106 protein-coding genes, 2 tRNA genes, 6 rRNA genes, 1 pseudogene, 1 riboswitch and 1 other annotated feature (2 of these 117 running past the window's edge) are annotated in these 115,343 nt (G+C 38.4%); of the genes and pseudogenes, 94 read left to right on the top strand and 21 right to left on the bottom strand.

All coding sequences use genetic code 11. The features are described from left to right. The 9 genes from mutS to glnA form a co-directional block, all read left to right on the top strand. Positions 1 to 1,300 carry the 3' portion of a DNA mismatch repair protein MutS gene (mutS, locus tag D7I46_RS09405; RefSeq protein WP_120772666.1) on the top strand. The gene continues 1,235 nt to the left of window position 1, outside the view, so 1,300 of the gene's 2,535 nt are visible here — the last part of the coding sequence; its start codon lies beyond the left edge, outside the window; the stop codon is at positions 1,298 to 1,300. Positions 1,301 to 1,426: 126 nt separating this feature from the next. Continuing rightward, positions 1,427 to 2,140 (top strand): hypothetical protein, encoded by a 714-nt coding sequence (locus D7I46_RS09400; protein WP_240424396.1) that lies wholly within the window; start codon positions 1,427 to 1,429, stop codon positions 2,138 to 2,140. A gap of 202 nt (positions 2,141 to 2,342) precedes the next feature. Beyond that, positions 2,343 to 4,256 carry a DNA mismatch repair endonuclease MutL gene (mutL, locus tag D7I46_RS09395; RefSeq protein ID WP_120772665.1) on the top strand — a complete coding sequence of 638 codons (1,914 nt, stop codon included), beginning with the start codon at positions 2,343 to 2,345 and terminating at the stop codon, positions 4,254 to 4,256. Between the two features lie 56 nt (positions 4,257 to 4,312). Next, complete coding sequence (gene ruvA / locus D7I46_RS09390) at positions 4,313 to 4,909, top strand: Holliday junction branch migration protein RuvA (protein WP_120772664.1); 597 nt, start codon at positions 4,313 to 4,315, stop codon at positions 4,907 to 4,909. Positions 4,910 to 5,193: 284 nt separating this feature from the next. Then, on the top strand, positions 5,194 to 6,195 hold the full coding sequence (gene ruvB, locus D7I46_RS09385) for a Holliday junction branch migration DNA helicase RuvB (protein WP_120772663.1): 1,002 nt from the start codon (positions 5,194 to 5,196) through the stop codon (positions 6,193 to 6,195). A gap of 2 nt (positions 6,196 to 6,197) precedes the next feature. Beyond that, the gene (locus D7I46_RS09380; RefSeq protein ID WP_120772662.1) at positions 6,198 to 6,695 is read left to right on the top strand and encodes a DEAD/DEAH box helicase family protein; all 498 of its coding nucleotides are present in this window, start codon (positions 6,198 to 6,200) and stop codon (positions 6,693 to 6,695) included. A 392-nt stretch (positions 6,696 to 7,087) separates the two neighbouring features. After that, positions 7,088 to 7,516, top strand: a complete 429-nt coding sequence (locus D7I46_RS09375) for a low molecular weight protein-tyrosine-phosphatase (RefSeq protein WP_120772661.1) — start codon at positions 7,088 to 7,090, stop codon at positions 7,514 to 7,516. Positions 7,517 to 7,681: 165 nt separating this feature from the next. Then, positions 7,682 to 8,047 carry a MerR family transcriptional regulator gene (locus D7I46_RS09370; protein ID WP_120773335.1) on the top strand — a complete coding sequence of 122 codons (366 nt, stop codon included), beginning with the start codon at positions 7,682 to 7,684 and terminating at the stop codon, positions 8,045 to 8,047. Between the two features lie 114 nt (positions 8,048 to 8,161). After that, positions 8,162 to 9,502 carry a type I glutamate--ammonia ligase gene (gene glnA, locus D7I46_RS09365; protein ID WP_120772660.1) on the top strand — a complete coding sequence of 447 codons (1,341 nt, stop codon included), beginning with the start codon at positions 8,162 to 8,164 and terminating at the stop codon, positions 9,500 to 9,502. Between the two features lie 40 nt (positions 9,503 to 9,542). Here the strand turns inward: glnA and D7I46_RS09360 are convergent, their stop codons facing one another. Then, positions 9,543 to 9,743 (bottom strand): hypothetical protein, encoded by a 201-nt coding sequence (locus D7I46_RS09360; protein WP_120772659.1) that lies wholly within the window; start codon positions 9,741 to 9,743, stop codon positions 9,543 to 9,545. Between the two features lie 376 nt (positions 9,744 to 10,119). Here D7I46_RS09360 and D7I46_RS09355 point away from each other — a divergent pair, with 376 nt between their 5' ends. Continuing rightward, a complete protein-coding gene (locus tag D7I46_RS09355) occupies positions 10,120 to 10,581 on the top strand; it encodes a hypothetical protein (RefSeq protein WP_120772658.1) in 462 nt (153 codons plus the stop codon). 24 nt (positions 10,582 to 10,605) lie between these two features. On the opposite strand, the gene D7I46_RS09350 is transcribed toward D7I46_RS09355, so the two are convergent. Continuing rightward, positions 10,606 to 10,890, bottom strand: coding sequence for a chorismate mutase (locus D7I46_RS09350; protein ID WP_120772657.1), 285 nt, complete (start codon positions 10,888 to 10,890; stop codon positions 10,606 to 10,608). Positions 10,891 to 11,393: 503 nt separating this feature from the next. Between D7I46_RS09350 and D7I46_RS09345 the strand changes: the two genes are divergently transcribed. The 5 genes from D7I46_RS09345 to D7I46_RS09325 all read left to right on the top strand — a co-directional run bounded on the left by D7I46_RS09345 (position 11,394) and on the right by D7I46_RS09325 (position 15,135). Further along, complete coding sequence (locus D7I46_RS09345) at positions 11,394 to 11,882, top strand: GAF domain-containing protein (protein WP_120772656.1); 489 nt, start codon at positions 11,394 to 11,396, stop codon at positions 11,880 to 11,882. 15 nt (positions 11,883 to 11,897) lie between these two features. Beyond that, entirely contained in the window at positions 11,898 to 12,551 is a 654-nt protein-coding gene (locus D7I46_RS09340; protein WP_120772655.1) for a phosphotransferase, read from the top strand. Positions 12,552 to 12,566: 15 nt separating this feature from the next. Further along, positions 12,567 to 14,225, top strand: coding sequence for a DNA polymerase III subunit gamma/tau (gene dnaX / locus D7I46_RS09335; protein ID WP_120772654.1), 1,659 nt, complete (start codon positions 12,567 to 12,569; stop codon positions 14,223 to 14,225). A gap of 152 nt (positions 14,226 to 14,377) precedes the next feature. Next, positions 14,378 to 14,704: a hypothetical protein gene (locus tag D7I46_RS09330; protein WP_120772653.1), complete on the top strand. Its 327-nt coding sequence runs from the start codon at positions 14,378 to 14,380 to the stop codon at positions 14,702 to 14,704. A gap of 14 nt (positions 14,705 to 14,718) precedes the next feature. After that, positions 14,719 to 15,135, top strand: coding sequence for a hypothetical protein (locus tag D7I46_RS09325; protein WP_120772652.1), 417 nt, complete (start codon positions 14,719 to 14,721; stop codon positions 15,133 to 15,135). A 25-nt stretch (positions 15,136 to 15,160) separates the two neighbouring features. Here D7I46_RS09325 and D7I46_RS09320 read toward each other — a convergent pair. Beyond that, a pseudogene (locus tag D7I46_RS09320) lies at positions 15,161 to 16,620 on the bottom strand (amino acid permease). Positions 16,621 to 16,881: 261 nt separating this feature from the next. Continuing rightward, positions 16,882 to 17,058: riboswitch (Lysine riboswitch) on the bottom strand. A 420-nt stretch (positions 17,059 to 17,478) separates the two neighbouring features. On the opposite strand from D7I46_RS09320, the gene D7I46_RS09315 reads away from it, so the two are divergent. The 5 genes from D7I46_RS09315 to D7I46_RS09295 all read left to right on the top strand — a co-directional run bounded on the left by D7I46_RS09315 (position 17,479) and on the right by D7I46_RS09295 (position 20,536). After that, positions 17,479 to 18,333 (top strand): undecaprenyl-diphosphate phosphatase, encoded by an 855-nt coding sequence (locus D7I46_RS09315; protein WP_120772651.1) that lies wholly within the window; start codon positions 17,479 to 17,481, stop codon positions 18,331 to 18,333. Positions 18,334 to 18,464: 131 nt separating this feature from the next. Then, a complete protein-coding gene (gene rpsF, locus D7I46_RS09310; protein ID WP_120772650.1) occupies positions 18,465 to 18,758 on the top strand; it encodes a 30S ribosomal protein S6 in 294 nt (97 codons plus the stop codon). Between the two features lie 24 nt (positions 18,759 to 18,782). Then, on the top strand, positions 18,783 to 19,277 hold the full coding sequence (locus D7I46_RS09305) for a single-stranded DNA-binding protein (RefSeq protein WP_120772649.1): 495 nt from the start codon (positions 18,783 to 18,785) through the stop codon (positions 19,275 to 19,277). A gap of 76 nt (positions 19,278 to 19,353) precedes the next feature. Continuing rightward, positions 19,354 to 19,599, top strand: a complete 246-nt coding sequence (rpsR, locus tag D7I46_RS09300) for a 30S ribosomal protein S18 (protein ID WP_075525977.1) — start codon at positions 19,354 to 19,356, stop codon at positions 19,597 to 19,599. A gap of 163 nt (positions 19,600 to 19,762) precedes the next feature. Beyond that, the gene (locus D7I46_RS09295) at positions 19,763 to 20,536 is read left to right on the top strand and encodes a metallophosphoesterase (RefSeq protein ID WP_120772648.1); all 774 of its coding nucleotides are present in this window, start codon (positions 19,763 to 19,765) and stop codon (positions 20,534 to 20,536) included. 65 nt (positions 20,537 to 20,601) lie between these two features. On the opposite strand, the gene D7I46_RS09290 is transcribed toward D7I46_RS09295, so the two are convergent. Together D7I46_RS09290 and D7I46_RS09285 are read right to left on the bottom strand one after the other, a co-directional pair. Continuing rightward, complete coding sequence (locus tag D7I46_RS09290; RefSeq protein ID WP_120772647.1) at positions 20,602 to 20,910, bottom strand: DUF960 domain-containing protein; 309 nt, start codon at positions 20,908 to 20,910, stop codon at positions 20,602 to 20,604. A 376-nt stretch (positions 20,911 to 21,286) separates the two neighbouring features. Further along, positions 21,287 to 22,135, bottom strand: coding sequence for a MurR/RpiR family transcriptional regulator (locus D7I46_RS09285; protein WP_120772646.1), 849 nt, complete (start codon positions 22,133 to 22,135; stop codon positions 21,287 to 21,289). Between the two features lie 416 nt (positions 22,136 to 22,551). On the opposite strand from D7I46_RS09285, the gene gnd reads away from it, so the two are divergent. The 7 genes from gnd to rrf (D7I46_RS09250) all read left to right on the top strand — a co-directional run bounded on the left by gnd (position 22,552) and on the right by rrf (D7I46_RS09250) (position 31,979). Beyond that, on the top strand, positions 22,552 to 23,523 hold the full coding sequence (gnd, locus tag D7I46_RS09280) for a phosphogluconate dehydrogenase (NAD(+)-dependent, decarboxylating) (protein WP_120772645.1): 972 nt from the start codon (positions 22,552 to 22,554) through the stop codon (positions 23,521 to 23,523). Positions 23,524 to 23,648: 125 nt separating this feature from the next. Beyond that, positions 23,649 to 25,160, top strand: coding sequence for a gluconokinase (gene gntK, locus D7I46_RS09275; protein WP_120772644.1), 1,512 nt, complete (start codon positions 23,649 to 23,651; stop codon positions 25,158 to 25,160). Between the two features lie 95 nt (positions 25,161 to 25,255). Beyond that, positions 25,256 to 26,671, top strand: a complete 1,416-nt coding sequence (locus D7I46_RS09270) for a gluconate:H+ symporter (RefSeq protein WP_120772643.1) — start codon at positions 25,256 to 25,258, stop codon at positions 26,669 to 26,671. A gap of 311 nt (positions 26,672 to 26,982) precedes the next feature. After that, positions 26,983 to 28,529: ribosomal RNA gene (locus D7I46_RS09265) — 16S ribosomal RNA — on the top strand. 94 nt (positions 28,530 to 28,623) lie between these two features. Next, a tRNA-Ala gene (locus D7I46_RS09260) sits at positions 28,624 to 28,696 on the top strand. Between the two features lie 186 nt (positions 28,697 to 28,882). Next, positions 28,883 to 31,781 (top strand): 23S ribosomal RNA (locus D7I46_RS09255). Positions 31,782 to 31,864: 83 nt separating this feature from the next. After that, positions 31,865 to 31,979, top strand: a 5S ribosomal RNA gene (gene rrf, locus D7I46_RS09250). The 16S, 23S and 5S rRNA genes sit together here with 1 tRNA gene alongside, the layout of an rRNA operon. Before the next feature lie 85 nt (positions 31,980 to 32,064). Here the strand turns inward: rrf (D7I46_RS09250) and recX are convergent. Next, positions 32,065 to 32,868 (bottom strand): recombination regulator RecX, encoded by an 804-nt coding sequence (gene recX / locus D7I46_RS09245; protein ID WP_120772642.1) that lies wholly within the window; start codon positions 32,866 to 32,868, stop codon positions 32,065 to 32,067. Between the two features lie 111 nt (positions 32,869 to 32,979). On the opposite strand from recX, the gene rlmD reads away from it, so the two are divergent. The 11 genes from rlmD (at position 32,980) to D7I46_RS09190 (ending at position 42,547) form a co-directional block, all read left to right on the top strand. After that, positions 32,980 to 34,515, top strand: coding sequence for a 23S rRNA (uracil(1939)-C(5))-methyltransferase RlmD (gene rlmD / locus D7I46_RS09240; protein ID WP_240424536.1), 1,536 nt, complete (start codon positions 32,980 to 32,982; stop codon positions 34,513 to 34,515). A gap of 197 nt (positions 34,516 to 34,712) precedes the next feature. Further along, positions 34,713 to 35,417 (top strand): B3/B4 domain-containing protein, encoded by a 705-nt coding sequence (locus tag D7I46_RS09235; protein WP_120772641.1) that lies wholly within the window; start codon positions 34,713 to 34,715, stop codon positions 35,415 to 35,417. Positions 35,418 to 35,426: 9 nt separating this feature from the next. After that, positions 35,427 to 35,933 carry a GNAT family N-acetyltransferase gene (locus D7I46_RS09230; protein WP_120772640.1) on the top strand — a complete coding sequence of 169 codons (507 nt, stop codon included), beginning with the start codon at positions 35,427 to 35,429 and terminating at the stop codon, positions 35,931 to 35,933. Between the two features lie 3 nt (positions 35,934 to 35,936). After that, positions 35,937 to 36,290: an MmcQ/YjbR family DNA-binding protein gene (locus D7I46_RS09225; RefSeq protein ID WP_120772639.1), complete on the top strand. Its 354-nt coding sequence runs from the start codon at positions 35,937 to 35,939 to the stop codon at positions 36,288 to 36,290. A gap of 2 nt (positions 36,291 to 36,292) precedes the next feature. Then, positions 36,293 to 36,541 (top strand): DUF1912 family protein, encoded by a 249-nt coding sequence (locus D7I46_RS09220; protein ID WP_120772638.1) that lies wholly within the window; start codon positions 36,293 to 36,295, stop codon positions 36,539 to 36,541. A 116-nt stretch (positions 36,542 to 36,657) separates the two neighbouring features. Beyond that, positions 36,658 to 37,275 (top strand): FusB/FusC family EF-G-binding protein, encoded by a 618-nt coding sequence (locus D7I46_RS09215; protein ID WP_120772637.1) that lies wholly within the window; start codon positions 36,658 to 36,660, stop codon positions 37,273 to 37,275. Continuing rightward, positions 37,275 to 37,712, top strand: a complete 438-nt coding sequence (locus tag D7I46_RS09210; protein WP_240424394.1) for a DUF1801 domain-containing protein — start codon at positions 37,275 to 37,277, stop codon at positions 37,710 to 37,712. The genes D7I46_RS09215 and D7I46_RS09210 overlap by 1 nt, the downstream gene beginning before the upstream one ends. Positions 37,713 to 37,738: 26 nt before the next feature. Then, positions 37,739 to 37,927 (top strand) — a binding site (T-box leader). 66 nt (positions 37,928 to 37,993) lie between these two features. Continuing rightward, a complete protein-coding gene (locus D7I46_RS09205) occupies positions 37,994 to 38,449 on the top strand; it encodes a GNAT family N-acetyltransferase (protein ID WP_162930873.1) in 456 nt (151 codons plus the stop codon). A gap of 12 nt (positions 38,450 to 38,461) precedes the next feature. After that, positions 38,462 to 39,010 carry a GDSL-type esterase/lipase family protein gene (locus tag D7I46_RS09200; RefSeq protein WP_120772634.1) on the top strand — a complete coding sequence of 183 codons (549 nt, stop codon included), beginning with the start codon at positions 38,462 to 38,464 and terminating at the stop codon, positions 39,008 to 39,010. Further along, complete coding sequence (locus tag D7I46_RS09195) at positions 39,010 to 39,894, top strand: GIY-YIG nuclease family protein (protein WP_162930872.1); 885 nt, start codon at positions 39,010 to 39,012, stop codon at positions 39,892 to 39,894. Before D7I46_RS09200 ends, D7I46_RS09195 begins: the two co-directional genes overlap by 1 nt. A gap of 1 nt (position 39,895) precedes the next feature. After that, a complete protein-coding gene (locus D7I46_RS09190) occupies positions 39,896 to 42,547 on the top strand; it encodes a valine--tRNA ligase (protein WP_120772632.1) in 2,652 nt (883 codons plus the stop codon). A 36-nt stretch (positions 42,548 to 42,583) separates the two neighbouring features. Here D7I46_RS09190 and D7I46_RS09185 read toward each other — a convergent pair whose 3' ends face one another. The 3 genes from D7I46_RS09185 to D7I46_RS09175 all read right to left on the bottom strand — a co-directional run bounded on the left by D7I46_RS09185 (position 42,584) and on the right by D7I46_RS09175 (position 45,101). Further along, positions 42,584 to 43,090, bottom strand: coding sequence for a YkgJ family cysteine cluster protein (locus D7I46_RS09185; protein WP_120772631.1), 507 nt, complete (start codon positions 43,088 to 43,090; stop codon positions 42,584 to 42,586). Positions 43,091 to 43,112: 22 nt separating this feature from the next. Continuing rightward, complete coding sequence (locus D7I46_RS09180) at positions 43,113 to 43,850, bottom strand: MerR family transcriptional regulator (protein ID WP_120772630.1); 738 nt, start codon at positions 43,848 to 43,850, stop codon at positions 43,113 to 43,115. A gap of 63 nt (positions 43,851 to 43,913) precedes the next feature. After that, complete coding sequence (locus D7I46_RS09175) at positions 43,914 to 45,101, bottom strand: MFS transporter (protein ID WP_120772629.1); 1,188 nt, start codon at positions 45,099 to 45,101, stop codon at positions 43,914 to 43,916. A 109-nt stretch (positions 45,102 to 45,210) separates the two neighbouring features. Here D7I46_RS09175 and D7I46_RS09170 point away from each other — a divergent pair, with 109 nt between their 5' ends. Beyond that, positions 45,211 to 45,726: a TetR/AcrR family transcriptional regulator gene (locus tag D7I46_RS09170; RefSeq protein WP_120772628.1), complete on the top strand. Its 516-nt coding sequence runs from the start codon at positions 45,211 to 45,213 to the stop codon at positions 45,724 to 45,726. A gap of 176 nt (positions 45,727 to 45,902) precedes the next feature. Next, a complete protein-coding gene (locus tag D7I46_RS09165) occupies positions 45,903 to 47,249 on the top strand; it encodes a glucose-6-phosphate isomerase (protein ID WP_120772627.1) in 1,347 nt (448 codons plus the stop codon). A gap of 90 nt (positions 47,250 to 47,339) precedes the next feature. Here D7I46_RS09165 and D7I46_RS09160 read toward each other — a convergent pair whose 3' ends face one another. Together D7I46_RS09160 and D7I46_RS09155 are read right to left on the bottom strand one after the other, a co-directional pair. Continuing rightward, the gene (locus D7I46_RS09160; RefSeq protein WP_120772626.1) at positions 47,340 to 48,449 is read right to left on the bottom strand and encodes an anti-sigma factor; all 1,110 of its coding nucleotides are present in this window, start codon (positions 48,447 to 48,449) and stop codon (positions 47,340 to 47,342) included. A gap of 27 nt (positions 48,450 to 48,476) precedes the next feature. Further along, a complete protein-coding gene (locus D7I46_RS09155; protein ID WP_120772625.1) occupies positions 48,477 to 48,968 on the bottom strand; it encodes an RNA polymerase sigma factor in 492 nt (163 codons plus the stop codon). A gap of 167 nt (positions 48,969 to 49,135) precedes the next feature. On the opposite strand from D7I46_RS09155, the gene D7I46_RS09150 reads away from it, so the two are divergent. The 11 genes from D7I46_RS09150 (at position 49,136) to D7I46_RS09100 (ending at position 58,733) form a co-directional block, all read left to right on the top strand. After that, a complete protein-coding gene (locus D7I46_RS09150; protein ID WP_120772624.1) occupies positions 49,136 to 50,368 on the top strand; it encodes an MDR family MFS transporter in 1,233 nt (410 codons plus the stop codon). A 22-nt stretch (positions 50,369 to 50,390) separates the two neighbouring features. Then, the gene (locus D7I46_RS09145; protein WP_120772623.1) at positions 50,391 to 51,617 is read left to right on the top strand and encodes an MDR family MFS transporter; all 1,227 of its coding nucleotides are present in this window, start codon (positions 50,391 to 50,393) and stop codon (positions 51,615 to 51,617) included. A gap of 43 nt (positions 51,618 to 51,660) precedes the next feature. Further along, on the top strand, positions 51,661 to 52,878 hold the full coding sequence (locus D7I46_RS09140; RefSeq protein ID WP_120772622.1) for an MDR family MFS transporter: 1,218 nt from the start codon (positions 51,661 to 51,663) through the stop codon (positions 52,876 to 52,878). Positions 52,879 to 53,136: 258 nt separating this feature from the next. Further along, positions 53,137 to 53,676 (top strand): 16S rRNA (guanine(966)-N(2))-methyltransferase RsmD, encoded by a 540-nt coding sequence (rsmD, locus tag D7I46_RS09135; RefSeq protein ID WP_120772621.1) that lies wholly within the window; start codon positions 53,137 to 53,139, stop codon positions 53,674 to 53,676. Positions 53,677 to 54,048: 372 nt separating this feature from the next. Next, positions 54,049 to 54,549 carry a pantetheine-phosphate adenylyltransferase gene (coaD, locus tag D7I46_RS09130; protein WP_120772620.1) on the top strand — a complete coding sequence of 167 codons (501 nt, stop codon included), beginning with the start codon at positions 54,049 to 54,051 and terminating at the stop codon, positions 54,547 to 54,549. Further along, positions 54,533 to 55,582: a SepM family pheromone-processing serine protease gene (locus D7I46_RS09125; RefSeq protein WP_120772619.1), complete on the top strand. Its 1,050-nt coding sequence runs from the start codon at positions 54,533 to 54,535 to the stop codon at positions 55,580 to 55,582. Before coaD ends, D7I46_RS09125 begins: the two co-directional genes overlap by 17 nt. Positions 55,583 to 55,793: 211 nt before the next feature. Then, a complete protein-coding gene (locus tag D7I46_RS09120) occupies positions 55,794 to 56,657 on the top strand; it encodes an Rgg/GadR/MutR family transcriptional regulator (RefSeq protein WP_120772618.1) in 864 nt (287 codons plus the stop codon). 86 nt (positions 56,658 to 56,743) lie between these two features. Then, positions 56,744 to 57,022: a hypothetical protein gene (locus tag D7I46_RS09115; RefSeq protein ID WP_120772617.1), complete on the top strand. Its 279-nt coding sequence runs from the start codon at positions 56,744 to 56,746 to the stop codon at positions 57,020 to 57,022. 13 nt (positions 57,023 to 57,035) lie between these two features. Next, on the top strand, positions 57,036 to 57,551 hold the full coding sequence (locus D7I46_RS09110; RefSeq protein ID WP_120772616.1) for a hypothetical protein: 516 nt from the start codon (positions 57,036 to 57,038) through the stop codon (positions 57,549 to 57,551). A gap of 109 nt (positions 57,552 to 57,660) precedes the next feature. Further along, positions 57,661 to 58,170: an LTA synthase family protein gene (locus D7I46_RS09105; RefSeq protein WP_120772615.1), complete on the top strand. Its 510-nt coding sequence runs from the start codon at positions 57,661 to 57,663 to the stop codon at positions 58,168 to 58,170. A gap of 92 nt (positions 58,171 to 58,262) precedes the next feature. Beyond that, entirely contained in the window at positions 58,263 to 58,733 is a 471-nt protein-coding gene (locus tag D7I46_RS09100; protein ID WP_120772614.1) for a hypothetical protein, read from the top strand. A gap of 96 nt (positions 58,734 to 58,829) precedes the next feature. On the opposite strand, the gene adhE is transcribed toward D7I46_RS09100, so the two are convergent. Continuing rightward, on the bottom strand, positions 58,830 to 61,508 hold the full coding sequence (adhE, locus tag D7I46_RS09095) for a bifunctional acetaldehyde-CoA/alcohol dehydrogenase (RefSeq protein ID WP_120772613.1): 2,679 nt from the start codon (positions 61,506 to 61,508) through the stop codon (positions 58,830 to 58,832). 216 nt (positions 61,509 to 61,724) lie between these two features. Beyond that, a complete protein-coding gene (locus D7I46_RS09090) occupies positions 61,725 to 62,750 on the bottom strand; it encodes a lactonase family protein (RefSeq protein ID WP_120772612.1) in 1,026 nt (341 codons plus the stop codon). Between the two features lie 304 nt (positions 62,751 to 63,054). Here D7I46_RS09090 and rpsB point away from each other — a divergent pair, with 304 nt between their 5' ends. The 16 genes from rpsB (at position 63,055) to D7I46_RS09010 (ending at position 81,414) form a co-directional block, all read left to right on the top strand. Next, on the top strand, positions 63,055 to 63,822 hold the full coding sequence (gene rpsB / locus D7I46_RS09085; protein ID WP_120772611.1) for a 30S ribosomal protein S2: 768 nt from the start codon (positions 63,055 to 63,057) through the stop codon (positions 63,820 to 63,822). Between the two features lie 121 nt (positions 63,823 to 63,943). Beyond that, positions 63,944 to 64,972, top strand: a complete 1,029-nt coding sequence (tsf, locus tag D7I46_RS09080) for a translation elongation factor Ts (protein ID WP_120772610.1) — start codon at positions 63,944 to 63,946, stop codon at positions 64,970 to 64,972. Positions 64,973 to 65,159: 187 nt separating this feature from the next. Continuing rightward, complete coding sequence (gene ezrA, locus D7I46_RS09075) at positions 65,160 to 66,890, top strand: septation ring formation regulator EzrA (RefSeq protein ID WP_120772609.1); 1,731 nt, start codon at positions 65,160 to 65,162, stop codon at positions 66,888 to 66,890. A 226-nt stretch (positions 66,891 to 67,116) separates the two neighbouring features. Further along, positions 67,117 to 67,611, top strand: coding sequence for a sigma-70 RNA polymerase sigma factor region 4 domain-containing protein (locus tag D7I46_RS09070; protein WP_120772608.1), 495 nt, complete (start codon positions 67,117 to 67,119; stop codon positions 67,609 to 67,611). A gap of 326 nt (positions 67,612 to 67,937) precedes the next feature. Continuing rightward, positions 67,938 to 69,483: ribosomal RNA gene (locus D7I46_RS09065) — 16S ribosomal RNA — on the top strand. Between the two features lie 94 nt (positions 69,484 to 69,577). After that, a tRNA-Ala gene (locus D7I46_RS09060) sits at positions 69,578 to 69,650 on the top strand. Between the two features lie 186 nt (positions 69,651 to 69,836). Further along, positions 69,837 to 72,734: ribosomal RNA gene (locus D7I46_RS09055) — 23S ribosomal RNA — on the top strand. An 83-nt stretch (positions 72,735 to 72,817) separates the two neighbouring features. After that, positions 72,818 to 72,932, top strand: a 5S ribosomal RNA gene (rrf, locus tag D7I46_RS09050). A 317-nt stretch (positions 72,933 to 73,249) separates the two neighbouring features. Continuing rightward, entirely contained in the window at positions 73,250 to 73,936 is a 687-nt protein-coding gene (locus tag D7I46_RS09045) for a MurR/RpiR family transcriptional regulator (protein WP_162930871.1), read from the top strand. A gap of 115 nt (positions 73,937 to 74,051) precedes the next feature. Further along, entirely contained in the window at positions 74,052 to 74,549 is a 498-nt protein-coding gene (gene agaB, locus D7I46_RS09040; protein WP_120772606.1) for a PTS galactosamine transporter subunit IIB, read from the top strand. Between the two features lie 38 nt (positions 74,550 to 74,587). Then, complete coding sequence (agaC, locus tag D7I46_RS09035; RefSeq protein ID WP_120772605.1) at positions 74,588 to 75,397, top strand: PTS galactosamine transporter subunit IIC; 810 nt, start codon at positions 74,588 to 74,590, stop codon at positions 75,395 to 75,397. Further along, positions 75,387 to 76,199, top strand: a complete 813-nt coding sequence (gene agaD, locus D7I46_RS09030; protein ID WP_120772604.1) for a PTS galactosamine transporter subunit IID — start codon at positions 75,387 to 75,389, stop codon at positions 76,197 to 76,199. The genes agaC and agaD overlap by 11 nt, the downstream gene beginning before the upstream one ends. A 1-nt stretch (position 76,200) precedes the next feature. Next, on the top strand, positions 76,201 to 76,611 hold the full coding sequence (locus D7I46_RS09025; RefSeq protein ID WP_120772603.1) for a PTS sugar transporter subunit IIA: 411 nt from the start codon (positions 76,201 to 76,203) through the stop codon (positions 76,609 to 76,611). Continuing rightward, positions 76,611 to 77,333, top strand: coding sequence for a 6-phosphogluconolactonase (locus tag D7I46_RS09020; protein ID WP_120772602.1), 723 nt, complete (start codon positions 76,611 to 76,613; stop codon positions 77,331 to 77,333). The genes D7I46_RS09025 and D7I46_RS09020 overlap by 1 nt, the downstream gene beginning before the upstream one ends. 407 nt (positions 77,334 to 77,740) lie before the next feature. Further along, positions 77,741 to 80,374, top strand: coding sequence for a DNA polymerase I (gene polA / locus D7I46_RS09015; protein WP_120772601.1), 2,634 nt, complete (start codon positions 77,741 to 77,743; stop codon positions 80,372 to 80,374). Between the two features lie 287 nt (positions 80,375 to 80,661). Then, complete coding sequence (locus D7I46_RS09010; protein WP_120772600.1) at positions 80,662 to 81,414, top strand: tRNA1(Val) (adenine(37)-N6)-methyltransferase; 753 nt, start codon at positions 80,662 to 80,664, stop codon at positions 81,412 to 81,414. Between the two features lie 152 nt (positions 81,415 to 81,566). On the opposite strand, the gene D7I46_RS09005 is transcribed toward D7I46_RS09010, so the two are convergent. The 6 genes from D7I46_RS09005 to D7I46_RS08985 form a co-directional block, all read right to left on the bottom strand. Beyond that, positions 81,567 to 82,244, bottom strand: coding sequence for a hypothetical protein (locus tag D7I46_RS09005; RefSeq protein WP_240424392.1), 678 nt, complete (start codon positions 82,242 to 82,244; stop codon positions 81,567 to 81,569). Between the two features lie 8 nt (positions 82,245 to 82,252). Continuing rightward, positions 82,253 to 82,570, bottom strand: a complete 318-nt coding sequence (locus D7I46_RS13520) for a hypothetical protein (protein ID WP_240424390.1) — start codon at positions 82,568 to 82,570, stop codon at positions 82,253 to 82,255. A 217-nt stretch (positions 82,571 to 82,787) separates the two neighbouring features. After that, a complete protein-coding gene (locus D7I46_RS09000; protein ID WP_120772599.1) occupies positions 82,788 to 83,012 on the bottom strand; it encodes a YkuJ family protein in 225 nt (74 codons plus the stop codon). A gap of 154 nt (positions 83,013 to 83,166) precedes the next feature. After that, positions 83,167 to 84,507 (bottom strand): glycosyltransferase family 4 protein, encoded by a 1,341-nt coding sequence (locus tag D7I46_RS08995; RefSeq protein WP_120772598.1) that lies wholly within the window; start codon positions 84,505 to 84,507, stop codon positions 83,167 to 83,169. Between the two features lie 317 nt (positions 84,508 to 84,824). Then, a complete protein-coding gene (locus D7I46_RS08990; RefSeq protein ID WP_120772597.1) occupies positions 84,825 to 85,823 on the bottom strand; it encodes an LTA glycolipid anchor biosynthesis glycosyltransferase, IagA/BgsA family in 999 nt (332 codons plus the stop codon). A 124-nt stretch (positions 85,824 to 85,947) separates the two neighbouring features. Beyond that, complete coding sequence (locus D7I46_RS08985) at positions 85,948 to 87,171, bottom strand: S1C family serine protease (protein ID WP_120772596.1); 1,224 nt, start codon at positions 87,169 to 87,171, stop codon at positions 85,948 to 85,950. 359 nt (positions 87,172 to 87,530) lie between these two features. Here D7I46_RS08985 and rlmH point away from each other — a divergent pair, with 359 nt between their 5' ends. The 26 genes from rlmH to D7I46_RS08860 all read left to right on the top strand — a co-directional run bounded on the left by rlmH (position 87,531) and on the right by D7I46_RS08860 (position 112,871). After that, positions 87,531 to 88,010, top strand: a complete 480-nt coding sequence (gene rlmH / locus D7I46_RS08980; RefSeq protein WP_120772595.1) for a 23S rRNA (pseudouridine(1915)-N(3))-methyltransferase RlmH — start codon at positions 87,531 to 87,533, stop codon at positions 88,008 to 88,010. Between the two features lie 90 nt (positions 88,011 to 88,100). Beyond that, positions 88,101 to 88,964, top strand: coding sequence for an ABC transporter ATP-binding protein (locus D7I46_RS08975; protein ID WP_120772594.1), 864 nt, complete (start codon positions 88,101 to 88,103; stop codon positions 88,962 to 88,964). Positions 88,965 to 88,972: 8 nt separating this feature from the next. After that, on the top strand, positions 88,973 to 89,722 hold the full coding sequence (locus D7I46_RS08970) for an ABC transporter permease (RefSeq protein ID WP_120772593.1): 750 nt from the start codon (positions 88,973 to 88,975) through the stop codon (positions 89,720 to 89,722). Between the two features lie 386 nt (positions 89,723 to 90,108). Beyond that, entirely contained in the window at positions 90,109 to 90,501 is a 393-nt protein-coding gene (locus tag D7I46_RS08965) for a tautomerase family protein (protein WP_120772592.1), read from the top strand. Beyond that, positions 90,501 to 91,169 carry a DNA alkylation repair protein gene (locus tag D7I46_RS08960; protein WP_120772591.1) on the top strand — a complete coding sequence of 223 codons (669 nt, stop codon included), beginning with the start codon at positions 90,501 to 90,503 and terminating at the stop codon, positions 91,167 to 91,169. Before D7I46_RS08965 ends, D7I46_RS08960 begins: the two co-directional genes overlap by 1 nt. A 285-nt stretch (positions 91,170 to 91,454) precedes the next feature. Further along, positions 91,455 to 91,784 carry a preprotein translocase subunit YajC gene (gene yajC / locus D7I46_RS08955; protein WP_120772590.1) on the top strand — a complete coding sequence of 110 codons (330 nt, stop codon included), beginning with the start codon at positions 91,455 to 91,457 and terminating at the stop codon, positions 91,782 to 91,784. A gap of 327 nt (positions 91,785 to 92,111) precedes the next feature. Beyond that, on the top strand, positions 92,112 to 92,849 hold the full coding sequence (locus D7I46_RS08950; protein WP_120772589.1) for an isoprenyl transferase: 738 nt from the start codon (positions 92,112 to 92,114) through the stop codon (positions 92,847 to 92,849). Further along, positions 92,849 to 93,652 carry a phosphatidate cytidylyltransferase gene (locus tag D7I46_RS08945; RefSeq protein ID WP_120772588.1) on the top strand — a complete coding sequence of 268 codons (804 nt, stop codon included), beginning with the start codon at positions 92,849 to 92,851 and terminating at the stop codon, positions 93,650 to 93,652. Before D7I46_RS08950 ends, D7I46_RS08945 begins: the two co-directional genes overlap by 1 nt. Before the next feature lie 285 nt (positions 93,653 to 93,937). Then, entirely contained in the window at positions 93,938 to 95,221 is a 1,284-nt protein-coding gene (gene rseP / locus D7I46_RS08940) for an RIP metalloprotease RseP (protein WP_120772587.1), read from the top strand. A gap of 257 nt (positions 95,222 to 95,478) precedes the next feature. Further along, complete coding sequence (locus tag D7I46_RS08935; RefSeq protein WP_120772586.1) at positions 95,479 to 97,329, top strand: proline--tRNA ligase; 1,851 nt, start codon at positions 95,479 to 95,481, stop codon at positions 97,327 to 97,329. 28 nt (positions 97,330 to 97,357) lie between these two features. Next, positions 97,358 to 98,707, top strand: a complete 1,350-nt coding sequence (locus D7I46_RS08930; protein ID WP_240424388.1) for an FAD-dependent oxidoreductase — start codon at positions 97,358 to 97,360, stop codon at positions 98,705 to 98,707. A gap of 2 nt (positions 98,708 to 98,709) precedes the next feature. After that, positions 98,710 to 99,357, top strand: a complete 648-nt coding sequence (locus D7I46_RS08925; RefSeq protein WP_120772585.1) for a hypothetical protein — start codon at positions 98,710 to 98,712, stop codon at positions 99,355 to 99,357. Positions 99,358 to 99,620: 263 nt separating this feature from the next. Beyond that, on the top strand, positions 99,621 to 104,528 hold the full coding sequence (locus D7I46_RS08920) for a PolC-type DNA polymerase III (RefSeq protein WP_120772584.1): 4,908 nt from the start codon (positions 99,621 to 99,623) through the stop codon (positions 104,526 to 104,528). Positions 104,529 to 104,662: 134 nt separating this feature from the next. Next, entirely contained in the window at positions 104,663 to 105,019 is a 357-nt protein-coding gene (locus tag D7I46_RS08915) for a helix-turn-helix domain-containing protein (RefSeq protein ID WP_120772583.1), read from the top strand. 97 nt (positions 105,020 to 105,116) lie between these two features. Continuing rightward, positions 105,117 to 106,100, top strand: a complete 984-nt coding sequence (gene comGA, locus D7I46_RS08910; protein ID WP_120772582.1) for a competence type IV pilus ATPase ComGA — start codon at positions 105,117 to 105,119, stop codon at positions 106,098 to 106,100. Next, entirely contained in the window at positions 106,054 to 106,740 is a 687-nt protein-coding gene (locus D7I46_RS08905; RefSeq protein WP_276116904.1) for a type II secretion system F family protein, read from the top strand. Before comGA ends, D7I46_RS08905 begins: the two co-directional genes overlap by 47 nt. A gap of 8 nt (positions 106,741 to 106,748) precedes the next feature. Continuing rightward, positions 106,749 to 107,027 carry a type II secretion system F family protein gene (locus D7I46_RS13665; protein ID WP_276116903.1) on the top strand — a complete coding sequence of 93 codons (279 nt, stop codon included), beginning with the start codon at positions 106,749 to 106,751 and terminating at the stop codon, positions 107,025 to 107,027. 4 nt (positions 107,028 to 107,031) lie between these two features. Beyond that, positions 107,032 to 107,334, top strand: a complete 303-nt coding sequence (gene comGC / locus D7I46_RS08900) for a competence type IV pilus major pilin ComGC (RefSeq protein WP_120772581.1) — start codon at positions 107,032 to 107,034, stop codon at positions 107,332 to 107,334. After that, positions 107,318 to 107,725, top strand: a complete 408-nt coding sequence (gene comGD, locus D7I46_RS08895) for a competence type IV pilus minor pilin ComGD (protein ID WP_240424386.1) — start codon at positions 107,318 to 107,320, stop codon at positions 107,723 to 107,725. Before comGC ends, comGD begins: the two co-directional genes overlap by 17 nt. After that, complete coding sequence (gene comGE, locus D7I46_RS08890) at positions 107,697 to 107,993, top strand: competence type IV pilus minor pilin ComGE (protein WP_120772580.1); 297 nt, start codon at positions 107,697 to 107,699, stop codon at positions 107,991 to 107,993. The genes comGD and comGE overlap by 29 nt, the downstream gene beginning before the upstream one ends. Then, positions 107,977 to 108,396 carry a competence type IV pilus minor pilin ComGF gene (gene comGF / locus D7I46_RS08885; RefSeq protein ID WP_120772579.1) on the top strand — a complete coding sequence of 140 codons (420 nt, stop codon included), beginning with the start codon at positions 107,977 to 107,979 and terminating at the stop codon, positions 108,394 to 108,396. Before comGE ends, comGF begins: the two co-directional genes overlap by 17 nt. After that, positions 108,374 to 108,721, top strand: coding sequence for a competence type IV pilus minor pilin ComGG (comGG, locus tag D7I46_RS08880; protein ID WP_240424384.1), 348 nt, complete (start codon positions 108,374 to 108,376; stop codon positions 108,719 to 108,721). Before comGF ends, comGG begins: the two co-directional genes overlap by 23 nt. 290 nt (positions 108,722 to 109,011) lie before the next feature. Continuing rightward, positions 109,012 to 109,470, top strand: coding sequence for a zinc-dependent MarR family transcriptional regulator (locus tag D7I46_RS08875; protein ID WP_120772577.1), 459 nt, complete (start codon positions 109,012 to 109,014; stop codon positions 109,468 to 109,470). Between the two features lie 634 nt (positions 109,471 to 110,104). Next, a complete protein-coding gene (locus tag D7I46_RS08870) occupies positions 110,105 to 110,947 on the top strand; it encodes a metal ABC transporter solute-binding protein, Zn/Mn family (protein ID WP_120772576.1) in 843 nt (280 codons plus the stop codon). A gap of 390 nt (positions 110,948 to 111,337) precedes the next feature. Continuing rightward, complete coding sequence (locus tag D7I46_RS08865; protein WP_120772575.1) at positions 111,338 to 112,069, top strand: metal ABC transporter ATP-binding protein; 732 nt, start codon at positions 111,338 to 111,340, stop codon at positions 112,067 to 112,069. Next, a complete protein-coding gene (locus D7I46_RS08860) occupies positions 112,062 to 112,871 on the top strand; it encodes a metal ABC transporter permease (RefSeq protein WP_120772574.1) in 810 nt (269 codons plus the stop codon). The genes D7I46_RS08865 and D7I46_RS08860 overlap by 8 nt, the downstream gene beginning before the upstream one ends. Here D7I46_RS08860 and D7I46_RS08855 read toward each other — a convergent pair. Further along, positions 112,812 to 113,693: an RluA family pseudouridine synthase gene (locus tag D7I46_RS08855; RefSeq protein WP_120772573.1), complete on the bottom strand. Its 882-nt coding sequence runs from the start codon at positions 113,691 to 113,693 to the stop codon at positions 112,812 to 112,814. The two genes, D7I46_RS08860 and D7I46_RS08855, sit on opposite strands and share 60 nt — an antisense overlap. 58 nt (positions 113,694 to 113,751) lie before the next feature. Continuing rightward, positions 113,752 to 114,672, bottom strand: a complete 921-nt coding sequence (locus D7I46_RS08850; protein WP_240424383.1) for a YoaK family protein — start codon at positions 114,670 to 114,672, stop codon at positions 113,752 to 113,754. A gap of 423 nt (positions 114,673 to 115,095) precedes the next feature. On the opposite strand from D7I46_RS08850, the gene D7I46_RS08845 reads away from it, so the two are divergent. Next, positions 115,096 to 115,343, top strand: the beginning of a protein-coding gene (locus D7I46_RS08845; protein ID WP_120772571.1) for a PBP1A family penicillin-binding protein. It continues 1,981 nt past the right edge of the window; only the first 248 of its 2,229 coding nucleotides appear in the window; it begins with the start codon at positions 115,096 to 115,098; the stop codon falls past the right edge of the window.

Raw genomic sequence — 115,343 nt, 5'->3', positions numbered from 1 at the left:
GATTATAAGAACGGGCTATGATGAGCAGCTTGACCGATACAGAGAAGCGCTCCAAAATGGAGCGTCTTGGATTGCAAAATTAGAAGCAGATGAAAAAGCAAGAACAGGTATTTCAACACTAAGAATTGATTATAATCGTAAAGACGGATACTATTTTCATATCACACAAAGCCAGCTTGCAAGTGTCCCCGAACACTTTTACCGGAAAGCAACTTTAAAAAATTCCGAACGTTTTGGTTCTAAGGAACTTGCTGAAATTGAAGAAATCATGCTTGAAGCACGAGAAAAATCAAGCTTATTAGAATATGATTTATTTATGGAAGTTCGAGCAGAAACCGAACAATATATTTCTCGTCTACAGTCGCTTGCTAAGGCAGTTGCCGAGATAGACTGTTTACAAAGTTTGTCAACAGTTGCCGAAAAATATGGTTATATACGTCCGACACTTACTGAAAATTCTAGAGTAGTCAATATAAAAGAGGGGCGTCACGCTGTGGTAGAAGCAGTCATGGGCGCTCAAGAGTATGTCCCAAATGATATTGATTTACCCGAACAAACAAATATTCAATTGATTACTGGTCCAAATATGTCTGGTAAATCAACCTATATGCGGCAGTTTGCTTTGACTGTTATTATGGCACAGATTGGTTCATTCGTTCCAGCCCAACAGGCTGAATTACCAATATTTGATGCGATTTTTACCCGAATTGGTGCCAGCGATAATTTGATTTCTGGGGAATCCACCTTTATGGTTGAAATGTCGGAGGCAAATCGTGCAATTCAGCACGCGACAAAGCGAAGTTTGATTATTTTTGATGAACTTGGACGTGGAACTGCAACTTATGATGGGATGGCACTTGCGCAGGCAATTATTGAATATGTGCATGACAATATCGGTGCTAAAACATTATTTGCAACGCATTATCATGAGTTGACAGACTTGGAAGTAGAGCTTTCTGCTCTTTCTAATGTCCACGTTGCGACTTTAGAAAAAAATGGCGATGTCACATTTTTACATAAGATTACATCGGGACCAGCAGATAAATCTTATGGGATTCACGTTGCAAAAATCGCGGGCCTACCCGACAAATTATTGGAACGTGCAGATTTGATTTTACAAAAGTTAGAAAATAAACCGGTTTTAGCAAAAAAATCAGAAGTACATGAAGAACAACTCAGCTTATTTGATTTCGATGAAAATTTCTCCGAAATTATTGAGCAATTGAAAACAAAAAATGTAGATAATATGACTGCGCGTGAAGCATTAAACTTCTTGTGGGAGCTGAAAGACTTATTATAGTCTGTAGGTGTGGATTTAAAATGATAATTGTTAAAATAACATTAGAGAGAACCAGAAATTCTAGTTTTCGTTAGATAATAAAATGAGAACATGATTAAAACTAATAGGATGTGAGGTAAGATAGCTATGATAGAAGATGAAATGGAAAAAGCTGTCGCAGACAGCGGTGATAATGTACCCGTAACGTCGGAAGTATCAACTGATGAATCGGTTTTGGAAAATGGAGAAACTCCAGTTGAAACAGCGGTTGATCAAGATGACGAGAAAGTCCTTGAGGGAGAAGCGATGGCCAAGCCAGAAGTTGCTCAATCAGAAATTTCTGAACCAGAAATCGCTCAACCAGAGGTTGCAGAACCGTTCATTTCTGAACCAGTTATCGCGGAACAAGTCGTTACTCCACCTCAGGATGAAAGTTATCAAGATATTCCAACGATGACATTAGGACAAGATAAGTCACAAATTAGAACAAAATGGAACTGGGGTGCTTTTTCGCTTACGATGTGGTTTGGAATTGCTCATCGTGCTTATCTAGGCTTGCTGATTTTACTTGGCTTAATTCCTTGGATAGGTCCGATTTTTGCGATTGTGTGGATGATTATCTTTGGGCTCAATGGTGAAAGATGGGCTTTGGAGAATCCAGATAATCATTATCGGGATGAAGAAGAATTTCGAAAAATTATGGACGGTTGGAATAGAGCGGGACTTATTGCTTTCATCATCGGGGCTGTAATGATTGTTCTGGCTATTCTGTTACTTTCACTTCTTATTGCTACTGTTTTTAATAATTTGGATTATTTCCAACAACAATTTAATCAAAACTATCATCATTTCAGTTATTAAGGCTATAAAGTCAATTTTTGATAGGAAAATGGAAAAGCGGGCAACCGCTTTTTGTGTTATAATTAGAATTAATTTTCAGAAAAAAATTGGATGAAGTTGCGAAGTCAATCCGTTTTGTAGTTGCAAAAGGTAGTGTCAAAAGTATAGTTTGCTGAAAAATCAGAGGGGACTTCACACATCCAATGAGAAAGCGGGGGGTATCGTGGGAAAAATTATTGAACTTGATGAAAGTCTCGCCAATCAAATTGCGGCTGGGGAAGTGGTTGAAAGACCAGCAAGTGTTGTGAAGGAACTGGTTGAAAATTCTATTGATGCAGGAAGCGATAAAATTACCATCAAAGTTGAGGAAGCTGGTCTGCGTCTGATTGAAGTCACGGATAATGGCTCTGGGATAGAAAAAGAAGATGTTGCAATGGCACTTAGACGTCATGCTACAAGTAAAATCAAAGAGTCAGGAGACTTGTTTCGGATTCGTACATTAGGATTTCGAGGAGAGGCGATTCCGTCAATTGCATCTGTCAGTGAATTTACGATTGAGACAAGTGTGAATGCTGAAGAATCAGGGACTAAGCTTGTTGCTAGAGGCGGTGAGATTACGACAATTGAACCTTTGGCGAAGCGTTCAGGGACAAAAATCTCAGTTGCCAATCTGTTTTACAATACACCAGCAAGACTCAAATACATCAAATCTTTGCAAGCAGAATTATCACACATTACGGATATTGTTAACCGTTTGAGTTTAGCACACCCAGAAATTTCTTTTACGTTAGTTAATGAAGGACGGGAATTTTTAAGAACGAGTGGTTCGGGTGATTTGCGCCAAGTTATTGCTTCTGTTTATGGGATTACAACAGCTAAAAAGATGAAACTCGTGGAAAAATCAGATTTGGATTTTGAATTAACGGGTTATGTTAGTTTACCTGAGCTTTCTCGTGCTAATCGAAATTATATTACACTCTTAATTAATGGGAGATTTATTAAAAATTTCTTGCTTAATCGTGCAATTTTGGATGGCTATGGTAATCGTTTGATGGTGGGTCGATTTCCGATTGCCGTGTTGTCTATCCATATTGACCCAAAACTTGCGGATGTCAATGTACATCCAACTAAACAAGAAGTGCGTTTGTCAAAAGAGAAAGAATTGATGGCATTGATTTCTAGAGGGATTGAAGAAGCATTTCTTGATGGAGTTCTTATCCCTGATGCTTTGGAGAATTTGCAAAAGCGTCCGATGTCAAAAGTTGAAAATAATGTGCAAACAGAGTTACCCTTGCAGCAATCGCCGTTATATTATGATAAAACCCGACAAGATTTCTATGTCAGTGAAACAAATGTGTTTAACAAAAATGAAAATTTGATAAGAGAAGAATGGGTGGAGCCCCAAACTAGTGCTGGCAGCGCTGATATAGTACCATCATTTGTTGACAAAAATCTGTCAGTGAATAATATTACTGACAGTAGGGATCTGTCAGTGCTGACAGAAACAAAACAGGTTTTTCCTCAACTTGAATACTTAGCTCAACTTCATGCAACTTACCTATTGTGTCAGGCACCAGAAGGCTTATATTTGGTGGACCAACACGCTGCTCAAGAGCGTGTCAAATATGAATATTGGAAAGACAAAATAGGAGAAGTGAGTATGGAACAGCAATTGTTGTTGGCTCCTTATCTCTTTGATTTACCTAAAAATGATGCCTTGATTTTGTCAGAAAAAAAAGATTTACTTCATGAAGCTGGAATTTTCTTAGAAGAATATGGAGAAAATCAATTTATTCTGAGAGAGCATCCCATTTGGTTAAAAGAAAATGAGATTGAAACTTCTGTCAATGAGATGATTGATATTATTCTATCATCTAAGGAATTTTCACTAAAAAAATATCGGCATGAACTAGCGCAAATGGTGGCTTGCAAAAGTTCAATTAAAGCGAATCATCCGCTAGATGCCGAATCAGCAAGAAATCTTCTAAGAGAGTTGGCAACCTGTGAAAATCCTTACAGTTGTGCGCATGGCAGACCGACGATTGTTCATTTTTCTGACGATGACATTCAGAAGATGTTTAGAAGAATCCAAGAAACGCACCGCTCAAAAGCTGCAACATGGAAAGATTTTGATTAGAAAGTTACTGACAGAGTTTCTGTCAGTAACTCAATCAATATTAGAAAAGTAGAAAAATGTTTGAATATCTTAATGGAAAATTAGTTAAAATTTCCCCAACTCATATTGTTGTTGATGTGCAAGGGGTAGGGTATCTGGTCAGCGTTGCAAATCCTTATGCCTGGTCAGCTACAATGAATACTGAAATCAAAGTTTTTGTGCATCAGGTTATTCGAGAGGATGCTCATACTTTGTATGGTTTTATCAACGAATCCGAAAAATCTCTTTTTTTGCGTTTGATTAGTGTTTCTGGGATTGGACCGAAATCAGCACTTGCAATTATTGCGGCAAGTGACAACGAAGGATTGATTAACGCAATTGATAGTAATGACATCAAATATCTGACCAAGTTTCCGGGAGTTGGTAAGAAAACTGCGATGCAGATGGTGCTTGACTTAGCTGGAAAATTTGACCTAACGTCTTCGTCAGCACTTACCATAAATCCTGTCAGCGCTGACAGCAATAATGTGGCATTAGAGGAAGCGATAGAAGCTCTACAAGCACTCGGTTACAGAGCCACTGAGTTGAAAAAAGTCGAAAAAGAATTGGCAAATCAAAAAGGTCTGACAAGCGAAGAATATATAAAGTCCGCTCTAAAATTAATGATGAAATAATTCTGTCAGTACTGACAGAATTTACAATCTGCTGTAATTGAGTTCAGCTGCATAGAACCCAGGAAAATAGACAACAGTCTCTAATGGGCGTTGCTCATCTCCACCTTTTCTAGTTTTCACGAGTTCTGGACAGTCGTGCTCACATCTTTCGTAATTGAGTTCGCACGATTAGAAATGAGTAAAAAAAGACAAATCTCCCTAAGGAACCTCGTTTCTCTCCGATATTTTCTATTTTTCATTATTTCTTGAAAATCGTGCTCATATCTTGTTATAATGAGGACAATATGAACGATATTTTAAACAAAGAATCAATGGATGACGAAGTCCAATTGGAAAAATCCCTCAGACCACAATATTTCAGCCAGTATATTGGTCAGGACAAAGTCAAAAACCAGTTAGAAATATTTATCAAAGCTGCAAAATTACGCGAGGAAGTGCTTGACCACGTCTTGCTTTTTGGCCCTCCAGGACTTGGTAAAACCACAATGGCATTTGTGATTGCCAATGAACTAGGAGTTAACATTAAACAAACTGCAGGACCAGCAATTGAGAAACCAGGTGATTTAGTTGCGATTCTCAACGAGCTTGAGCCAGGTGATGTACTTTTCATTGATGAAATTCATCGAATGCCAATGCAAGTCGAGGAAGTCCTTTACAGTGCGATGGAAGACTTTTATATTGATATTATGCTGGGCTCTGGCGATGGTTCGCGCAGTGTTCATCTAGATTTACCACCATTTACTTTGGTTGGAGCAACAACACGTGCAGGAATGCTGTCAAATCCTTTGCGCGCACGTTTTGGTATCTCGGCACATATGGAATACTATACCGATAAAGACTTGGAAGAAATTGTCAATCGGACGGCTGATATTTTCGAAATAGAAGTCATTGACAATGCGGCCTTGGAAATCGCGCTACGTTCGCGTGGCACGCCACGTATTGCGAATCGTTTACTCAAGCGTGTACGTGATTTTGCTCAGATTATGGGTGATGGTCGAGTGGATAAGTTAATTACAGATAAGGCACTCACAATTCTTGATGTGGACAATGCTGGATTAGATTACATTGACCAGAAAATCTTGAAGACAATGATTGAGATGTATAATGGCGGTCCTGTTGGGCTTGGTACATTAGCAGTTAATATCGCTGAGGATAGAGAAACAGTTGAAGATATGTATGAGCCTTATTTGATTCAAAAAGGATTCCTTATGAGGACGAAGCAAGGGAGAAAGGCAACTAAGCTAGCGTACGAACATCTTGGATATGTCTATAATCATGAGGATTGAAGATGAGAGTGATTAATATCAATGGACCGATAAACTCTGGAAAATCAACAATTTCAAAACTTCTATTAGAAAGATTACCCAATAGTATTTTTATTGAGTGTGATGAGCTGACAACCGATGAAGCTTTTCTATCATTCACTGATAGAATCAGTGCACGACTTCATAAGCTTTACACGCTTCTAGAACAATTGATTACTGAAGCACAATTGGAAACTATCATTTTTGCATATCCAATGTATTTAGAAACTTTTGACAAGATTAGTACAATTACTGTTGGGCGTGCGGATTTTGTAATAATAACCTTATCCCCAAGTCTAGAAAGTTGTATGACTAACCGAGGGACTCGTGAACTGGATGAGTGGGAACAACATCGTATTCAAGAAATGTATAAGGAAGGTGTTGCTGAATTTGAAAAAACGGACTTATTCATTGATAATACCGAAAAAACATCAGGGCAGACGGTGGAGATAGTCTTAGAGTATTTGAAAAAGAAAAAATAATCTCTTTTTTGTAGATTATTTTTTTGTTGCCAGAAATATCCAAAAAAACCTGTAAAATAAGGTATAATGAGAGTATAGTTTTTATCTATGACGAAGAGAGCATCTAATACTACTTAATGGTTAGATGTTCGTCTAAAAGCTAAAGCTGTATCATGTGTAAATCCCTTTTTTTGATTGATAACTGCACCAAGGCTGTGAATGAGAAAAGTAAATCGTAGTAGTTTCTATTTGTTGGTTGGTAAAATCAACAGCGCAACGAAGTGGAGATAGAGTCAATGAATAGTGGAGCGACCTAAAGTTTTCTTAGAAAAAATCAAAGGTAAACGAGTATAAGCTTCACAGATATAAACCTTTTAAGTAACTTCAGACAAACATTTTGAAAGTATAGGAAGATGGAAAAAATATTATTTGTATGTTTAGGCAATATCTGTCGAAGTCCAATGGCAGAATTTGTAATGAAAGATCTAGTTTTAAAAGCGGGACGTAACGATGAGTTTCATATCGAAAGCCGTGCTACTTCATCTTGGGAACACGGGAACCCTATTCATCCAGGTACGAAAAATATCTTTGTAGAAAAAAATATAAAATTTGATAATCAAAAAGTTAGCCAGCAGATTTCAAAAGCTGATTTTGAGTGCTTTGATTATATTATTGCGATGGATGACTCGAATGTAGATGATTTAAAAAAAGTTGCCCCTGTGAATGCACAAAATAAAATAACAATGTTGTTAGATGATTCTGTACCAGACCCGTGGCATACTGGAAATTTTGAGGAAACGTATAGACTTATCAGCAGAGGTTGCAAACAATTATTATCTTAATTAATATTGTTTAGCTTTTGTAAACTTGCATTGCAATATGAATTTGTTAATGCAAAAAAGTTCGATATTTCCGAACAAATAAAACAGATGTTAGAAAAGCTCACATCAATCCTTGACATTATAAAATTCAAGGTCTATAATAAAAAACATGGAGGCGAGATTTTAGTGAAAGAACGTGAATTAAGACGCTCTATGGCGGTGCTTCCGATTGGAACCGTCATGAAACTCACTGATTTGAGTGCTCGGCAGATTCGTTATTACGAAGAGCAAGAGCTGATTTTTCCAGAGCGGAACGATGGTAATCGTCGAATGTATTCGCTCAATGACATTGATGCACTTTTTGATATTGCTGATTTATTGCATGAGGGAAACAATATTGCAGATATCAAAGCAATCTATGCTAAAAGGAATGCTAAGAAATCCCAGACATTATCAATTAGCGAAGTACACCATGCACTCGAACACGAATTTGCCCAACAAGGACGATTCGGAACTCCCGATCCTACTAATTTCAGTCAACCTCGTATGTAAATTTGGTTTACGCTACTGTCAACCTCCTTTACAACGAAAATGAAAACAGAGTTTCGGTTTTTGATAAATATTTCATAAGACTTAAGCTCAATCTTTTAATTAGGAGCCCAAATCATGGCAATCACAGCAGCAGACATCCGTCGTGATGTCAAAGAGAAGGACATTAAATTTTTACGTTTGATGTTTACTGACATCCTCGGAACACTCAAAAACGTAGAAGTTCCAGCCACAGATGAACAGTTGGATAAATTATTTGAAAACAAAATGATGTTTGATGGTTCATCAATCGAAGGTTTTGTTCGTATTAACGAATCAGATATGTATCTTTACCCAGACCTTGACACTTGGATTGTTTTTCCTTGGGGAGATGAATATGGTAAAGTTGCAGGAGTTATCTGTGATGTTTACACTCCAGAAGGGGAACCGTTTGCAGGAGACCCACGTGGTGTGCTGAAACGTAATCTGAAATCTATGGAAAAGCTTGGATTTAAGAGCTTTAATCTTGGACCAGAACCAGAATTTTTCCTTTTTAAGCTGAATGAAAATGCTGAACCAACACTTGAAGTAAACGATAAAGGTGGCTATTTTGACCTTGCACCAACTGACCTTGCTGGTAATACACGTCGCGAAATTGTCAACGTATTGACAGATCTAGGTTTTGAAGTAGAGGCTTCTCACCACGAAGTTGCGATTGGTCAGCACGAGATTGACTTCAAATATGCAAATGCTTTGAAAGCTTGCGATAATATTCAAATCTTCAAACTCGTTGTTAAAACGATTGCTCGTAAACATGGTTTACACGCAACTTTTATGGCTAAACCTGTCCATGGAATCAATGGCTCTGGTATGCATTGTAATATGTCATTATTTACAGAAGATGGTAAAAATGCTTTTGCAGATCCAGCAGGTGATATGGGACTTTCTGCAACGGCTAACAGTTTTATTGCTGGTCTTTTGAAACACGCATACAACTTTACAGCAATTGCAAATCCAACTGTAAACAGTTATAAACGCCTTGTTCCTGGTTATGAAGCTCCTGTGTATGTTGCTTGGGCTGGTCGTAACCGCTCACCTCTAATTCGTGTTCCTGCATCACGTGGAATGTCAACTCGTGTAGAACTTCGTTCAGTTGACCCATCAGCGAATCCGTATTTAGTTCTCTCTGTTCTTCTTGCTTCAGGACTTGACGGAGTTGAAAACAAAATGGAAGCTCCAGAAGCGATTGAGTCAAATATTTATGTGATGACTGAAGAAGAACGTAAAGCACATGGGATTACTGACTTGCCTTCAACTTTACACAATGCGGTTAAAGCATTGCGTGAAGATGATGTGGTTACAGAAGCATTGGGTGAACACGTATTGGTTAATTTTGTTGAAGCTAAACGTATTGAGTGGGCAAGCTACGCACAATTTGTTTCACAATGGGAAATTGATAATTATTTGGAACTTTATTAAGAAAATAAAAAAAGCGCATCATTTGATGTGCTTTTTGCGTTTAAGGAAGTTCGCAAATTTCAAGAACTCGGAAAGCCGACTTTCCATCTTCTGAAATAATGAAATCTTTGTGGTCAGCAGAGTAGTTAATCGCATCTTGAAGATTCGCAAATTCAAGGATGACTGATTTGTGAACAGCACCAACGTAATTGCTTTCTTCGTGTTCTTCATAAGAACTGATTCCTTTAAATTGGAATTTCATATATTATCCTCTTTCCCATTTTAGACTATTATAGCAAAGAATACATGAAGTACAAAAGAAAAAGTAAGATTGTTTTATCTGAATTTGATTTTGTTTTTTCACAAAATGGAAGCTTATTTTTTGAAAAATTCACAAACTCAGTGTAAACTGGAGGTATGCTAGATTGACTGTAAATTGACTTTTACTGTTGTTTTATCATGAGGTTGAGAAGTTAATAGTATTCGTTGCTGATTTCCGCAATAAATTAGCGATAATATTTCAAGAATTGGGAAAGGAATACAAGCTCTTTAGTTTTAGGATGATGTAGCAATAGGAGATAGTTCACGAAAATTGTGACATTTTGCTAGAAAAACTAAAGGGGTTGTGCACGAAGATAATGGAACTCAATGATTTAAAAGATTCACTCAAGACTTTAAAATATGGTGAAATTGCTGTGGTTGCAATGATTGATCGTGGTGCTTATGCTGAAGCTGAAGATGCGATAGTTGATGATGCGGCGGATGGAGTCACTGGTGGCTCAAAGATGGACACTAGTATTTTTAAAACTTTAGCAGCGGACATCAAAAATGAAGAAGAAGATTTAACGGTTGTACGTCGTTCAGATATTGATATAGCTATGACTCAGGATGACTTTGATTGGTTTATTAATCAGATGAGTGCCAAAAAGCACATCGTCTTTTTGGAATGTTTATATCTTGGAACAACAGAGATTAAAGGCTTTTTGAATAGTTTGAAGTCAAAAAAACTATTGGATAATAGTAAATTGGTTTTACTTGACCTTCCACAACTAGAATATATGATGTTAAAGGACAGCTTGGCTGGTCAATTTAACTTGTAAAAAAAACAGACTGATGATACTCCATCAGTCTGTTTTTTTGTTTTCTTTAAGAAAATTTTGTTGATAGGCACGAGAATTTTTCATAATATCTTGATAGGTATTGATAATTGTGGAGCGATATTCGGGGTTTTGCACTTTTTGTGCAATACGGTCAAGAACAAGCTGTTCACGCGAAAGGTCAACAACTTCAATCTTTTGGATTTTCTTGGTTTTAGCAATATCAAGCACAAGGTTCATGCGCTGTTCAAGAAGTTGAGTAATTTGTTCGTCTATTTGGTCAATTTCACATCTGAGGTCTTCTAAGTTCATGCTCTTTATTATACCAAGATGTGTGTAAGATTTGCAAGAAATGATGAAAATAGAAAATCTCGGAGAGAAATGAAGTTTATTGGAGAGATTTATCTTTTTCACTCATTTCTAATCGTAAGAATCCAGTTATATCAATATGTGAGCAATATCGTCAAGAAGCGTAGAGAAATAGAGAAATGTGGTTCTGATCAAAGAAGTAGACTCCGTTTTGTTTTTTCTCATCGCTTCTGATGTTGCGAACTCAGTTATATCAAGATATAAGGTTGCTTGCTCAGAACTCCTGAAAATTGTCACGTGGCTCTTAATACTTTGCCTTTCTACGTATGACTATTAGCTGTAAGGCACGGAAATATATTCTTAAAGGAGTAGTGGGTATGATTATGTTTGTAGATAATTTGTGGTCAATTCAAGTAAGATTTTCAAATGTGAAGAAGAAAATATAATCTAAAAATTGTTCTTGAAAAATGATATAATTGATTCATATCTTTATGAAGAGGGTTGTCATGAATAAACAAGAAAAAATAGATGGTTATGAAATGCTGAATTTACAGCTAAAAGGACTCTTGAGTGAGCAAAATTATACGATTTCAAATTTAGCAAATGCGAGCAGTTTATTATGGAATTTTTTGCCTGATCAAGTTTATACGGGGTTTTATCTTTATAATGGTGAAAAACTGATTTTGGGACCTTTTCAAGGTTCGGTTTCTTGTGTTGAAATCACAATGGGTAAGGGTGTTTGTGGTGAGTCTGCTGAAAAATGCGAAACAATGATTGTTGATGATGTGAAAAAACATAAAAATTACATTTCTTGTGATGGGCGGGCGAGGTCAGAAATTGTCGTACCACTTGTTAAAAATGGAAAAGTTGTAGGTGTGCTTGATTTAGATAGCTCAGAAGTTGGTTTTTATGATGAGATTGATGAGAAATATTTGGAAGAATTTGCAGACATTTTATGTGAAATGACGGATTTTAAATTTTTCGAAGTTGCTTAATTGAAAGGACGAACGATGAGTGAAATTGTTGATAAATTTATTGCTGACAGATTTGGAGATACTGATAAAACTTCTGGACAATCTGTAAATCCAGGAAATATTGGTGATGCTAGAGAGTTTGCTCGTGAATTGGGATATTTTTTGTATCAGTTGCATAGGCTTCCTGCTAGTGAAGAAAATAATGTTCCGAACTTTGAAAATAATTTTGCTGGTTCTGATTTGTCTTTTTTTGAAGCAGAGTTTTCGATGCTTTTGAAACAATATCAAAAAATTGTGCCTGCTGATTTGCTTCATGAAAAATTTGAACGTGCAGCTAATAAACCTTGGAGTAAAGATTTAGTCTGGGTATTGGGAGATTTTAATCCTCAAAATTTGCGTGTTACCAATGGAAGACTTGCTGATGTTGTCAGTGCTGACAGGGCTGTGATGGGTGACCCAGCTTGTGATGTGGCAGTGGCTTGGGCGATTTTTGATGAAAAAGCGCGTAAAATATTTTTCAGTGCAGCGGAAGCTGATGCTGCAACGATTGAGCGTGCAAGAATTTTTGCACTTCGCTGGGCGTTAAAAAATTATCAGTCAGAAGATATTGATGCGCTTATCCAATCTCGTGATGCAACAACTGAGATACTCAAAGATTTTAATTATAGTGAGCAACAGGATTTATATTAGAAATAAAGGTTAATCATGGCTTATCAAGCTTTATATAGAAAATATCGCTCGCAGCGCTTTGATGGAATGGTTGGGCAAGAAGTGGTAACAACCACATTAAAAAATGCTATTGTCAATCATCAGATTTCTCATGCTTATCTTTTTAGTGGACCGCGCGGAACGGGGAAAACTTCAGCTGCAAAAATATTTGCTAAGGCAATTAACTGCCCCAATCAAGTAGACGGAGAACCTTGTAACCAGTGCTTTATTTGTGAGTCAATCACAAAAGGAACGCTAGAAGATGTCATTGAGCTTGATGCGGCATCAAATAATGGGGTAGATGAAATTCGTGAGATTCGTGACAAATCGACGTATGCTGCCTCTACTGCGACTTACAAAGTTTATATCATTGATGAAGTTCATATGCTCTCAACGGGGGCTTTTAATGCACTTTTGAAGACATTGGAAGAGCCTACGGAAAATGTTGTCTTTATTCTGGCAACAACAGAGTTGCAGAAAATTCCAGCAACGATTATTTCTCGTGTTCAGCGTTTTGCTTTCAAGGCGATTACGACAAGTGATATTAGAACTCATTTAGCTGAAATCTTGTCTGATGAACAAGTTGAGTTTGCTCCTGAAGCATTAGATGTCATTGCCAAATCAGCTGAGGGCGGAATGCGCGATGCACTTTCGTTACTCGACCAAGCTCTGTCATTTTCTGAAGGCACTTTACAAGAGAAAGATGCGCTACTAGTAACAGGTTCTATTGCCAATGAGGCACTTGTCAGCTATATTCAGGCTTTGTCAGTTAATGATGAAAATAAGGCTTTGGAGCAATTGGATTATGTTTTTTCTGAAGGAAAAAATATGTTACGTTTCACCGAGGATTTATTAGCTCATTTTCGAGATATGCTGTTAGACAAGTCTGTCAGTACTGACAGAAATCGAATTTTTGCATGGGTTGATATTGCTATAGAGAGTTTAAAGACGATTAAAGAAACAACTCAGACCAAAATCGCAGCAGATGTGATGACAATGCGTTTGTCAGAAGTTGGGAAAAATCTGTCAGTACTGACAGAATCTCAAGAAATATTTACAGATTCGTCAACTCATCTTGAACAAGAAATTCAAGCGTTAAAATCTGAGCTTGCAGAGTTGAAAAGTCAAATTTCTAATCAAAATAGTACAACACAATCAAGCACACTGACAGAAATCAAAAAAACAGTCAAAAATCCGTCAGTAAATAAAAATCATATTAATAAAGATTTGGTCTATAAAGCGCTATCTGAAGCAACAAATGATGCTAGAAAATCAGTCTTGTCAGCTTGGCCAGAACTTGTTGCAAGCATCGGGAAACCAGCTGAACGCGCGCTACTCAACAACACTGCACCAGTTGCAGCCTCTGAGAATTTTGTAGTTGTTACATTTCCACACAGTAATCTTGCGAAGCGAGTGACAGAAAATGATGATTTACAGCTGACTTGTGGTAATCTATTAAGTTCAATTACGGGTTTCTCGCCAGAAATTATTGCATTAGCGGAAAGTGACTGGCAGGCTATTCGGGCAGAATATGTCGCAAATCTCAAAGCTGAAAAACCTCAAGAAAGCCAGCCAGAAGAGTCAGGACATGAAGATGAAGGTCTTGCAATGGCAAAAGAACTTTTTGGAGAAAAAGTCGTTGAAATTAATGATTAAAATCAATGTAAATAAAAGTAATAAAAGTGCAATATTATATTGCGCTTTTATTTTGGGAATGTTATAATAGTAATAGATGAAAGAAAGCGTTATCGCTTAAATAATATAAAAGTAAAAAAACGGGGTAGTGATGCAGTAAAAAGGAGTCTAAAATGCAAGCGAAACTTGGCGAAGTTACAGTTGAAGCGTGGCGAATTTTCCTTACTAATGTTGAAAAACAGCCCAATTGGGTAAAAAGAGCATTTGAGAAAAGAAAAATATTTTGTAATGACAGTGATAACTTGAATACAGATCTAATGTTAATGTCGGGTTTCAAAAAATTATTGCGCACTTATAAAAATAAAACTCCTCATCTCTATCTTGTTGTACTTGAGATATTTCTAAACCAAAAAAGCTTTTCCGGAGATTATTTCATAAAAAAGGATGAAAGCTATAAGGTCGTAGAATTCAAAAATTTTGAGAAAGAATATAAGATATAGGGAGAGGAAAAGTAATGCAAGCGAAATTAGGGAATACCATCATTGATTTTTGGAAAATCAGTACAGACATACCTCAAGGTGAACAATGGGTCATTGAAGCATTTAAGAGGGAGCAACTTTCGTGGAGTGGTCAACTTGTTATGGATATTGTGGAAAAACGTAAGCTGGAGAAACAAGGAATGATAAAAAATACTCTAACAACGCATACAAGTATTGGCGATGAGTTAGAGAGCTTGGACTGGATTGGGCTTTATATCTCCCCTAATAAGATGAAAAACGCCTATGCTGATGTGATTTACCTTGTTGTAAACCAAGTTCGGATTCCAGCATTTGGTAAGATAGGAGAATACCTTGTAAAAGCGCCAGATGGTGCGCTGGAGGTCTACTCAGAGAGAAAATTCCAACGGGACTTGAAAGTTATAGAAATATAAAAACCGCCAATAAGCGGTTTTTATATTAATCTTTATGGCGACTCAAATCTACATCCTTAAGTGGAATAAGTTTCGTCTTATTTTTAATCTTATATCCGAGATAAAGGGCAATGAAGAGAGGGATTGCGGCATACATAATGACACCCTGTATCCATGATTTTCCAAAAAGTAACATAGGGTCCTGACCTAGGGTTACTAAAATAGTCATAATCAAAGCTAAAATAGGACCGAATGGGAAAAGTTTAGCAAGATAGGGGAGCTTTTTGACCTCTTTACCTTGTGCAACATAAGCACGACGGAAACGGAAATGACTAATGGCAATCCCAATCCAAGCAATAAAACCAGTCAAACCAGAAGCTGATACAAGAAATGTGAAAAAGCTAACACCATAAATTGAAGTCAAGAAAGTTAGAAGTGCGATTGCAGTTGTAGAAAGTAAAGCGATAAAAGGGATACCATTTTTAGACGTTTTTGAGAAGATTTTTGGCGCCCCACCATCTTTAGCAAGAGAGTAGAGCATCCGAGTAGAAGCATACATTCCAGAATTTGCCGCTGAGATGACAGAAGTCAAAACCACAGCGTTCATAACACTAGCAGCGATAGACAATCCTACACGTTGGAAGACAATGGTGAAAGGACTTTGGGCAGCAGAATCACCTCCGACTAAGTGAGGGTCGGTAAATGGAATGATTGCAGCCATCACAAAAATGGATAAAATATAGAAAATAAGGATACGCCAGAAGATAGAATTCATAGCTTTGGGGATAGATTTATCTGGGTTTTCAGTTTCCCCAGCAGTAATACCAAGTAACTCTGTTCCTTGAAATGAGAAACCAGCAACTAAAAGTACACCAAGTATTCCTCCACCAGTAGTGAAACTTCCTAGACCACCCACGAAACCATGATTACCAACGGACAGATTTTTTGCTACATCAATATGCCCGCCCATGATTCCAAAAATAGACAAGAAACCAACAATCAAGAAAATGATGACAACCGTGATTTTAATGGCAGATAACCAATATTCAGTTTCACCAAAGGTTTTAACAGATAATGCATTAATCGAAAAAACAATAACAAGGGCAATTAATGAAAAGACCCAGCTTGGTACATTGGGTAGCCAAAACTTCATGCAAAGTGCAACGGCAGTCAAATCAACGGCAACAGTAATTGCCCAGTTTAACCAGTAGTTCCATCCAAGTGCAAACCCAAATGCAGGGTCAACATAACGTGTTCCGTAATCAGAAAAAGATCCAGAAGTTGGCAAATAAGTTGCCATTTCTCCAAGGGACGTCATGAGAAAATAGACCATCAATCCAATCAGTACATAAGCTGTTAAGGCTCCAAATGGTCCGGCCGTGTGAATAACGTCACCAGAGGTTAAAAACAAACCTGTACCAATAGTTCCCCAAGAGCAATCATTGAGATGTGACGCGATTTTAAACCACGCTTAACTTGGGTTTTAGTGTTTAAAGAATTTTCCAAAACTCTCTCCTAAAAATTTTATTCTATGGTTTAATTAGCAAAGAGATGCTAATTTTCTGCTAATGTCGTAACTAGAATTACCTCAAAAAGTAGATTAATAAACCAATGACAGTCCATGCCAAGCAAATATCAAAGCAGGACTATTATACATCTGAGTTTGCTTGTTTTCAATAGTAACATCGCTTGATAAACCAATGAAAACAAGAAAAAAGCAATCTACAAAAGAGATTGCTAAACGTACGAAAAATTTTTAAAATTTCTTGAACGAATAGCCCCCCACCATGTCTATGTCATGGCGACAGTCTAGTGAGTGTTTCCCACTAGCCCAAGATTTTTGATGAGCGTCAAAAACCTTTCGGCGACTTCTCATTATTTATGCGTCTTAGCTGTGCTCCAGCTCGGCATAAACTCATATCAGTCGCGACCTCTATCGATGTGTTACACAAAATGATAACTTTTTTTTATTGTGATGTCAAGAGCAAAACAAAAAGTGGTAAGGTGAGTTGAGTTTTTAAGTTTATTGGTTTTGATTTTATGATATACTTATGGAATAAAACTCATCTTGTTTTTTACAATGAATGAGTTATAGTAGAACGAAAGTGGAGTGGGGTGTGCTTATCTTGTTGCTTTTATAGAGAGCAGACAATCCTCTGCTAAGTAAAAATGAACAGTAAGTTTGTGAAGCTGAATAAGGATACACGCTGATATCACAGATGTGAGTGTCGTCCTATCCCAAAAGTTTAGATGCTAAAATGGCAACTTTGTGCTTATTTTTGGCATATATGCCAAGATGTAAAGTATAGTTGGGAAAAACAGCTTCGTAGACTATTTTGCTGAAAACTTCTAGGAGAACCAAATATGGACTTTATTCGTGCGATTATTTTAGGGATTATTGAGGGAATTACTGAATGGTTGCCTATTTCATCAACGGGCCATCTGATTATTGCTGAAGAATTTATTCGACTGAATCAATCTGCTGCATTTAAGGAAATGTTTGATGTAGTCATTCAACTTGGGGCGATTTTATCCGTTGTTGTTTTGTACTTTCATAAATTGAATCCTTTCAATAAGTTAAACCCTAAAGATAAGCAAAAAACACCGCGTGAAATACAATTGACCTGGCGTTTATGGTTAAAAGTCTTGATTGCTGCACTGCCTGCTGCAATTATTGGGCTACCTCTTAATAATTGGTTAGATGCACATTTTTATCACTTTGTACCTGTAGCCTTTATGTTAATCATTTATGGGGTTGCTTTCATTGTTATCGAGCGTCAATGGGTACCTAATCATGAATTTAGTGTATTTAATATCGACCGTCTTCCTTATCGGTTTGCCTTGTATATCGGGTTATTTCAAGTTTTATCTCTTTTGCCTGGGACATCGCGGTCAGGAGCTACAATTGTTGGAGCGTTGCTGATTGGAGTAAGTCGTGAAGTGGCTGCTGAGTTCACATTTTTCTTAGGGATTCCAGTTATGTTTGGGGCCAGTCTTGTCAAAATATTCCATTTTTTCAAGAATGGAAATTCATTAACTCTTGAACAATTCAGCGTCTTACTATTAGCTTGTTTAGTTGCATTTGGCGTTTCAATGCTGGCGATTAAATTCTTGATGAACTATGTTAAGAAACATGATTTCACATTTTTTGGGAAATATAGGATTGTACTAGGTGCAGTATTGCTCGTCTATGCTGCTGTTAAGGCGATTGCTGGATAATCTCTCTCTTGGTTAGGGAAATTTTATCTTGTCAAATCAAAAAAAATTTGCTATAATGGCTTTCTGTGGGAAAAATCCACAACTTACGCAGGACTCAACCTGCGTCATTAGTCCAAAAGGAGGAAAAATCAATGACTAAATACGAAATTCTTTACATTATTCGTCCAAACATTGATGAAGAAGCAAAAACTGCCCTCGTTGAACGTTTCGATGCTATCTTAACTGACAACGGTGCTGTGAATCTTGAGTCTAAAGACTGGGAAAAACGCAAACTCGCTTACGAAATCAATGATTTCCGCGAAGGTTTGTACCACATCGCAACTCTTGAAGCTGAAACAACTTCAGAAGCTTTGAGCGAATTTGACCGTCTTGCTAAGATCAATCTTGACATTCTTCGTCACATGATTGTTAAAGTTGAAGCTTAACTAGCTTTATAGGAGAAGGTCATCATGATTAACAATGTTGTATTAGTAGGACGCATTACCCGCGATCCTGAACTTCGTTATACCCCACAAAATCAGGCTGTTGCTACTTTTTCATTGGCGGTTAATCGTCAATTTAAGAATGCTAATGGTGAGCGCGAGGCCGATTTCATCAATTGCGTCATTTGGCGTCAACAAGCTGAAAACTTGGCGAATTGGGCTAAAAAAGGGGCTTTGATCGGTATTACTGGTCGTATCCAAACGCGTAATTATGAAAATCAACAAGGTCAGCGTGTTTACGTGACTGAGGTTGTAGCTGATAATTTCCAGATGTTGGAAAGTCGTTCTGCTCGTGAAGGTATGAGTGGTGGAGCAGCTACTGGTTCATATTCTGCACCGAGTCAGTCTGCAAATAATTCACGTCCTCAAACGAACAATAATGCAACGCCAAATTTTGGTCGTGATGCTGACCCATTTGGTAGCTCACCGATGGAAATTTCGGATGATGATCTTCCATTCTAATATGATGGTTTTGCTCTAGGGCAACCGTCTTGGAACTTTAACAGGACATTTAAAAAATAATATAAGGAGAAATAAAATGGCACAACAACGTCGTGGCGGCTTCAAACGCCGTAAAAAAGTTGACTTCATCGCTGCTAATAAAATTGAAGTCGTTGACTACAAAGATACTGAACTTTTGAAACGTTTTATCTCAGAACGTGGAAAAATCTTGCCACGTCGCGTGACTGGTACATCAGCTAAAAACCAACGTAAAGTGGTTACAGCAATCAAACGCGCGCGCGTAATGGCTTTGCTTCCATTCGTAGCTTCTGACGAAAACTAAAAAATATAAAAGATTGTCTAAGACAATCTTTTTTCTTTACTTATGGATCTGTCTTTAGTTCTTTAGCAAACAGATAGAAGCTGATATCAACTTTCTGGGATATGATAATCTTTGAAATTGTGGAACAGTTTTTTTGTCGGTAAATTTATGATAAAATGGACAAATGGTTGAATTGACGATTGGAGCCTTACTCTTAGTTCTGTTGCTTTACGGAGTTTTTATAGAGCCTCACCTGATGAAAGTGAGACATATAGAACTTGGTCAACAGCAGGGTGTAAAAGTTGCTCATTTTACAGATACACACTTTACTTGGCATACAACGCCTCGACGTTTTAAAAAGTTTGTAAGAAATATGGAAAGCGAAAATCCAGACATAATTATTTTTTCTGGAGATTTATTTGACAAGGTTCTTTGGGCGAAGCATCAGAATTGGGATCAATTAATTCTAATGTTTTCGTCGCTGACGGCGCCATTAGGTAAGTTTGCGGTACTTGGGAATCACGATTTTGATGATGAAAATTCATCGGTTTTTGTTGAAGAAATATTGGAAAAATCAGGTTTTACGATTTTAAAAAATTCGTCAGTACTGACGAAAAATCTGTCAGTGTCTGGTGTTGATGATTGGCGAGAAGGAAAACCAGATTTTGAACTTTTGCCGACGATAGAGGCATTTTCGGTACTTGCGATTCATGAGCCAGATACGGTTTTAGATATGAAGACATTGAATCATTTTGATTTGGTTTTATCTGGGCATAGTCATGGAGGGCAGATTCGTTTGGGAAATTGGCGCTTGCGAAATAAAGGTTCAAGTTGTGCAGATAGTGGGATGTACCAGCTCAATGATAAGACAAAGTTATATGTGAATTGTGGTATCGGTCTGACTTTTTTGCCGATTCGTTTCGGTGTTCCACCAGAAATTGTATATTATGAATTATAAAAATTCTGTCAGTGCGCTGACAGAATTTTTTAATGATAAATAAGGTTGGTCAGTGATTTATTGGCTTACATCTCTCTGGCGGTCATGATGGTTTCGCGTCCCATATTGTCAACAGCGCGATATTCGCGAGGCCAAGCAGCATCAAAAGGGTAATCAAAATCAATGACTACAACAGTCGGGCTGTTGTCTTGAGAAAAGCGAATAGAAAGCAAATTATGAGAATTAACTAAATCAAAGTTAATCACAGGCTCCATGGGAAAAACGCCTTTGAGATGATGGTCAATGATGTACCAAAAAGCATCAATAACTTCTCCGGGAATAGACGCAACGGTATCAAAACTAGCATAGCGACGTCTGGTGTTGGAAAATGCCATAAATTCACATCCTTTCTTTGAAATGTGCACCTCATCAGTAACATTTTTGCCAATTTCTCCATGAGGTGAGGTTTACTATAGCTAAACCATTGTAAAAAGCGTACTAGTATAGGCTGCTAAACAGTCTATACTTGCTTAGCGACAAAAGGAACACTAATTGCAGAACGGCTAATAAAATGAGCAACTCGCTTTAAAATAGTTCTAGTAGAGTTCGGCTTTAAAATTCAACAGGATGTTCTACCATAGTGTATATTTGTTACCTTCATTGTACTGTTCTAACATATTCTTGCGCTAAGAAATTTGCTAAGTAACGTTAATTTGCTGTTGCTTTTTATAACGAATTGGTTTAGTTTCCTTGCTATTATAATGTGTCATTTCACGGTAAACGAGAATCGCGGATAACTTTTCTGATTTCAGATAGAGTGCTCTCGGAAACATCTTTCATTTTCATACCGTACATCATGAAGAGAGCATCAAGTAAGCTAATTTGTGAAACGGTAGAAGCCACGGCTTCTGGACGATAGGAAATTTCTTCTGAAATAGATATAAGAGCAATATCTGCAGCCTTTGCTAAAGGTGAACTAGCAAAAGAGGTGATTGCGATGACGGGAACACCACGACTTTTCAAAATTTCTAAAAGGTGGATTGTATCCTTATTTTTCCCAGTATGTGAGATGACAAAAGCGCAGTCTTTGGAAGTCAATTTAGCGGCTTGCATTTGTTGAAAATGAAAATCTTGATGATAAACGCATTGCAAGGGCATTCGTAAGAACTTATGATAAGCAATCAGAGCAACGGCATTTGAACCACCAAGACCAAAAAAACCACAGGTTTCTGCACGAAGTAGGATATCCATTGTTTGGTTGAGTTTGTGCTCATCTACCAGATTTAAAGTAGAATTCAATGAAGAAATGTTTCCGTTAAAGTTTTTTGTCAGTATTTCCTTATAGCTGTCAGCAGGTGAAAGCTCACTAAAAAATTCGTCAGTACTGACAGAATCTGTAGCGTGAATCGCGAGTTTCAGTTCTTGAAAAGAATTGAAGCCGATTTTTTTAGAAAATCTGGATATTGTGGCAGTAGATACATTAGTGTTTTTGGCAAAATCTTGAATTGAGAGTCTCGCCGCACTGTCAATATTTGCAATCAAATAGTCGGAAATTGCTTGGTCTGATTTGCTGAGATTGTCATAATAACTCTTGATGCGGCTAATCAGCGTACGCGCCATGTCAAGCCTCCTATAAGATGAGTTCGATTGATGAACTCAAGTGAATTTGATTACATTATACCACAAAACATCTTTAACTTTTCTTGAAAATTACCAGTAAGATCTAGTCGAGGCTTACAGCAAAAGTATTTATATAAATTAGAAAATTTTTTACAAATATATTGTTGACAAATGAAAATAAATTACGTATAATAATAACAGACATATGAAAACGATAACATCAATGATAAGTTCATGTCGTAATTTTACTAAAACTATGGCTCGTTCGTTGTAAAAAGCAGCAATAAATTAACATTGCTTCGCAAACTTCTTAGCGCAAAAGTGTGCCAGAATAGCACAATAAGTGTAACAAGCGGATAGCCATAGATATGAAATCATTACGGCTTTGTTGGGCTTAAAGATTAGAGGAGGAAAAAATGAAATTTGCAATGATTGGTCTGGGAAAAATGGGCATGAATCTTGTTAAAAACGCAGTAGACCATGATATGGAAGTTGTTGCTTATGACCTAGAACGCTCGGCTGTTGAGGAAATTCAGCAATATTCAAGTAAGGTAAAAGGAGCTTTTGATATAGATGATTTACTGACAAAATTGTCAGTGGAACAGGCTCATTCTCCATCTACTGATTCAGTAGCACCTGTGAGTCGTGATGAACTGACAGTATCTCCTAAAATTATTTGGGTGATGGTCCCAGCTGGACATCCGACAAACTCCACGATTGATGAACTGACAGAAAAGTTGTCAGTAGGAGATATCATCATTGATGGTGGAAATTCCAATTATAAAGATAATCTACTACAAAATAAAATTCTGGCGGAAAAAGGCATTAGATTTTTTGATGCTGGGACATCAGGTGGCATGGAAGGTGCACGACAAGGAGGTAACTTCATGATTGGCGGTGATGACAAAGAGGCGTGGCAGGTAATTGAGCCAATTTTCCAAGCTATTGCTCAAGAAGGCGGTTATCTTTATACAGGTAAACTTGGTAGTGGTCATTATCTGAAAATGATTCATAATGGTATTGAATATGGGATGATGCAAGCCATTGCTGAAGGTTTTGAAATTCTTGAAGCTTCTCCTTTTGACTACGATTATGAAGCTGTTGCTAAATTATGGAATCATGGCTCGGTCATTCGCAGTTGGCTCATGGAACTTGCTGAAGAACAGTTTGCAAAAGACCCAAAACTTGATGAAATTATTGGACGTGTCCAATCTTCGGGTGAAGGGAAATGGACCATCGAAGAAAGTTTAGATTTAAGAGTTCCAGCACCAGTTATTGCTTTATCGCTCATGATGCGTAATCGATCACTGCAAGATGATACAATGACAGGAAAAGTTGTCGCCGCATTGCGTAATGGTTTCGGTGGGCATGATATTGAGAGAAAATAAGCTACTTTTAGCTTATACTAGTTCATCTCTAAAGGAGTAGTTAAACAGTATTAGAAAAAATCTGTCAGTACGCTGACAGAAAAAATTTACTGACAAAACTAAAAATGAACAAAAAAGGAGAAAAAATGCAATATCTGATTGGCGTGGACTTAGGAACCACAGCCACTAAAGCAGTGCTTTTTGAAAAAAGTGGGAAAATTATTGCTAGTAGTAGTCAGGCTTACACGCTCTATCGTGATGCAAGTGGCATGGCAGAGGAAGTTCTAGAAGATATCTTTGAAGCTGTACTGATCACAATTCGTGAAGTATCCATTAATCTTGAGGAAGCAGATGAACTTTTAGCGGTTTCCTTCAGTACCCAAATGCATTCGCTCATTGCATTTGATAAAGATTGGAAACCGCTTAGTCGAGTAATGACTTGGGCAGACACTAGAGCGGTTAAATATACTGAACAGCTCAAAGAATCAGGTAAGGGGTTTGAAATTTATAAACGAACAGGCACTCCCCTTCACCCTATGGCACCTCTGTCAAAATTACTCTGGCTTCGCGCGGAGCGACCAGAGATTTATAAGCAAGCTAGTCACTACCTAGAACTCAAAGGATATATTTTCTACCGATTATTTGGTACCAATAAAATTGATCTTTCAACAGCTTCAGGTACAGGAATATTCAATATTTTTGAACTTAAATGGGATGAAGAAGCACTACAACTGACAGGGGTAAATCAAAATCAACTTCCTCAAGTCGTAGAACCTTATGAGATTGAAGAAAATATGCCTCACGAATTTGCAAAAAAAATGGGAATTCAATCCAACACAAAATTTGTTTGGGGCGCAGCAGATGGTCCTCTGTCAAATCTAGGAGTAAATGCTATTAAACCAGGTGTTGCAGCGATAACCATAGGAACATCTGGAGCTATTCGTGTCGTAACCGACCGACCACGTACAGATGAAAAAGGCCGTACCTTTACTTATGCCTTAGACAAAAATCACTGGGTTGTGGGTGGTCCAGTAAATTCAGGAGGAGATGTTTTTCGTTGGGCGCGTGACCAAATTTTTGATAGCAAACTAAGTTTTGATGAAGTGACAGAACTCGCATCAAAAATCCCTCCTGGTTCCGACGGTCTTCTTTTCCATCCTTATCTAGGGGGAGAGCGAGCACCGCTATGGGATGCAAATGCTAGAGGGTCGTTCTTTGGTTTGAACTATGGTCATAATCGAAGTCATATGGTTCGAAGCGTTCTTGAAGGTGTGATGTTTAATCTTTACATGGTGGCTTTGAGTTTGGTAGAAGTTGTGGGAGATTTAAATATGATTCAAGCAACAGGAGGCTTTACAGCTTCTCCGCTATGGACTCAAATTCTTGCAGATATTTTTGAACAACCTATCAATGTTCCTGAAAGTCGAGAGGCGGGGTGTTTAGCCGCGGTTGTTATGGCAGAAAAGGCACTCGGTTTGATTGATAGTCTAAGTGTTGTTGATAATATGGTAGGGAGCAATCAAACTTATCAACCCAACTCAGAAACTTTTGAGATTTATCGTGAGATTACACCTATCTTTATTCGATTATCTCGTTCTCTTTCATCGGAGTATGAAAATATTTCAAATTTTCAGAGACGGTTTGAAGAAAATAAATAACATTTGTTAATACAAAAATACTCAATACTTTTAATTTAATTGTAAGCGCAAGCATACAATTATACCGTCATTTATTTATTGAAAGGAAAAAATAGATGCTTGATTTACTTGTTCTTTTAGTTGGGGTATTGATTCTTTTATTGATGATTATCAAGTTTAAAATTAATACCTTCGTTTCACTGATTGTCGTTTCCGTCTTAGTTGGTCTTGGATTAGGAATGCCTCTAGGGCAAATCCCTGTGTCAATTCAAAATGGAATAGGCGGCTCGCTCGGAGAATTGGCGATTGTATTTGGATTTGGAGCAATGCTAGGGCGTTTAATCGCCGATGCTGGTGGTGCCTATCGTATTTCAAAAACATTAATTAACAGTTTTGGCAAAAAAAGAATCCAATGGGCAATTATGGTCGCCAGCTTTATCATTGGTATTGCACTCTTCTTTGAAGTTGGTATGGTCCTTCTGATTCCTATCGTATTTGCGGTTGCTTTAGAAGCATCTGTTCCACTGATTTATCTTGGAATTCCAATGGCAGCAGGTCTCTCTGTTACTCATGGATTTTTGCCACCTCACCCAGCACCAATCGCCATTGCAGGTGCGTTAGGTGCCAATCCAGGAACGGTCTTACTTTATGGAATTATTGCCGCTATTCCTACAGTTATTATCGCAGGTCCCGTTTTTACCAATATTGCTCGCAAATGGGTTCCAGAAGCATTTGTAGTAAAAAAGAAACTATCAGCCTTCGGAGAGATAAAAGAATGGAAGTTGGAAGAAACGCCAGGATTTGGAATATCAATCTTAACTGCACTCATGCCAGTTATACTAATGGCAATCAGCACAATCTATTCTATTGTCACTAATCAAGGGAAGCCATTCTCAGCAGTAACCACAAGTGCTCTGAAAGCAGGAAAAGTAGTAACAACAACGACTTATCCGTCTAGTTTCACCGAAAATATCATGATGTTCATCGGTAATCCAGTTTCTGCCATGATTATTTCTCTCCTCTTTGCCATGATTACGATGGGATGGATGCAACATAAGAAAAATTCTGAAATAGCTGTTTCCATTGTTGACTCTGTAAAATCCATCGCAATGCTTTTGCTTGTTATTGGTGGTGGAGCCGCGCTTAAACAAATTCTTATTGATGGTGGTATCTCATCTCAAATTGCCGAAATGTTCAAAGATTCGTCACTTTCTCCGCTTCTTTTAGCATGGATTATCACAGTTATTCTACGTATCGCGCTGGGTTCAGCCACAGTTGCGGCACTAACGGCAGCAGGATTAGTACAACCAATGCTTGCTTCCGCATCGCCAAATATGGCAGCTTTGATGGTGCTTGCCATTGGGGCAGGTTCAATCGCAGCTTCACACGTGAACGATGCAGGATTCTGGATGTTCAAAGAATACTTTGATTTAGATGTAAAACAAACATTAAAAACTTGGACAGTACTGGAAACGATTATCGCAGTAGTAGGTTTAGGAATGGTTATGTTGATGAGTATCTGGGTTCATTAAAAAAATAAGTCAATTTTGACTTGTTTTTTTAATTTCACAAACTTAGTGGTAGCATGAAATGAAGCGGATACAAGGGGAGTAGAAAACGAACAAAGGTAAAAAAAGGTCTGGAAGTCGTGATAAAATTCTTGACAAAGGAAGTGGTGTTTGATAGAATATAATAGTTGTCGCGAGAGAGGGAAGCCGCTCAAGCGAATAGACCCTTGAAAACTGAATAAAGAAGAATGACTCATGTGATGTAGTAAGATACATCAAAAAATCTGTCAATCAATAATGAAAGACAAGCCAGTCACTACGGTGACTTAAATACTTTATTTGAGAGTTTGATCCTGGCTCAGGACGAACGCTGGCGGCGTGCCTAATACATGCAAGTTGAGCGCTGAAGGAAGGTACTTGTACCGACTGGAAGAGCAGCGAACGGGTGAGTAACGCGTGGGGAATCTGCCTTTGAGCGGGGGACAACATTTGGAAACGAATGCTAATACCGCATAACAACTTTAAACACAAGTTAAAAGTTTGAAAGATGCAAAAGCATCACTCAGAGATGATCCCGCGTTGTATTAGCTAGTTGGTGAGGTAAAGGCTCACCAAGGCGATGATACATAGCCGACCTGAGAGGGTGATCGGCCACATTGGGACTGAGACACGGCCCAAACTCCTACGGGAGGCAGCAGTAGGGAATCTTCGGCAATGGACGAAAGTCTGACCGAGCAACGCCGCGTGAGTGAAGAAGGTTTTCGGATCGTAAAACTCTGTTGTTAGAGAAGAACGTGTGTGGGAGTGGAAAATCCATGCAGTGACGGTATCTAACCAGAAAGGGACGGCTAACTACGTGCCAGCAGCCGCGGTAATACGTAGGTCCCGAGCGTTGTCCGGATTTATTGGGCGTAAAGCGAGCGCAGGTGGTTTATTAAGTCTGGTGTAAAAGGCAGTGGCTCAACCATTGTATGCATTGGAAACTGGTAGACTTGAGTGCAGGAGAGGAGAGTGGAATTCCATGTGTAGCGGTGAAATGCGTAGATATATGGAGGAACACCGGTGGCGAAAGCGGCTCTCTGGCCTGTAACTGACACTGAGGCTCGAAAGCGTGGGGAGCAAACAGGATTAGATACCCTGGTAGTCCACGCCGTAAACGATGAGTGCTAGATGTAGGAAGCTATAAGTTTTCTGTATCGCAGCTAACGCAATAAGCACTCCGCCTGGGGAGTACGACCGCAAGGTTGAAACTCAAAGGAATTGACGGGGGCCCGCACAAGCGGTGGAGCATGTGGTTTAATTCGAAGCAACGCGAAGAACCTTACCAGGTCTTGACATCCCGATGCTATCCTTAGAGATAAGGAGTTACTTCGGTACATCGGTGACAGGTGGTGCATGGTTGTCGTCAGCTCGTGTCGTGAGATGTTGGGTTAAGTCCCGCAACGAGCGCAACCCCTATTACTAGTTGCCATCATTAAGTTGGGCACTCTAGTGAGACTGCCGGTGATAAACCGGAGGAAGGTGGGGATGACGTCAAATCATCATGCCCCTTATGACCTGGGCTACACACGTGCTACAATGGATGGTACAACGAGTCGCGAGACAGTGATGTTTAGCTAATCTCTTAAAACCATTCTCAGTTCGGATTGTAGGCTGCAACTCGCCTACATGAAGTCGGAATCGCTAGTAATCGCGGATCAGCACGCCGCGGTGAATACGTTCCCGGGCCTTGTACACACCGCCCGTCACACCACGGGAGTTGGGAGTACCCGAAGTAGGTTGCCTAACCGCAAGGAGGGCGCTTCCTAAGGTAAGACCGATGACTGGGGTGAAGTCGTAACAAGGTAGCCGTATCGGAAGGTGCGGCTGGATCACCTCCTTTCTAAGGAATAGTTACAAAGACGTGAGCATTCAACTTTATTCAGTTTTGAGGGGTTTAGTTAATAAACCTAAGCAAGAATCAAATTCTTGATTGTGGGGCCTTAGCTCAGCTGGGAGAGCGCCTGCTTTGCACGCAGGAGGTCAGCGGTTCGATCCCGCTAGGCTCCATTAAGATAGGAAGGGCGGTCCGCTTGCGGAAAGTTCAGTTATCTTATTGTCAACGAAGACATAAAAATAGAATTGAACATTGAAAACTAAATAACAATATCTAATAACGATAAATAAACCGAAAAGCTGTGAATTTTAAAGAATTTACAAACTTATACTTGAAAAACGATGATTTTAAATCATCATGGCAAAGTTAATAAGGGCGCACGGTGGATGCCTTGGCACTAAGAGCCGAAGAAGGACGTGACTAACGACGATATGCGACGGGGAGCTGTAAGTACGCTTTGATCCGTTGATTTCCGAATGGGGAAACCCAGCTGCTACTAGCAGTTATTCATGAGTGAATACATAGCTCATGTAAAGGTAACGCAGAGAACTGAAACATCTAAGTACCTGCAGGAAGAGAAAGTAAAAACGATTTCGTAAGTAGCGGCGAGCGAACGCGAAGAAGGGCAAACCAAGAAGCTTGCTTCTTGGGGTTGTAGGACTGCAACGTGGACTTAAGCATTATAGTCGAATAACCTGGGAAGGTTAATCAAAGAGGGTAATAATCCCGTAGACGAAATAGCGCTTATACCTAGCAGTATCCTGAGTAGGGCTGGACACGCGAAATCCAGTTTGAATCCGGGAGGACCATCTCCCAACCCTAAATACTCCTTAGTGACCGATAGTGAACCAGTACCGTGAGGGAAAGGTGAAAAGAACCCCGAAAGGGGAGTGAAATAGCACCTGAAACCGTGTGCCTACAAGAAGTTCGAGCCCGTTAATGGGTGAGAGCGTGCCTTTTGTAGAATGAACCGGCGAGTTACGTTATGATGCGAGGTTAAGTTGAAGAGACGGAGCCGCAGCGAAAGCGAGTCTGAATAGGGCGTTTTAGTATCATGATGTAGACCCGAAACCTAGTGACCTATCCATGAGCAGGGTGAAGGTGTGGTAAGACGCACTGGAGGCCCGAACCAGGACACGTTGAAAAGTGTTTGGATGACTTGTGGATAGCGGAGAAATTCCAAACGAACTGGGAGATAGCTGGTTCTCTCCGAAATAGCTTTAGGGCTAGCGTCGAAATGTAAGTGTATTGGAGGTAGAGCACTGTTTGGGTGAGGGGTCCATCTCGGATTACCAATCTCAGATAAACTCCGAATGCTAATACACATGTTCGGCAGTCAGACTGCGAGTGCTAAGATCCGTAGTCGAAAGGGAAACAGCCCAGACCAACAGCTAAGGTCCCAAAATATATGTTAAGTGGAAAAGGATGTGGGGTTGCACAGACAACTAGGATGTTAGCTCAGAAGCAGCTATCATTCAAAGAGTGCGTAATAGCTCACTAGTCGAGTGACCCTGCGCCGAAAATGTACCGGGGCTAAACATATTACCGAAGCTTTGGATTGATATTTTATCAATGGTAGGAGAGCGTTCTTAACCGCGAAGAAGGTATACCGTGAGGAGTGCTGGAGCGTTAAGAAGTGAGAATGCCGGTATGAGTAGCGCAAGATAAGTGAGAATCTTATCCACCGTAAGACTAAGGTTTCCAGGGGAAGGCTCGTCCGCCCTGGGTTAGTCGGGACCTAAGGCGAGGCCGAAAGGCGTAGTCGATGGACAATAGGTTGATATTCCTATACTAGATATAATAGTGATGGAGGGACGCAGTAGGCTAAAGGATGCCAGTTAATGGATTCTGGTCTAAGCAGTGAGGTGTGAGATGTGTCAAATGCATTTCTCTTTAACATTGAGCTGTGATGGGGAAGTTTCTACGGAAACGAACTCCTTGATGTCACACTGCCAAGAAAATCTTCTAGCGTTAAATTATATCTACCCGTACCGCAAACCGACACAGGTAGTCGAGGCGAGTAGCCTCAGGTGATCGAGAGAACTCTCGTTAAGGAACTCGGCAAAATAGCCCCGTAACTTCGGGAGAAGGGGTGCTGGTGTAAAAGCCAGCCGCAGTGAATAGGCCCAAGCAACTGTTTATCAAAAACACAGCTCTCTGCTAAACCGCAAGGTGATGTATAGGGGGTGACGCCTGCCCGGTGCTGGAAGGTTAAGAGGAGGAGTTAGCGTAAGCGAAGCCCTGAATTGAAGCCCCAGTAAACGGCGGCCGTAACTATAACGGTCCTAAGGTAGCGAAATTCCTTGTCGGGTAAGTTCCGACCCGCACGAAAGGCGTAATGATTTGGGCACTGTCTCAACGAGAGACTCGGTGAAATTTTAGTACCTGTGAAGATGCAGGTTACCCGCGACAGGACGGAAAGACCCCATGGAGCTTTACTGTAGTTTGATATTGAGTACCTGTAAGTCATGTACAGGATAGGTAGGAGCCATTGAAATAGGGACGCTAGTTTCTATTGAGGCGTTGTTGGGATACTACCCTTGACTTATGGTTACTCTAACCCGCTGGCAATATCGGCCAGGGAGACAGTGTCTGACGGACAGTTTGACTGGGGCGGTCGCCTCCTAAAGAGTAACGGAGGCGCCCAAAGGTTCCCTCAGATTGGTTGGAAATCAATCGTAGAGTGTAAAGGTATAAGGGAGCTTGACTGCGAGAGCTACAACTCGAGCAGGTAGGAAACTAGGGCTTAGTGATCCGGTGGTACCGCATGGAAGGGCCATCGCTCAACGGATAAAAGCTACCCTGGGGATAACAGGCTTATCTCCCCCAAGAGTTCACATCGACGGGGAGGTTTGGCACCTCGATGTCGGCTCGTCGCATCCTGGGGCTGTAGTCGGTCCCAAGGGTTGGGCTGTTCGCCCATTAAAGCGGCACGCGAGCTGGGTTCAGAACGTCGTGAGACAGTTCGGTCCCTATCCGTCGCGGGCGTAGGAAATTTGAGAGGATCTGTCCTTAGTACGAGAGGACCGGGATGGACCTACCGCTGGTGTACCAGTTGTTCCGCCAGGAGCACGGTTGGATAGCTATGTAGGGAAGGGATAAGCGCTGAAAGCATCTAAGTGCGAAGCCCACCTCAAGATGAGATTTCCCATTCGTAAGAATTAAGAGCCCAGAGAGATGATCTGGTTGATAGGCTGGAAGTGGAAGCCCTGTGAGGGGTGGAGCGGACCAGTACTAATCGCTCGAGGACTTTACCAAGAGAGTCAAATATAAAATGCTTATGGTTTAGGAGTTAGAAGAATTGTTATTTAGTTTTGAATGTTCAAAGTAACATTTAATGATTTGGTCATCATTGCGATGGAGATACACCTGTTCCCATGCCGAACACAGCAGTTAAGTCCATCTACGGCGGAAGTACTTGGGGGTTGCCCCTGGGAGATAAGCTAATGGCCAAGTTAAGTAAGAAGGGGAGCATTGCTCTTCTTTTTTTTATTTTTACGAGGTTGAGGTAAGATAAAAGCCTTCGTTTTAGAAGGCTAGTTTATTCGAGGGGATAATCTTGGAGTGCGGAGCGTATCATCGTGTAAGAAAAGCCTTTACGAACTAAATGCTGGATAATTCTTTGTTCGCGTTCGTGTCCATCGTAATTTCGTGAATAGCGATGATCAGCTTTGGATAATTCGCCTATGAGAAGTGTCATTTCATTGTCTTCATCTGACTCTAATTCTAGACTGTCTAATGCAATTGAACTAACAGAATAAGAGAAACCTTTAGTGGTTAAGGTTTGAATGATTTTTTGTTTAAGTTGGTTCAAAGGGAGCTTATGAGCGGTTGAACGGACTTGTTTTTCTGCAAGTTTGTACGCAACGTCAATCTGTTTTTCTTCAGTGTAAAGTTCTTGGAGCGCTTGCTCTATAATGGATTTATTAATTCCTTTTAGATATAATTTCTGTTTAATCTGATAGGGACCCGCGGTGGACATGGAAATTTTTCCTTGAATAAAATTTTCTGCATAGTTTTTATCATCAATGAGTTTATTTTCTGTCAGTACTGACAGAATCTCGGAGGCTTGTTCCTCCAATATATCATGTTCATAAAGATATTTTCTAACTTCTGCGCAAGTGCGGGGTTTGAAAGAAATGTAGTAGAGGGCAAGTGATTTTCCTCTCGCAAACTGGTCAAAGTTTATGATGCTTATTAATTCTTCGTCAGTGATTGTTTTGCCTGTGATTAGTATGAAATGAACAATGGTGTCATCGCAAACATATATTTTATCTTCGGTACAGTTTTCTAAATCAATTCGATATAGTTTTTTGAGTTTTTTTATTTCAGTAATTTTTCCCATAGTCTTATTATATACGAAAATAACTGACAGATGTTACTGACAGAATTTCTGTCAGTAAATATTTTTGAAGAAATGCAGGAAATACAAGGTTTTTATGGTATAATCAGAGCTATGATAAATTTAAAAATTGGACAAAAAATATCGCTTGAAATTGAGCGAATGGGAATAAATGGTGAGGGAATCGGAGTCATATCAGGACGCTTGGTTTTCGTGCCTTATGCGTTACCAGGTGAAGAAATTGTCGCTGAAATTACTGAAAATGCACGGAATTTTAGCAGAGCAAAATTGGTAGAAATAAAGAAAAAATCACCAAATCGTGTAAAACCAATGGACCGCGCTTATCACGAGATGAGTCAGTCGCATATCATGCATCTCTCCTATCCGATGCAGCTAGAATTTAAACGTGATGTGCTACGTCAGGCTTTGGAAAAATATAAACCAGCGGGCTGGTCATCTTATGACTTGCGTCCAACTTTGGGTATGAAAGATACTTTGCATTATCGTAACAAGTTGCAGTTTCAAGTGAGACGTCTCAATGATGGAACAGTAATTGCAGGACTTTACAAAGAAGGTACCCATCATCTGGTCAATCTGGAAAATTGTTTGGTACAGGATGCAAAAACGCAAGAAATTATTAATCAAATTTGCCGTTTGATTGAAAAATTTGACTTGCCTGTTTATGATGAACGTAAGATTGGTGGAATTCGGACGGTAATGGTGCGTCGTTCGCGAAAAACTGGTGAGGTGCAGATTATTTTTATTAGCTCCACACCGATTATTTTGGATGGACAAGTTTGGCCTGAATTACGTGAAGAACCATCAAAACGTCAGAAAAATAGCTTTGTCAAATTTGATAAAATGCTGTCAGCATTGACAGAACAATTTCAAGAGATTGTAACGGTTGCAGTGAATTTTCATCCGAAAAAAACGAGTGAAATTTATGGTGAACGAACACAAATTTTGTTTAATGAAAAAGAAACCATCACCGAGGGTGTGCTGGACTACGATTTTGAGCTGAGTCCGCGAGCTTTTTATCAGCTGAACTCTGAGCAGGCCAATGTGCTTTATGCTGAGGCTGTGAAAGCGCTCCATCCGAAAAAAGATGACCGTGTGATTGATGCTTATTGTGGTGTGGGTACGATTGGTTTTGCTGTCGCAAAAAAAGTTAAATCTGTTCATGGCATGGATATTACTCCAGAGTCGATTTTTGATGCACGTAATAATGCAAAACGTCTAGGCTTGAAGAACTGTCACTATGAGATTGGTAAGGCAGAGCGGATTATTCCAAATTGGAATAAATCTGGTCATCGTGCAACTGCGATGATTGTTGACCCGCCTCGTACTGGACTTGATGATGCCTTACTTGAGACAATCACGAAATTCCCACCTGAGCGGATTGTATATGTGAGCTGTAATGTTTCAACCCTTGCCAAAGATCTGGTGGTTCTTGCCAATTACTACAAAGTAGAATATATTCAATCTGTTGATATGTTTCCTCATACTGCTCGGACGGAGGCTGTGGTGAAATTGACTAAACGTCCAGAGCCATTAAAAATTGTGAAATTTGAACATAAAGATGAGAATCTAAGTGCTTTCAGAGGGAGAAAAACAGGTCACACTACTCGAAAACAAGGGAATAAGCGTTGAAATTTACTGACAGAATTCAAAAATATTGCTGACAAAACTTCTGTCAGTACTGACGAATGAAAACGAGGGACTGAAAACCTCGTTTTTATGATAAAATAAAGTATATTAACTCCATTTTAAAAATTGAGTAAGGGATATGGACTTTCTCCATTGTGTTGTTTATTTTCAAGAAATGAGATAAAGCGAAAGAAGAAAATATGGCAAAATTTATTGTAACAAAAGAATTCTGGGAACTTTTTCCTGATGCACATTTTGGTATTGTGCTGGCAAAAAATTTTGATAATAGTGGAAAAACACCTGACGAAGTTTTGCAACTGTTAAATAAAGCAAATGAGCAATCTGAAAAATTTACGCAAGAGGATATTTTTAGTGAAAATCCTGCTGTTACTGTGTGGCGTGAGGCTTATAAAAAGTTTAAAACTAAAAAAGGGGCACGCAGTTCAATTGAAAATCTTCTAAAACGCGTAAGCAAAGGAAAAGAAGTAGGAACAATCAATCCTTTGGTGGATTTATATAATAGTATTAGCCTAATGTATGGACTTCCTGCTGGTGGAGAAGATTTGGATACATTTGTTGGAGATATGCGCCTGACTAAAGCACGTGGTGGAGAAGAGTTCATCGGCATTGGTGAAGAAAAGTCTGAGCCTTGTCTTGCAGATGAAGTGGCTTATTTGGATGAAGCAGGCGCAGTTTGTCGGTGTTGGAACTGGCGTGATGGGAAACGTACGATGTTAACAGACGAGACAAGAAATGCTTTTCTGATTGTTGAAAGTTGTGTAGCAGAACAAGAAAGTGCAGTACATGAGGCAACTGAAAAACTGTCAGCGTTGATTAATGAGCATTTTGGACTGAGAACGACAGTTGGGATTGTTGATAAAGCTCATCCAAACCTAGAACTTTAAGAGAAAAATATGATTTATTTAAGAAAAGCGGTACTGACAGACCTACCAAAAATTGTCAGTATACTGACAGAAGCTAAAAGTTTCCTAAAAAAGTCAGGTTCAGATCAATGGCAAGGACAATATCCTGCGTTAGCAGATATTGAAAATGATATGGCAAAAAATCAAGCTTATGTTCTTGTTGTAAATGATAAGATTGTAGCTTATAGTGCTGTAATTACAGGTGAGGAGCCAGCGTATACTGAAATTACGGATGGAAAGTGGTCAAATGATAGTTTAGACTATGTGACGATTCATCGTATTGCTTTTTCAGACCAATATCGTGGACAACAATTAACAAGATTTCTTTTTTCAACGATATTTAGTTTGATGAATTCGCGAGATTATCATGATTTTCGAGTAGATACTCATGAGATGAATCAAGTTATGCAGCATGTTTTTGAGCGAGAAGGTTTTATAAGACGAGGTTTTGTGTTTATTGAAGGCAAGCGTATTGCTTATCAATTAGAATTGGATTAGAAAATGACTAAAGAGGAATTAATCAAGCTTGGCTTGTCTCTAGGCGCAACCTATCTTGACTTCCCATTTAGTCAAAATAGCAGAGCTATTGATTATGCAGTATTGCGTCATTTGAAAAATAAGAAAATTTTTGCAATTATTTATGAACGCAATGAGAATTTGATTGTTGCTCTTAAGCAAAACCCAGAAATTTCCCAAGAGCTCCGAGAATTTTTTGTAGATGTAACTCCTGCCTTTCATATGAATAAAACACATTGGAATGATGTTCGATTGGGTGGAGATGTTCCAGATGATACCATCCAAAAGATGATTGAAAATAGTTATGATTTAATAAAACCTAAGAGAAAGGTAAAATAAAAATGAATTATGAACAGCAATTTCTTAAAGACTTTTCAGAATGGATTGAACAGCAAGTAAAAATTTCAGATTTAGCGATGAAAGCAGCTAAAAAAATCGCCAAAGAAGACCATAAACCAGAAGCGGAAGATGCAGTCATTCGCTATGAAAGTCGTCTGGATGCTTATCGTTTCTTGCAAGGAAAATTTGAAAATTATAAAAATGGCAAAGATTTTCACGATATGCCAGATTTTGAGACAAAGACTTATTAGAAAGAATTAAAAATGAAATTAGAATTTATGGCTGGTAATCAAGTGCGGGTAAGAGCTCTCGCTTAGATTACCGCAAAGTCTTATTTCTTTGCGGATATGAGAAAGGAATAAGAAAAATGTTAAAACCTTATGAATACAATAGAATAAAAGCACTGACTTTTGACTTGGTAAATATTTACCATTCTGTCAACGATAAATCCACTGTCAGTGCGGTTTACGCGCAAGTTGTCAGTGAAATTTTGTTACTGACAGACTTACCAGAAGTTAAAAATTTTCTGTCAGCAATTGATGGTCCGAAACTTTCACGAGACCAAGCTGAAAAATTACTTCTTGACTTGAAATCTTTGGTAGAGCCATTTCCATTGATGACTGAAAATCAAATGAGAAAAACTTTTAAAAAAGTTAAGAAACTTAAAATTCCAGCGACGACACTTTGGGATATGCGCGAGGTCACTTATTTCGCTTGGAATGAGGTGTCAAGCGGCCGCAAGTACATACTGACAGCGGATGGACGCGGTTTTTACGGGACGATGTCAGGAAGCATGAAAAACATTTGTGCCATTTGCAAAAAGACAAGTATAGTAACGCAGTTTCTCGCTGTAACGAAAACGGGATCTGACGGAACTTATACAAAAAATGGGACTTATATTTGTCTGGACTCGGATAAATGCAACCAACAAATCCAGTCTATCCAAGGCTTAAACCAATTTTTAGAAATAATTAGAGAAAAATAATGGATAAAAAAGATTTTGATGAATATTTTACTGACGAAAGTCTGTCAGCCAGTCAGCTAGAAAGATTACAACTGACAAGAAAGTTGGTCAATGACCTCTACCCTGAAGTGCAGGAGCGTGTGGCTTACAATATGCCTGGCTTTTATCCAAAGCTCGCGACGAAGTCAAATCAACAACTTTTCCTCGTTCAAGCGCAGAAAAATTGGCTCGGAATTTATGGTACAGACGGACTAGAGCCAGAAGATTTTACGACATTTATTCGCCAAGGCGTTGAAGTCGGCAAAGGTTCGCTCCGCGTGCCTTATGATTTGAATGAAGAAAAATTCAAATCGCTCCTGCAGTTTGTCATGAAGCACAATTTTATTCGGCACGGCATTGAGCTAATGCATGATAAAGGAAAATTTTCAGGTAATGATAAACCGCAAAAAACCTTGTAAAAGTCAAAAAAATCTGATAAAATGAAAACAACTTGATGAGGAGTAACAAAGCGAGATTTAAAGAGAGATAGTGGATGCTGAAAACTATCAATCAGACTTTGTGAAGGTTGCATCATTTCAGGAAAATCAGCTGTCAGTATGCTGACAGAATAAAATGAGCGTCTGTCAGCATACTGACAGGAATTTAGGTGGTACCGCGCGTGAGCGTCCTATTTTGGGATGTTTGTGCACGGTATTTTTTGCTGGAAAGTGAGTAAAATATGGAAATCTCATTAAGAATAATGACAAAAGAAGATTTGTCAGTTTATTATTCATGGCAACTTGATGAAACTTCTCGATTTCAAGCCGCTTTTATGCCAAAAGAAAAATCAGAAAGTTTTGATGAATTTTCTAAAAATTGGGAAGAACGCCTTGAGAATTCGACGATTAATGCTTACATGATTACATTGGACGAAAAGAGCGTTGGAATGGTTGGGAAATATGAGCAAGATGAGCTTCCAGAAATAACTTATTGGATAGATAGGACATTTGCTGGCCAAGGTATAACGACAGAAGCTGTCAGGCTGCTTATAGAAAGAATAAAAGCACGTCCAATTTTCGCTTCAGTTGCTTTTGACAACATTGCCTCCAAGCGTGTTTTAGAAAAAAATGGATTTGTCAGTACTGACAGCATAGTTAGCTATGCGCCCGTGAGACAAAACGATATTATAGAGTGTATTTATGAATTGGAAAAGTAAAGGAGTGCGCCCGTGAAAATCACAATTTTCGGAGACTCCATCACAAATGGCTACATGGCGGAAAATCCACTGATTTTGAAGGACTTGATTGAAGAAAAAGTGCCACAAATCGAGGTCAAACTCCACGGTATCAACGGCGACGACACCTACGGCGCGCAATACCGCATCAAGTACGTCAAAGCTGAAAACGCTGACCTGAACTTTGTTTTCTTCGGCGCCAATGACGCCTCGCCTTATCATCTCATCCGCCCTGATGAATTTAAGCAAAATCTGACCAAAATCATCAATCAGCTCGGTAGAGAGGAAACCATCCTTATCACGCCGCCCTACTACAATGAGCTAGAGCCCACGCACTACAGTAAACTTTCCGAAGTCAAGCTTTTCAGACAAGCCACCCTCGACCTTGCGCAAGAAAAACAACTTCCCGTGATTGATATTTTTCAGGCGATGGTTGATTTTCCTGAGCCAAATGCTTTGCTAAGACCTGATGGGCTTCATTTTACTGAGGCTGGATATGAGGTTTTGGCGGATAAAATTGTTGAATGTATTGGAGAAAGATAATGGCAAAAGCAAAAATTATAAATTTGCTGCTTGATGATGGAAATCTTGATGGATTGCTTACGATAGAAGATTCTTCTTGGGATGGAGCGATGTTTGTTTCTCCTCGAGAAAGTGTTGAAAAACTGTTTGAACAAGATGAAACAAACTATTGGGGAGTTTACCTGTTAATTTCTGAAACGGAGGTATATATCGGTCAAGCAAGTGATTTACAGCGTAGAATCAAGCAACATGATAAAGGTAAAGATTTTTGGAAAAAAGCAGTTCTGATTACAACAAAAGATGATTCGCTCAATCGTTCAGCGATTGATTACATTGAGCATGAATTGATTGAAAAATCAAGAAAATCGGGTACGCTTCATAGTGAAAATAAACAAGCGGGTAATAAATCGAAAGTCAGCCGTTTTGACAAGGTACGCTATGATAATTTTATTGAAAATGCATTACTTTTGTTGGAGCTGATTGGTGTAAAGGTTTTTATTAAAAATTCCAGAGTTATTCAAGTAGGAGCAAAACAGAAATTTTCACCAAAAGATAATAAAAAGTCAGAGTTGGGAGTAAATGGCTCAGATAAAAATGACTTTTATATTGAGTTGAGTGATGGTTTTAGCTATCATGGAACAAACAACAGAGATTATTTCTTGCGTACGATTGAGCACTTGATAGACGTTAGTCCTGATAAGTTTTACGCACTGAAAGATACCTGGATTTCTAAGAAGGGGAGGGCGTATATTACAGCAAAGCAAGAATATAGCAGTAAATCCAACACGCCTCTCTATTCACAAATCAAAGATGGAAGTTTTGTATACACTAACCAGTCTGCACAATCGTTACATAAAAATCTCAACGGATATTTGAAAAATTTTGACTTAGAAAGAATAAAATAACATGACAACACAACTAACCCCAAAATTCAACCCAAAAGAAGTAGAAGAAGGTCGCTATGAAAAGTGGCTAACACAAGGAGTTTTCAAGCCGTCAAGCGATAAAAAAGCGCACCCTTACAGCATCGTAATTCCGCCACCAAATGTGACGGGCAAGCTCCATCTGGGGCACGCTTGGGATACGACGCTGCAGGACATTATCATTCGCCAGAAACGGATGCAGGGCTTTGACACGCTGTGGCTGCCGGGGATGGATCACGCGGGGATTGCGACGCAGGCGAAAGTGGCGGCGCGTCTGGCTGAACAAGGCATTTTGCCGCAAGACCTCGGGCGCGAGAAATTCCTTGAAAAAGCGTGGGAATGGAAAGATGAGTATGCCGAGACCATTCATCAGCAATGGGCGAAAATGGGCATTTCGGTGGATTATGACCGCGAGCGTTTTACCCTTGATGAAGGGCTGAACAAGGCGGTGCGCAAGGTTTTTGTCGAACTTTACAAAAAAGGCTGGATTTATCAGGGCGAGAAAATCATCAACTGGGATCCGAAAGCCCAGACAGCGCTGTCGGATATTGAGGTCATTCACAAGGATGTGGAGGGCGCGTTTTATCATGTGAATTATAGTTCTAGCGATGGCAGCATTGTGTTGGAGGTTGCAACGACACGGCCTGAGACTTTCTTTGGCGACACAGCGGTGGCGGTCAATCCTGCGGACGAGCGCTATAACAAATACATCGGGAAAACCGTGATTTTGCCGATTATTAATAAAGAAATCCCGATTATTGGCGATGAGCACGCCGATATGGAAAAGGGAACGGGTGTGGTGAAAATCACGCCTGCGCATGATCCGAACGACTTTTTGGTGGGACAACGGCATGATTTGCCACAGGTGAATGTCATGAATGCCGACGGCACGATGAATGAGCTTTGTGGATCTGATTACAACGGGCTTGACCGTTTTGAAGCGCGTAAAAAAGTTGTCGCTGAGTTTGAAAAGCTGGGGATTTTGGTCAAAATCGAGCCCATTCATCACGAAGTGGGGCATTCTGAGCGGACGGGTGTGATTGTGGAGCCGCGCTTGTCGAAGCAGTGGTTTGTGAAGATGGACGGTTTGGCTAAAAATGCAATCGCGCATCAACGTAAAGAAGATGGTACAGATGATGTCGTGACCTTCTATCCACCACGATTTGGCGATGCTTATTTGCAATGGATGGAAAATGTCCATGACTGGGTCATCAGTCGTCAGCTCTGGTGGGGGCATCAGATTCCAGCTTGGTACAAGGACGGTGAGGTCTATGTTGGTGAAGAAGCGCCAGAGGGCGACGGCTGGGTACAGGAAGAAGATGTGTTGGACACTTGGTTTAGCTCAGCTTTGTGGCCTTTTAGCACGATGGGATGGCCTGATGAAAATGCCGAAGATTTCAAGCGTTACTATCCAACCAGTACACTCGTAACAGGCTATGACATCATTCCGTTCTGGGTGTCGCGCATGATTTTCCAAGGGCTTGAGTTTACAGGACAATCACCATTTGAGCGGGCATTGATTCACGGACTGATTCGCGACGAACAAGGGCGCAAGATGTCTAAATCGCTCGGCAACGGGATTGACCCGATGGATGTCATTGAGCAGTACGGCACGGACGCGCTGCGCTGGTTCTTGTCAAATGGCTCTGCACCTGGGCAAGACGTGCGGTTTAGTTATGACAAGATGGATGCTGCGTGGAATTTCATTAACAAGATTTGGAATGTGTCGCGTTATATTTTGATGAATGCTGAGGCTGTCAGTGCTTCCAAGGTTTCGTCAGTACTGACAGATCTGTCAGCTGGCAAAGTCGGCAATGTCACTGACCGCTGGATTTTGACACGGCTCAATGACACGATTGCGCGCGTGACCGAGCAGATGGACAAGTTCGAGTTTGGTGTCGCTGGGCACATTCTCTACAACTTCATCTGGGACGAGTTCGCCAACTGGTATCTGGAGCTGACCAAGGAAGTCATGTTCGGAGATGACGAGGCGGAAAAAGATGTGACGCGCAGCGTTCTCTTGCACGTTTTGGATAATGTGTTGCGCTTGTTGCACCCCATTATGCCGTTCTTTACAGAAGAGATTTTTGAAAAATTGCCAAATACGACAGGCTCTATCGTGGTGGCGGAATATCCTGTGGTTCATCCAGAATTTGATGATGAAAAGGCTTCTGACGGCGTGCAGCTCTTGATTGAACTGATTACCGCCGTGCGCAATATTCGTGCGGAAGTCAACACGCCATTGTCCAAGAAAGTGCCAATCTTTGTCAAATCTGACAGCGCCGAGTTTTTACAGTCTGTCAGCAGCTACATCACACGCTTTGCCAATCCGTCAGAACTGACGATTTCGTCAGAACTGACAGCGCCAGAACAAGCAATGTCAGCCGTCATTACAGGTTCTGAAATCTTCCTACCGCTTGCGGGTTTGATTAACATTGACGAAGAAATCGCGCGCTTGAGCAAAGAACTTGCTAAGTGGCAAAAAGAGCTTGACCTGGTCAATCGTAAGCTGTCCAACGAAAAGTTTGTGGCGAATGCGAAAGCTGAAGTGGTGCAGAAAGAAAAGGATAAGTTGGCGGATTATCAGGAGAAATTTAATACGGTTGCGAAGCGTATTGAGGAATTGGAAAACTAATAAAAACCTTACTGACAGAAATCCTGTCAGTAAGGTTTATTTTATTTTCTCCGACAATTCCTCCACAAACTCATAAGCTGCGGGGCAGGTCAATGTATTTTTAATCGTCAGGTGATTGATTTGATAGATTTTCTTTCGGTCAGTATGCGGAAACTCACGGCAAGCTTTCGGGCGAACTTCGTAAATGCTGCATAGGTTGTCAGCACCCAAAAAAGGGCAAGGCATGGTCTGGAAAACCTTGTCGCCGTCCTCATCAATGCGCAGATAAGCTGCCTCAAAGTCGGTCAGCTTCATGCGCAAGTGCTTGGCGACGCGCTCAATATCAGCCTCCGTCCAAAGAGGACCGAGCGTCTTACAGCAGTTGGCGCAAAGGGTGCAGTCAATCCGATTGAAAACGTCATCATGCACAACTTGAGCGATACGGTCGAGATTTTTCGGAGGCTTTTTGGCAAGTCCAGCGAGAAATTTCTTGTGGGCTTTTTGCTTTTGCCCAGCAAGGTCGCGGTAATGCGCGATGTCGATTTCTTGGAATTTATATTTCATTGCTCATATTTTAACAAAATTTTCAAGAATTTTCTTGCTTTTGATAAGCTTTGGCGACTTCACACAAATAGCATACAAGCCCTGCCTGTTGGTCTTCCAGCATTTTATGATGAAAATCATCTGACAAGAAAAATGCCGTCTGTTTGACAAAGCTGTCAGCAGTATGAGGCAGCTGATAAGCCTTTTGAAAATCGAGATGTGCGCGCACAATTTCTGTCAGCTCTGACGGATTCCTGTCAGCACGACATGCTGTAATCACTTGTTGTGTAAAACTTTGTGCTTCTTTTGCGAGTCGATTTTGACGGTCGCTATCTGTGACTTTGACCTGCGTCTGATAAGTCTTTTGCAAATAATCATTTTGCGCCTGCAAGGCATGATTCCATTCGCTAACTGTCTTAAAACCTTTGAAAAGTGCGTTTTCTGTCATTTTTTCTCCTTTAGATTCTACGGAAATGGTCTCGTCAAGACTTGCAATTAAAGTTTGTAAGTGTCGAATTTTTTCTGTCAAAAGCTGCCGCTGCTGTGTCAAATTTGACAGGCGCTGATGAGGTGCTGACAGCATTTTCTGAATATCTGTCAGTGAAAAATCCAGCGCTTTGTAAAACAAAATTTCCTGTAAGCGTCTTAAATCTTCCTCACCATAAAGCCGATAACCTGCCTCAGAGCGTGTGGCTGGGACAAGCAAACCAATTTTGTCATAATGGTGTAAAGCCTTGACAGTCGCGCCAGAGAGCGCCGCTACCTGATGAACTGTGTACATGAAATCTCCTTTCCTGATAGAACCATTATAAACCCTCCATCAAGGTCAGAGTCAAGTGCGAAATCATTTCACAGGAAAAGCAAATTTTTTCCCAAAAAACACAGTCAAAGCAGATAAAATAAGTAAGGCAAAAGCAGCCCAACTGATGGACAAAGTGCCAAAGAGCGAGATGAGCAAGCCGCCACTAAAAGCGCCAATAGAGATGGAACCTGAAAATGCGGTGACGACAAGGGCTTGCGCCATATCAGCGTGTTTGCCAGTTGCACGAATCGCTGAGTGGATAAATAGACTGGCGGAGCTCCCGAAAACCAATCCCCAAAGTCCGCTGGCAAGATAAATGACAAAAGGACTCTCTGTGAAAACGGACAACAGCAACATGGCGAATGCCAAGAGAGAAGCTGAAAGCAAGGTCAGACGACGGACGTAGCGATCAATGAGTGAGCCAACTAAAAGCACGCTCAAAATAGAAGCCACCCCAAAAGTAAACAGAATCAAACTTGCTTGATTCTCCAGGTGAATCCGTCCGAGATAGTCTGTGATGTAGGTGTAAACGATATTATGCGCTACCATATAAGTCGAAAGGGCAAAAAGAATAGGCTTAAATCCACGAATAGCAAATGTTTCTCCAAGCTTAGACTGATGTTCAGGTTTGCGCCCTGCAACATCAATCAGAAAATGAAAATTCCATAAAAAATTAAGCAAAACAAGTCCTGCTGCAATCAAAAAGACCAGCTGCCAGTCCAACATCTTGCCCAATGCCGCACCCATTGGAATCCCCAGCGCCAAGCCGACAGGATTTCCAGCCAAAGCGAGCGCGACAGCTTTTCCTTGACTCGCCTCAGGCGAAATACTAGAAGCGTAACCGCCTAGTATTGGCCAAATCATCGCCGTCCCGAGTCCAGCAATGAAGCGAATCAATAGGGTCAAGACAAAAAATGGCGAAAAAGCAGTCAATAAATCAGCGATAAAGACGATAGCGAGTGCCGTTTGCACCACACGTTTGCGGGACCAAGTCGCCGTCAGCCGTGCAAGAGGAATGGCACCCAGAGCAGTCGCCAGCGCATAAATTGTAACGGTCTGTCCTGTCAAAGAAGCAGTAATGTGCAGGCTCCGGCTCATCTCAGGAAGCAGGCCAGCAGGCAGAGCCTCTGTTAATAATGAGACGAAGCCGCTGAAAAATAGAGCGAAAAGTGAGGCTTTGGGCAGTTTTTCGCTTGTTTTTTCGTTTGTTGATAGATTGGTGGGATTCATTTTTTCTCCTTTTTGAGTTGCGTTTTTTATATTTTGCAACTTTATAAAAATGATTATATACTTGTGAGTTTCGTTTGTCAAGTTTTGCAACTTGTGCTATACTGTCGATATGAATACACAAGACAAAATTTTACAAGTTGCAAAGCAATTGGTCGCACAAAAAGGGGCGAAAAGTGTGACAGTGACTGAGGTTGCAGAGCGTATTGGCGTGACACATCAGGCGGCTTACAAGCATTTTAAAAGCAAAAAACAGCTGATGGAGCAGCTGGCTTTGCTTTGGCTGGATGAGATATTGTTGCCCGTGACCTCGTTTGAGGGAAAAAGCGTCCATGATTGGCTCTGGCTACTTGTTTCTTGCAAAAAAAACGCTTATACAGAGGATAGAGAAATGTTTGAGCTTTATACGCACTATATTTCTACAAATATGAAGTTAGAAGACCAGCATAATCAACATTTGGCACAGCTATTATGTGATTTTAGCTCAGAAAGTAAAATGAAAGACTATCAAGCATTGATTCAGGCATTTATGGTTTTTCAACATCCACAGTTTGCGAACCGCTGGGATGAGCATTTTCAGGAAAATTTTGAAGCAGTGTGGGATTTGGTCGCGGATAAATTTGTTTGAAAGTTTAAAAATGAAAGCGCGTACGCTTAAAAATAGCATTTGGCTATGTCTTATCTTGTTAAAAATGGGAAAAAGTGATAAAATTAACTAGAAAATTCGAAGATGAAAAGTAAAAATTTGCGGCTCATCTGATAGATAAATTCTTGCAGTGTGCAAGAGCTTGAAAGGAATCAAAAATGGCTCACATTAAATTTGACTATTCAAAACTCACACCATTTGTAGCTGAAAATGAACTTGACGAAATTCAATGGCAAATTGACGGCGCGGATAAATTGCTCCGCGAAGGAAAAGGTGCTGGTTCAGATTTCATCGGATGGCTTGACCTTCCTGAAGATTACGACAAAGAAGAATTTGCTCGTATCCAAAAAGCAGCTCAAAAAATTCAATCTGACTCAGAAGTTCTCATTGTCATCGGTATCGGTGGCTCATACCTCGGTGCACGTGCGGCGATTGACTTTTTGAATAACAGCTTTGTTAACTTGCAAACTGCCAAAGAACGCAAAGCACCACGTATTCTTTATGCAGGGAATTCTATTTCTTCATCATATTTGGCTGACCTTGTAGATTACGTTGCTGACAAAGACTTCTCTGTAAATGTTATCTCTAAATCAGGTACAACGACTGAACCAGCGATTGCTTTCCGTGTCTTTGAAGAAATGTTGGTTAAAAAATACGGTCGTGAAGAAGCAAACAAACGGATTTACGCAACAACTGACAAAGAAAAAGGTGCTGTAAAAGTTAATGCCGATGCAAACAACTGGGAAACTTTCGTTGTTCCGGATTCAGTTGGTGGCCGCTTCTCAGTATTGACAGCTGTTGGACTTTTGCCAATCGCAGCTTCTGGTGCTGATATCAAAGCTCTCATGGATGGTGCAAATGCTGCGCGTAAAGAATACACTTCTACAAATGTTCGTGAAAATGATGCTTATGCTTATGCTGCGCTTCGTAACATTCTTTACCGTAAAGGTAAATTCTCAGAAATCCTGATTAATTACGAACCATCACTTCAATACTTCTCAGAATGGTGGAAACAATTGGCTGGTGAATCAGAAGGGAAAGACCAAAAAGGAATTTACCCAACTTCAGCTAATTTCTCAACAGACCTTCACTCATTAGGACAATGGATTCAAGAAGGAACACGTACTGTTTTTGAAACTGCTGTTCGTATTGAAAAACCACGTAAAAATATCAACATTCCAGAACTTGATGTAGATTTGGATGGCTTGGGATACTTGCAAGGTAAAGATGTTGACTTCGTTAACAAAAAAGCTGCTGATGGTGTATTGCTTGCTCACACTGATGGTAATGTACCAAACATGATTGTGACATTGCCTGAACAAGATGCTTTCACACTTGGATATGCGATTTACTTCTTTGAGCTTGCAATCGGTATTTCTGGCTACTTGAATGGCATTAATCCATTCAACCAACCAGGGGTTGAAGCCTACAAGAAAAATATGTTTGCACTTCTTGGCAAACCAGGATTTGAAGAACTTGGTAAAGAATTGAACTCACGTCTTTAATTAGAAAATGAGATTAAAACCGTACTGACAACTTTCTGTCAGTACGGTTTTTTTGTGATAATTACTGATATCATTCTGTCAGTACGTTTTTTATTTGACAGGGGGAATATCTGGTCGTATTTCAGTTATCACACCCACATTTGTCGCATAAACCCAGGAGTTCTTATCAAGATTTTCAAAATTTTTAGTCCGTCCTGTGAGGATAACACCTGAAAATTTAGCAGTTTTAAGGGAAGGGTATTTTTGACTTTGTTTTAATACATCTTTTGTTAAATTGAAATTGTTAATGATAAGTTGCTGAGCTTGTGTAATGACTTGAAGATTTTTTATGAAGGAGACATAACTTTTATCATCTAGTTTTCCATTTAGTTGTGGGTTACTGTTTGTTTTTGTAGGACTACTGTTGCTCATTAAACCATACCAATTAGTTTGTTCGGCAACTATGGTAGATTTTGGGTTATTATATCCAATCCAATACCAGTTAATGAGCAGATTTTTAGGAATCATCTCTTGTATATCAAGGTAGCTATATGGTTTGTCAAAGGTTACGGCAACTTCAGCGACATGGTTTGAAAGTTGAGCAATTTTATCTGCATCATGAGTAGGAAGAATCCCTGTGTAATCTTTACTGTGATAGTTAACTTTTGTTGAGAAAAATGTTGCAATTTTTTGGCTAGTATCCTGTGTGTAATAGCTATTTTCACTATTAACAGGAGAGGAAAATGGAATACTTAGATTAGTTGTACCTAATGTGCCAAACCCGAAATCGTAAGAACGCCAAGGAACATGATAACCATCTACATCTTTGTAAGTATCAGAGTGGATATTAGAGCTGAATATACCATAATCATCAATGATTTGATTGTTGGCGATGATGTTTGGTGCAGCAGATGTGAAGTAGGCAAAAGCTTTTTCACTAGTTTTGAAGTAAGCTTTCTCCATATAATGAGAATTGATATTCCAAGTTAAAGCTGTAACTAGTGAGATAATTACTAAAGCAATCCATGCAGTAATTCCCCAGCGTTTCCATTTGGTTTTGTTGGCAAATGAAGTAAAATCTTTTCCCAGATTAGAGACAGGGTGAGACTGAGGAGACTTTTTGTGTCGGATTTTTTTGATTGTATAGAGGATAAAGCGAAACATCCCGAAGGCAAAGGTAATGAGTAGGATGAAGTAAAAGAAAATCATAATTGTACGCATTGATTTGAGTCCTTTTCTTGTTTAGGGTTACAAAGACCACTGGTCGTAACCTTCTTTTTCTAAAATTTTTTTAAGTTTTTTACGTGCGCGATAGAGGTCGATTTTAACTTTACTTAGGCTAATATCAAACATATCTGCAAGTTGTTTTGTAGAATAATTTTTATAATAATAAGCTGTCAGAAGCTGTTTTTGGTAAGGAGGAAGTTGCTCAAGAAATGTGAGGAGAGGACTTGTTTCGAGAAGAAATTCAGAAGTCATAACCTCAGTGCTTAATTGCTGAATGAGCGTTTGATAATGTTTGTTTCGGTTGTAAGTATTGATATATTTGCGGATGGCAACACGGTACATCCAAGCTCGAAGCTTGTCAGGTGGGATAAAAATGTCTAGACTAATCATCTTTACTAGGGTATCTTGGACAGTATCTTGTGCATCTTCATAGTTACTTCCACGTGAGATGAGGTATTTAGTGATTTCTGTTGCATATTGATTGATATCAGTTTCATATTTTTTTAGATTCACTTTTTCCTCCTCTCACTTATATAACAAACGGGATTAAGTTTGGTTACAGTTTATTGTAACAAAAGGAGAGATGAGATTCAGTTTATATTAAGATTTTCTAGTTTTTAAAATTTATTTGTGCTACAATTGTAGATAAATTAAGAAAATTTGATAATTTAAGGGAATTTATGAAAGAATTTTGGAATTTAGATAAAAATCTGCAACTTCGTTTAGGAATTGTATTTTTAGGTGCCTTTTCTTATGGCACGGTTTTTTCGTCAATGACGATTTATTATAATCAACACTTAGGAAGTGCAATTACGGGGATTTTGCTTGCTTTGTCTGCGGTTGCAACTTTTGTTGCTGGAATTTTGGCGGGTTATTTTGCAGACAGAAATGGTAGAAAGCCTGTTATGGTCGTAGGGACAGTGATTCAATTATTGGGAAGTGGCTTGGCAATTTTTTCAAATCTGCCTTCTCATGTCAATGCTTGGACAACTTTTATTGCCTTTTTGATGATTAGTTTTGGTTATAATTTTGTGATAACAGCTGGAAATGCAATGATTATTGATGCGTCAACGGCTGAAAATCGTAAAGTTGTTTTTATGTTGGATTATTGGGCGCAAAATTTGTCAGTTATTCTGGGAGCAGCTCTTGGGGCATGGCTATTCAGACCTGCGTTTGAAGCTCTTTTAGGAATTTTGCTTGTGACAGTGTTGGTTTCGTTTTTCTTGACAACTTTTGTGATGACAGAAACATTCAAGCCTTCTGTCAGTACTGACAAGCCTCGTGAAAATATTTTTCAGGCTTATAAGACCGTCATTCGAGATAAAACTTATATGATTTTTATGGCAGCAAATATGGGGACAACCTTTATCATTATGCAGTTTGATAATTTTTTACCTGTGCATTTATCAAATAGTTTTCAAACGCTGGAAATCTTAGGTTTTGAGATTTATGGACAGAGAATGTTGACGATTTTTTTGATTTTAGCCTGTGTCATGGTGGTTGTTTTAATGACAACAATGAATAAGTTGACAAAGGACTGGTCACATCAAAAAGGCTTCGTATTAGGTAGTCTTTTTATGGCTGCAGGAATGATTTTTGCTTTTATGACAACGACATTTACTCCGATTTTTATTGCTGGGGTGATTTATACTCTTGGTGAAATCGTGTATACACCCAGTGTTCAAACGTTGGGTGCAGATTTGATGAATCCTGAGAAGATAGGCTCTTATAATGGAATTGGTGCAATTCGTACACCAATCGCTTCGATTTTAGCAGCTTTATTAGTATCAATTTCACCAATTATTAAGGCGAGTGGTGTTTCATTGATTTTAGCGTTTGTAGAGCTTTTAGCCATTATTCTTGCTAGTATCGCTGTGTCACGTCATCAAAAAGAAACCCTGTCAGTGTACTGATAGAGCTTGGAGAATAGAATAAGTGAAAGATTTTTTTGAACTTAGTCGTAATATTAAACTTAGGATTATTATGACTTTTATCGGGGTACTGACCTTTTCCACGATTGGTAGCTCGATGACGATTTATTATAATCAGCATATGGGAGCAAGCCTGACAGGGCTTTTACTTATCATCAGCTCAGTTTTGAGTTTTTTGGTTGGGATTTGGTCGGGGCATTTTACAGATATTCACGGTCGGAAACCAACGATGATGATTGGTGCGTTGACTTCAACTTTTGGTGCAGCTTTGGCGACATTTGCTAATTCTCCTGTGCTATTTAATCCTTGGTTGACATTTGTTGGTTTAGTTGCATCAAGTTTTGGTTGGGGATTTTTTAACTCTGGAGCGAGCGCGATGTTAGTTGATATTACAACAACAAAAACTCGGAAAGTCGTGTTTTCCCTTAATTACTGGGTACTCAATATCGGAGTAGCATTGGGTAGTGGCATTTCAGGGTGGCTTTTTCGTGACCATTTATTTATGCTTTTGTCGATTGTGGTTACGGGAGATATCATCAATCTTTTGATTGTCAAATTTTTGATTGTAGAAACTTTTGATCCTGCCCATCACGCAGAACATCAACAGACAAATATTTTTAAAGCTTATTTGCAAGTATCAAAAGACCGCACATTTATGTTGTACTTGCTTGCAACACTTTTTATTACTATGCTTTTCACACAGCCAGATTATTTTCTTCCCGTGCATTTGAGTGGAAATGCTTTTCATACGAGTCATATTTTTGGTGTAGAAATTTATGGACAACGGATGTTGACGATTATGGCAGTAACGAATACAATCTGCGTGGTACTTTTTATGTCTTTTTTCCGCAAACAAACTAATAAATGGTCAAATCGACGGGGTTTTGCGATTGGTGCAATTTTGATGGGGTTGGGTTGGGCGATGGCAGTCTGGTCGAATAATGTGCTCTTTGAATTTCTCGCAGCAGTACTCAATGTCGGTGGGGAATTAATTTTTGTCCCCTTCGAGCAATCTTTGCGTGCAGATATGATGAATCCTGAGCAAATTGGAACTTACACAGGTGCTTTTTCAGCAATTCAGCCAATGGCGCAGGTCATTTGTGGTGCCTTAGTTTCATTTTCACCTCTTTATGGCAGTATGGGGATGGGGATTATCTTATTAGTCGTAACTTCTCTTGGTGTCTTGCCTGGTCTAGTTTCCATCAGACGATATGAGCGAGGTGCACGCTGACAGATTTTCTGTCAGTATACTGACAAAATGATAATGTGAGAATATGAAAGATTTTTTTAAACTGAATCGACAAATCCAACTTCGTATTTTGATGATGTTTGTTGGGGGACTGTGCTTTAGTACAGTAGGTGGTTCAATGACTATTTATTATAATGAACATATGGGAGCAGGTATTACAGGTATTCTGCTCATTCTCTCAAATATCCTGACTTTTGTTGTGGGGCTTTGGGCTGGACATTTATCAGACTTACGTGGGCGTAGACCGCTCATGCTTTTTGCCTGCTTAGTTACGACAGTAGGTGGTTTGATAGCGACTTTTGCAAATTCACCTTGGTATTTTGACCCTTGGTTGACTTACATTGGTTTTTTGGTTCTTTTTTTTGGTTATGGATTTTTCAATACGGCGGCAACTGCGATGATGGTTGACTTGACCAATTCAGATAATCGGCGAATGGTTTATAGTTTACAATACTGGGTAATTAATATGGCAATCTTGATTGGTTCAGCTCTATCAGGTTGGTTTTTCAGAGATTACTTATTTGAACTTTTGCTCGTTATTTCAATAGAAGAATTTTTGAGCTTTCTGGTGATTTATTTCTGGATTGGCGAATCTTTCCACCCTGAATTGGCAAAGAGAAAAGCAGAGAGTAATATTTTTAAAGCATATCAATGGGTAGCAAAAGATACAGCGTTTATGTGGTACTGTTTATCAGCGATTTTTACAGCAATGATTTTTAATCAGTTAGATAATTATTTACCAGTTCATTTATCAGATCACTTTGTGACAACGAGTATTTTTGGCATAGAAATTTACGGACAAAGAATGTTGTCAATATTTTTGATTGTTAACACGCTTTTGATTGTACTATTTATTGGTGGGATTAACCGATGGACTAAAAATTGGCGACGTGAAACAGGAATTTTGGTTGGTCTAGTCTTACAAGGCAGCGGCTTCATCGTAGCATTTTTAGGAACGACTTTATCAGTTGAGCTTATTGCAACAGGTGTTGCAACTTTTGGGGAGATGATTGGTGTTGGCTTTATTCAAGCATACCGCGCGGACCTGATGGAAGGTGATTCAGCGGGGACTTATTCAGGATTTTTCACGATTACACAACCTGTGGCCTCAGTATTATCGGGAATTCTCGTTTCTTTTTCAGCAGTTTATGGCAATGTTGGCATGGCATTTTTTATGGTTCTTATCATTATTTTCGCTGTTCTTCCGGCTATGCGCTCGATTAGGATTAAACAGGCAGTTTGATAAGAAATGAAAACGAGCTGACAGGATTTCTGTCAATATTATTGAAACGATTATGGTTCATTGTAAAAAGCCAACAACGATTGACATTGTTCCATCACTTACGACTTTTTTATAGTCATCTCATCTTGTATATCCGAGCTTCAACATTGACAGCGTAGTGAAGTGAGGATATAAATGGGAAAAAATAGATGTAATTAATGAATAGAGAATCTGTCAGAACGCTGACAGATTTACTTTTTTTCTGTTATAATTGATTCCATGAGAGTTGTTTCAGGAAACTATGGCGGACGTCCGCTAAAAACATTGGCGGGCAAAACAACACGCCCAACCACTGACAAAGTTAAAGGTGCTATTTTTAATATGATTGGCCCATATTTTGACGGTGGACGTGTATTAGATTTATTTGCAGGCTCAGGTTCCTTATCCATTGAAGCGATTTCGCGAGGAATGGATTTCGCAGTGATGGTGGAGAAAGATAGATTAGCACAAGAAGTGATTTTAGATAATATCAAAATGACGAAAGAGTCAGAAAAGTTTCAGCTGTTGAAAATGCCAGCTGACAGAAGCTTGTCAGTGCTGACAGAGCCATTTGATTTGATTTTACTTGATCCACCCTATGCTAAAGAGGAGATTGTCAAAAATTTGGAGTACTTACAAGAACAAAGATTACTGACAGAACATTGTATTGTTGTTTGTGAAACTGACAAAACCGTAGAATTACCTGATAAAATTGCACAATTGGAACTAACGAAGCAAAAAGTTTATGGTATTTCAAAAATATCTATTTACGAGTTTTAATATTGTTTAACTTCTAACTTTACAAAATAGTATACTTGCGGTTGTTACTTGACCTTGCTGCTTTGCGACTTACAGCAGATGAACAACGGAGCCACCTACTAATTTTTAGGAAATTTAGAGATGAGCTATACTAGAATAACTTTAAAATCAGCTTGCTCATTTTATTAGTTGTTCTGCAATTGGCGAGTGCTGGTGCGCTTTTTGCGCCAGAATAGGTGCGAAGCACTGTAAACCATTGTATTTTTTACAACGCTTTAGCTACAATATAAGTTATATCAGCTCACATCTAAATATCTGATGTAGTTACAAGTATATTCCGTCATCTATGTAAAAGCAGAGTTAACCTAGCCGAATATCTAAAGAAGGAAAATCATGACCCAAAAAATCGGACTATTTACAGGTACATTTGACCCTCTGACCAATGGACATTTGGATATCATCAAGCGGGCAAGTAAGCACTTTGATAAACTTTATGTTGGCATTTTCAAAAATGACCAAAAACAACCGCTTTTTTTAACAAATGAACGTGTAAAAATGCTGACAGAAAGCCTGTCAGCACTGATAGAAATAAAAAATGTTGAAGTCATTACTCATGAAAGAGATTTGACAGTCAATATTGCTAAAAATCTTGGTGTAACAGCGCTTGTACGCTCAGTTAGAAATACCCAAGATTTTGAATATGAAAAAAATATGTTTTATTTTAATCATGAAATGACAGGAATAGAAACAATCTTGTTTATGGCGAAACCATCGCTTGAACCATTGAATTCTACCAGAATACGCGAACTTTACAGCTTTGGGCAGGATGTCAGTCAGTGGGTTCCAGAAAATGTCGCGCGTGAATTAAGGAAACGAAATGAAGAAAGCAAATAATAAAAAACAAAACAAAATTATCAAATGGTCGCTTGCTGTTGCAGTAGTTGTAATTGCTGTGATTGCACTCATCTATCCAACGAGCTACTACCTTGAAGTACCTGGTACGACCGAACCTTTAGGTAAAATGGTTCAAGTGGAGGGTAAGAAAGATGAGCATAAAGGAGACTTCTTTTTAACCACAGTTCAGATTGCTCAAGCCAATGTAGCAATGATGATTTATAGCCATTTTAACAGTTTCGCAACAATTTATAGTGAGCAGCAAATGACAGGTGGATTAAATAATGAACAATTTAACCTCGTCAATCAATTCTATATGCAGACCGCACAAAATACCGCGGTTTATCAAGCCTTTAAATTAGCAAACAAACCTTACGAATTAAAATACGATGGTGTTTATGTTTTACAAATTGCTAAAAATTCGACTTTTAAAAATAAACTTCAACTCGCAGACACAATCACCGCAGTAAATGGTCAGCATTTCAAATCAAGCACTGAAATGATTGATTACGTTTCAAAACAAAAAGTAGGTGATTCAGTAACCATAGAGTACACAAGGATTGACGGAAGTAAACACAAATCCACAGGAAAATACATCAAGCTAGAAAATGGCAAAACTGGAATAGGAATAAGTCTGACAGACCATACAGAAGTAGTCACAAATCCAAAAGTCACAATTAATGCGGGCAGAATTGGTGGACCAAGTGCTGGGATGATGTTCACACTCGAAATTTATAGTCAGCTCACAGGGAAAAATCTTCGTCAAGGACAAGAAATTGCAGGTACAGGAACCATTGAGCACGACGGTAGCATCGGTCAAATCGGTGGTGTAGATAAAAAAGTTGCTACAGCGAGTAAAGAAGGAGCGGATCTCTTTATTGTGCCAGATTCAGGCACAAAGAAAAACAGTAGTAATAACTACCTCGCAGCCAAAGCAGCAGCCAAAAAACTCAACACCAAAATGAAAATCATACCAGTGAAAACAATTCATGATGCACTTGCTTATCTAGAAACTGGGAAAATAAATGATTAAAAAATTCAGCTTAGGGGCTGAATTTTTTATTTTTGGATGATGGGAATAACCAATGAGTATTTTGTAATAATTACGTCCATAATGATGAGCACAAAGAAATAAAAAAATCTTTTTTTCATATTAGTAACTCCTTAGAATTAGTATGAAATAATGGTATAATATAAAAAGATAATTTATAGAATTTTTGGAATATTTGATAAAGTGAGTAAAAATGGACGAAAAGAAGGACTTAAAGTTAGGAAAAATCATCTCGATGTTGAGAAGAGCAAAAAATCTAAGACTAAGAGAAGTCACGCAGGGGTACTTTTCAGAGTCGCTACTTGCTAGATTTGAAAAAGGTAAGTCTGATATTACTGTTGAGAAATTTTTTGTTATATTAAAAAATTCAAATATTTATTTGGATGAATTTCAAAGTATTTATAATGACTATAGTATGGATGAGGAGGAGAAGTTTAGGACGGATTTAGCGAATGCCTATTCTAAGCGAGATATAGTCAAAATAAAAGGAATATTAAAGTTTTGGGAAAGCAAAGTTCATGAAAAACCATCTGTCAAATATTTTAAAATAAATGAAACAGTAATTCGGATAATTCTTGCAATGGCTCAGAACTCAGTTGTTCTAAAAAAAGATGTGGACTTTTTGATGAATTATTTAGAACAAGTTACTGAATGGGGACGTTATGAACTATGGATTTTTTCAAATTGCTTAAGATTTTTTGACGATAATTCTCTGAAATATTATGGAAAGTATATTTTAGGAAAAACAAACTTTTATCAATCCATACATCTCAATCAGCAACTGGTTATTAGAACATTTTTAAATATAATTGATACATTTTTACGACGAGGAAATCTGATTTTTGCGCTTAAATATATTAATTATCTTGAATCTATAAATATTCAAATTGATTTCTTTTATGAAAAGATAATTCTTAATTATCATAAAGCTCACTATAGAGTATTGCAAAAACAGAAAAGTGCAATCAACGATATGAAAAAATGTGTTGAAACCTTAGAATATTATGGGTACGGAGAAGAAGCAAAAATACTTTACGAAGAAATCGAAAATTTGTAAGCGCTTTGGTATATATTCCAAAAATTAAATGAACCTGTATTTAAAATGATAAACTATCATTAACAAATACAAAGGAGGTTCATATCATGAACTACTCACAAATTTCAGGAGCAAAAGCTCCAAAATACGCACTTATTGCAGTAGTAGCTCTTGCGGCAGGACTATTCTCTACTACTGCGGAACTCAAAGCAAGTGCAGATACAGTTACAACACCAGTTGCCATCGCACCATTAACACAAGTGATGGACGATGGTGGAGGAACATATGCCTATGTAGGAAATGGATTGTATTATAATACGGTTTCTGGAGGATATTATAAGCTTGTCAACGGACAATTTAAGTTTTATACTGATTATCTTGCCTAGGAAGTGCTGAGAAATGAAAAAACAAATAAATTTTTTATGGCTAGGATTGAGCATTTTACTCTATCTGATAAGTTTTGTTTTACCCTACTATAAACCCTTTAAGATAACCTCTTGGGCGGAGGCGGCGACTCATGGAAATATAGACTTATATAATGCAGCCACTGGTTTTACTAAGGTGGTAGAGCATGCTAAAACGACCATTCTTTTTCTCGTTTTGTTAGTTGCTTACTTTGTCTTACGAAAAAGTTTGAGAAAATTAGCGATTATCTCAGGGACAGTAGCGATTTTGACGATATTCTATCTTGTCTTGGGCTATATTATGATTAGAAATTTCCAAGAAACAGGATTTTGGGGTGGTCTAACTTCTCCTAGTGTTGTACCAATTGTAATGAATTGGGGATTCTATGCTTTTGCACTTGCAAGTGTTATGCTAATCAGTTGGTTGATCAGAGATATGTTTATTAATCACAGTTCTGATAGAGAGGGCAAAAATGTAAAGAGAGTGATTAAACTAAAAGTACAACCTTAACAAATACAAAGGAGGTTCATATCATAAACTACTCACAAATTTCAGGAGCAAAAGCTCCGAAAATGGAAAATACATTTACATATATTACTAGAGCTCATGAGGTTATAAGATGGTAGAAGACAATAGAATCTTAAAACACAAAAGAATTTTTTTGATGGAAAAAATTAGATTGAATAAAGGAGATACTGCATTCCTCTTTTTCGTTTTAATTTATACCATCAGTTCACTATTTCCGTATTTTACAGGTGCAGTGCAAGGAGCGGGAAATTCTAATATCTTTACAATTCTCTTTGTAGGAATTGCCTATTTGAGAAGTCAGATTGCTTTAATTGCGTTCATTGTATTGAGTATCGTTTTTCCATTTATCAAACGAAACAAAATAGTTTCTCGTATAATATCAATTATATTACTCATAGCAGCCCTTGATTTAGCCACGCTGATGATATTGCCAATGTTCCTACATTCCAGCACAGGACTAGAAAATGCAAAAACAATCCTAAAGGTAGTGAGTATAGGCTACTGGATTCCAACAATAGTGAGTATTATAATTTCAGTTTGGGCTATTTTTTTAGCTTTTACTCCCAAAAATAAAAAATATAAAGATATAGTAGATTTGTAGTACACTCTTATATTTACTATATCCAATTAATTTATACAAAATAATAAGAGGATAAATTATAACAGATGGAAAAATAGGATAAGGAAAAATTAATGAAACAAATACAAAAAAATATTTCTTTAGTTACATTGAGTGTATTTTATCTATTCGCACTATTTTTACCATATTTACGTCCCATCCATCCGATAATCGCTGTTAGCGGAAAAATAAAAGATAGCGTTGAAAGACACAATAACACGACAGTATTTAACCATTTGCTTTTTCATGTGGGTGCTTTGAGTATATTTATTGCTCTGTTTATCCTTTATTTCGTTATGAGAAATAGGACGAAAAAGCTATCTTACATCATTGGAGGAGCTTTAGCGCTTAGTGCATTCTATCTCGGTGGTGGATATCTTTTTGAAAACTTATCCCAAGGATTGCTTGGATTTGAGGTGATTAAGCTAATGTTCAGCGATATGCTCTACTGGGGTTACTATGTATTTGCCATTGTTAATCTCCTCTTGATTGCTTGGATTATTCGAGATATTACTCGTAATAGGAGAAACCATGCTTTAAGGTAGTTTCAGTTTCTTTATTCTTGTGCATCTAAAACCCGTCTGTGACTAAACAGACGGGTTTAACATATTATTATCATCCTTCACTAAAGGATTCAAACATCAGAATTGATTCAACAAAAGTTGTTTAAGTTCATCAATTCGAGGTTGACGAGGGTTAGCAGGCGTACATTGGTCATCATAAACCAAGTTTGCGAGTTTGTCGAGTTGACTTTCAAGTTGTTCTTTCTTGACACCATTGCCAGAAAGTGTCACATCAATATCAACTGCATCTGTAAGTTCATGGATTTTAGCAATCAAAGCATCCACCAATTCAGCATCATCTTTACCAGTCAAGCCGATATAACGTGCAATTTCGGCGTAATCTTCCTGAGCACGATAAGTTTCATAGCGTGGGAATGGTGTACGCTTAACGTTACCAGTTACAGCATTAAACTTGATGACGTGTGGCATTGCAATCGCAATCGCAAGACCGTGTGGCAAGTGGAATTCACCACCAGTTTTATGAGCAAGTGAGTGATTGATACCGAGGAAAGCCTGAGCAAAAGCCATACCAGCGATAGTTGCTGCATTGTGCATATTTTCGCGAGCGACTTGACCTTCTTTAGACGGATGACTTGGATCATATTTGTAAGAAGTTTCCAAGTTTTCAAAAATCAATTTAATTGCACGCAATGAATAAGGTTTTGTATAGTCAGAAGACATAACAGAAACATAAGATTCAAGAGCGTGAGAGAGTGCATCAATACCAGACCAAGCTACAGTACGTTTTGGTACAGTCATGACAAACTCAGGGTCAACAATGGCTACTTGAGGTGTCAATTGGTAGTCAGCCAATGGGTATTTTACATGAGTTTCATCGTCAGTGATAACCGCAAATGGAGTCACTTCAGAACCTGTACCAGACGTTGTAGGAATACATACCATCTGAGTTTGACGTTGGTTATAGAATTTTACAACACGTTTACGAATATCCATGAATTTTTGAGCTAATTCTTCAAAGAGATGTTTCAAAGCTTTATCATCAGTCAAATCAACTTCGCCACGGTAGGAATATTCATAAATCAAACGACCAATTTTTGCAGCATCAAGGGCAGAACCACCACCGATTGCGATGACGGTGTCAGGGTGGAACTCATTCATTTGACGAGCAATTGCGATAGCTTCCGATAGAGTTGGGTCAGGTTGAACAGAACCATAGATACTGGTTTGTACTTGAGTTGTACGAACTGCAAGTTGTTCCAAAACCTTATCAACAAAACCAAATTTTACCATACCTGGGTCAGCTACGATAAAGGCTTTATGCACGTGTGGTAAATCTTGCAAGTAAGAAATAGAATTTTTTTCGTAGTAGATTTCTTTTGGCAAACGAACCCATTGTGGGCGATTACGACGTTTTGCCACAGTTTTAATATTCAATAGATCATATGTGCTCAAATTATGTGAGAGCGAATTTTTCCCCCAAGAACCAGTACCAAGTGTCAATGATGGACGCATTGCGTCAGTATAGATATCCCCTACACCACCAATTGAGTCAGGTTGATTGACTAAGATACGAGAAGCTTCGACTTTTTCACCAAATTCTTTAACAAATGGATCGTCCATAGCTCCAATTTGGATAGCGGCATTATGTCCAGCACCTTGATAGTGCAGGAGACTACGAACAATTTCTATTCCTTCTTCACGTGAATTTGATTTATAAATAGAAAGCAATGGGCTTAGTTTTTCAGACGAAAGTGCCTCACCAATGTTTTTCTTGTCAAGTTCAAAGAGTAAAACATCTTTATCAGTAGGGACTTTTACACCAGCTTGTTCAGCAATCCATTGACCTGAACGACCAGCAACAGGTCCAGTTACTCCCCAACCTTCGCCACCACGTTGAACAAAAACAAATGATTCAATAGCTTTGTAATCTTTTTTAGGTACCATATAAGCACCTTGAGTTTGCATTTTAGCAACAAATTCATCATAGATTTCGGCTGCGATAACAGCAGAATTTTCAGTTGCACAAATCATCCCATTATCAAAACGTTTAGACATAAGTAAGTCTTCGACAGCGCGTTCAACATTGGCTGTAGCATCAATATAAACTGCACCATTACCAGCACCAACGCCGAGTGAAGGATTACCAGATTTTAGTGCAGCATTGACCATACCTGGTCCACCAGTAGCAAGGATAGATGCAATACCATGATTTTGAATCAATGCAGTTGTATTGTCAAGACTAGGTTTTTCTACCCATTGGATAAAGTTTTCAGGAGCTCCGGCTGCGACTGCAGCATCGTATACAATCTTAGCAGCATGACTTGAACATCCTTGGGCTTGTGGGTGAAAAGCAAAAACAATAGCGTTACGTGTTTTCGCTGCCAATAATGATTTAAAGATTGCAGTAGAAGTTGGATTAGTAGTCGGAACAATACCTGCCAAGACTCCAAGAGGGCTTGCAATTTCAACGCTACCTGCAACCTTGTTTTCACCAATCACACCGACTGTTTTGTCGTTCTTGATAGAGTGATAAACTGATTCAGAAGCAAAACGATTCTTAGTGTCTTTGTCCTCAACCACACCACGTCCTGTTTCGTTTACGGCTTCATGAGCAAGTGCTAATGAATGTTCGCTTGCAGCTAGTGCCATAGCGGCCACAATTGTGTCAACTTGTTCTTGAGTGTAACCTTCAAATTTTAGTACAGCTTCGTGAGCTTTTTTGACAAGACCGTCAGTATATTTTACGGCTTGAGCCATTTTTTCTTCAGCGGTCAGCTCAGTTTTTTCTTTTGGCATAAGTAAATAGATTCTCCTTTGTGATTTTTTTCACTTACCATTACGTGAATATTTTAACAAACATTTATTTCCATGTCAAGTAATATTGTGATGGTTTTTACAATTTTTATTAAATTAAAAAATCAGATAAATTAGATAGCGCTTACATTGAAATGCGAAAATATTGTCAAATCTATGATTTTATAGATTTGACAATATTTTTTATGTTCAATTATTTTACAAGGGAAGAACACAAGTTGCTTCAGGTGCATAAAAATCTTTTTGCTCTAAAGTCAATTTACCAGTTAATTTATCACGAGAAAATAAAGTTAAATTATCCGAATTTTGGTGAGCAACGATAATAAATTCTTCGGTTTTGTTAAAGTTAAAGTCACGTGGAATATTTCCTTCAGTTGGTACCCACCCTATGATTTCAAGTTTTGTACCAAGAGGGCTAACTTGATAAATCGCTAAAGAATCATTTCCACGATTAGAAACATAAAGGAATTTTCCATCAGAAGAAATACGGATAGCAGCTACGCCATTGAAGCCTTCATGACTTTCAGGGAGAGTAGTGATCGTTTGAACACGAGCAAATCGTCCTTTTTCTTCATTGTAGCTCAAAACCTCAACTGTTGAGTTTAATTCGCCAGCTAAGTAAGCAATTTTTCCATTGGGGTGGAATGTTAAATGACGTGCTCCCATTCCTTTTTCAGCACGATAAATCGTTACAATATTCAGTTTTCCTTCGCCGATTACATCATATACTGTCACTTCATCAGTACCTAAATCACAAGTGACTAACCGACCATCGGGAGTCAAATCAGCATAATGGACATGGGCAGCATTTTGTTCAGGACGAGGTCCAGAACCCTCATGCTTAACAGTATCAGTCAATTTAAGAGAGCCATCAAGTTGAATTTTGTAAACGCGTATTTCACCAAGATGATAATTCGCACCATATACTAGTTGTCTTGCTTCATCAACGGCGACGTAGCAAAGTGGAGCACCTGTACTTGTTACATTATTGATATGTTTGGCTGTTTTTCCATCAAAATTAAATGCAGCAACTCCACCACCATTTCCATCTGCGGCACAGGTATAAAGGTGATTATGCTCGTCAATGGTAATGTAAGTGGGGTTTTGCACAGTAGCCACTTCGTTCAAATCTGATAATTGTGCACTTTTAGTATCCAGTATCACACTGTAAACCCCTTTAGATACACGTTTGGTATAGCCACCCAGAAGAATTTTTTCTTTCATCGTTTCTCCTTATCTCACTTTTAAGTTCATACCATCATTTTATCATAAATAAGCGTTTACAGCGAAATTATTTAATTTTTTTCTTAGAAAAAAATTTAAATATGACCAGAGTCAGGATATAAAAAGTTAGAGAGATAAATCTTGTTGAAATTCGACTTGCAAAATACTCTATAAGAGTGTATAATAAATGAGTTGCGATGCAACCATTTCGCATTTTGATTGGACATTGTCGTAGTGCACATAGTGTAGCGGCACTGGTTGAGGATCAGAAGAGGATAAAACTATTTTAAAAGGAGACAGTAAAATGTCAGTTATTTCAATGAAACAACTTCTTGAAGCTGGTGTGCACTTTGGACACCAAACTCGTCGTTGGAACCCTAAAATGAAACCATACATCTTCACAGAACGTAATGGTATTCATGTTATTGACCTTCAAAAAACTGTAAAACTTGTTGATGATGCTTACAATTATGTAAAAAACGCATCACAAGAAGGTGCAGTAGTTCTTTTTGTTGGTACTAAAAAGCAAGCTGCTGAAGCAGTTAAAGAAGAAGCACTTCGTGCTGGTCAATACTACGTAAACCATCGTTGGTTAGGTGGTATGCTCACTAACTGGAATACTATCCAAACACGTGTGTCACGCCTTAAAGAAATCAACAAAATGGAAGAAGAAGGAACTTTCGAAGTTTTACCTAAGAAAGAAGTAGTTCTTCTTAATAAAGAACGTGAACGTCTTGAAAAATTCATTGGTGGTATCGCTGATATGCCTCGTATTCCAGATGTACTGTATATTGTTGACCCACATGCTGAACAAATCGCAGTTAAAGAAGCTAAAACTTTGGGTATTCCAGTTGTAGCTATGGTTGATACAAATGCTGATCCAGAACCAATTGATGTAGTTATCCCTGCAAATGATGACGCTATCCGTGCGGTTAAATTGATTACAGCTAAAATGGCAGATGCTATTATTGAAGGTCGTCAAGGTGAAGATGCAGCAGAAGAATTTGTAGCAGATGAAGCAGCTTCAGAAGAATCACTTGAAGAGCTTGCTGAAATTGTTGAAGGCAAATAATTCAAAATTTTAAACTTATAAGTTAAGTAATTAATAACAGGCGAGGCCTTACGCCTCGTCTGTTTTTTAAAATAAACATCCTGTCTATAAGGCAGAAAATAAAATATAGGAGATTTACAAAATGGCAGTAACAGCAGCTCAAGTTAAGGAATTGCGTGAAAAAACTGGTGCAGGAATCATGGATGCTAAACGTGCACTTGTAGAAACTGATGGAAACATGGAAGCGGCAGCAGAACTTCTCCGTGAAAAAGGTATCGCTAAAGCGGCTAAAAAAGCTGATCGTGTAGCAGCAGAAGGACTCACTGGGATTGCCGTAGATGGAAATGTTGCAGCTCTTGTTGAGCTTAACTCAGAAACAGACTTTGTTGCTAAAAACGATCAATTTGTTGCTTTAGTTAAAGAAACTGCAGAGCTTATTGCTGCGAATAAACCAGCAAATAATGAAGAAGCACTTGCTATTAAAACAGCTTCAGGTGCGACACTTGAAGAATCTCTTGTTCAAGCAACAGCAACAATTGGAGAAAAAATTACTTTCCGTCGTTTTGTAGTTGTTGAAAAAACAGATGCTCAATTCTTTGGTGCCTACCAACACAACGGTGGAAAAATTGGAGTTATCACAGTTATTGAAGGTGGAGATGCCGCGCTTGCGAAATCAGTATCAATGCATGTTGCAGCAATGAATCCAACCGTTCTTTCATATGAAGAATTAGATGCTCAATTCATTCATGATGAAACAGCTCAACTTATCCATAAAATTGAACAAGATAATGAGAGCCGTGCATTGGTTAATAAACCAGCATTGCCATTCCCTAAATTTGGTTCTAAATTACAAATTACTCCTGAAGCAATTGCAACAGCTGAAGTAGAAATCAAAGAAGAACTTAAAGCCGAAGGTAAACCAGAAAAAATTTGGGATAAAATTCTCCCAGGTAAGATGGCTAAATTCCTTGAAGATAACACTAAAGTTGACCAACAATATACACTTCTTGCTCAACTCTATATCATGGATGACAGTATGACCGTTGAGAAATTCCTTGATTCTAAAGGTGCTAAAGCAATCAGCTTTACACGTTTTGAAGTTGGCGAAGGAATTGAAAAAGCAGAAACAGACTTCGCGGCAGAAGTTGAAGCAGCTAAAGCTGGACTTTAATTTGAAAATGAAAAGTAACTCGATTGGGTTACTTTTTTGTGTACTAATTTTATCAAAGTATTTTTTAACCAAATAGGTCCAAAAAATAGTGTAATTCTTCCTGCAATATGCTATAATTATATTTGAGATTTTCTATCTAATGAAATCTGTAACCTGTAAAGTAATTAAAAATTTTTTGGAGTAAAGCATGTCAAGTACTGTCATTATCCTTATCGTTGTCCTAGTAGTTATCGTCATTGGTTTTTATATTTTCGCAATTTTGATGCGAAAGAAAACAGAAGATCGTATCTTAGCCATGGAAGAAAGAAAAGAAATACTTTTCGATCTTCCAGTTCAAGAAGAAATAGATTCAGTTAAAAAAATGCACCTTGTCGGACAGTCACAAACGATCTTCCGAGAATGGAATCAAAAATGGATTGATTTGTCATCAAATTCTTTTGCTGACCTTGAAAATCACATCTTTGAGGCAGAACAGCTCAATGATTCTTTTCATTTTTTCCGCGCACGTGAATCGGTTGCAGATAGTGAAGCGCAAATTGAACTGATGGAAGAAGAAGTAGAGTCCATTCGTCAAGGTGTGGCACAGTTAACAGAGCAAGAAAAAAGGAATTCTAATAAAATTCAAGAGTCCCTCGATTTGTACGATAGCTTACGAAATGATATTACTGATAATGCAGATTTGTACGGAACGGTTATTCACGAGCTTGAGAAACATTTGACTAATATTGAAGCAGAGTTTTCTCAATTTGTGACTTTGAACTCTACAGGAGATCCTATTGAGGCAGCTGAGGTTCTGGAAACGGCAGAAGAACATACTATTGCATTGAGAGCAATTACTGAGCAGATTCCTGAATTTATCGAAAAAATTGAAAAAGATATTCCTAAACAACTTGCTGATCTCAAGGAAGCGAGCGATAAATTTATAGAAGAAGAGTACATCCTTCCCGAAAGTGTTGATATTGAGGAAAAGATGGCAGATATTCAAGAACATCTTGATGATACACGAAATCTTTTGGAACAATTTGAACTTGATCGTGTAGAAACTGAACTTGTTTCTATTCAAGATAAGATTGAGAGTCTCTATGCTATATTTGATAAAGAATATGGTGCGCGCAGAAATGTTGAAAAGCGTTCAGCTGTGCTCAAAGAATATATTGAACATATTCGTTCAAATAATAAAAATTTACTTCTTGAAATTGACCATATTACACAATCATACATCCTTTCTGGAAATGAAAAAGGTTATGTTCGAGGTTATCAAGAACACTTAGAGACGCTAGAAGTTGATGCTAACGATATATTAAAAGCTATTGAGGAAAAAGCTCATCCTTACTCTGTACTTTCGCGTAGAGTAAATTCCATTGTTAATGCTTTGGAAGAAATGGAAAAGAATCAAATAAAAATCAATAATACTTTAACAGGACTGAAAGATGAAGAAAAGGCTGCACAAGAAATTGCTGAAAGGTTTGATTCGGAACTCAGAACAATAAAACGATATGTTGAGAAAAGAAATCTACCAGGTCTCCCTAAAGACTATTTGGATTTATTCTTTATGACAGGAGACCGTATTCAAAATCTCTTTAAAGAGCTAGGGCGTGTCAGAATTAACATAGATACAATCAATCATCTAGTTGATGTCAGTACAGAAGATATGCATGTTTTGAAAGAAGCAACAAATAATCTTACAGACCATGCGGTTTTGGCAGAACAACTTATTCAATACGCCAATCGTTATAAGGCATCAAACGAACAGGTTGCTTCAGGAATTTCACGAGCTCTCCAATTATTTGAGCGCGACCGAGACTACAATGCTTCATTTGATGAAATATCGAAAACATTAGAGCTTGTGGAACCAGGAGCGGCTTCGAGAATTTCGGGAGTATATTTTAAAGATAAAGCTAAACCAGATTATTTATGATTTTTATAAAGACGAGGATATCCTCGTCTTTTTATTTTATATTTTTTAGACGTAATAATTTGCATATTATTGGAAGTAAAAGAAAAATAGACCTATAATAGAATTAAAATTGAAAGGAGTGATAAAACTATGAAAGGATATCAATATCATGTTCATTTATCATTCTCCTCCGAGCATCTAAAAGATAAAAATACGTTAGTAAAAAAACAAATAGGAGAGAGTGTGTTTGCCACAAAACAATAAAATAAATTTTGATCAAGTCTTTTCAAGACTTAAACCAATTGTCTTAAAAGCGATGAAACAGCTTCGAGTTCGCTCTTGGACATATGACGATTATCTTCAAGAAGGAATGATAGTTCTGTATCAATTACTTGAATCAAGTGTGGGGTTGGAGGGACTGCCAATAAAATTCAAGGTCCAATATCACCAACGGTTGATAGATGAAATCCGTCATAGTCAAGCGAAAAAACGAGGCTTTGACCAATTAGGAGCGGTAGATATCTATGAGTATTCGGATGTCATTTCGTCACACGGAGAGACCCCGGAAAGTGCACTTGTATTTAATCACCTTCTAGCAGAGGTGTATGAGTGCCTTCGTCCTCATTACCAAGAACTTCTCGTTCGCCAAATGCGAGGCGAAGAACTGACACGTATGGAGCGCTATCGGCTCAAAGAAAAAATTAAATCTATTCTTTTTGATTTAGATGACTCGGAAGAATAAAAAGGAAGTTCCCTGCTAGCTACAGGGGCTTCTTTTTTGGGTACATTTCATTCAGAAAGCGATAGAGATTATAATGAAGCGGATACAAGGGGAGTAGAAAACGAACAAAGGTAAAAAAAGGTCTGGAAGTCGTGATAAAATTCTTGACAAAGGAAGTGGTGTTTGATAGAATATAATAGTTGTCGCGAGAGAGGGAAGCCGCTCAAGCGAATAGACCCTTGAAAACTGAATAAAGAAGAATGACTCATGTGATGTAGTAAGATACATCAAAAAATCTGTCAATCAATAATGAAAGACAAGCCAGTCACTACGGTGACTTAAATACTTTATTTGAGAGTTTGATCCTGGCTCAGGACGAACGCTGGCGGCGTGCCTAATACATGCAAGTTGAGCGCTGAAGGAAGGTACTTGTACCGACTGGAAGAGCAGCGAACGGGTGAGTAACGCGTGGGGAATCTGCCTTTGAGCGGGGGACAACATTTGGAAACGAATGCTAATACCGCATAACAACTTTAAACACAAGTTAAAAGTTTGAAAGATGCAAAAGCATCACTCAGAGATGATCCCGCGTTGTATTAGCTAGTTGGTGAGGTAAAGGCTCACCAAGGCGATGATACATAGCCGACCTGAGAGGGTGATCGGCCACATTGGGACTGAGACACGGCCCAAACTCCTACGGGAGGCAGCAGTAGGGAATCTTCGGCAATGGACGAAAGTCTGACCGAGCAACGCCGCGTGAGTGAAGAAGGTTTTCGGATCGTAAAACTCTGTTGTTAGAGAAGAACGTGTGTGGGAGTGGAAAATCCATGCAGTGACGGTATCTAACCAGAAAGGGACGGCTAACTACGTGCCAGCAGCCGCGGTAATACGTAGGTCCCGAGCGTTGTCCGGATTTATTGGGCGTAAAGCGAGCGCAGGTGGTTTATTAAGTCTGGTGTAAAAGGCAGTGGCTCAACCATTGTATGCATTGGAAACTGGTAGACTTGAGTGCAGGAGAGGAGAGTGGAATTCCATGTGTAGCGGTGAAATGCGTAGATATATGGAGGAACACCGGTGGCGAAAGCGGCTCTCTGGCCTGTAACTGACACTGAGGCTCGAAAGCGTGGGGAGCAAACAGGATTAGATACCCTGGTAGTCCACGCCGTAAACGATGAGTGCTAGATGTAGGAAGCTATAAGTTTTCTGTATCGCAGCTAACGCAATAAGCACTCCGCCTGGGGAGTACGACCGCAAGGTTGAAACTCAAAGGAATTGACGGGGCCCGCACAAGCGGTGGAGCATGTGGTTTAATTCGAAGCAACGCGAAGAACCTTACCAGGTCTTGACATCCCGATGCTATCCTTAGAGATAAGGAGTTACTTCGGTACATCGGTGACAGGTGGTGCATGGTTGTCGTCAGCTCGTGTCGTGAGATGTTGGGTTAAGTCCCGCAACGAGCGCAACCCCTATTACTAGTTGCCATCATTAAGTTGGGCACTCTAGTGAGACTGCCGGTGATAAACCGGAGGAAGGTGGGGATGACGTCAAATCATCATGCCCCTTATGACCTGGGCTACACACGTGCTACAATGGATGGTACAACGAGTCGCGAGACAGTGATGTTTAGCTAATCTCTTAAAACCATTCTCAGTTCGGATTGTAGGCTGCAACTCGCCTACATGAAGTCGGAATCGCTAGTAATCGCGGATCAGCACGCCGCGGTGAATACGTTCCCGGGCCTTGTACACACCGCCCGTCACACCACGGGAGTTGGGAGTACCCGAAGTAGGTTGCCTAACCGCAAGGAGGGCGCTTCCTAAGGTAAGACCGATGACTGGGGTGAAGTCGTAACAAGGTAGCCGTATCGGAAGGTGCGGCTGGATCACCTCCTTTCTAAGGAATAGTTACAAAGACGTGAGCATTCAACTTTATTCAGTTTTGAGGGGTTTAGTTAATAAACCTAAGCAAGAATCAAATTCTTGATTGTGGGGCCTTAGCTCAGCTGGGAGAGCGCCTGCTTTGCACGCAGGAGGTCAGCGGTTCGATCCCGCTAGGCTCCATTAAGATAGGAAGGGCGGTCCGCTTGCGGAAAGTTCAGTTATCTTATTGTCAACGAAGACATAAAAATAGAATTGAACATTGAAAACTAAATAACAATATCTAATAACGATAAATAAACCGAAAAGCTGTGAATTTTAAAGAATTTACAAACTTATACTTGAAAAACGATGATTTTAAATCATCATGGCAAAGTTAATAAGGGCGCACGGTGGATGCCTTGGCACTAAGAGCCGAAGAAGGACGTGACTAACGACGATATGCGACGGGGAGCTGTAAGTACGCTTTGATCCGTTGATTTCCGAATGGGGAAACCCAGCTGCTACTAGCAGTTATTCATGAGTGAATACATAGCTCATGTAAAGGTAACGCAGAGAACTGAAACATCTAAGTACCTGCAGGAAGAGAAAGTAAAAACGATTTCGTAAGTAGCGGCGAGCGAACGCGAAGAAGGGCAAACCAAGAAGCTTGCTTCTTGGGGTTGTAGGACTGCAACGTGGACTTAAGCATTATAGTCGAATAACCTGGGAAGGTTAATCAAAGAGGGTAATAATCCCGTAGACGAAATAGCGCTTATACCTAGCAGTATCCTGAGTAGGGCTGGACACGCGAAATCCAGTTTGAATCCGGGAGGACCATCTCCCAACCCTAAATACTCCTTAGTGACCGATAGTGAACCAGTACCGTGAGGGAAAGGTGAAAAGAACCCCGAAAGGGGAGTGAAATAGCACCTGAAACCGTGTGCCTACAAGAAGTTCGAGCCCGTTAATGGGTGAGAGCGTGCCTTTTGTAGAATGAACCGGCGAGTTACGTTATGATGCGAGGTTAAGTTGAAGAGACGGAGCCGCAGCGAAAGCGAGTCTGAATAGGGCGTTTTAGTATCATGATGTAGACCCGAAACCTAGTGACCTATCCATGAGCAGGGTGAAGGTGTGGTAAGACGCACTGGAGGCCCGAACCAGGACACGTTGAAAAGTGTTTGGATGACTTGTGGATAGCGGAGAAATTCCAAACGAACTGGGAGATAGCTGGTTCTCTCCGAAATAGCTTTAGGGCTAGCGTCGAAATGTAAGTGTATTGGAGGTAGAGCACTGTTTGGGTGAGGGGTCCATCTCGGATTACCAATCTCAGATAAACTCCGAATGCTAATACACATGTTCGGCAGTCAGACTGCGAGTGCTAAGATCCGTAGTCGAAAGGGAAACAGCCCAGACCAACAGCTAAGGTCCCAAAATATATGTTAAGTGGAAAAGGATGTGGGGTTGCACAGACAACTAGGATGTTAGCTCAGAAGCAGCTATCATTCAAAGAGTGCGTAATAGCTCACTAGTCGAGTGACCCTGCGCCGAAAATGTACCGGGGCTAAACATATTACCGAAGCTTTGGATTGATATTTTATCAATGGTAGGAGAGCGTTCTTAACCGCGAAGAAGGTATACCGTGAGGAGTGCTGGAGCGTTAAGAAGTGAGAATGCCGGTATGAGTAGCGCAAGATAAGTGAGAATCTTATCCACCGTAAGACTAAGGTTTCCAGGGGAAGGCTCGTCCGCCCTGGGTTAGTCGGGACCTAAGGCGAGGCCGAAAGGCGTAGTCGATGGACAATAGGTTGATATTCCTATACTAGATATAATAGTGATGGAGGGACGCAGTAGGCTAAAGGATGCCAGTTAATGGATTCTGGTCTAAGCAGTGAGGTGTGAGATGTGTCAAATGCATTTCTCTTTAACATTGAGCTGTGATGGGGAAGTTTCTACGGAAACGAACTCCTTGATGTCACACTGCCAAGAAAATCTTCTAGCGTTAAATTATATCTACCCGTACCGCAAACCGACACAGGTAGTCGAGGCGAGTAGCCTCAGGTGATCGAGAGAACTCTCGTTAAGGAACTCGGCAAAATAGCCCCGTAACTTCGGGAGAAGGGGTGCTGGTGTAAAAGCCAGCCGCAGTGAATAGGCCCAAGCAACTGTTTATCAAAAACACAGCTCTCTGCTAAACCGCAAGGTGATGTATAGGGGGTGACGCCTGCCCGGTGCTGGAAGGTTAAGAGGAGGAGTTAGCGTAAGCGAAGCCCTGAATTGAAGCCCCAGTAAACGGCGGCCGTAACTATAACGGTCCTAAGGTAGCGAAATTCCTTGTCGGGTAAGTTCCGACCCGCACGAAAGGCGTAATGATTTGGGCACTGTCTCAACGAGAGACTCGGTGAAATTTTAGTACCTGTGAAGATGCAGGTTACCCGCGACAGGACGGAAAGACCCCATGGAGCTTTACTGTAGTTTGATATTGAGTACCTGTAAGTCATGTACAGGATAGGTAGGAGCCATTGAAATAGGGACGCTAGTTTCTATTGAGGCGTTGTTGGGATACTACCCTTGACTTATGGTTACTCTAACCCGCTGGCAATATCGGCCAGGGAGACAGTGTCTGACGGACAGTTTGACTGGGGCGGTCGCCTCCTAAAGAGTAACGGAGGCGCCCAAAGGTTCCCTCAGATTGGTTGGAAATCAATCGTAGAGTGTAAAGGTATAAGGGAGCTTGACTGCGAGAGCTACAACTCGAGCAGGTAGGAAACTAGGGCTTAGTGATCCGGTGGTACCGCATGGAAGGGCCATCGCTCAACGGATAAAAGCTACCCTGGGGATAACAGGCTTATCTCCCCCAAGAGTTCACATCGACGGGAGGTTTGGCACCTCGATGTCGGCTCGTCGCATCCTGGGGCTGTAGTCGGTCCCAAGGGTTGGGCTGTTCGCCCATTAAAGCGGCACGCGAGCTGGGTTCAGAACGTCGTGAGACAGTTCGGTCCCTATCCGTCGCGGGCGTAGGAAATTTGAGAGGATCTGTCCTTAGTACGAGAGGACCGGGATGGACCTACCGCTGGTGTACCAGTTGTTCCGCCAGGAGCACGGTTGGATAGCTATGTAGGGAAGGGATAAGCGCTGAAAGCATCTAAGTGCGAAGCCCACCTCAAGATGAGATTTCCCATTCGTAAGAATTAAGAGCCCAGAGAGATGATCTGGTTGATAGGCTGGAAGTGGAAGCCCTGTGAGGGGTGGAGCGGACCAGTACTAATCGCTCGAGGACTTTACCAAGAGAGTCAAATATAAAATGCTTATGGTTTAGGAGTTAGAAGAATTGTTATTTAGTTTTGAATGTTCAAAGTAACATTTAATGATTTGGTCATCATTGCGATGGAGATACACCTGTTCCCATGCCGAACACAGCAGTTAAGTCCATCTACGGCGGAAGTACTTGGGGTTGCCCCCTGGGAGATAAGCTAATGGCCAAGTTAAGTAAGAAGGGGAGCATTGCTCTTCTTTTTTTTATTTTTACGAGGTTGAGGTAAGATAAAAGCCTTCGTTTTAGAAGGCTAGTTTATTCGAGGGGATAATCTTGGAGTGCGGAGCGTATCATCGTGTAAGAAAAGCCTTTACGAACTAAATGTTGGATAATTGTTCTGTATCTTAGATTGCGCAGAGTCGGGAAAATGTGATAATATAGTTTCACGGAATATAAAAAAGAGGTGCTTATAATGGATAGGTCTTTTTCATCTACTGAGTTATATACATGGAATTTTTTAGAAGATAATGAAGACAAGGTGCGGTCAATGACTATTACAAAATTAGCATCTATTTCTCATGTTTCAGCAGCGACAATTGAAAGAACTCTAAAAAAAAGTGGATATGATGGGTATTCTGATTATAAAAGTTCAAAGAAAAATCGGCCACACTATATTTTGGAAGAATCTGGTTTTTCCGCGGTAGCACAAGAATTGATTGAAAAAAATCGTGAAGAAGTCAACCGTACGATTGATTTGCTTGTACCTATTGACGTTGAAAAAATTGTCCATCTAATTCATAAAGCACAAAATATTTATATTATGTCAGCTGGACCTACGAAAAGTGTAGCTAATTATTTTGCAAATAAATTACAATTATCAGGAAAAAGTTGCATTGCATTAGATGATAAAGATTATATGCTCTTTTATGCGAATAAAATGGGAAGAGAAGATCTTTTGCTTATATTATCGTTGTATGGGGAAACGGAGGAAATAATATTAGCTGGTGAGATTGCTAAAAAAAATCATGCAAATATGGTAACTTTAACGAGTGAGGGGGAGAGTACTCTTGCACAACAAGCAGATTATAAAATGATATGCTACAAATCTCATTTAAAAAAATTTGGCATGACAACAGACACAGCGAGTCGTATTTCTCTTGAGATAATCGCTCGTGTTCTATTAGATATGTGGTCTATTTATAAGAATTTAGGAAATATAACAGGAGCTAAATAGTTAGCTCTTTTTTTGAAAAAATTTTCTCAATTTTTATAAAAAAAGAAAAATTTTTTAAAAGAAAGCGAATACAATAGTAAGTAAAGATTTAATAATTTATTAAGGAGAACTTATTATGACAGAACCTAATATCGTCCTTGCACGTGTGGATAATAGACTTGTTCATGGACAGGTTGGAGTGGTTTGGACAGCTCAGTGTGGAACAAATTTATTGCTGGTCGCAAATGATTTTGCAGCTGAAAATGAACTTCAGCAGACATTGATGAGTGCGACAGCAGAAAGCTCAGGAGTTGGGATTCGCTTTTGGACTTTGCAAAAAACGATTGATACAATTCACAAGGCATCACCTCGGCAAAAAATATTTTTAATTATCCAAACACCTGAAGATGCTTTGGTACTGGCGAAAGGTGGAGTGAAATTTGCCAGCCTAAATATCGGAAATATGCATTATTCAGACGGTAAAATTGGTCTTTCAAATAAGGTTTTTGTGGATGAAATAGATAAGCAAGCTTTTAGAGATTTAATTGGTTTAGGCGTTGAAGTTTATCTTCAAGAACTACCAAACGATAAAAAAGTAGCTGTCACAAATGATTTTCTTGAAAAAAATAAATAGGAAGGACATTCTGATAAAATTGGAATGAATGATTTATTATGAACATTACTCTACTTCAAGGAATCTTAGTTTCTATTTTTGCCTTAGTTGCTGGGATAGACTTTTGGCTTGAAGGATTCTACTGGTTTCGCCCAATGATTGTTTCGACTGTTGTTGGATTTTTATTGGGAGATTTGACACTTGGTATTATTGCTGGTGGATTGACCGAACTTACATTTGCGGGTTTGACACCTGTAGGGGGAACACAGCCACCTAATCCCGTACTTGCTGGGATTATGACAGTTGTCATTGCACATACCACAGGACACAATGCTGCTACGGCTATCGGTCTGGCGCTTCCTTTTAGTATTCTTATGCAATATATCATGCTATTCTATTATTCAGCATTTTCAGGTTTTACTAAGAAATTGGATGTCTATGCAGCCAATGCAGATGTCAAAAAATTTGCAAGACTGGTGTTACTTCCTACTGTTATCGTTGGAATCACCTACTTTGTCATTACCTTCTTGGCTGTTTATGGCGCACAAGAGCCGATGAAACAATTTGTCAATTCGTTTCCAGCATGGCTTAATCATGGCTTGAACATTGCAGGTGGAATTCTTCCCGCAGTTGGTTTTGGTTTATTGCTTAAAAATATGTTTAAAGTCAAATATACTGCTTATTTGCTTATAGGTTTTACAGCGGCAGGTTTTATTACTTTTGGTAATTTAATGCCTGTAGCTGTTATTGGTGTAGCACTTGCTCTTATTGAGTTTTACCATGCACGTGAAAAAGATGAAACAGACAAGAAAATGAGAGCAATTGAGGAGCTGGCACTCACTGGAGGAGGTGAAGAAGATGGAATCTAAAGCTGAGACACCAAAGAAAATTTTAACTAAAAAAGATATTACAATGCTCGCGATTCGTTCTTTATATAATCAAGCAGCGTTTAATTATCAACGGATGCAGGCAGATGGTTATACCTTAGCAATCCTGCCCATGCTTAAAAAAGTATATGGTGAAGATAAAGAAGGGTTAGCAAAAGCCATGACTGCCAACTTAGCTTTTATCAATACAAACAATTATGCGGTTCCATTTATTGAGGGCTTGACTGCTTCATTAGAAGAAAGTCATGAAAGCCGTGAGATGATTGATACAATTCGTGTTTCTTTGTTTGGACCTCTTGCAGGCATAGGAGATGCGATTACATGGTTTACGATTTTGCCTATTACAGCCGGTATTACAGCCAGTTTTGCAAAAGAAGGAAGTATTTTAGGTCCGTTAGTATTCTTTCTTGTTTATATCGGAATGTTTCTTATGCGGATTCCTATTGCGCATTTGGGTTATAATGCTGGTACAAAAGCTATCACACAAATCAATGAGAATATGGGACCAATTTCGCATGCTGCTAATGTACTGGGTGTTACTGTAATTGGAGGTTTGATTGCAAGTTATGTGCAAATTACCGTCTTGACAAAAATTCATATTGCATCAGGGCATAACCTCTCTATTCAGACCTCATTCTTTGATCGGATTTTCCCTAATATTTTAGCTTTAAGCTATACTTTCTTTTTGTATTGGCTTTTAAAAAAGAAAAATGTGAGTCCAATTATGGTTATCGTGATTACTTTTGTTCTCGCACTTGTATTATCATGGTTGGGAGTTTTGTAAAATGCGAATTATTATAACAGGTCATGGTCACTATGCGACGGGATTGCAATCTACTGTGGAGCTCTTGGCAGGAACACTTTCAGGTGTCGAATTCATCGATTTTACGGCAGGAATGAGTGAGTCTGATTTGGAACAACAATTTCCAAAGATGGATGATTTAGTGTTTTTCTGTGATTTGGTAGGCGGAACGCCTTATAAGGAAGCTGTCTTGATTGCCTCACAATATAAAAATGTAGCTGTGGTCGCTGGTTGCAATATTGGGGCGCTACTTGAAGTAGCTTTGCAAAATGATATTCCTAACTTTGAGGATGCGCATCAACTTGCACAATTGTTTATAGAATCAAGCCATAGTGCTATTCAAGAATTTACAGCAAAAAAATATGTCGAAATTCCAGAGGATGAGGGAATTTAATGGAATTAAAAAAATTTGATTCACAAGATGAATTAGTTGAACAAATAGTAAAGATTGTTAGTGATATTATTTCAAAGAAACCGGATGCACTACTTTGCTTTGCATGTGGGGAAACGCCCAGACCAGTGATGGATAAACTGGTTGAAGTACGTAGAAATGGAGAAATAGATTTTTCACGGGTACGACTTTTAGGTTTGGACGAATGGATTGGAGTTGGACGCGGAACAGTCGGTTCGTGCTCGCAAATGCTCTATGATGATTTCTTCAGACCGATGAAATTTCGCACTGATCAAATTAATATTTTTGATGGCTTGTCAAAAAATCTGGAGGTGGATATCAAAAACGTTAATCAGATTGTTGAGGAGCTCGGCATTGATTTTGTGTTATTGGGTATCGGAATGAATGGTCATATTGGGCTTAATGAACCAGGATTTAATCCTGATGAAAAGGCACATGTGGTTGAACTCTCTGATATGACAAAAAAAGTTATGCCAAAATATTTTGACCAAAAAATTAATCTACAACAAGGAATTACTTTAGGTTTTTCGCAACTTTTATCTGCTCAAAAAATCATTTTAATGGCAACTGGTGAACGAAAAGCTAAAATTGTCAAAGAGATCGTAAGTTCTGAGCCAAGCAATGGCTTGCCTGCTTCAATGTTCAAACAATCCAAACATGAATCATTTTTCTTCATTGATAAGGCAGCAGGCGCAAGGTTATGAGGGAAGTCTTTGATTGAAAATATAAAAAAGAAAGATATATTTTTGGGGTAATTTACTTGATAGTGCAATAGTCACTTATGATTTGTAATAGCAGTTGTTTGAGTTCTTCAAATGGATCAAGTTTATGGCTAAAATAGACTTCTGTTGGTGCAAATCGAAGAAATCTGCATTTAAAAAAATTTATTTCTGCAAGGTTTTTAGAAAGTAGACAACACTAGGTTTTCAATGAGTGTTATAGAATATAGATTTGAGATAGTTAAAAAACCAGCGTCGTTGTTGGTTTTTTCATTTTCAACTGACTTATTTAGAGCTTTTTTTTTGCAGGAAAATCCAAAGTAAATCAGTATGTTTAAGTGAGAGTGATTTTTTACGGATGAGATTGTGGCGTTTTAGGTTATAATGATACTATGGAAAATAAGAATAGACTTTTGTTGATTGATGGTTCTTCGATTGCTTTTAGGGCTTTCTTTGCATTGTATAATCAGTTGGATCGGTTTGTGGCTCCAAATGGCTTGCATACCAATGCAATTTTTGCTTTTCACACGATGTTGTCATCTTTGATGGAACGTATTCAACCGACACATGTGTTGATTGCTTTTGATGCTGGGAAAACAACTTTTCGGACAGAAATGTTTTCGGAATATAAGGGGGGGCGCTCTAAAACTCCAGATGAATTTCGTGAGCAGTTACCATTTATCAAGGAAATGATTGAGAAATTGGGGATTCGTCATTATGAATTGGTGAATTACGAAGCTGATGATATTATTGGAACTTTGGATAAAATGGCTGAGGCGCCAGATGTGGATTTTGATGTCACCATTGTTACTGGTGATAAGGATATGATTCAGTTGACAGACTGGAATACCCGAGTGGAAATCTCTAAAAAAGGTGTGGCGGAATTTGAAGAATTTACACCTGAGTACTTGAATGAGAAAATGGGACTTACTCCAACGCAATTCATTGACTTAAAGGCATTGATGGGAGATTCGTCAGATAATTATCCTGGAGTGACTAAAGTTGGTGAAAAGACGGCATTGAAGTTGCTGCAAGAGTGGGAGACACTTGATAATTTATATGCAAATATAGACTCGCTCAAGGCGAGCAAGATGAAAGAGAACCTGGTTGCTGACAAGGAAATGGCTTATTTGTCACAGAAGCTTGCCACAATCAATACAAATGCGCCAATAGAAATTGGTTTGGAAGACACTCGAATCCAATCTAAAAATATTTCGGCACTTAGTGTTTTTTATGATGAGATGGGATTTGCTCAATTTAAGAATAAATTATTGTCTGATGGTGGGTTGTCAGAACTGACAGAAACTACTAGAGATGAAATTGATTTTGAGGTAGTTACTGACGGGGATTCTGATTTTTCTGTCAGTAAAGATGATTTCTTTTATTTGGAAACTTTAGGCGAGAATTATCATCGGGAAAAAATTGTTGCATTTGCATGGGGAAATGCTGAGAAAATCTATGTTTCTAAGAATCTGTCAGTGCTGACAGAAATGGAACTGCCTGAAAACACCTATGATTTCAAGAAAAATCGAGTGTTGTTACATCATTTGGGGCGTGAGCTACCGGTTTCTAGATTTGATGCGATGCTTGCGAAATACCTGATTTCGACAACTGAGGATAATAAAATTTCTACCATTGCGCGTCTATTTGATGCTGGGCAAGTTGCTTTAGATGAGGAGATTTTTGGTAAGGGAACGAAACTTGCTGTTCCCGATGATGAAGTGTTGTTTGAACATTTGGCTAGGAAAATCAGAGTATTGGTCAATGCAAAATCAAAAATGTTAGCGGAACTTGAAGAAAATGAACAATTATCATTGCTGACAGAAATGGAATTGCCGTTAGCAGAAGTGCTTGCAAAAATGGAAATTACAGGAATCTCTGTCAGTAATGATACACTTGAGGAAATTGGTAATGAAAATGAGGAAAAGTTGTCATTGCTGACAAAAGAAATTTACGAATTGGCTGGAGAAGAATTTAATATTAATTCGCCGAAACAGCTTGGTGTGATTTTGTTTGAGAAGCTACAATTGCCTGCGGGCAAAAAAACAAAAACAGGCTATTCTACTGCGGTTGATGTTTTAGAAGATTTAGCACCATTGTCGCCTGTTGTGGCAAAGATTCTTGAGTATCGTCAAATTAATAAGGTTCAATCCACTTATGTGAAAGGATTGATTCCTCAGATCGCCGAAGATGGAAAAATCCATACGCGCTATGTGCAAGATTTGACGCAGACTGGACGTCTATCTTCGGTTGACCCTAATTTACAAAATATTCCAGTGCGTCTTGAAGAAGGACGAAAGATTCGTCGGGCATTTGTACCAAGCAAAGGGGCAGTGCTTTTGAGTTCGGATTATTCGCAGATCGAGTTGCGAGTATTGGCACATATTTCTGGTGATGAGCATTTGATTGATGCCTTTAATCATGGTGCTGATATCCATACTTCAACGGCAATGCGGGTCTTTGGGATTGAGCGGGCAGAGGATGTGACACCAAATGACCGTAGAAACGCAAAAGCGGTTAATTTTGGAGTAGTCTATGGAATTTCAGATTTTGGTTTAGCACGAAATCTAGGAATTACTCGAAAATCTGCTAAAAACTACATTGACACTTATTTTGAACGCTATCCAGGAATTAAGAAGTACATGGAAGATATTGTACGTGAAGCACGAGACAAAGGTTTTGTCGAAACAATGAGTCACAGGCGCCGTAAAATTCCAGATATTAATGCGAGAAATTTCAATGTTCGAGGTTTTGCTGAGCGAACTGCAATTAACTCGCCAATTCAAGGTTCGGCTGCGGATATTTTGAAAATTGCGATGATTAATTTGGACAAAGCACTAACAGACTCTCATTCGCAAGCAAAATTACTTCTGCAAGTACACGACGAAATCATCTTAGATGTCCCTCAGGAAGAACTTGACGAAATCAGAAAGTTAGTCAAAAAGACGATGGAGGATGCGATAGAACTTGCAGTCCCACTAAAAGTAGATGAGAACGCTGGCAAAACATGGTATGAAGCTAAGTAAAGTCAAGTCAAGACTTACTCAGGGAGAAAATCATAAAATATTTGTCCATTTTCTTTAGTTGCTAAAGCGACTGATAAAAGGGTAATTCACTCTTGCTTTGATAAAACGCTGTCAGCACACTGACAGAATGTAAAAGTAGTAAGAATATTGATTCTTGCTACTTTTTGTATACTAATTTTTATTAGCACTGACAGAAAATGGCATAAGCTCTGTTCGTCAGAAACTTGAGAATTATTATTTTTTTGCTTCGGAACAAGAGAGCTTATATCTTGTGCTATAATAATAATATGGAAAATGTTGAATTAAAAGAAAATGAACGAATTGATGAGATTGCAAGCAGTGGTGTAAAAATTATCCAAAGCCGAGAGGTTTTTTCTTTTAGTATTGATGCTATTTTGCTCGCACGTTTTCCACGTCTTCCAAGTCGGGGGCAAATTGTTGATATATGTGCGGGGAATGGTGCCGTCGGCCTTTTTGCGAGCAGTAAAACGAAAGCAAATATTATCGAGGTAGAAATACAGGAACGTTTGGCTGACATGGCACAGCGTTCAATTGAACTCAATGATTTGACTTCCAGAATGTCTGTCATTACTGACAACTTAAATAATACGACTAAATATTTGAACACATCAAGTACGGATTTAATTTTTTGTAATCCGCCTTATTTCAAAATAGATTCGGAAGATAGTCACATCAATGAAAGTCATCATTACACATTGGCACGTCACGAGTTAACAACAAATTTAGATGAAATTTTTGATACGGGAAAAAAATTGCTAAAATCCAATGGACATATTGCAATGGTACATCGTCCAGAGCGCTTTCTTGAAATTGTTGATAAAATGCGTGCGAATAATTTACAACCTAAATGGATTCAGTTTGTCTATCCTAAGGCAAACCAGCCAGCAAATATCTTGCTGATTGATGCGATTAAAGACGGAAGGGCAGGTGGAGAAATTTTTCTACCCCCACTCGTTATTCACAATGAAGATGGATCTTATACCAAAGAAATAGATGAAATTTATTACGGTAAGCATTGAAAAATAGTATTGCTAAGTTTATAATAAAATAAAAAAACTCGGATTTTTTCCGAGTTTTTTTATCGAAGCAAGTGCATATTATCTCCACCCTTTTAGGATACACTGTCTATCTCTGACAATGCTAAAGCACTAATCGAATTTGGACATAACGATTATTGAGCAGTGGCAAATTGAGCTTGAAGTTTGTCAATAGCAGCTGCTTGTAATTCTGCCATTGTTTCAGCATCAGAAGTACTGGGTTCTTTTAGAGCTTCCTTGAGTTTATTTCTTTTAGAAGCGAGCGAGAGTTTGAAATCAATGGTAGATTTTTCTTTAGTATCAGAAACCTTACCAGTAAAGCTAGCATCAATAGTATGGGCTTTACCATCAATAACCATTGTCATTGAAAGATTATCGAAATTGACATCTTTACTTTCTTTAAGGATAGAGTCAAGTTGGTCTTTTGGAATAGACGGATTGACTGAAGTAAATCCTTTGATAAGATCTTTAAAATCACCGTTTTTTCCAGAGACCTTCAAAGTAGTCTTATCCCCGTTCTTGGTAAAATCAGAATTCGGTATGTCTTTGAAAGCTTTTTCTAAATCAGATTTTGTGATTGTTTGGGTTTGTTTAAACATATCTTTAAAAGTTGAATCCCATTTTTCACCAGAAGAACTATTTGCAGAGTTTAATGTATCAGCATCAAGGAAAAAGTAAGGTTTTGTTAGGCTATCAACCATTGCTCCGTAAACCATTGTGACCTGTTCGTCAGATTTAGGAATTAAACCTTTATTGTCATTGTAGAGTGTCTTGATATCAGCACTATTGAGATAAAGTCCCTTTTCAGACATCAACATATTTAAGTTATAGGCTTTATTATCAACTTTAATCTTACCCCGAGACTTGCAAGTTGATTATCGCTGTCAAGACCAACGTTAATATCAAAAGTAGCACCATTAAGATATTTATTCATTGAGTCAGCATTGTCACCAGTTGCTTTGAATTTATCAACTTTGACATTTAACTCTTGAGAATTATAAACTTTTGAATTATTCAGTGTTGCTGCATCAGAAATGAAAGCTTTTTTAGCTGCATCAGAATTTTTAGCTGAGCAAGCTGATAAAGTAAGAGCGGCAAGCGCAACAACTCCAACGGTAAACAATTTTTTCTTCTTCATAAATTTCTCCTTCGGAATTATTATACTACAAAATATAAAAATGTCAAAGGTGTCAAAATAAAAACAATAATTACGAAAATGACGAAAAAACAGCTACAAAAAAACTACAGCAAAGCAGTAGTTTTATTATATTTCTTTTTGTCAATACTATGTAAGGGCAGGGAGCAGATACCTTTAAAAGTATTTTAAAGATAAAACAGCACCTAAAAGAAAAATATTAGTAAATCATATCATAGATTTCAATAGCAACAAGGTCAATATCGTCAAACAAAGAAGCATCTTTTTGTTTAGGATAGCGAATAGAGAAAGCCTGTTCTTCAGGATTATAGCTAACGGTTGCCATAACAATGCCTTCACGCTCAAAGTTATAGGTTTCTTTTGGATCTCCGCTTTCAACCAAGCGATTTAAACGATTCATAATTGCTAATAAATGTGATTTCATTTTTAAATATTCCTTTCGACGTTTTGCATGGCAAAACCCTGATTTATATCAAATTCTTTCTTGGGTTGTAGTCCCATTCAATGAACAGTTTTTAAATAGAATGAAAAATTAAACTTTCTCTATGTCTAAGCTGAGCTTAATTCTCTAGAGCGATTTAATCCTGCTCTTTGTCCTTATCTATTTTAACATAACTTTGCAGATTTTTCGCCAATTTGCTGGCTTTTCTAGCAAAATATTTTGCACGAATTTGCTCGCGTTTGATAGAGTGTTTTACGGTTAAAGGCATCTGGCGGATAGTATCTTCTATCTTCATCGGAAGGCGGTCAGATTCAATGCTTTTAAGGGTGTCATACTCAATGATTGTATCTAAGTAAAAGAGATAGACCTGCTTAGCAAAATGTTCAGCAGAGATTTCATATAATTTTTTCTCAAATTTGAACTTATCAATAGGATGTTTGTGAGCGATAGCTTCACAAGTTTGTTCCGTAATATCATTCTCTCCATCAAATAGGCGCCCAAATTCTACATCATTAATCAGACTGTTTAAGTAAGGATTTTCTGCAGCTATTACACGTGTACCTGCAGCTAATGCCTCTAAATAAGTTAGACCCTGAGTTTCAGAAGTTGAGGCAGAAATGAAAAAATCAGCAGCTTTGTAATAGTAAGCTGTTTGTTCATTTTCTACACGTCCAGTAAAAATCACAACATCATCAAGATTTAAATCGGAAACTAAAGCTTTTAATGTATCAGCATAAGGTCCATGCCCTACAATAACAAGTTTCACGGGAAACTCTGTTAAAATATCAGGAAGTGCATGAATGACGGCTTGAATATTTTTTTCTGCTGCAATTCTTGACAAGCTAAGCAGCATTATCTCGTCTTTTTTTATACCTAATTTATCTCGTAATTTTGAAGTGTCCTCAGCTGTGATGTCTTCACGTTTGAAACGTTCGATTTCGATTCCAGTCGGAATTACACGTTTAGGAAGTGTCACCCCATAGCCATTAACTGTTTCCAATACCATCTCACTTGGGCAAATAATTGCTTCTGTTCCACGCAAAAAGTTACGAATAATATATTTTACCATGCTTGGACGAATCAGACGACCTTTAGCAATATAGTAAACATAGTCTTCGTATTTTGTGTGTAGTGTGTGAATAACAGGAATGCGAAGTTGCACGGCAACCATTTTACCTAGAATCCCCATACCAAACTCAGTTTGTGTATGAATGATATCAAGGTCATATTCTTTAGCGATTTGATAGGCTGCGAACACCCCTTTTAATACAATCTTACGTTCTGCCAGGCTGACAAAGGGAATGGATTGTAGACGAATGATATTTTTTTCGTGGTCAACATCTGCATTTGGATCAGTAGTTGTAAAAATAAATACCTCATGTCCCAGTTTTTCAAGCTCTACAGCTAGGGTTTGAATACTTGTAGCTACACCACTAATTTGTGGAAAATAGCTATCTGTAAAAAGTCCAACTCTCATAAATTTTTCTCGTTTTTAATTATATATTAGAACTACTTTAAAATGATTTTACTCATTTTATTAGTCATTCTGCAATTAGTATGCCTTTTTATCAGCCACTTAGGTGGCTGGAGAAAACGGACAGCGTAGTGAATCGCATCGCCTTGCTGCTAAAGCAGCTTAGAGCGAATGGTACTCTTCTTACCTGTGATGTGTAACGAACGGGGACCATCCTAAAATAACGGTGCTCTGGCATTCTTTTTAGAATGGCTCATCTCTGTATGAACTGTAAATGAATAGACTGTTTGTGATGAGAAAGAAATTTTTCTTTTTCTAGACTATAAGTTCAACGTCTGCTGATAGGCAGCCACTAATTGTTTCGCTACTTTTTCAATCGTTCGCTCTTGGGCGATTTTATAACCCGCTTCGGTACGGTTGACTCTACCATCCAATACCTCTTGAAGTTTATCAACAAATCCATTAATATCACTAGCAAGACTTGCAGAGGACTCGTCCAACCAACCTTTATAAACAGGAATATCTCTGACAACGGCTTTTTGATGACTAGCTAAAGCTTCAAGCACAACAATTCCTTCAGTTTCCTCGCGTGAGGGAAAGAAGAAAGCATCGCTTGAAGTCATTGCACCTTCAAATACTTCACCTTTGATATAGCCAGGGAAAAGAACGTTTTTAGGATGATTCTTCTTTACGATGCGACGTACCCAACCTGGAACAGTCCAAAGGTTTTGATAGCCAAACCAGATGAAAGTCACATCAGGCATTTTTTCGGCGACTTTGACAAAATCGTCAATCCCTTTACGTTTAAAATAAAGTGCGGCAGTTACTACAACTTTTTGATCATCGGATAAGTTAAAATGTTCGCGAAAGGCGAGTTCTTTAGCTGGATTACGAGAATATTTTGCCAAATCAATTCCATTGGATATGGGTAAGATGGGACATTTTATTCCGTAGCCACGGATTAAACTCGCGGAATATTCAGTAGGTGTAATGACTAAATCTGCTGCACGGTAGAATTTCATCAGATATAACTTGAAGAATGGTGCGATAAAATTTGAACCAATGAATGAGTTTTGAAAGTCTTCTTTAGTTGAATGACCATGGAAAATAACTTTTTTTCCAGCTTTTTTAGCAGTTTTCAACATTTTCCAGCTCTTAGGACCGTAGGTATTGAGATGTAAAATATCATAATCTTCATCAGAATTTTTAGTCCAGTCCACATTCATTAAGTCTAGTGCACGTTGTTGATGTTTCATTGCGCGGCCAATTCCTGAGCGACTCAGGAATTCTTCAGCCTCTAAGTAAAGTAAAATTTTCATGCTTGTCTTTTATTTTACCATAAATAGTTAAATAAAATCATGAGAATTTTCATTTAGGACATATTTCAGTCTTTAGTCTGAGTGGCATTAGAAATAAAAAAACCTCCAAAATGGAGGTTATATTCTAAGGATTTTGGCTTGATGAGCTTGATTGTTGCAAGTCACTTGTTGATTTATTGAGTTTAACATTAGCTGTGTGAGATTTACCATCACGGTAATAAGTGATAGCGACAGTATCTCCAATATTATATTTATAAAGAGCGCTTTGTAAATCTGTTGAAGAGGTAATTGTTGTATCGCCAATCTTTGTGATAACATCACCAGCTTTTAGACCCGCAGTGCTAGCAGGCATACCTGATTGAACAGTATGGACAACCACACCACCAGTTACACTATCAGGAAGTTTGAGCTGGTTGAGATCGTCAGTTGAAAATTGTGACAAATCAACCATTGTAATACCTAATGCAGGACGAATAACTTTACCGTCTTTTTCAAGTTTAGCAATAATATTAACCACATCATTAGATGGAATGGCAAATCCCATTCCTTCAACGCTTGTTGAGCCATCTTGGGTAGTAGTCAGTTTTGACTGTGTAATACCAATGACTTGCCCTTCAATATTAATTAACGCTCCTCCAGAATTTCCCGGATTGATGGCGGCATCAGTTTGAATTGCATTGACATTGACATTTTGTCCTTCATCATTTTGCATTGAAACTTGACGATTAATGGCTGAAACAATTCCTTCAGTTGCGGTATTAGCAAACTCAGAACCGAGAGGAGAGCCGACTGCAATGGCAGGTTCTCCAATTGTTAAGTTACTAGAATCTGCGAAAGTAGCTACCTCTTTAACGTCATTATCATCAATTTTAAGTACGGCAAGGTCAGTATAAGCATCCGTGCCAACTAGAGTAGCTTTTACTTTCTGACCACCAGCTAACAGAACTTCGAGGCTATTAGCACCTTCTACAACGTGATTGTTAGTAACGATATAAGCTTTACCATCTTCTTTTTTGTAAATGACTCCAGAACCTTCACTTGCTAAACTAGAAGTTGCAGAACTTTGGCTGTTTCCACTATTTTGTCCGAAGATACTGTTGAAAACGTCATCACTAGAACTCTGATTTTGATAGTTAAGGACGGAAACAACCGCATTAGAAACTTTTTTGATTGCAGCAGTTGTGTCTGTATTAACATCAACTTTTACAGTCTTGACTGGAACGGAAGAACCACTAGTACTAGTGGCGTTATTGTTTGTTGTGTTTTGGTAAATTGCACTCCCACCTAGTGCGATGGCCCCACCTACGACACCAGTCAAGAGCATTTTCCCGAAATTACCTTTTGACATAAATTATCCCTTTCGAGTGATATTTTTTCATAATCTTTTTATAGTGTGATTATATCTGTATACACTTAATAATAGCTTAATAGTAGGTAAAATGGAACTAAAATGAATTTTTTCCACATTGTTGTGGAAAATCTTTAAAAATGTGTGAGTAAGTGGATATTTTGGGGCTTTTTTCCACAGAAAAGTGGAAAAAAAGTAAAAAATGTTGATAAATCTTGTTTTCATCTTGTTTTCATCAGGGGAAAAAGTTAAAATTATAAGACAGATTTAAGAAATTATCATTGTTTTTGATTTTTAATATTGAGTTTGGTGATAAATCTGGGGAAAATGTCTTAACATTTTAGAAAAGAAAGTAGAAAATGAAGATAAAATTGATTGTGGTAGGTAAATTAAAAGAAAAATATCTAAAGGAGGGGATCTCTGAATACGTTAAGCGTATGAGCACAATGTTGCCATTAGAAGTCATTGAATTACCAGATGAAAAAATACCAGACCATGCTTCTGAAAAAGAACAAGAGACAGTAAAAAATCGTGAAGGAGAAAAGATTTTATCTCGTTTGCAAGCGGATGATAAATTAGTTGCTTTAGCTATACGTGGTAATTTGATGACTTCAGAAGAACTTGCTGATTTGGTAAAGCAAAATGAGGTTTATGGCACTCGTCATCTGATTTTTGTGATAGGGGGCTCATTAGGTTTATCTGAGGCGGTTTATCAACGTTGTGATGCACAGGTTTCTTTTGGCCGTATGACACTACCTCATCAGTTGATGCGGTTGGTTTTGGTAGAGCAAATTTATCGAGCACAGATGATTAATCGTGGCTCGACTTATCATAAGTGAGAGCTGTATGCTATAATGTGCAAAGGAAAAGAGTTTACTACTTTGTTTTGAAATTTTAGGAGAGTAGAGCTTGTCTCAAAGGAGGAATGGATGAGAATTGATGCAGAACGTATAACTTTTGCTTATGGCGATAGAAGAGTGCTGAGAGATTTATCAGTTACTTTTGAAGCTGGAAAAGTTTATGGGATTGTTGGAAAAAATGGAGCTGGAAAAACAACATTTTTCAAAGTACTGACGAATATTATTACAAATTATCAAGGGACAGTCAAAATTGATGATGTAGATGTTAAAGTTAATCCAGAAGTACTTGCAAAAGTGGGAATTCTATTGGATGATATTGAACTTTATAAATCTTATACTGGATGGTTTAATCTGAGATATTTTGGTGGTTTGCGCGGAAATTTTGATGAAGAAAAAGTTCGGCAATTGGCAGCAAAATTGGGTATTGATGATGCTTTGGGCAAAAGAGTGTCAAGCTACTCATTAGGGATGGGGAAAAAGCTGATTTTGCTAATTTCCTTAATGAATGATGCAGAAATTTTGATTTTTGATGAACCTTTTCGTGGCATTGACGCGGCGTCTGTGGCATGGTTTCGTGAAACTTTATTAAACTTGAAAAAAGAAGGGAAACTGATTTTAATTTCTAGTCATGTTCAAGAAGATATTGAGATGCTGTGTGATGTTGTTTATGGGCTTTCAGATGGAAAATTTACTGACAGCTTTGATTTGAATGATAAAAATCAAGTATTGACTTACAGAGTGGTTGTCAGCGATGTGTCGGTACTGACAGAAATTCTGTCAGCGCGTGGTCTGGTCTGTCAGGTAGAGCATCAATTGGTAAGTTTTGATGCAACGGTAGAAAAGTTCCAAGAAATATTTCAAGAGTCAGTTGGTAAAGGATTAATCTTTGATGAGATTAAAAAAGATTCAAAATTTGTTGAATTTGTGAAATGAGGAGTGTGATGACAGTTTCAAATATTTTTAAGATGGAAATGTATCGGAATTTTCGAGACCGAGCGTATCTGATTGTGATTAGTATTTTGACGGTTTCGTTTGCAATTGCTGCTTCTTTGGGGATTGCAATGATATTTCAGGCAAAATCTGGTCACGAAACAGCGCCTCTGATTTTTCTTGAAGGCCCTTTAGTGTTTGCTTTATTTATTGCATTTGCTGCTTTTTCTATTATTTATCCATGGCACTTGATGAGTACGGATTATAATAATAAAGTTTTGAGTTTAGTTGTAGCTAGTGGTGTTAAACGGAGCAGGTATTATTTTGTGAAACTTCTTGCGACAATTGTGACTAATCTTTTGGCGTATTTTGTCATTGGGGTGATTCCAGTTGTTCTCTTGCTTGGTTTTTTCCATCAGGAGTTTATAGATTTCGTACAAACAATGATTCATGGATTTACAGCAAATCAAGGTTGGCTGCTTTTGTTAAATCTGCTTGTGTCAAGTATTGCGACGATGGTTATTTTATATTTCGTTGTTATTTTGACACGTGGGAAGTTCTGGGGAGTGTTCGTTTTTCTTGGAATTCGTCTGGGACTTGGTGTTGTTGTAAGTTCGATTGGTTTGTCTATTGCGAGTGTTTCGGGTTCTTTGACAAGTGGATTACTGGGAAACCATTGGTTGGATTTTGCTGTGTCACTCATTGAAATTATTATTTTTGGCTTTGCTGGACTTTTGATGTTGAAAAAGCAAGATTTATGATATTTTAGTGATTTTAGACTTAATATAGATTGATTTCAGTTTAAGATTCTGGGAGTTTCTATGATACAATGTTCGTCGTTCCAGCTGATAAAAACGGAATATCGTTGTACTGATTTTGAACCTTAATGTTGAAGCTTGCAAAGAATTAACCGCGAGTTCATTTTTGATTTCAGCTATTTATAGATGGAGAGAAGAGGGCTAGTGGTGTTTACTTAAATGTTTGAAGTATTACTTCATTGGTGGGGGATTCTTTCTCCCCCACCAATGTTAGTTGAGCGAAAACAGAGCTTAGTGCTGCTTATCCCGCCACCTTTAAGAGGTGGAGGAATTAGCACGCACTTGCTAAGTTAAAAATTAAAAAGAGTTAGATTGAGAAAGGAAAATAGATGCCCCTGATTAATATTGACCTCTACGATAAATGGACAAAAGAGGAAGCAAAAGTGTTGCTTAATGGGATTCATCGTGCCGTGTTGTCGAGTTTTGGTGTACCTGAGCGTGATCGTTATCAGATTTTGCATTGGCATAAAGAAGATGAGATGATTTTAGAAGATACAGGATTGGGTTTCGAGCGCGACAAAGGGCGTGAAGTGGTGATACAGGTCATTTCGAGAAAACGGACAGAAGATTCTAAGATAGCTTTTTACAAAGCAGTAGCTGCTAATCTAAAGGAGGATTTAGCTTTGAATCCAAAAAATTTACTCATTTCTATCGTAGAAAATGGTGATGCGGATTGGTCATTTGCTGATGGAGAAGCGCAATTTTTGACAGGAAAATTATGATGCAGGAAATCGTTGAAATTTTTAGAGTGCAAGGTAATCAAGAGGTTGCTGAAAAACAGGCTGCATATTTACGCCATCAATTTGAGTTTATAGGTTTAAAAACTCCTGTACGACGCCAATTGCAAAAAGTATTTTTGACAAACCTATGTAAAAATAAAAGGATTGATTGGTCATTTGTTTGGAAAATGTGGCAGTTACCTGAGCGTGAATTTCAATATTTAGCGGCAGATTATTTGATAAAGATGAAAAAGTATCTGACAAATGCTGACTTGTTTGAGATAAAAAAACTCGCTGTTACAAAGTCTTGGTGGGAAACCGTTGATACTTTAGATGAGTTAGTTGGACATCTCTTACTTACTGACAAAAGCCTGTCAGTACTGACAGAAATTGAAAAATGGGCGGTAGATGATAATTTTTGGGTTCGCAGACTTGCGATTGATTGTCAGTTAGGGTTTAAAGAAAAGACGGACACAGTTTTACTAGAAAGTGTGCTGACAAAAAATTTGTCAGGTTCAACTTTTGACCAAGAATTCTTTATTAACAAGGCGATTGGTTGGGCGCTCCGTGACTTTTCAAAAACTGATGCTGATTGGGTACGTGAGTTCATCACAACAAATGGTCATAAAATGAGTAAACTCTCCTACCGTGAAGCGAGTAAATATCTTTAATATTATTTCAACTTTAAAAGTCTCTTTGAGGGTTATATTAAGCTAGATGTGATAAGGAATTGATTTGACAGAGCCTATATACTGTGATAAAATTAGAGCAATGTTCAAAAATAAACTTAATTGACTTGTTACAAAACGTTATTTTGTTATCTGCTTAAAATTTGTAGAGGCAAAATGGATTTTGAAATAACTCTAATGTTCATTGAGTTTGGTGTGTCAAAAGCTATAAAAGCAGGTGATGCTACTTCTGAATAACACATCTTATATCTTACAAAGGAGACAGAAATGTCAGGATTCTCTCTTATTCTCATCGTCATCGTTATGGGTGGGATGATGTTCTTTATGAACCGTAACCAAAAGAAACAACAAGCAAAACGTCAAGAGCAATTGGATGCAATGCAACCAGGTTCAGAAATCGTTACTATCGGTGGCTTACATGGTGTATTATCTAGTGTTGATTCTGCTAAAGGTACCATTGAACTTGATTGTGAAGGCGTTATTTTAACTTTTGACCGCGCAGCTGTGAAAACAGTAAAAAGTGGTGTGACTCCAGCTTCAGCTGCCGTTGAAACTCCAACTGAAGATAAAATCGAAAATCCATTTGAAGAAAAATAGATTTTTAAAACAGCACCATCAATCAGGTAGGTGTTGAAAAAGAAATGTAATTCTGTCAGTATGCTGACAGAATTTTTGCGTTTGTAAAGGAAGATTTTATCTTCTAATTAGTTAATCCGACGCTCAAATGATTCATGATAGCCGTTTACTACATTATTTTATCTGATTGGTGAGTGTGGTATTAAGGTGTAACTAGTATGATTAAAGATAATTTGTATTAAAAAAATGAAGCTTGGGAAGAATGATTTGGAGAGATTTAACAAGAAAATTTGTGATACAAATCTGCTTAGAAATATGGTAAAATAGGAATACTAACTGTGAGGTGCTATGTTTAATAACTTGAAAAATAACTCGCAAGAGGAAATTCCCGTACCACAGCACGTAGGTGTGATTATGGATGGTAATGGGCGTTGGGCGAAAGCTCAAGGAAAACCACGTATTTTTGGCCATAAGGCTGGAATGGATGCATTGAAAAAAGTAGCTGTTCATGGCGCACGTCGAGGCGTTGCGGTGATGACTGTTTACGCGTTTTCAACGGAGAACTGGGCACGTCCAGTAGACGAAGTCAAGTTTATCATGAGTTTGCCTATTGATTTTTATAGTAAATATGTTCCAGTTTTAAAAGAAGAAAATATTCAAATTCGGATGATTGGTGAACGTTCAGGCTTACCTAAAGCTACATTAGAATCAATTGACCGTGCAGCGCGTGAAACAGCGAATAACACAGGAATGATTTTGAATTTTGCGATGAATTATGGTGGACGCCGTGATATTATTTTAGCGATTCAAGATTTGGCAGCTTCAGGTTTTGACTTGTCAGTACTGACAGAAGAAGATTTGGCTGAACACCTGCAAACTGCGATTTTACCAGTAGAATACAGAGAACCTGATTTGATTATTCGCACTTCTGGCGAACAAAGAATGTCTAATTTTTTAACTTGGCAAGCAGCCTATAGTGAACTATATTTCACAGATGTGGCATGGCCAGAGTTTGATGAAGCTGAGCTTGATAAAGCGATAACAGCCTTTCAGCAACGTGACCGCAGATATGGAGGTTTGAAATAATGACGCAGAGAATTATAACAGGAGTAGTAGCTGGAGGGATTTTCTTAGCGCTTCTGGTATTGGGAGGAGTGTATTTCCAGATTTTAGTGGGATTGCTTGTAATTATTGCAATGCATGAACTCTTTAAAATGTATAAGCTCCAACTTCTTTCTTTTGAGGGAATTTTGGCAACTTTGGCTTCTCTATCACTTGCTCTTCCTATTGGTCAGCATTTCCTCGGGCTTAATGTTGATGGTGGAATGATGCTCTTTACACTTTTTTTATTTGCAATGCTTACAGGAATGGTTTTTTCAAATGGGAAGTATTCCTTTGAAGATGTAGCATTTCCATTTTTATCAGCTTTTTATGTAGGGATTGGTTTCCAAAATCTTTTGACGGCGCGTCAAAGTAGTATTTATATTGTATTTTTGGCTCTTTTTATTGTTTGGGCGACGGATATTGGTGCATACGCGATAGGACGAACACTAAAAACACGCTTTCCGCAAAAACTTTTGCCATCAGTTTCACCTAATAAGACAGTCGTTGGCTCTCTTGGGGGAATTGTTTCAGCTGTTGTGGTTGCTCTGATTATGTTTTTCCTTTATAGCAAAGAATTACCTCAAATCGGCTTTATAAAATTGATTTTGTTCACGGTAATTTTTTCTATTGTGGGACAAATTGGAGATTTGGTAGAGTCAAGTATTAAACGACATTTTGGAGTGAAAGATTCTGGGAAACTGTTGCCAGGTCATGGGGGTATTCTTGACAGATTTGACAATCTTATTTTCGTTTTCCCAATCATGCACTTGCTTGGACTTTTTTAATTATGTGTGGTCTTAAAAGCCATTATATTTTTAGAAATTCAGTCCAAGTTGGAATCTCTGAGTTTTTATACTAGGACTAATCCATTGAAAAAATCAACAATGGATTGACATTACTACGCAACTAGTATAATTCACTTTTAAATGTGTTAGCAGTGCTTTTAGATGTTAAAGGGTACTAGAGCTTACCTAATAATTAAATGAAATGGAAAAATTGAGTTTAAAACGGAAAAAGTTTGGCTAAATGAAAAACAAACTTTCCCTACTTCTCAAACAGGAGGATTTTTATTGATTGAGACTTTGATTACCTTCATCATCATTTTTGGAATTATTGTTGCGATTCATGAGTATGGTCATCTTTGGTGGGCAAAACGTGCAGGAATTTTGGTGCGCGAATATGCAATCGGCATGGGACCAAAAATCTTTGCTCATCGCGCTAAAGATGGGACGTTATATACTATTCGTATTTTACCTCTGGGAGGCTATGTCCGTTTGGCCGGATGGGGTGATGACAAGACTGAGATTAAAAAGGGTATGCCAGCATCTCTTGTCATGGGACTGACAGAATCAGAAGTTACTGACAGCGTTTCTGTCAGTGATAAAATTACAAGAATTAATCTGTCAGAGCACGTAGAGCTTGACCACGCTATTCCAATGCTTGTGACCGATTATGATTTTGAAAAAGAGCTATATATTGAAGGTGAGGTTTTCGGCGAAACAAAGCGGTACAGTGTTTACCATGATGCGACAATCATTGAAGAAGATGGGACAGAAGTTCGTATTGCACCGATTGATGTTCAATATCAATCAGTAGGTGTTATTCATAAAATACTGACAAACTTTGGCGGACCGCTGAATAATTTCATTTTAGGAATTATAGCCTTTATCGTCTTAACCTTCATGCAAGGTGGAGTCCCGTCAAATACAAATGTAGTTGGACAAGTTGAACACAGCACACCAGCTTATAGTGCAGGATTGAAAGCTGGCGATAAGATTCAGTCTGTAAACGGAGAAAATACTGACAACTGGTCGGAAGTTGTATCAGCAATTACAGCTTCTGAAGGCAAAAAATTAAACCTTCAAATTAGTAGAGGCGGTGCTGACAAGGAACTGTCAGTAACACCAAAAAAAATTGATGGTGCTTACCGTGTAGGAATCATGCAATCAATTAAAACGGGCTTCTTTGACAAGGTGACAGGCGGTTTTGTTCAAGCAGGACAAGCAGCAACAGCTATCTTTAAAGCACTAGGTAGCTTGATTGCACGACCGAGTCTGGATAAATTAGGAGGACCAGTAGCAATTTACCAGTTGAGTGGTGAAGCTGCCCGTGCTGGATTGACAGCTATTGTTTATCTTCTTGCCATGCTCTCTATTAACCTTGGAATTGTGAACCTTTTCCCAATTCCAGTGCTTGATGGTGGAAAAATTGTACTGAACATCATTGAGGCAATTCGGGGAAAAGCCTTATCACAAGAGAAGGAATCAATCATTACACTTGTCGGAGTTGTTTTTATGGTTGTACTCTTTATTGCCGTTACTTGGAATGACATTCTACGTGCCTTTGTCCACTAATATAAAAATGACTTTTCCACAGTAATGTTGCTGAAGTACGAAGTACCTAGGACAGTCGCAATGGTTCTGCAAATCAAAAGCGTAGTTATCTCTAGAGTTGACTCATATTTTATTTAACTGAGTCCCTGAGTCTGGAACGCTAGAAGTTTGCGAAAAATGATGAAATTTTGAATCTACGCAAGCGTAGAACCAAAAATTCCCCTACTTTTCACAACTTCTGATTGATCACCCCTCACATCTTAAAGGAAATTAATATAATGAAACAATCAAAAATGCTTATCCCAACACTTCGGGAAATGCCATCAGATGCACAAGTTATTAGCCATGCGCTTCTCATGCGTGCTGGTTATGTTCGTCAAGTATCAGCAGGAATTTATGCTTATCTCCCTCTTGCTAATCGTGTACTTGAAAAATTGAAGAATATCATGCGCGAAGAATTCGATGAAATTGGTGCAGTTGAACTTCTCGCTCCAACCTTATTGACTGCAGATTTGTGGCGTGAATCAGGTCGCTACGAGACTTATGGAGCAGACCTTTATAAGTTGAAAAATCGAGATTCCTCTGATTTTATTCTTGGTCCAACTCATGAAGAAACGATGACAGCACTCGTGCGTGACGAAATCACTTCATATAAAAAACTTCCTCTCAATGTTTATCAAATTGCTGCGAAATACCGTGACGAAAAACGTCCGCGCTACGGTCTCTTGCGTGGTCGTGAGTTTATCATGAAAGACGGATATAGCTTCCATGCTGATTATGATTCATTAGACGAAACTTATAATGATTACAAAAAAGCCTATGAAAAAATCTTTGAGCGCGCTGGTCTTAAATTCCGTCCTATTATTGGTGATGGTGGAGCGATGGGCGGTAAAGATAGTCAAGAATTTATGGCGATTACAGATGACCGTACAAATATTGAAAATTGGCTTGTTTTAAGCAAAAATATTAGTTCAATTGAAGAAATTCCAAGCTCAGTGCTTGAGGACATCAAGATGGAGCTTGACAAATGGTTGGTTGCTGGTGAAGATACATTAGTGTATGCAGAAGGTGGCGATTATGCTGCAAATCTAGAAATGGCATCAAGTCAATTTGAACCAACAGCAAGTTATACTGAAGAACTTGAACTTGAAAAAGTAGCAACACCAGATGCTAAAACAATTGAAGAAGTTTCAACTTTCCTTGATATTGAACCACGAGAACTTGTGAAGACCTTGGTCTATAAAGCTGATGAAGAGTTGGTTGTTGTCCTTTTACGTGGTGATGATGAGCTTAATGAAGTTAAATTAGTCAATCATCTAGGGAGTGACTTCCTTGAAGCAGCTGCAGAAGAAGACGTATTTGAACTTCTAGGCGCGCATTTTGGTTCACTTGGACCAGTTGGATTAAAAAATGTAAAGATTATTGCTGACCGTGAAGTTGAAGTTATGAAAAATGTTGTTGTAGGTGCTGACGAAGACGGGTTCCACTACAAGAATGCAAATCTTGGTCGCGATTTTGAAGTCTCAGAATTTACTGACTTACGTACTGTTCGCGAAGGAGAGGTTTCTCCCGATGGACGTGGTACATTGAAATTTGCTCGTGGAATTGAAATTGGGCACATTTTCAAACTTGGCACACGTTATTCAGATGCTATGAATGCCAACGTTTTAGATGCTAATGGTCGTTCGATTCCAATGATTATGGGCTGTTATGGGATTGGTGTGAGCCGACTGCTCTCTGCAATCTTGGAACAATTCGCTCGTATTTATGTCGAAAAAACACCGAAAGAAGAATTCAAATTTAGCTGGTCAATTAATTTCCCTAAAGAATTAGCTCCTTTTGATATTCACCTTGTTCCTGTTAACACTAAAGATGAAGCAGCAATGGCGTTGACTAATGAATTAGAGGAAAAACTTCGTGGTAAAGGTTATCAAGTATTGGTTGATGATCGCAATGAACGTGCGGGTGTTAAATTTGCTGATAGTGACCTGATTGGCTTACCAGTACGTGTTACCATTGGTAAAAAAGCTGCAGAAGGTATTGTCGAAGTTAAAATACGTGCAACAGGTGAAGTTGTTGAAATCAACAAAGATGAACTTGTTAACACGATTGAAATTTTGAGCAATTAAGATTGTTCAGAATTTCTGGACATAACTAATGATAAAAGAATTTGCCATGAAAATAGTAATTGTTGGTAGCTCTCATGCGGGCATTTGTGCAGCGCTGCGAGCGTTAGAAGAGTACCCCGAAGCCGAAATCACGCTTTACGACAAGCGTGACCAGGTTTCTTTTGTTTCTCAAGGAATTATTTCTTACCTTTCTGGTAGAAAGACGACACTTTTTCAATCAAGTTATTCCTCTGTCTATGAATTGGAAAGGGTCGGTCTGGCTATGCAGATGAAAACGGTAGTTGAGGCGATTGATATAAAATCAAAAAAGATAACTTACCGCATATTAGATTCGGATAAACTATTGACAGATACCTATGATAAGTTAATATTTGCAACAGGTTCTTATCCATCAATGCCATCTATTCCTTTTGATAAAGAAAGCAAACTTTACTTTTTAAAGAGTATGGAGGATGCTATCGAAACAGATGAATTTCTTAAAAACTCTAAGTCAGTAGCTGTTATTGGCGGTGGAATGACAGGGGTAGAGTTTGCTCGTATTACTCAAAGTCGAGGGATTCAGACAACAATGATTCATCGAAACAAGTGCTTATTGAATGATTATCTTGATGAACCTGCAAGTCATCTGCTAGAAAAACAACTTAATTCTGAAGGCATCAGAACAATACTGAATACCGATGTAACCTCTATTACAGGGGAGGGCGGAGCAACAATTATTAATATGGAAGCAAGAGAAGCTCTCGCAGTAGATGGCGCGATATTCACGATTGGCTTTCGGCCTAATTCATACTTACTCAGCAATCAAGTTGAACTTGGGGATAATGGCGCAATACTGGTTGATGAATATATGCAGACAAGTCATCAGGATGTCTTTGCAGTTGGAGATGTTTCAACAACTTACGTCAACCTGCTTGATAAAAATCTCTATTTACCCCATGCTTCAGATGCAGTGCGAGATGGAGAAATTGCGGCAATTAATCTAGGTGGCCCTCGTCAAAAAATTAATAGTACACAAGGAACTTATCATGTACCAATGAACGATCTTGTTCTTGCTATGACTGGTATCACCATGAAGCAAGCGGTAGAGTCAGGTTATGATGCAGATGCGGTACATATGCTAAATCAGCATCTAGAGGGGCATTCTCCAAGTAATATTTGGATGATTTATGAACGGAGAACTCATAAGATTCTCGGCTTGCAATGTATAGGAAAAACTAAAGATATGGCAGAATATGTTAATATTGTGTCGCTTGCAATCCAACAAGAATTGACGGTTGAAGATATTGAGTTTACAGATTTTTATTTTGAGCATGGATATAAAGACCCACGGGGTTTTAATCGTATATTAGCGCGCTTAATGCGTGAAAATGAAAAATAAGTTTGTTCAAAATTTCGCACTACTTCCTATTTGAAGTTTACCAGAAAGCGATAAATAAAAGTAAGGCTTTTGAACAAGCAAATGAAAGGACAATTGTGGAAGAAACTGCGAATAAAGATTTAATTTATTGCCAAAAAGTGCTAACGCTGCTTGAACACTTAGAAGATAATAAGCAGAAAAGTGAAACATTCTATGGTCAGTTTGAGAAGCAAATTATTCGTAGAAGACAGTTGAAAATCTTCGTTTTAGGAATTTTACTTCTGGCTGCGATTGTGGTAGGAGGAGAACTTGCTCATCTTCCTCTTGTGTTTTTAGTGTTTCTAATTATCACATTAATGTCGCTTTATATTATTTTGATGGGAATGAGTTTAAGAAAATTTATAAAAAAATCTATTATTGAGCAGGTAGATAAAAAGCAACGAAAGACATTAGAAATTGGAACAAAGAAACTTGAAGATGAGCGTAAAGGATTTAAAAGAGAGTTAGCCTCATTTGACCGTATTCCAACCAAATATCAATCAGCCGCTGCACTTCATCACTTGATTCGGTATTTTGAAAGAGGAGAAGCTCAATCTTTGGAGGAAGCTCTTTATTTTCTTGGAATGGATGAAAAGAATAAAACTTTTATAAATTCTTCTGATATATTTTGAGATTCATGCCAAATCACTGTAAAATACTTGGCTTGTATAGCATAAAGTAAATAACAAAAAACTTGTCCAAATGGGTAAGTTTTTTGTGTTATAATTGATATTAGACTTTTGACAAATTTGTCAAAAACTTCAAGAAAGAGTGATGCGACTTTTCTTAGCAAACGGTTTTGAGTAGTTTTCATAATTTTGATGGGAAAAGTAGCTAACGGAGCGATCTCTGAGAGCATTTTTAAAAGTTAAATCGTAGTAGAAAGAATATAATCATGGAAAATCTTTTTGAGAAATTGATGGAGCAAATAAAACTACCTGATCGTGCACGCCATTCAAGTTATTTCTCTCATGCTGATATTGAGAATGTCGAGGTGCATACAGCAAGTAAATTCTGGCACTTTCAGCTTATTTTTGATGAAATCTTGCCTGTCAGTACTTACAAGATGTTGTCAGAGCTGACAGAGGCAGCCTTTTCCAATATTGCCCAAACAAAAATTTCTGTCAGCACACGTGAGAGTGATTTTGATGAACAAAAGCTCAATGACTATTATCAATACGCATTGACTCTTCCAGAACTTTCTGATTCAGCATTTGCGAGTGTGTTTAAAAAATATCATTTAGAACAACGTGGTGTGCAAATTAACTTGCTTGTTGAAGATAATCCACGGATTGACTGGTTTGTCAAAAAATATTTCCCGGCTTTAGAGCAAAGATTTGCTGATTTTGGTTTTGGTGAATTAAAAATTCGTCCAGTTGTTGATCAGAAACTTACGGAACTGTCAGTAGCTGCTCATGAAGAAAAAGTAGCTGCAAGGTTGGCGGTACAAGCAGCTGAACAAGCTCAAGTCAATGAGATTAAAAAACAGCGAACAGAAGATAGAGAAAATAAAAATACTAGAGAAACTAAGCCAGAATTCGTTGAGACAGCGTTGTCAGATGGCATTGCTTTTGGGCGAAAAATTAGTGGACAAAGCCCAATTACGAGCATGGCTTTTATTGCTGGTGAAGGTTCGGGTGTCATTTTTGAAGGTGTTGTATTTGAAGCGGCTCATCGTGAATTTACAGGTAAAGAGTCAGGAAAAACTAATCATATTTTAGAGCTGAAAATGGCTGACGAAACATCAACCTTTATGATTTCCAAATGGGGGCGTAAAGATGAAGAAATTGCTCAATTTGACCAAATTGTAAGTCAAGTTAAAGCGATGAATGATTCTGTCAGTACTGACGAAAATGAAAACCTTGCTGACAGCTTGAATGGTGCGCTGTGGTTACGTGTTCAAGGAAATATTGAACATGATAAATATAAAGATGACCTTGTGATGACAGCAAATGCTATAATTGAAATTCAGTCTAAACCAACTGTAGATAGAGTAGCCCTCCAAATCAAAGCCGTAAAATCTGATAAAATTCAACTTGGACGTGAAATTAAAAACAATGAGCCAATCACTCCAATGCGCTCTGTCAGTGAATTTTCAACGAACGGACCAGTTATTTTTGAGGGTTACGTCTTTAAAGGAGAACTCCGCGAAATTAAATCTCGCAAAACTGGCAACATCAGCTATCTTCTCGAATTTGAAATGACTGACTATACATCCAGTTTTTATGTCCAACGTTGGGTACGTGGAGATGAAGAAATCAACCTTGCCAAGCAAATCAAAGCAGGACTTTGGTGTCGTGTACGAGGGACAGTACAACGTGATAATTTTAAAAACGATTTAGTGCTTCAGCTATCAGATTTCATTGAAATTCCAACACAAAATGTTCGTGAAGACAAATCTGATGAAAAGCGTGTGGAATTTCATGCACATACCAACATGAGTCAGATGGATGCTATTCCCTCTGCTTCAAGTCTTGTTGCTCAAGCTGCAAGATGGGGCCATAAGGCGATAGCAATTACGGACCATGGTGGTTTACAATCTTTCCCGGAAGCTCATCAAGCGGGGAAGAAAAATGGAGTTAAAATCATTTATGGTGTTGAGGCAAATCTTGTAGAAGATAAGATTCCGATTGTTTATAATGAAGCGGATGTTGATATGTACGATTCAACTTACGTTGTATTTGACGTGGAAACAACAGGACTTTCAGCTGTTCATAATGACTTAATTCAGATTGCGGCAACAAAAATGCATAAAGGAAATCCTATTGATGAATTTGATGAATTTATCAATCCTGGATATCGTCTAAGTGAATTTACCACAGAGTTGACAGGAATTACAGATGACCATCTAAAAAATGCGAAACCACTTTATGATGTGTTAACGAAGTTCCAAAAATTCTGTGAAGGGACAATTTTGGTTGCCCACAATGCCACATTTGACGTCGGTTTTATGAACATGAACTATTCAAGAAATGGTTTGCCAATCATTACAAACCCTGTCGTAGATACCCTAGAGTTTGCTAGAAATTTATATCCTGAAATGAAGCGGTTCGGTTTGGGTCAATTGACTAAAAAGTTCCAAATCGGTCTTGAACATCACCACATGGCAAACTTTGATGCGGAAGCTACAGGGCGCTTGCTTTTTGTCTTCCTAGAAGAACTTCGCACGAGAAATACAGGTTGGATAAGTCTTTTAGAGTTGAATGATAAGCTTGTATCGGAAGATTCTTACAAAAAAGTTCGTCCAAAGCACGTTACGCTTTATGCCAAAACACAAGAAGGATTGAAAAATCTTTTTAAACTGGTCAGTTATGGCAATGTTCGTTATTATGCAGGAGTACCGAGAATCCCACGTAGCGTACTTGAAGCACATCGTACAGGCCTTATCATTGGTTCTAGCTGCGAAGTTGGTGAAGTGTTTGATGCAATTACGAATAAAACTTTTGAAGAAACATTGGAAATTGCAAAATTTTATGACTTTATTGAAATCTTTCCACCAGCGCTCTATAGAGCGTTGGTAGCTGGTGGATCATTTAAGTCTGAAAAAGAACTAGAAAAAACACTCAAAGACCTAATCAAGATTGGTAAGACACTTGGTAAACCAGTACTTGCGACAGGCAATCTTCATTACCTCAACCCCGAAGATGCCATTTATCGTGAAATCATTGTGAGGAGTCTAGGGCTGGGAGCGGAAATTAACTGGACTCAAGGCCATGGTGAGAAAGCTAAACCGTTACCACTTCCCGAAGCTCATTTTCGCACAACGGATGAGATGTTAAAAGATTTTAGTTTTCTTGATGAAAAAACAGCACGTGAGATTGTTATTGAAAACACTCAAAAAATGGCTGATGAATTTGAAACTTTGACTCCTGTGCGTGATGATCTTTATACTCCTAAAATGGTTTTTGAAGGTGGAGAATCTTCTGAAGAACGTATAGTACGTTTGACTTATGAACGAGCACATGAGTGGTATGGAAACCCTTTACCTGATATTGTTGATGCAAGGCTAGAAAAAGAGCTGCGTTCAATTTTGGGGAATGGCTTTTCGGTGGTTTATATTATCTCGCAGGAGTTGGTAAAACGCTCTAATGAACGTGGTTATATCGTTGGTTCCCGTGGTTCTGTCGGCTCTAGTTTGGTTGCAACGATGATTGGTATTACAGAAGTTAATCCGCTTGCGCCTCACTATCGTTGCCCAGAATGTCAATATTTTGAATGTTTTGATGATGGAACATATGGTTCTGGCTATGATATGCCAGACAAGGATTGTCCAAACTGTGGACACAAGCTCATCAAGGACGGACATGACATTCCCTTTGAAACTTTCCTTGGTTTTAAAGGGGATAAGGTTCCTGATATTGACTTGAATTTCTCGGGTGATGACCAACCTTTTGCTCACTTAGATGTGCGTGATATTTTTGGTGAAGATTACGCATTTCGCGCAGGAACCATTGGTACAGTCGCGGAAAAAACAGCTTTTGGATTTGTCAAAGGATATGAGCGCGATTACGATCAGTTTTATGGCAATGCAGAAATTGACCGATTGGCTGCTGGTTCCACAGGTGTCAAACGAACAACAGGTCAGCACCCTGGTGGGATTATCGTTATCCCAAATTATATGGATGTTTACGATTTTAGTCCTGTGCAATATCCAGCTGATGATGTCAACGCTGAATGGCAAACGACTCACTTTGATTTCCACGCAATTCATGACAACATTTTGAAACTCGATATTCTTGGGCATGATGATCCTACGATGATTCGTAAGTTACAAAGTTTATCGGGTATTGTACCAAAAGATATTCCAATGGACGATGAGGGAGTTATGCAGCTTTTTAGTGGTACAGAGTCGTTGGGGGTTACTCCTGAACAACTGGGTGTCAAGCTTGGCACACTTGGTATCCCAGAGATGGGAACTTTTACCTCCATGAACATGATTGCGGAGGCTAAACCAAAAACTTTTGCTGATTTGCTACAAATTTCTGGTCTTTCTCATGGTACAGACGTTTGGGCAGGAAATGCTCAAACCTTGATTCAACAAGGTATTGCGGACTTGTCAAGCGTTATTGGCTGTCGGGATGACATCATGGTTTATTTGATTCATGCAGGATTGGATAACTCGATGGCCTTTAGCATCATGGAGCGCGTGCGTAAAGGAATGTGGAATAAAATGCCTGTTGATGAGCGAGAACGTTATGTCGAAGCGATGCGTGCACACGATGTCCCAGAGTGGTATATTGAGTCGTGCTCTAAGATTAAATATATGTTTCCGAAAGCTCATGCGGCGGCCTATATCATGATGGCACTACGAGTGGCTTATTTTAAAGTTCATCAACCTATTCTTTACTATTGTGCTTGGTTTTCTATTCGGGCGACTGCCTTTGATATTGGAGTCATGGGTGCAGGGCTTGAAGCGGTCAAAGCCAAAATGAAAGAAATTAAGGATAAAGGTTTTGATGCGACAAATGTTGAGACTAACCTCTATACAACGTTAGAACTTTGTAATGAGATGTTGGAACGTGGGTTTACTTTTGGTAAGATCAACCTCTATCGGTCAGAAGCAACGGAATTTGTGATTGATGGTGATACGTTAATCCCACCATTTGTTACGATGGATGGTTTGGGAGAGAACGTTGCAAAACAAATTGTTTCAGCAAGAAAAGATGGTGAATTCTTGAGTAAAATGGAACTCCGCAAGCGTGGTGGAGTTTCTCAAACAATTATTGAAAATATGACAAATATGGGTATTCTAGGAGGAATGCCTGATGATAATCAACTCAGCCTTTTTGAAGACTTCTTTTAAGCGATAAAACTACCAGATATCTGGTAGTTTTATATTCATACTTAGTTTATATGATCATCAGGATTAGGGTTTATTCTAAAGATAAAAAACAAATAAGAGTTTTCTTAGTCGTAAGCTTGTGATATAATAACGGTATGTACTCAAAAGAATACTCACACGCAGCGATTATCGCTCAAAACATCAAGAAATATCTTTCTGAAAATAAAATGCTTCAAAAGGAATTAGCGGAACGTGTTGGAATTGCGCCATCGACAATGACAGACTATTTGAAATTACGTTCAAGACCAAGCCACGGTGTCATTCAAAAAATGGCTGATGTTTTTGGTGTCGCAAAATCTGATATTGATACTACTTATAAGATTGAGGAAACTCAATCTCTAGAAACAATGATTGATAGTGCTTCATTATTTGAAGAGGTTAAGATTGATGAAGAGGATAGAGTGGCAATTAAGGATTTAATTAGAGTTTATTTTTTGAACAAACATCAATAACAACTTAATAGATTTGGCTAGTTCAGTCTGACAAATAAAATACTCCAAGTTTGGAGTTTTTTTGTTACTTTTGACTTTTAAATTCGTATAGTTAGATATGATTCAAGATAAAGCAAGTGAAATTTTAACTGATGCGATGACTAAAGAAAGTCATGATATTTATTTTATTCCTCATCAGGAGGGATACGATGTTTATTTTAGAGAAGGAGATAAGCGGTTATTCTTTGAGCGTTTAGACAAGGAGTTGGGACAGGCGATAATTTCGCATTTTAAATTTCTTGCTGGGATGAATACAGGGGAAAAACGCAGAACTCAGCTAGGGGCTTGTTGGTATTCACTGGATATTGGTGTTAAACGTTTGAGGATGTCTACAGTTGGAGATTTTGAGGGGAGAGAGTCCTTGGTCATTCGTATTTTAAGAGAGGAATCAAGGAAGTTGGAGTTTTGGTTTCGGGATGAGGAGCTATTAGCCAGTTTACATTGTAAGCGAGGGTTATATTTGTTTGCGGGTCCGGTAGGCTCTGGAAAAACATCCTTGATGGTGGAACTTGCAAAGAAGAATTTCATGAATAAACAAGTAATAACGATTGAAGACCCCGTTGAAATTGTAGAATCTAATTTTGTGCAGTTGCAGGTAAATGAAGTCATTGGCAATGGTTATGATGAACTCATTAAATGCTCATTGCGCCATCGTCCTGATTTATTAATTGTTGGAGAGATTCGTGATAAAAAGACAGCACGTGCGGTGCTAAGAGCGAGTTTGACTGGTTATACCGTATTTTCTACGGTTCATGCGCGGTCTATTTCAGGAGTGTGGGATAGACTTTTAGAGCTAGGGCTGAGTGAATGGGAATTAAAAAATAGTTTGCGTAGGGTGATTTATCAGCGTCTTATTGCTGGGAAAGGAGTGGTTGATATTGCAGAAAGTGAATTTGAAAAATGGAATGCTCAAAGGTGGAATGAGAAAATGGCGAGATTATTTGAAGATGGATATCTTACAGCTGTTGAGGTTGAAGCGGAAAAAGTTGAGTTTGGTGAAACAAACGAAATTGATTCAGCTGATGGCAAATCTAACTGCTAATGGTTTTCATTTTGGCGAAATTGTTGAATTTCTTGGATTGTCACATTTAGTTGAGCAAGAATTTACGTTGAAGATGCGTGCAGGTCTTTCGGCTGGTCAATCTCTTTCCGAAATTTTGGAGGCATTGAATTTTTCTAAAAATGTAGTGACCCAGATTGAATTAGTTGAATTTCATGGTCATTTGTCGGAGACTTTGTTATTTATTGAGCAAAATCTACGGCAGCAGCTGACGGTAAAAAAGAAATTAGTTGGATTGTTAACTTATCCAATTATTTTGCTTGTTTTTCTAGTGGGAATCATGTGGGGCTTAAAAAATTATTTACTCCCACAGTTGGATTCTGGGAGAAGCTGGGCAATGATTTTGATTAATCATTTACCAGTACTCTTTGTCAGTACTTTTGTTTTTTTGTCAGTACTGACAGTTTTAGGAGTTTTTATTTTTAAGAAGAAACCAGCAAGTCGAACTTTTATTTTCTTAGCAAGATGCCCATTTCTGTCAGAATTTATCCGTTTATATTTAACGGCTTATTTTGCAAGAGAATGGGGTAATCTTTTAGCTCAAGGTGTGGATTTAAAGAAAATTTTAATCATCATGAGAAGACAAAAAAGTCGAATTTTTTCAGAGGTGGGGAAGTATTAACTGAGAGCTTGGAAGCTGGGCTGAACTTTGATGTTGCGGTGAGCCAATTGGAGTTTTTAGCACCGGAACTTGCGATAATGATTGAATACGGGGCGATGAAAGATAAATTGGGTTTGGAGCTTTTGCTATACTCGGAAGAGTGCTGGGGAATTTTTTTTGCAAAGGTTGAACGTGCGATGCAGTGGATTCAGCCGATTGTTTTTATTTTTGTAGCGCTAATGATTATACTTTTATATGTGGCAATGTTATTACCAATTTATTCAAATATGGGAACAATGATGGGATAAAAAAATGAGAAAAGATATTAAAGCGTTTACTTTGATTGAAATGTTGATTGTGCTGGCAATTATTAGTATTTTAATTTTGTTGTTTGTACCTAATCTATTAAAAGAAAAAGAGCAAGTGCAAAAGACTGGCGAAGCGGCTGTGGTGAAGGTGGTTGAAAGCCAAGCACAATTGTACGAACTGGATCACACAGAAACACCGACTTTGTCAGATTTGGTGGCAGCGGACATGATTACTAAAAAGCAAGTTGAGAGCTATGATGACTATTATGCGCAAAATAAGGGAGAAACACGTGAATTGGCAGATTAGGGCTTTCACACTAGTAGAATGCTTGCTAGTGCTGACTGTCATAAGTTTTTTGACGCTAATATTTTCATCAGTACTGACAAAAACGGTGCATTTGGTCAGAGAAGAATTATTTGTCTTACAATTTGAAAACTTGTATAAGAACACTCAAGAAGATGCAGCATTACTTTCAACAAGAGAAGATTTCGGGGTGAGTCACTCGTTTTTAACTTATGAAAATCATAGACTAAAAATACCTGATGACGTCATAATTTCTGATTTTTCAATTCAGTTTGATGAGCAGGGTGAAAATTCAAGCTTGAAAAAAATTAAAATTTTATTACCTGATGAGCAAAAAATAGTGAGCTATCAGTTGGAGATGGGCAGTGGAAAATTTAAGAAAACGGTCAGTTAAGGCATATTTACTACTTGAGAGTTTGATTACACTTGCTTTATTGTCAGTTTTGGTAAGTGTTGTACTGACAGAAGTTGTAAATGTTCGTCAGCAACTGACAGAAATTAATCAACAGATTGAAGGTTTAAATGTCGCAAAAATGGCAACTGACAGTAGTCTCTCAAAGTTGTCAGTAAATGGTGCAGTGATAAAAATAACGAAAGGTGATAAACGAACGGTGGTTACTAATCATGGGAAGGAATTATTGAGGCTTGAAATTAAAAATTAGAGCGTTTACACTGCTAGAATGTCTAGTCGCTCTTCTTGCAATATCTGGTTCTGTGCTTGTTATTTCTGGACTTACTCAACTCCTTCAGCAACAAATGGCTGAAGAACAGACGAATCAAGAAAAAGATTGGCAAATCTTTTGCGAACAAATGCGCGGAGAGTTAGAAGGGACAAAGCTTGATGATGTTTCTCAAAATTTTTTGTATATTACGAAAAGTAAAGCGTTGAGATATGGTTTAGTAGGCAATGATTTTCGCAAAACAGATGCTCAGGGAAAGGGCTACCAGCCGATGCTTTTTGGGATAAAGTCTTGTCAAATGCTAGATGATATGGGATTGGTAAAAATCACGATAACTTTTGACAATGGGGGGAAGCGGACATTTGTTTACAAATTTGAGGAGTAGTGTCAGAGCTGGAATTTTGCTGTACGCTATGGTTTTAGCTTTGATTTTTAGTTTATTTTTGCAGTTTTATCTACAAGAGCAAGTAGAAACACAGAAACATTTGCTGACAGAAAAAGATAGACTGACAGCAGAGCTGATGGTGTCTTTAGCAAAGCAAGAAAAATTAGGGCAATCAGGAGAAATACAATTTAGCCAAGGGTTTTTGACTTATCAACAACTTATAGGTCCGTCAGTAAGTGCGAATACTGCTGTCAGTACTGACAGTGAGATTCAAGATAGTTTTGAGATTCATTTATCTGATGGGAAAGTTTTTCAAATGAAATAAAGACTTATTTAGTGGGAAGTTTAGCTTACCACTAAATTCAAGGTGCAAGCTCACTTTGACCCGAAAACCTAAATGCTAAAGACTGGATGTATCAGCCTAAGTTACCTGCTGTTGTGTAAAATATACCGTTCGTAGAAGTAGCACAAGACAGACTTTCTCTTGTGTGTCAAGAAAGGATGGGTACATACTTGTTTTAATAAAAAATTAAAAAAATAACGTTAACCAGTTGACATTATTTTTTTATTGCTATATAATTAACCAGTAAACTAATTATGGAAGGATGAAATCAGATGGATTTAGAGCATCAAATTGACCAATTTCTAGGAAAGATCATGCAATATGCGGAAAACAAACATGAGATTTTGTTAGGAGCATGTGAGAGTCATCTAAAATTGACAAGCACTCAGGAGCATATTTTGATGCTTTTATCTAATGAGGTTTCAACAAATGCACGTATTGCTGAACAACTCAAGATTTCACCAGCAGCGGTGACAAAAGCATTGAAAAAATTGCAAGAGCAAGAACTGATTATGTCTAGTAGAGCTTCAAATGACGAACGCGTAGTCCTTTGGAGTCTGACAGAAAAAGCATTGCCTATTGCAAAAGAACATGCCGAACATCATAAAAAGACGCTTGCTACCTACCAAAAGTTAGGGAACAAATTTAACGATGATGAACAGAAAGTCATTACCAAATTTATGAAACTACTTTCAAAAGAATTATCATCAGAAAAAAGTGAAACTAAGTGAGTGATAAGGTTAATCTTTGCCCGCAATACAGAGTTTTTGGTACCAAACGAATAAGTTTTGTGACAAAGCAAGGTTAATTTTACACGAAAATAATATTCACTTTAGATCAAGTTCTTGATTATTATTCAAGAAAAAGAGGCCTTTAGTTTCTTCGTCGTAAAAAATAGGACGAAACAGCATTATATCACAACATTAGGATTTAAAAGTACTATCACAGGAATTGTGGTTTGAAAAAATGTGGAGGATTCGGTGTAAAAATAATAGCGAATTGACATTCTCTACAACTTCATGGTGGAAAACATATCCATGATTTGTCAATCGTGGTTATCACTAACCGTTTTATTTTATAACTCTAGTCACTTTACGAGTTAGATTGTTTTGGGTGACTGGATATCTAGTGGTATTAAGATAAAACGAGTTGTAATACTGTTTGATAGCGCAAGTATGCTGCATCAATTCAACTCTGATTTGGAATAAATATTCCAAACTTGAAAGTTGGCAGTATTAGACATTGAGATTTTCGGTGAAAACATTATATTGAGTAAGCCGGATAAAAAAGAACGATAGAGTTGAAACTCAACTACGAAGTGAAAAAACTTTTAGATAGAGTTGAGTATAACGGAGGAATTTTTAAATGAAGAAAGTATTGTTAGCTCTTGTGATTCCAGCCCTTGTATTTCTTGCGGGTTGTCAAAAAACGGCAAGCAAGCCTGAGGTTGTAACAACATTTGAGCCAATGTATGAATTTACTAAAGCAATTGTCGGTGACAAAATCAATGTTGAAAATATTGTCGCATCTAACCAAGAAATCCATGAATTTGAACCTAGCGCAAAACAAGTGGCAACAATGACAAATGCCAAGGTTATCATTTATAATTCAAATGATCTTGAAAAATGGGTACTACCAATAAAAAATAAAGGGATAAAAGTCGAAGCGAGTGCGACAGTTGATAAAATCAAAGACGATCCGCACACATGGATTAGCCCTAAAGAAGCAATCAAAGAAGTTGATTATATCACTGAACAACTTAGTAAAAAATTCCCAGATGATAAGAAAGCTTTTGAGAAAAATGCTAGTGCATACTTGGTAAAACTGAAAAAGTTAGATGCAGAGTTTGATACATTGAAAGATGCAAAACAAAAGACATTTATCACGCAACATGAAGCTTTTAGTTACTTAGCGCGTGATTATGGTTTACATGAAATTGCCATCGCGGGACTTGACCCAGATGTAGAGCCATCACCAAGTGCACTTGCAAAACTAAAAGTTGAAATGGAAAAAGCTGGACTGAAAAATGTATATTTTGAAAATAATGCGAACAGTAAAATAGCAGAAACCCTGGCTAAATCAGCCGGTGCAAAACTCATTGGTATCAATACTGTTGAGGGGTTATCTGATGCACAGAAAAAAGCTGGCGAAACTTATATTACACTAATGCAAGAAAACCTAACAGCTTTGAAAGAAACGATAAAGTAATTTTAAGGAGAAGTTAAGGGAAGCGCACTACAATAGAGTCCTTCCTAAAAATCTTTTCATAAACTCCTTGAAACTCTCGTTCGTTTTGAACGGGAGTTTCTTTAATTACATCAGGTGATTTTGATAAGCTTAAATACTAAGTTATACTTGTTCTAGAATAGGTATTTAAACGCTACACTTCAAAAATAATACTTTAGTTCATTTTACAAATGTGATGGTTGATGGTTTAGAATAAATAAACAAGGCGAAAAATCCAGTAGCAATAATGGTGCTGTTTCTATGCCATGGAATTTACAAAGTAACGTCAATTTGTTGTTGATTTCTTTAACAAATTGACCATAGAAGAAAATATAAAAATAACTGACAAAAAGTCAGTAAAAAAGAGATAAAATGAGATATATTGATGTTGAAAATCTGACTTTCTACTATGACAGGGAGCCAGTACTTGAGAAAATTAGTTACCATGTTGATTCAGGTGAATTTGTCACTCTAACAGGAGAAAACGGTGCTGCAAAGTCAACTTTGATTAAGACAACATTGGGTATTTTGCATCCGAAACAAGGGCAAGTAACCATTTCTACCAAAAATACTCGTGGAGAAAAATTGCGAATGGCCTATTTGCCTCAACAGGTCGCAAGTTTTAACGCTGGCTTTCCAAGTTCTGTCTATGAATTTGTTATGAGCGGCCGTTATCCAAGACGAGGTTGGTTCAAAAAAATGAACCAGCATGATGTTGAGCATGTGAGAACAGCGCTTGAATCTGTCGGAATGTGGGATTACCGAGATAAACGTATTGGAGAACTCTCTGGGGGACAAAAGCAACGTATTGCTATTGCGAGAATGTTCGCGAGTGACCCAGATTTGTTTATTTTGGATGAACCAACGACGGGAATGGATGATGTGTCCAGTAGTGATTTTTATGAATTAATGCACCATGCAGCTCATAAACATGGAAAAGCAGTATTGATGGTCACTCACGACCCCGAAGAAGTTAAAGCATACGCTGATCGGAATATCCATCTTTACAAAGATAAAAATGGTAAGTTTGCTTGTTTTGATCTACACAGTGAACGAGAAGGTTTGTCTGAGCCAACGGAAAAGGAGCGTCGTGTTCATGCTTGATTTATTAAATTATGATTTTATGCGCAATGCTCTCCTTGCAGCAACAGCGATTTCTGTTTTTTCTCCTTTGCTAGGCGTTTTTCTTGTATTGAGGAGACAGAGCTTGTTATCGGATACTTTATCTCATGTATCTTTAGCAGGCGTTGCTTTTGGTGTCTTATTAAGCTGGAGTCCAACGGTCACAACATTGATTATGGTTGTCATTGCAGCTGTTTTCTTGGAATACCTCAGAACCATTTATCGAAATTATATGGAAATCGCGACAGCTATTCTGATGTCGGCGGGTCTTGCTATTGCACTTTTAATTCTTAATTCTGCAAAAGGGGCAACCAATGTGAGTTTGGAGCAATATTTGTTTGGTTCAATTATCACGATTTCGATGACACAAGTAGTGATGCTCTTTATTTTAGCGGGAATTGTTTTGCTCGGATTTGTTTTCTTTTTGCGTCCGCTTTATGTTATTACTTTTGATGAAGATACTGCTTTTGTTGATGGCTTACCTGTGCGTATGATTTCTATTGCATTTAATGTTGTGACTGGTATTGCAATTGCTTTGATGATTCCAGCAGCAGGGGCACTTCTGGTTTCTGCAATTATGGTATTGCCTGCCTCCATCGGAATGAGGCTTGGAAAATCTTTTAAATCTGTTTTAGGGTTTTCGGTTTTAGTTAGTTTTATCGGCTTGAATGCTGGATTGATTGCCTCTTATTATATGGATGCTCCTGCATCAGCAGCGATTACGTTAATTTTCATTATCCTCTTCCTGCTTACATCTAGCATCAAACGATTGGCTAGGCGCTAGAATTTCTAATTTTTGCTCAGAAAATGGATGTTGTAAGACAATCTGAAGGGCATGAAGCATGAGTCTTGGCTCATGCTCTTTTTTTCCATAAAGTAAGTCGCCCAAAATAGGGTGTTCAATAGCTTGTAAATGCACGCGAATCTGATGAGTGCGCCCAGTGTCGAGGGAAAGAGAAACCAAACTGTGCTGACGAAAATCTGTCAGTACTGACAGATGAGTCACGGCCGCTTTTCCAGTTTTTGACACGATTTGTTTGCGTTTGTCATGACGGTCACGACCAATTGGCTGATTAATTGTCAGCTTTTTTTGTTGAAAATGCCCATGTACTAAGGCGACATATTTGCGGTGAATCTCGTTATTTTCAAACATTCGCCCTAAAATCGGCAGGACGAATTGATTTTTGGCAAATAAAACAGCACCAGAAGTTGCTTCATCAAGACGGTGGACGACATAAACAGGCTGATTGAGACGAGCGGCAACATGATTTTGCAGAGCGAGTTCGTCTTTCGTGTTGCCGTGCGTTTTCATGCCTTCAGGTTTGTTTGCAATGACTAAATGTTCATCTTCGTAGAGAATATCTGCGAGTTTTTCATCACCAAATTTGACAGCTAAAAGAGGAAAATCTTCTTCGTCAAAGATAATTTTGATTCTGTCAGTACTGACAAGTATTTCGTCATCACTGACAGCTTTATCATTGACTAAAAAGTGCTTTTTCATACGTAAAAAATGGCGTTGTTTACGAGGAACAAGCCAAGTTTGCTCTAATAAGTGTGCCACACTTTGAGATTTAAAGTCTTTGGGTAAAACAAAGTTAAATTCCATAAATAATATTCTTCTCCACTATACTCGATCATTTTCTGTTAATAAATCGTATTTTGTATCAAGCGATTTCAGCTCTTTTTGTTTCCTTACGGTAAGCAATATAAGCAAGTAAAAGAAGTGCACTCGAACCTAATAATGTGAAATTACCGAGCCAGTGTCCTACAAAAGAGGAAAGGAAAGCGCCAATGGCGAAAGAAAGTACAAGCTCAAAAAATAAAAATGAGTTTTGCAAGTATTTTTTATCTCGCTCAACTAAATACTCAGCAAAGTTAGTCGCGAGAGATTTTATATTGCCAGTAGACATGATGTTTGCGTAAGGTAGCCCATGAACGCGAGTAAAGAGGTCTCCTTGGATAACCATGAAAAAAGATAAAATACCTACAAAAATAGCTTGGGGCAATTGGAGTACAGTTGCGAAAAATAGCGTAAAAACGGCAATACCTACCATTTGAACAAGAATTAAATCTTGAACTTCATCTCTCCCTTTTCTTTTTTTGTACTTGGTAAATAAAGTTTTAATTATCGCACCAGCAATAAAAAACAATACAGGAATCATAAATTGAAAAGCAGCTTTAAAACGACCTTGAGCAAGATTGAGCCCAGTCTGAATAAGGTTCCCTGTTTGAAGGCTTGCAAATCTTTCACCAAAGTGAAAAAAGGTAAAAGCATCAACGAAACCTGTGTTCATCGCAAGGAACAAAGCTATTTTTAAATTTTCTCTAGGGTTAACTTTAGAATAAACCATAGGTTTTATACTCCTTATACAAGTTTGTATGGTACAGACGGAAAATGATATTACTATAAGTATAGCAGATTTTAGCTGAGTGAGCGGATGAATAAACCTTATTTTGCACTGGCTGAAACCATAAGGAATGGAGAAATATGCAAAACCTTTGATATTAAGCTTTTTCCATATTATAATAGGTCTTAATAAGGTTAGTTTGAAAATAAAATTAAATGATAATCTAATTTGTAACACAAAGCAATTTTTGATAAAATAAGCGGAAGTCATAATTGTCGTAAAGATAGCAATAAATCGATGCTGCTTTGTATATTAGTAAGATCAGAATGTTCTCAACGAGACTTTCTATATTCTTCTTTATACAAATGTTAACATCATTAGATGACAAATCAGCTTAACTTACAAAAATGTAAGTTATAGATAGGTATATTTGTAGTAAAATAGCTTACTGGTAAAAAACTTAGTATGATTAATGGGTCGTAAAACGCGATGACAAGTTAATATTACTTCAAGAAGTTACGACATAAAAATTGACATATCGCTGATTGTAGTTTTATTCAGTAAAATTATTAATTGATTTTTAAGTGACACGAGTATAGTTCACCTATGTTTAAAATAAAAATCTTATTCATCAAGACTTACATCTAAGGGAAAATAAATATGTCTGAAAATCAAAAATTTAGTCGACGAACTAAGAAAGGGGCTGACAAAAAACTTGTCAAGATACCCAACTTACGACTCAAACCTAAAAAGATAGAAGAAGAACCAGAAAAACCAGCAAAAACAAAATTCGCAAAGCTAATGAGACCTGTTAAAAGGTTTTGGAAACGCTATAATCTGACAAAAATTGTGATTATTGTCGTTTTGCTTACTATCGTGGCAACGGGTTCTTATCTCTTTTATTTAGC

Source organism: Lactococcus allomyrinae (assembly GCF_003627095.1).
Lineage (GTDB): Bacteria > Bacillota > Bacilli > Lactobacillales > Streptococcaceae > Lactococcus > Lactococcus allomyrinae.
This window is presented reverse-complemented; position numbering and strand designations above follow the sequence as displayed.

Excerpts from the sequence above, each read along its gene's own strand:
- D7I46_RS09400 (WP_240424396.1), top strand. The coding sequence starts at position 1,427 with ATGATAGAAGATGAAATGGAAAAAGCTGTCGCAGACAGCGGTGATAAT.
- ruvA (WP_120772664.1), top strand. The coding sequence starts at position 4,313 with ATGTTTGAATATCTTAATGGAAAATTAGTTAAAATTTCCCCAACTCAT.
- ruvB (WP_120772663.1), top strand. The coding sequence starts at position 5,194 with ATGAACGATATTTTAAACAAAGAATCAATGGATGACGAAGTCCAATTG.
- D7I46_RS09380 (WP_120772662.1), top strand. The coding sequence starts at position 6,198 with ATGAGAGTGATTAATATCAATGGACCGATAAACTCTGGAAAATCAACA.
- D7I46_RS09375 (WP_120772661.1), top strand. The coding sequence starts at position 7,088 with ATGGAAAAAATATTATTTGTATGTTTAGGCAATATCTGTCGAAGTCCA.
- glnA (WP_120772660.1), top strand. The coding sequence starts at position 8,162 with ATGGCAATCACAGCAGCAGACATCCGTCGTGATGTCAAAGAGAAGGAC.
- D7I46_RS09360 (WP_120772659.1), bottom strand. The coding sequence starts at position 9,743 with ATGAAATTCCAATTTAAAGGAATCAGTTCTTATGAAGAACACGAAGAA.
- D7I46_RS09355 (WP_120772658.1), top strand. The coding sequence starts at position 10,120 with ATGGAACTCAATGATTTAAAAGATTCACTCAAGACTTTAAAATATGGT.
- D7I46_RS09350 (WP_120772657.1), bottom strand. The coding sequence starts at position 10,890 with ATGAACTTAGAAGACCTCAGATGTGAAATTGACCAAATAGACGAACAA.
- D7I46_RS09345 (WP_120772656.1), top strand. The coding sequence starts at position 11,394 with ATGAATAAACAAGAAAAAATAGATGGTTATGAAATGCTGAATTTACAG.
- D7I46_RS09340 (WP_120772655.1), top strand. The coding sequence starts at position 11,898 with ATGAGTGAAATTGTTGATAAATTTATTGCTGACAGATTTGGAGATACT.
- dnaX (WP_120772654.1), top strand. The coding sequence starts at position 12,567 with ATGGCTTATCAAGCTTTATATAGAAAATATCGCTCGCAGCGCTTTGAT.
- D7I46_RS09330 (WP_120772653.1), top strand. The coding sequence starts at position 14,378 with ATGCAAGCGAAACTTGGCGAAGTTACAGTTGAAGCGTGGCGAATTTTC.
- D7I46_RS09325 (WP_120772652.1), top strand. The coding sequence starts at position 14,719 with ATGCAAGCGAAATTAGGGAATACCATCATTGATTTTTGGAAAATCAGT.
- D7I46_RS09315 (WP_120772651.1), top strand. The coding sequence starts at position 17,479 with ATGGACTTTATTCGTGCGATTATTTTAGGGATTATTGAGGGAATTACT.
- rpsF (WP_120772650.1), top strand. The coding sequence starts at position 18,465 with ATGACTAAATACGAAATTCTTTACATTATTCGTCCAAACATTGATGAA.
- D7I46_RS09305 (WP_120772649.1), top strand. The coding sequence starts at position 18,783 with ATGATTAACAATGTTGTATTAGTAGGACGCATTACCCGCGATCCTGAA.
- rpsR (WP_075525977.1), top strand. The coding sequence starts at position 19,354 with ATGGCACAACAACGTCGTGGCGGCTTCAAACGCCGTAAAAAAGTTGAC.
- D7I46_RS09295 (WP_120772648.1), top strand. The coding sequence starts at position 19,763 with ATGGTTGAATTGACGATTGGAGCCTTACTCTTAGTTCTGTTGCTTTAC.
- D7I46_RS09290 (WP_120772647.1), bottom strand. The coding sequence starts at position 20,910 with ATGGCATTTTCCAACACCAGACGTCGCTATGCTAGTTTTGATACCGTT.
- D7I46_RS09285 (WP_120772646.1), bottom strand. The coding sequence starts at position 22,135 with ATGGCGCGTACGCTGATTAGCCGCATCAAGAGTTATTATGACAATCTC.
- gnd (WP_120772645.1), top strand. The coding sequence starts at position 22,552 with ATGAAATTTGCAATGATTGGTCTGGGAAAAATGGGCATGAATCTTGTT.
- gntK (WP_120772644.1), top strand. The coding sequence starts at position 23,649 with ATGCAATATCTGATTGGCGTGGACTTAGGAACCACAGCCACTAAAGCA.
- D7I46_RS09270 (WP_120772643.1), top strand. The coding sequence starts at position 25,256 with ATGCTTGATTTACTTGTTCTTTTAGTTGGGGTATTGATTCTTTTATTG.
- recX (WP_120772642.1), bottom strand. The coding sequence starts at position 32,868 with ATGGGAAAAATTACTGAAATAAAAAAACTCAAAAAACTATATCGAATT.
- rlmD (WP_240424536.1), top strand. The coding sequence starts at position 32,980 with ATGATAAATTTAAAAATTGGACAAAAAATATCGCTTGAAATTGAGCGA.
- D7I46_RS09235 (WP_120772641.1), top strand. The coding sequence starts at position 34,713 with ATGGCAAAATTTATTGTAACAAAAGAATTCTGGGAACTTTTTCCTGAT.
- D7I46_RS09230 (WP_120772640.1), top strand. The coding sequence starts at position 35,427 with ATGATTTATTTAAGAAAAGCGGTACTGACAGACCTACCAAAAATTGTC.
- D7I46_RS09225 (WP_120772639.1), top strand. The coding sequence starts at position 35,937 with ATGACTAAAGAGGAATTAATCAAGCTTGGCTTGTCTCTAGGCGCAACC.
- D7I46_RS09220 (WP_120772638.1), top strand. The coding sequence starts at position 36,293 with ATGAATTATGAACAGCAATTTCTTAAAGACTTTTCAGAATGGATTGAA.
- D7I46_RS09215 (WP_120772637.1), top strand. The coding sequence starts at position 36,658 with ATGTTAAAACCTTATGAATACAATAGAATAAAAGCACTGACTTTTGAC.
- D7I46_RS09210 (WP_240424394.1), top strand. The coding sequence starts at position 37,275 with ATGGATAAAAAAGATTTTGATGAATATTTTACTGACGAAAGTCTGTCA.
- D7I46_RS09205 (WP_162930873.1), top strand. The coding sequence starts at position 37,994 with ATGACAAAAGAAGATTTGTCAGTTTATTATTCATGGCAACTTGATGAA.
- D7I46_RS09195 (WP_162930872.1), top strand. The coding sequence starts at position 39,010 with ATGGCAAAAGCAAAAATTATAAATTTGCTGCTTGATGATGGAAATCTT.
- D7I46_RS09190 (WP_120772632.1), top strand. The coding sequence starts at position 39,896 with ATGACAACACAACTAACCCCAAAATTCAACCCAAAAGAAGTAGAAGAA.
- D7I46_RS09185 (WP_120772631.1), bottom strand. The coding sequence starts at position 43,090 with ATGAAATATAAATTCCAAGAAATCGACATCGCGCATTACCGCGACCTT.
- D7I46_RS09180 (WP_120772630.1), bottom strand. The coding sequence starts at position 43,850 with ATGTACACAGTTCATCAGGTAGCGGCGCTCTCTGGCGCGACTGTCAAG.
- D7I46_RS09175 (WP_120772629.1), bottom strand. The coding sequence starts at position 45,101 with ATGAATCCCACCAATCTATCAACAAACGAAAAAACAAGCGAAAAACTG.
- D7I46_RS09170 (WP_120772628.1), top strand. The coding sequence starts at position 45,211 with ATGAATACACAAGACAAAATTTTACAAGTTGCAAAGCAATTGGTCGCA.
- D7I46_RS09165 (WP_120772627.1), top strand. The coding sequence starts at position 45,903 with ATGGCTCACATTAAATTTGACTATTCAAAACTCACACCATTTGTAGCT.
- D7I46_RS09160 (WP_120772626.1), bottom strand. The coding sequence starts at position 48,449 with ATGCGTACAATTATGATTTTCTTTTACTTCATCCTACTCATTACCTTT.
- D7I46_RS09150 (WP_120772624.1), top strand. The coding sequence starts at position 49,136 with ATGAAAGAATTTTGGAATTTAGATAAAAATCTGCAACTTCGTTTAGGA.
- D7I46_RS09140 (WP_120772622.1), top strand. The coding sequence starts at position 51,661 with ATGAAAGATTTTTTTAAACTGAATCGACAAATCCAACTTCGTATTTTG.
- rsmD (WP_120772621.1), top strand. The coding sequence starts at position 53,137 with ATGAGAGTTGTTTCAGGAAACTATGGCGGACGTCCGCTAAAAACATTG.
- coaD (WP_120772620.1), top strand. The coding sequence starts at position 54,049 with ATGACCCAAAAAATCGGACTATTTACAGGTACATTTGACCCTCTGACC.
- D7I46_RS09125 (WP_120772619.1), top strand. The coding sequence starts at position 54,533 with ATGAAGAAAGCAAATAATAAAAAACAAAACAAAATTATCAAATGGTCG.
- D7I46_RS09120 (WP_120772618.1), top strand. The coding sequence starts at position 55,794 with ATGGACGAAAAGAAGGACTTAAAGTTAGGAAAAATCATCTCGATGTTG.
- D7I46_RS09115 (WP_120772617.1), top strand. The coding sequence starts at position 56,744 with ATGAACTACTCACAAATTTCAGGAGCAAAAGCTCCAAAATACGCACTT.
- D7I46_RS09110 (WP_120772616.1), top strand. The coding sequence starts at position 57,036 with ATGAAAAAACAAATAAATTTTTTATGGCTAGGATTGAGCATTTTACTC.
- D7I46_RS09105 (WP_120772615.1), top strand. The coding sequence starts at position 57,661 with ATGGTAGAAGACAATAGAATCTTAAAACACAAAAGAATTTTTTTGATG.
- D7I46_RS09100 (WP_120772614.1), top strand. The coding sequence starts at position 58,263 with ATGAAACAAATACAAAAAAATATTTCTTTAGTTACATTGAGTGTATTT.
- adhE (WP_120772613.1), bottom strand. The coding sequence starts at position 61,508 with ATGCCAAAAGAAAAAACTGAGCTGACCGCTGAAGAAAAAATGGCTCAA.
- D7I46_RS09090 (WP_120772612.1), bottom strand. The coding sequence starts at position 62,750 with ATGAAAGAAAAAATTCTTCTGGGTGGCTATACCAAACGTGTATCTAAA.
- rpsB (WP_120772611.1), top strand. The coding sequence starts at position 63,055 with ATGTCAGTTATTTCAATGAAACAACTTCTTGAAGCTGGTGTGCACTTT.
- tsf (WP_120772610.1), top strand. The coding sequence starts at position 63,944 with ATGGCAGTAACAGCAGCTCAAGTTAAGGAATTGCGTGAAAAAACTGGT.
- ezrA (WP_120772609.1), top strand. The coding sequence starts at position 65,160 with ATGTCAAGTACTGTCATTATCCTTATCGTTGTCCTAGTAGTTATCGTC.
- D7I46_RS09045 (WP_162930871.1), top strand. The coding sequence starts at position 73,250 with ATGACTATTACAAAATTAGCATCTATTTCTCATGTTTCAGCAGCGACA.
- agaB (WP_120772606.1), top strand. The coding sequence starts at position 74,052 with ATGACAGAACCTAATATCGTCCTTGCACGTGTGGATAATAGACTTGTT.
- agaC (WP_120772605.1), top strand. The coding sequence starts at position 74,588 with ATGAACATTACTCTACTTCAAGGAATCTTAGTTTCTATTTTTGCCTTA.
- agaD (WP_120772604.1), top strand. The coding sequence starts at position 75,387 with ATGGAATCTAAAGCTGAGACACCAAAGAAAATTTTAACTAAAAAAGAT.
- D7I46_RS09025 (WP_120772603.1), top strand. The coding sequence starts at position 76,201 with ATGCGAATTATTATAACAGGTCATGGTCACTATGCGACGGGATTGCAA.
- D7I46_RS09020 (WP_120772602.1), top strand. The coding sequence starts at position 76,611 with ATGGAATTAAAAAAATTTGATTCACAAGATGAATTAGTTGAACAAATA.
- polA (WP_120772601.1), top strand. The coding sequence starts at position 77,741 with ATGGAAAATAAGAATAGACTTTTGTTGATTGATGGTTCTTCGATTGCT.
- D7I46_RS09010 (WP_120772600.1), top strand. The coding sequence starts at position 80,662 with ATGGAAAATGTTGAATTAAAAGAAAATGAACGAATTGATGAGATTGCA.
- D7I46_RS09005 (WP_240424392.1), bottom strand. The coding sequence starts at position 82,244 with ATGTCTGAAAAGGGACTTTATCTCAATAGTGCTGATATCAAGACACTC.
- D7I46_RS13520 (WP_240424390.1), bottom strand. The coding sequence starts at position 82,570 with ATGAAGAAGAAAAAATTGTTTACCGTTGGAGTTGTTGCGCTTGCCGCT.
- D7I46_RS09000 (WP_120772599.1), bottom strand. The coding sequence starts at position 83,012 with ATGAAATCACATTTATTAGCAATTATGAATCGTTTAAATCGCTTGGTT.
- D7I46_RS08995 (WP_120772598.1), bottom strand. The coding sequence starts at position 84,507 with ATGAGAGTTGGACTTTTTACAGATAGCTATTTTCCACAAATTAGTGGT.
- D7I46_RS08990 (WP_120772597.1), bottom strand. The coding sequence starts at position 85,823 with ATGAAAATTTTACTTTACTTAGAGGCTGAAGAATTCCTGAGTCGCTCA.
- D7I46_RS08985 (WP_120772596.1), bottom strand. The coding sequence starts at position 87,171 with ATGTCAAAAGGTAATTTCGGGAAAATGCTCTTGACTGGTGTCGTAGGT.
- rlmH (WP_120772595.1), top strand. The coding sequence starts at position 87,531 with ATGAAGATAAAATTGATTGTGGTAGGTAAATTAAAAGAAAAATATCTA.
- D7I46_RS08975 (WP_120772594.1), top strand. The coding sequence starts at position 88,101 with ATGAGAATTGATGCAGAACGTATAACTTTTGCTTATGGCGATAGAAGA.
- D7I46_RS08970 (WP_120772593.1), top strand. The coding sequence starts at position 88,973 with ATGACAGTTTCAAATATTTTTAAGATGGAAATGTATCGGAATTTTCGA.
- D7I46_RS08965 (WP_120772592.1), top strand. The coding sequence starts at position 90,109 with ATGCCCCTGATTAATATTGACCTCTACGATAAATGGACAAAAGAGGAA.
- D7I46_RS08960 (WP_120772591.1), top strand. The coding sequence starts at position 90,501 with ATGCAGGAAATCGTTGAAATTTTTAGAGTGCAAGGTAATCAAGAGGTT.
- yajC (WP_120772590.1), top strand. The coding sequence starts at position 91,455 with ATGTCAGGATTCTCTCTTATTCTCATCGTCATCGTTATGGGTGGGATG.
- D7I46_RS08950 (WP_120772589.1), top strand. The coding sequence starts at position 92,112 with ATGTTTAATAACTTGAAAAATAACTCGCAAGAGGAAATTCCCGTACCA.
- D7I46_RS08945 (WP_120772588.1), top strand. The coding sequence starts at position 92,849 with ATGACGCAGAGAATTATAACAGGAGTAGTAGCTGGAGGGATTTTCTTA.
- D7I46_RS08935 (WP_120772586.1), top strand. The coding sequence starts at position 95,479 with ATGAAACAATCAAAAATGCTTATCCCAACACTTCGGGAAATGCCATCA.
- D7I46_RS08930 (WP_240424388.1), top strand. The coding sequence starts at position 97,358 with ATGATAAAAGAATTTGCCATGAAAATAGTAATTGTTGGTAGCTCTCAT.
- D7I46_RS08920 (WP_120772584.1), top strand. The coding sequence starts at position 99,621 with ATGGAAAATCTTTTTGAGAAATTGATGGAGCAAATAAAACTACCTGAT.
- D7I46_RS08915 (WP_120772583.1), top strand. The coding sequence starts at position 104,663 with ATGTACTCAAAAGAATACTCACACGCAGCGATTATCGCTCAAAACATC.
- comGA (WP_120772582.1), top strand. The coding sequence starts at position 105,117 with ATGATTCAAGATAAAGCAAGTGAAATTTTAACTGATGCGATGACTAAA.
- comGC (WP_120772581.1), top strand. The coding sequence starts at position 107,032 with ATGAGAAAAGATATTAAAGCGTTTACTTTGATTGAAATGTTGATTGTG.
- D7I46_RS08875 (WP_120772577.1), top strand. The coding sequence starts at position 109,012 with ATGGATTTAGAGCATCAAATTGACCAATTTCTAGGAAAGATCATGCAA.
- D7I46_RS08870 (WP_120772576.1), top strand. The coding sequence starts at position 110,105 with ATGAAGAAAGTATTGTTAGCTCTTGTGATTCCAGCCCTTGTATTTCTT.
- D7I46_RS08865 (WP_120772575.1), top strand. The coding sequence starts at position 111,338 with ATGAGATATATTGATGTTGAAAATCTGACTTTCTACTATGACAGGGAG.
- D7I46_RS08860 (WP_120772574.1), top strand. The coding sequence starts at position 112,062 with ATGCTTGATTTATTAAATTATGATTTTATGCGCAATGCTCTCCTTGCA.
- D7I46_RS08855 (WP_120772573.1), bottom strand. The coding sequence starts at position 113,693 with ATGGAATTTAACTTTGTTTTACCCAAAGACTTTAAATCTCAAAGTGTG.